Source organism: Aeromicrobium sp. MLTX1 (genome assembly GCF_046452335.1).
GTDB lineage: Bacteria > Actinomycetota > Actinomycetes > Propionibacteriales > Nocardioidaceae > Aeromicrobium.
On the sequence record NZ_JBKFDN010000001.1, the window covers coordinates 338,300 to 452,789 of the forward strand.

The 114,490-nt window shown below is 72.2% G+C and carries 101 protein-coding genes, 2 tRNA genes and 1 riboswitch (2 of these 104 cut by a window edge); of the genes, 41 read left to right on the forward strand and 62 right to left on the reverse strand.

Annotated features, from left to right (window positions below; genetic code table 11):
- Positions 1-174: the 3' end of a LuxR C-terminal-related transcriptional regulator gene (locus tag ACK99Q_RS01600; protein ID WP_179426336.1), read on the forward strand. Its footprint begins 471 nt before the window's first position; only the last 174 of its 645 coding nucleotides appear in the window; its start codon lies off the left edge, out of view; its stop codon occupies positions 172-174.
- Positions 175-278: 104 nt separating this feature from the next.
- Here the strand turns inward: ACK99Q_RS01600 and ACK99Q_RS01605 are convergent, their stop codons facing one another.
- Complete coding sequence (locus ACK99Q_RS01605) at positions 279-2,414, reverse strand: hypothetical protein (protein ID WP_410184504.1); 2,136 nt, start codon at positions 2,412-2,414, stop codon at positions 279-281.
- A 97-nt stretch (positions 2,415-2,511) separates the two neighbouring features.
- Here ACK99Q_RS01605 and pcrA point away from each other — a divergent pair, with 97 nt between their 5' ends.
- Positions 2,512-4,845 (forward strand): DNA helicase PcrA, encoded by a 2,334-nt coding sequence (pcrA, locus tag ACK99Q_RS01610; RefSeq protein WP_410184505.1) that lies wholly within the window; start codon positions 2,512-2,514, stop codon positions 4,843-4,845.
- 73 nt (positions 4,846-4,918) lie between these two features.
- Here pcrA and ACK99Q_RS01615 read toward each other — a convergent pair whose 3' ends face one another.
- On the reverse strand, positions 4,919-5,977 hold the full coding sequence (locus tag ACK99Q_RS01615) for a peptidoglycan DD-metalloendopeptidase family protein (protein ID WP_410184506.1): 1,059 nt from the start codon (positions 5,975-5,977) through the stop codon (positions 4,919-4,921).
- Between the two features lie 280 nt (positions 5,978-6,257).
- Between ACK99Q_RS01615 and sucC the strand changes: the two genes are divergently transcribed.
- Positions 6,258-7,421, forward strand: a complete 1,164-nt coding sequence (gene sucC, locus ACK99Q_RS01620) for an ADP-forming succinate--CoA ligase subunit beta (RefSeq protein ID WP_410184507.1) — start codon at positions 6,258-6,260, stop codon at positions 7,419-7,421.
- A 9-nt stretch (positions 7,422-7,430) separates the two neighbouring features.
- Positions 7,431-8,327, forward strand: coding sequence for a succinate--CoA ligase subunit alpha (sucD, locus tag ACK99Q_RS01625; RefSeq protein WP_179426344.1), 897 nt, complete (start codon positions 7,431-7,433; stop codon positions 8,325-8,327).
- Positions 8,328-8,572: 245 nt separating this feature from the next.
- Here the strand turns inward: sucD and ACK99Q_RS01630 are convergent, their stop codons facing one another.
- The gene (locus ACK99Q_RS01630) at positions 8,573-10,387 is read right to left on the reverse strand and encodes a hypothetical protein (protein ID WP_410184508.1); all 1,815 of its coding nucleotides are present in this window, start codon (positions 10,385-10,387) and stop codon (positions 8,573-8,575) included.
- A gap of 73 nt (positions 10,388-10,460) precedes the next feature.
- Between ACK99Q_RS01630 and ACK99Q_RS01635 the strand changes: the two genes are divergently transcribed.
- From ACK99Q_RS01635 to purH, 3 genes are read left to right on the forward strand one after another with little or no spacing between them, the layout of a single operon-like run.
- Positions 10,461-11,585, forward strand: coding sequence for a DUF6350 family protein (locus ACK99Q_RS01635; RefSeq protein ID WP_410184509.1), 1,125 nt, complete (start codon positions 10,461-10,463; stop codon positions 11,583-11,585).
- Positions 11,560-12,204 carry a phosphoribosylglycinamide formyltransferase gene (gene purN, locus ACK99Q_RS01640; protein ID WP_410186050.1) on the forward strand — a complete coding sequence of 215 codons (645 nt, stop codon included), beginning with the start codon at positions 11,560-11,562 and terminating at the stop codon, positions 12,202-12,204. Before ACK99Q_RS01635 ends, purN begins: the two co-directional genes overlap by 26 nt.
- On the forward strand, positions 12,201-13,757 hold the full coding sequence (purH, locus tag ACK99Q_RS01645) for a bifunctional phosphoribosylaminoimidazolecarboxamide formyltransferase/IMP cyclohydrolase (protein ID WP_410184510.1): 1,557 nt from the start codon (positions 12,201-12,203) through the stop codon (positions 13,755-13,757). Before purN ends, purH begins: the two co-directional genes overlap by 4 nt.
- Here purH and ACK99Q_RS01650 read toward each other — a convergent pair.
- Positions 13,729-14,409, reverse strand: a complete 681-nt coding sequence (locus ACK99Q_RS01650; protein ID WP_410184511.1) for a TetR/AcrR family transcriptional regulator — start codon at positions 14,407-14,409, stop codon at positions 13,729-13,731. The two genes, purH and ACK99Q_RS01650, sit on opposite strands and share 29 nt — an antisense overlap.
- Before the next feature lie 48 nt (positions 14,410-14,457).
- Entirely contained in the window at positions 14,458-15,075 is a 618-nt protein-coding gene (locus ACK99Q_RS01655; RefSeq protein WP_410184512.1) for a hypothetical protein, read from the reverse strand.
- Positions 15,076-15,177: 102 nt separating this feature from the next.
- Here ACK99Q_RS01655 and ACK99Q_RS01660 point away from each other — a divergent pair, with 102 nt between their 5' ends.
- Complete coding sequence (locus ACK99Q_RS01660; RefSeq protein WP_410184513.1) at positions 15,178-16,041, forward strand: bifunctional methylenetetrahydrofolate dehydrogenase/methenyltetrahydrofolate cyclohydrolase; 864 nt, start codon at positions 15,178-15,180, stop codon at positions 16,039-16,041.
- Complete coding sequence (locus ACK99Q_RS01665) at positions 16,038-16,304, forward strand: DUF3017 domain-containing protein (RefSeq protein ID WP_410184514.1); 267 nt, start codon at positions 16,038-16,040, stop codon at positions 16,302-16,304. The genes ACK99Q_RS01660 and ACK99Q_RS01665 overlap by 4 nt, the downstream gene beginning before the upstream one ends.
- A gap of 62 nt (positions 16,305-16,366) precedes the next feature.
- Here ACK99Q_RS01665 and ACK99Q_RS01670 read toward each other — a convergent pair whose 3' ends face one another.
- The 5 genes from ACK99Q_RS01670 to ACK99Q_RS01690 all read right to left on the reverse strand — a co-directional run bounded on the left by ACK99Q_RS01670 (position 16,367) and on the right by ACK99Q_RS01690 (position 22,250).
- The gene (locus ACK99Q_RS01670; protein WP_269305345.1) at positions 16,367-17,356 is read right to left on the reverse strand and encodes a malate dehydrogenase; all 990 of its coding nucleotides are present in this window, start codon (positions 17,354-17,356) and stop codon (positions 16,367-16,369) included.
- A 76-nt stretch (positions 17,357-17,432) separates the two neighbouring features.
- Positions 17,433-18,080 carry a hypothetical protein gene (locus ACK99Q_RS01675; protein ID WP_410184515.1) on the reverse strand — a complete coding sequence of 216 codons (648 nt, stop codon included), beginning with the start codon at positions 18,078-18,080 and terminating at the stop codon, positions 17,433-17,435.
- A gap of 130 nt (positions 18,081-18,210) precedes the next feature.
- Positions 18,211-19,797 carry a glutamine-hydrolyzing GMP synthase gene (guaA, locus tag ACK99Q_RS01680; protein WP_410184516.1) on the reverse strand — a complete coding sequence of 529 codons (1,587 nt, stop codon included), beginning with the start codon at positions 19,795-19,797 and terminating at the stop codon, positions 18,211-18,213.
- A 63-nt stretch (positions 19,798-19,860) separates the two neighbouring features.
- Positions 19,861-20,892 carry a hemolysin family protein gene (locus ACK99Q_RS01685; RefSeq protein ID WP_269305335.1) on the reverse strand — a complete coding sequence of 344 codons (1,032 nt, stop codon included), beginning with the start codon at positions 20,890-20,892 and terminating at the stop codon, positions 19,861-19,863.
- Positions 20,889-22,250 carry a hemolysin family protein gene (locus ACK99Q_RS01690; protein ID WP_410184517.1) on the reverse strand — a complete coding sequence of 454 codons (1,362 nt, stop codon included), beginning with the start codon at positions 22,248-22,250 and terminating at the stop codon, positions 20,889-20,891. Before ACK99Q_RS01690 ends, ACK99Q_RS01685 begins: the two co-directional genes overlap by 4 nt.
- 74 nt (positions 22,251-22,324) lie before the next feature.
- Between ACK99Q_RS01690 and ACK99Q_RS01695 the strand changes: the two genes are divergently transcribed.
- The 3 genes from ACK99Q_RS01695 (at position 22,325) to mscL (ending at position 23,738) form a co-directional block, all read left to right on the forward strand.
- Positions 22,325-22,594 carry an FmdB family zinc ribbon protein gene (locus tag ACK99Q_RS01695; RefSeq protein ID WP_410184518.1) on the forward strand — a complete coding sequence of 90 codons (270 nt, stop codon included), beginning with the start codon at positions 22,325-22,327 and terminating at the stop codon, positions 22,592-22,594.
- Between the two features lie 67 nt (positions 22,595-22,661).
- Positions 22,662-23,249 carry an SAF domain-containing protein gene (locus ACK99Q_RS01700; protein WP_410184519.1) on the forward strand — a complete coding sequence of 196 codons (588 nt, stop codon included), beginning with the start codon at positions 22,662-22,664 and terminating at the stop codon, positions 23,247-23,249.
- Positions 23,250-23,300: 51 nt separating this feature from the next.
- Entirely contained in the window at positions 23,301-23,738 is a 438-nt protein-coding gene (mscL, locus tag ACK99Q_RS01705) for a large conductance mechanosensitive channel protein MscL (protein ID WP_410184520.1), read from the forward strand.
- Between the two features lie 3 nt (positions 23,739-23,741).
- On the opposite strand, the gene ACK99Q_RS01710 is transcribed toward mscL, so the two are convergent.
- Both ACK99Q_RS01710 and ACK99Q_RS01715 read right to left on the reverse strand, forming a co-directional pair.
- Positions 23,742-23,933: a hypothetical protein gene (locus ACK99Q_RS01710; RefSeq protein WP_410184521.1), complete on the reverse strand. Its 192-nt coding sequence runs from the start codon at positions 23,931-23,933 to the stop codon at positions 23,742-23,744.
- Positions 23,923-24,816, reverse strand: a complete 894-nt coding sequence (locus ACK99Q_RS01715; RefSeq protein ID WP_410184522.1) for an NAD-dependent epimerase/dehydratase family protein — start codon at positions 24,814-24,816, stop codon at positions 23,923-23,925. The genes ACK99Q_RS01710 and ACK99Q_RS01715 overlap by 11 nt, the downstream gene beginning before the upstream one ends.
- A gap of 123 nt (positions 24,817-24,939) precedes the next feature.
- Here ACK99Q_RS01715 and ACK99Q_RS01720 point away from each other — a divergent pair.
- The 5 genes from ACK99Q_RS01720 to ACK99Q_RS01740 all read left to right on the forward strand — a co-directional run bounded on the left by ACK99Q_RS01720 (position 24,940) and on the right by ACK99Q_RS01740 (position 29,340).
- Positions 24,940-25,015 (forward strand) — tRNA-Arg (locus tag ACK99Q_RS01720).
- Positions 25,016-25,113: 98 nt separating this feature from the next.
- A complete protein-coding gene (locus ACK99Q_RS01725; protein WP_410184523.1) occupies positions 25,114-25,815 on the forward strand; it encodes a hypothetical protein in 702 nt (233 codons plus the stop codon).
- A gap of 68 nt (positions 25,816-25,883) precedes the next feature.
- Positions 25,884-27,929 (forward strand): histidine kinase, encoded by a 2,046-nt coding sequence (locus tag ACK99Q_RS01730; RefSeq protein WP_410184524.1) that lies wholly within the window; start codon positions 25,884-25,886, stop codon positions 27,927-27,929.
- The gene (locus tag ACK99Q_RS01735) at positions 27,926-28,582 is read left to right on the forward strand and encodes a response regulator (protein ID WP_410184525.1); all 657 of its coding nucleotides are present in this window, start codon (positions 27,926-27,928) and stop codon (positions 28,580-28,582) included. Before ACK99Q_RS01730 ends, ACK99Q_RS01735 begins: the two co-directional genes overlap by 4 nt.
- 380 nt (positions 28,583-28,962) lie before the next feature.
- Positions 28,963-29,340, forward strand: coding sequence for an SHOCT domain-containing protein (locus ACK99Q_RS01740; protein WP_410184526.1), 378 nt, complete (start codon positions 28,963-28,965; stop codon positions 29,338-29,340).
- A 1-nt stretch (position 29,341) separates the two neighbouring features.
- Here the strand turns inward: ACK99Q_RS01740 and ACK99Q_RS01745 are convergent, their stop codons facing one another.
- From ACK99Q_RS01745 to ACK99Q_RS01760, 4 genes are all read right to left on the reverse strand, one after another.
- Positions 29,342-30,991 carry a cation:proton antiporter gene (locus tag ACK99Q_RS01745; RefSeq protein ID WP_410184527.1) on the reverse strand — a complete coding sequence of 550 codons (1,650 nt, stop codon included), beginning with the start codon at positions 30,989-30,991 and terminating at the stop codon, positions 29,342-29,344.
- A 19-nt stretch (positions 30,992-31,010) separates the two neighbouring features.
- On the reverse strand, positions 31,011-32,057 hold the full coding sequence (locus ACK99Q_RS01750) for an LLM class flavin-dependent oxidoreductase (protein WP_410184528.1): 1,047 nt from the start codon (positions 32,055-32,057) through the stop codon (positions 31,011-31,013).
- A gap of 18 nt (positions 32,058-32,075) precedes the next feature.
- A complete protein-coding gene (locus tag ACK99Q_RS01755; protein WP_410184529.1) occupies positions 32,076-32,519 on the reverse strand; it encodes a PGPGW domain-containing protein in 444 nt (147 codons plus the stop codon).
- Positions 32,520-32,588: 69 nt separating this feature from the next.
- Positions 32,589-33,275, reverse strand: a complete 687-nt coding sequence (locus tag ACK99Q_RS01760; protein ID WP_410184530.1) for a metal-dependent transcriptional regulator — start codon at positions 33,273-33,275, stop codon at positions 32,589-32,591.
- A gap of 119 nt (positions 33,276-33,394) precedes the next feature.
- Between ACK99Q_RS01760 and ACK99Q_RS01765 the strand changes: the two genes are divergently transcribed.
- Positions 33,395-34,738, forward strand: coding sequence for a cryptochrome/photolyase family protein (locus ACK99Q_RS01765; protein WP_410184531.1), 1,344 nt, complete (start codon positions 33,395-33,397; stop codon positions 34,736-34,738).
- Positions 34,739-34,747: 9 nt separating this feature from the next.
- Positions 34,748-35,467: a hypothetical protein gene (locus ACK99Q_RS01770; protein ID WP_410184532.1), complete on the forward strand. Its 720-nt coding sequence runs from the start codon at positions 34,748-34,750 to the stop codon at positions 35,465-35,467.
- Positions 35,468-35,600: 133 nt separating this feature from the next.
- Here the strand turns inward: ACK99Q_RS01770 and ACK99Q_RS01775 are convergent, their stop codons facing one another.
- On the reverse strand, positions 35,601-36,866 hold the full coding sequence (locus tag ACK99Q_RS01775) for an MFS transporter (protein ID WP_218845896.1): 1,266 nt from the start codon (positions 36,864-36,866) through the stop codon (positions 35,601-35,603).
- 82 nt (positions 36,867-36,948) lie between these two features.
- Here ACK99Q_RS01775 and ACK99Q_RS01780 point away from each other — a divergent pair, with 82 nt between their 5' ends.
- Entirely contained in the window at positions 36,949-38,925 is a 1,977-nt protein-coding gene (locus tag ACK99Q_RS01780; RefSeq protein WP_410184533.1) for an acyltransferase family protein, read from the forward strand.
- On the opposite strand, the gene ACK99Q_RS01785 is transcribed toward ACK99Q_RS01780, so the two are convergent.
- Positions 38,922-42,179, reverse strand: a complete 3,258-nt coding sequence (locus ACK99Q_RS01785; RefSeq protein WP_410184534.1) for a CDP-glycerol glycerophosphotransferase family protein — start codon at positions 42,177-42,179, stop codon at positions 38,922-38,924. The two genes, ACK99Q_RS01780 and ACK99Q_RS01785, sit on opposite strands and share 4 nt — an antisense overlap.
- Before the next feature lie 99 nt (positions 42,180-42,278).
- Here ACK99Q_RS01785 and ACK99Q_RS01790 point away from each other — a divergent pair, with 99 nt between their 5' ends.
- Entirely contained in the window at positions 42,279-42,869 is a 591-nt protein-coding gene (locus ACK99Q_RS01790; RefSeq protein WP_395486924.1) for an acyltransferase, read from the forward strand.
- 13 nt (positions 42,870-42,882) lie between these two features.
- On the opposite strand, the gene wecB is transcribed toward ACK99Q_RS01790, so the two are convergent.
- The 8 genes from wecB to ACK99Q_RS01830 are packed head-to-tail and all read right to left on the reverse strand — an operon-like array spanning position 42,883 to position 52,545.
- Entirely contained in the window at positions 42,883-43,938 is a 1,056-nt protein-coding gene (gene wecB / locus ACK99Q_RS01795; protein ID WP_410184535.1) for a non-hydrolyzing UDP-N-acetylglucosamine 2-epimerase, read from the reverse strand.
- A 1-nt stretch (position 43,939) separates the two neighbouring features.
- Positions 43,940-45,223, reverse strand: a complete 1,284-nt coding sequence (locus ACK99Q_RS01800) for a nucleotide sugar dehydrogenase (protein WP_410184536.1) — start codon at positions 45,221-45,223, stop codon at positions 43,940-43,942.
- Entirely contained in the window at positions 45,220-46,059 is an 840-nt protein-coding gene (locus ACK99Q_RS01805; RefSeq protein WP_410184537.1) for a hypothetical protein, read from the reverse strand. Before ACK99Q_RS01805 ends, ACK99Q_RS01800 begins: the two co-directional genes overlap by 4 nt.
- Positions 46,056-47,570: a glycosyltransferase family 4 protein gene (locus ACK99Q_RS01810; protein ID WP_410184538.1), complete on the reverse strand. Its 1,515-nt coding sequence runs from the start codon at positions 47,568-47,570 to the stop codon at positions 46,056-46,058. Before ACK99Q_RS01810 ends, ACK99Q_RS01805 begins: the two co-directional genes overlap by 4 nt.
- The gene (locus ACK99Q_RS01815) at positions 47,567-48,556 is read right to left on the reverse strand and encodes a Gfo/Idh/MocA family protein (protein ID WP_269305271.1); all 990 of its coding nucleotides are present in this window, start codon (positions 48,554-48,556) and stop codon (positions 47,567-47,569) included. The genes ACK99Q_RS01810 and ACK99Q_RS01815 overlap by 4 nt, the downstream gene beginning before the upstream one ends.
- A complete protein-coding gene (locus ACK99Q_RS01820; RefSeq protein ID WP_410184539.1) occupies positions 48,553-49,656 on the reverse strand; it encodes a DegT/DnrJ/EryC1/StrS family aminotransferase in 1,104 nt (367 codons plus the stop codon). The genes ACK99Q_RS01815 and ACK99Q_RS01820 overlap by 4 nt, the downstream gene beginning before the upstream one ends.
- A 10-nt stretch (positions 49,657-49,666) precedes the next feature.
- Positions 49,667-51,298 (reverse strand): glycosyltransferase, encoded by a 1,632-nt coding sequence (locus tag ACK99Q_RS01825; protein WP_410184540.1) that lies wholly within the window; start codon positions 51,296-51,298, stop codon positions 49,667-49,669.
- Positions 51,295-52,545: a hypothetical protein gene (locus tag ACK99Q_RS01830; protein ID WP_410184541.1), complete on the reverse strand. Its 1,251-nt coding sequence runs from the start codon at positions 52,543-52,545 to the stop codon at positions 51,295-51,297. The genes ACK99Q_RS01825 and ACK99Q_RS01830 overlap by 4 nt, the downstream gene beginning before the upstream one ends.
- A 114-nt stretch (positions 52,546-52,659) precedes the next feature.
- Between ACK99Q_RS01830 and ACK99Q_RS01835 the strand changes: the two genes are divergently transcribed.
- Entirely contained in the window at positions 52,660-53,742 is a 1,083-nt protein-coding gene (locus tag ACK99Q_RS01835; protein ID WP_410184542.1) for an acyltransferase, read from the forward strand.
- Between the two features lie 122 nt (positions 53,743-53,864).
- Positions 53,865-56,504, forward strand: coding sequence for a glycosyltransferase (locus tag ACK99Q_RS01840; protein WP_410184543.1), 2,640 nt, complete (start codon positions 53,865-53,867; stop codon positions 56,502-56,504).
- Position 56,505: 1 nt separating this feature from the next.
- Here ACK99Q_RS01840 and pdxH read toward each other — a convergent pair whose 3' ends face one another.
- Positions 56,506-57,141: a pyridoxamine 5'-phosphate oxidase gene (gene pdxH / locus ACK99Q_RS01845; RefSeq protein WP_410184544.1), complete on the reverse strand. Its 636-nt coding sequence runs from the start codon at positions 57,139-57,141 to the stop codon at positions 56,506-56,508.
- 202 nt (positions 57,142-57,343) lie between these two features.
- Between pdxH and ACK99Q_RS01850 the strand changes: the two genes are divergently transcribed.
- From ACK99Q_RS01850 to ACK99Q_RS01860, 3 genes are all read left to right on the forward strand, one after another.
- Positions 57,344-58,459: a citrate synthase 2 gene (locus ACK99Q_RS01850; protein ID WP_410184545.1), complete on the forward strand. Its 1,116-nt coding sequence runs from the start codon at positions 57,344-57,346 to the stop codon at positions 58,457-58,459.
- 118 nt (positions 58,460-58,577) lie between these two features.
- Complete coding sequence (locus ACK99Q_RS01855) at positions 58,578-59,564, forward strand: D-glucuronyl C5-epimerase family protein (protein ID WP_410186051.1); 987 nt, start codon at positions 58,578-58,580, stop codon at positions 59,562-59,564.
- Between the two features lie 83 nt (positions 59,565-59,647).
- Entirely contained in the window at positions 59,648-60,913 is a 1,266-nt protein-coding gene (locus tag ACK99Q_RS01860; protein ID WP_410184546.1) for a DUF222 domain-containing protein, read from the forward strand.
- A gap of 48 nt (positions 60,914-60,961) precedes the next feature.
- Here ACK99Q_RS01860 and ACK99Q_RS01865 read toward each other — a convergent pair whose 3' ends face one another.
- Positions 60,962-64,282: a CDP-glycerol glycerophosphotransferase family protein gene (locus tag ACK99Q_RS01865; protein ID WP_410184547.1), complete on the reverse strand. Its 3,321-nt coding sequence runs from the start codon at positions 64,280-64,282 to the stop codon at positions 60,962-60,964.
- Positions 64,283-64,439: 157 nt separating this feature from the next.
- Between ACK99Q_RS01865 and ACK99Q_RS01870 the strand changes: the two genes are divergently transcribed.
- Entirely contained in the window at positions 64,440-66,509 is a 2,070-nt protein-coding gene (locus tag ACK99Q_RS01870; RefSeq protein WP_410184548.1) for an acyltransferase family protein, read from the forward strand.
- Between the two features lie 170 nt (positions 66,510-66,679).
- On the opposite strand, the gene ACK99Q_RS01875 is transcribed toward ACK99Q_RS01870, so the two are convergent.
- Genes ACK99Q_RS01875 through ACK99Q_RS01895 form a run of 5 tightly spaced genes read right to left on the reverse strand, consistent with a single transcriptional unit; the run spans position 66,680 to position 73,825 of the window.
- Positions 66,680-67,474, reverse strand: coding sequence for a transglutaminase-like domain-containing protein (locus ACK99Q_RS01875; RefSeq protein WP_179426449.1), 795 nt, complete (start codon positions 67,472-67,474; stop codon positions 66,680-66,682).
- 43 nt (positions 67,475-67,517) lie between these two features.
- Complete coding sequence (gene meaB, locus ACK99Q_RS01880) at positions 67,518-68,501, reverse strand: methylmalonyl Co-A mutase-associated GTPase MeaB (protein ID WP_410184549.1); 984 nt, start codon at positions 68,499-68,501, stop codon at positions 67,518-67,520.
- 28 nt (positions 68,502-68,529) lie between these two features.
- Entirely contained in the window at positions 68,530-69,900 is a 1,371-nt protein-coding gene (locus tag ACK99Q_RS01885; protein ID WP_410184550.1) for a hypothetical protein, read from the reverse strand.
- 32 nt (positions 69,901-69,932) lie between these two features.
- Positions 69,933-72,044: a methylmalonyl-CoA mutase gene (scpA, locus tag ACK99Q_RS01890; RefSeq protein ID WP_410184551.1), complete on the reverse strand. Its 2,112-nt coding sequence runs from the start codon at positions 72,042-72,044 to the stop codon at positions 69,933-69,935.
- The gene (locus ACK99Q_RS01895; protein WP_410184552.1) at positions 72,041-73,825 is read right to left on the reverse strand and encodes a methylmalonyl-CoA mutase family protein; all 1,785 of its coding nucleotides are present in this window, start codon (positions 73,823-73,825) and stop codon (positions 72,041-72,043) included. Before ACK99Q_RS01895 ends, scpA begins: the two co-directional genes overlap by 4 nt.
- A gap of 74 nt (positions 73,826-73,899) precedes the next feature.
- On the opposite strand from ACK99Q_RS01895, the gene serC reads away from it, so the two are divergent.
- Complete coding sequence (gene serC / locus ACK99Q_RS01900; RefSeq protein WP_410184553.1) at positions 73,900-75,009, forward strand: phosphoserine transaminase; 1,110 nt, start codon at positions 73,900-73,902, stop codon at positions 75,007-75,009.
- Between the two features lie 6 nt (positions 75,010-75,015).
- On the opposite strand, the gene ACK99Q_RS01905 is transcribed toward serC, so the two are convergent.
- Together ACK99Q_RS01905 and ACK99Q_RS01910 are read right to left on the reverse strand one after the other, a co-directional pair.
- Complete coding sequence (locus tag ACK99Q_RS01905; protein ID WP_410184554.1) at positions 75,016-75,534, reverse strand: gamma carbonic anhydrase family protein; 519 nt, start codon at positions 75,532-75,534, stop codon at positions 75,016-75,018.
- A 22-nt stretch (positions 75,535-75,556) separates the two neighbouring features.
- Entirely contained in the window at positions 75,557-76,588 is a 1,032-nt protein-coding gene (locus ACK99Q_RS01910; RefSeq protein ID WP_410184555.1) for a hypothetical protein, read from the reverse strand.
- Positions 76,589-76,629: 41 nt separating this feature from the next.
- Between ACK99Q_RS01910 and ACK99Q_RS01915 the strand changes: the two genes are divergently transcribed.
- The gene (locus ACK99Q_RS01915; protein ID WP_410184556.1) at positions 76,630-77,088 is read left to right on the forward strand and encodes a hypothetical protein; all 459 of its coding nucleotides are present in this window, start codon (positions 76,630-76,632) and stop codon (positions 77,086-77,088) included.
- A 37-nt stretch (positions 77,089-77,125) separates the two neighbouring features.
- Here the strand turns inward: ACK99Q_RS01915 and ACK99Q_RS01920 are convergent, their stop codons facing one another.
- The 10 genes from ACK99Q_RS01920 to cysC form a co-directional block, all read right to left on the reverse strand.
- A complete protein-coding gene (locus tag ACK99Q_RS01920; RefSeq protein ID WP_410184557.1) occupies positions 77,126-77,848 on the reverse strand; it encodes a DUF3027 domain-containing protein in 723 nt (240 codons plus the stop codon).
- Positions 77,849-77,912: 64 nt separating this feature from the next.
- Positions 77,913-78,845 (reverse strand): AEC family transporter, encoded by a 933-nt coding sequence (locus ACK99Q_RS01925; RefSeq protein ID WP_410184558.1) that lies wholly within the window; start codon positions 78,843-78,845, stop codon positions 77,913-77,915.
- Positions 78,846-78,848: 3 nt separating this feature from the next.
- Positions 78,849-79,244, reverse strand: coding sequence for a cold-shock protein (locus tag ACK99Q_RS01930; RefSeq protein ID WP_179426469.1), 396 nt, complete (start codon positions 79,242-79,244; stop codon positions 78,849-78,851).
- A gap of 75 nt (positions 79,245-79,319) precedes the next feature.
- Positions 79,320-80,294, reverse strand: coding sequence for a YihY/virulence factor BrkB family protein (locus ACK99Q_RS01935; protein ID WP_410184559.1), 975 nt, complete (start codon positions 80,292-80,294; stop codon positions 79,320-79,322).
- Positions 80,291-80,797 carry a type II toxin-antitoxin system PemK/MazF family toxin gene (locus ACK99Q_RS01940; protein WP_410184560.1) on the reverse strand — a complete coding sequence of 169 codons (507 nt, stop codon included), beginning with the start codon at positions 80,795-80,797 and terminating at the stop codon, positions 80,291-80,293. Before ACK99Q_RS01940 ends, ACK99Q_RS01935 begins: the two co-directional genes overlap by 4 nt.
- 4 nt (positions 80,798-80,801) lie before the next feature.
- Positions 80,802-82,406: an AMP-binding protein gene (locus tag ACK99Q_RS01945; RefSeq protein WP_410184561.1), complete on the reverse strand. Its 1,605-nt coding sequence runs from the start codon at positions 82,404-82,406 to the stop codon at positions 80,802-80,804.
- A gap of 151 nt (positions 82,407-82,557) precedes the next feature.
- A complete protein-coding gene (locus tag ACK99Q_RS01950) occupies positions 82,558-82,998 on the reverse strand; it encodes a DUF779 domain-containing protein (protein WP_410184562.1) in 441 nt (146 codons plus the stop codon).
- Positions 82,999-83,003: 5 nt separating this feature from the next.
- The gene (locus ACK99Q_RS01955; protein WP_410184563.1) at positions 83,004-84,527 is read right to left on the reverse strand and encodes an aldehyde dehydrogenase family protein; all 1,524 of its coding nucleotides are present in this window, start codon (positions 84,525-84,527) and stop codon (positions 83,004-83,006) included.
- Between the two features lie 92 nt (positions 84,528-84,619).
- On the reverse strand, positions 84,620-85,915 hold the full coding sequence (locus ACK99Q_RS01960; RefSeq protein ID WP_410184564.1) for a GAF domain-containing protein: 1,296 nt from the start codon (positions 85,913-85,915) through the stop codon (positions 84,620-84,622).
- Positions 85,916-85,974: 59 nt separating this feature from the next.
- On the reverse strand, positions 85,975-87,165 hold the full coding sequence (gene cysC / locus ACK99Q_RS01965; protein ID WP_410184565.1) for an adenylyl-sulfate kinase: 1,191 nt from the start codon (positions 87,163-87,165) through the stop codon (positions 85,975-85,977).
- 176 nt (positions 87,166-87,341) lie between these two features.
- On the opposite strand from cysC, the gene cysD reads away from it, so the two are divergent.
- Positions 87,342-88,262 carry a sulfate adenylyltransferase subunit CysD gene (gene cysD, locus ACK99Q_RS01970; RefSeq protein WP_410184566.1) on the forward strand — a complete coding sequence of 307 codons (921 nt, stop codon included), beginning with the start codon at positions 87,342-87,344 and terminating at the stop codon, positions 88,260-88,262.
- Positions 88,262-89,506 (forward strand): sulfate adenylyltransferase subunit CysN, encoded by a 1,245-nt coding sequence (gene cysN / locus ACK99Q_RS01975; RefSeq protein ID WP_410184567.1) that lies wholly within the window; start codon positions 88,262-88,264, stop codon positions 89,504-89,506. Before cysD ends, cysN begins: the two co-directional genes overlap by 1 nt.
- Positions 89,507-89,578: 72 nt before the next feature.
- Here the strand turns inward: cysN and ACK99Q_RS01980 are convergent, their stop codons facing one another.
- From ACK99Q_RS01980 to ACK99Q_RS02020, 9 genes are all read right to left on the reverse strand, one after another.
- Positions 89,579-90,934 (reverse strand): exopolysaccharide biosynthesis polyprenyl glycosylphosphotransferase, encoded by a 1,356-nt coding sequence (locus ACK99Q_RS01980; RefSeq protein WP_410184568.1) that lies wholly within the window; start codon positions 90,932-90,934, stop codon positions 89,579-89,581.
- 499 nt (positions 90,935-91,433) lie between these two features.
- Entirely contained in the window at positions 91,434-92,183 is a 750-nt protein-coding gene (locus ACK99Q_RS01985; RefSeq protein ID WP_410184569.1) for an acyltransferase, read from the reverse strand.
- Positions 92,184-92,251: 68 nt separating this feature from the next.
- Positions 92,252-93,889 carry a chaperonin GroEL gene (gene groL, locus ACK99Q_RS01990; RefSeq protein WP_410184570.1) on the reverse strand — a complete coding sequence of 546 codons (1,638 nt, stop codon included), beginning with the start codon at positions 93,887-93,889 and terminating at the stop codon, positions 92,252-92,254.
- A 118-nt stretch (positions 93,890-94,007) separates the two neighbouring features.
- Positions 94,008-94,211: a cold-shock protein gene (locus tag ACK99Q_RS01995; RefSeq protein ID WP_179426495.1), complete on the reverse strand. Its 204-nt coding sequence runs from the start codon at positions 94,209-94,211 to the stop codon at positions 94,008-94,010.
- A gap of 99 nt (positions 94,212-94,310) precedes the next feature.
- Positions 94,311-94,589 carry a MoaD/ThiS family protein gene (locus tag ACK99Q_RS02000; RefSeq protein WP_410184571.1) on the reverse strand — a complete coding sequence of 93 codons (279 nt, stop codon included), beginning with the start codon at positions 94,587-94,589 and terminating at the stop codon, positions 94,311-94,313.
- A gap of 32 nt (positions 94,590-94,621) precedes the next feature.
- Positions 94,622-95,887, reverse strand: coding sequence for a threonine synthase (gene thrC / locus ACK99Q_RS02005; protein WP_410184572.1), 1,266 nt, complete (start codon positions 95,885-95,887; stop codon positions 94,622-94,624).
- 8 nt (positions 95,888-95,895) lie between these two features.
- A riboswitch (SAM riboswitch) is annotated at positions 95,896-96,008 on the reverse strand.
- Positions 96,009-96,077: 69 nt separating this feature from the next.
- Entirely contained in the window at positions 96,078-96,851 is a 774-nt protein-coding gene (otsB, locus tag ACK99Q_RS02010; RefSeq protein WP_410184573.1) for a trehalose-phosphatase, read from the reverse strand.
- Between the two features lie 30 nt (positions 96,852-96,881).
- The gene (locus ACK99Q_RS02015) at positions 96,882-97,442 is read right to left on the reverse strand and encodes a LytR C-terminal domain-containing protein (protein ID WP_410184574.1); all 561 of its coding nucleotides are present in this window, start codon (positions 97,440-97,442) and stop codon (positions 96,882-96,884) included.
- Between the two features lies 1 nt (position 97,443).
- Positions 97,444-97,734: a DUF3263 domain-containing protein gene (locus tag ACK99Q_RS02020; RefSeq protein ID WP_179426512.1), complete on the reverse strand. Its 291-nt coding sequence runs from the start codon at positions 97,732-97,734 to the stop codon at positions 97,444-97,446.
- A gap of 111 nt (positions 97,735-97,845) precedes the next feature.
- On the opposite strand from ACK99Q_RS02020, the gene ACK99Q_RS02025 reads away from it, so the two are divergent.
- The 4 genes from ACK99Q_RS02025 to ACK99Q_RS02040 are packed head-to-tail and all read left to right on the forward strand — an operon-like array spanning position 97,846 to position 102,573.
- Positions 97,846-99,270: a trehalose-6-phosphate synthase gene (locus ACK99Q_RS02025; protein WP_410184575.1), complete on the forward strand. Its 1,425-nt coding sequence runs from the start codon at positions 97,846-97,848 to the stop codon at positions 99,268-99,270.
- Positions 99,260-100,573 (forward strand): MFS transporter, encoded by a 1,314-nt coding sequence (locus tag ACK99Q_RS02030; RefSeq protein ID WP_410184576.1) that lies wholly within the window; start codon positions 99,260-99,262, stop codon positions 100,571-100,573. Before ACK99Q_RS02025 ends, ACK99Q_RS02030 begins: the two co-directional genes overlap by 11 nt.
- Positions 100,563-101,972: a pyridoxal phosphate-dependent decarboxylase family protein gene (locus ACK99Q_RS02035; RefSeq protein ID WP_410184577.1), complete on the forward strand. Its 1,410-nt coding sequence runs from the start codon at positions 100,563-100,565 to the stop codon at positions 101,970-101,972. The genes ACK99Q_RS02030 and ACK99Q_RS02035 overlap by 11 nt, the downstream gene beginning before the upstream one ends.
- 4 nt (positions 101,973-101,976) lie before the next feature.
- Entirely contained in the window at positions 101,977-102,573 is a 597-nt protein-coding gene (locus ACK99Q_RS02040) for a GNAT family N-acetyltransferase (protein WP_410184578.1), read from the forward strand.
- A 58-nt stretch (positions 102,574-102,631) separates the two neighbouring features.
- On the opposite strand, the gene ACK99Q_RS02045 is transcribed toward ACK99Q_RS02040, so the two are convergent.
- The gene (locus tag ACK99Q_RS02045) at positions 102,632-103,882 is read right to left on the reverse strand and encodes an MFS transporter (RefSeq protein WP_410184579.1); all 1,251 of its coding nucleotides are present in this window, start codon (positions 103,880-103,882) and stop codon (positions 102,632-102,634) included.
- Positions 103,883-103,936: 54 nt separating this feature from the next.
- On the opposite strand from ACK99Q_RS02045, the gene ACK99Q_RS02050 reads away from it, so the two are divergent.
- From ACK99Q_RS02050 to ACK99Q_RS02060, 3 genes are read left to right on the forward strand one after another with little or no spacing between them, the layout of a single operon-like run.
- Positions 103,937-105,082, forward strand: coding sequence for an MFS transporter (locus ACK99Q_RS02050; RefSeq protein WP_410184580.1), 1,146 nt, complete (start codon positions 103,937-103,939; stop codon positions 105,080-105,082).
- Complete coding sequence (locus ACK99Q_RS02055; RefSeq protein WP_410184581.1) at positions 105,079-105,750, forward strand: uracil-DNA glycosylase; 672 nt, start codon at positions 105,079-105,081, stop codon at positions 105,748-105,750. The genes ACK99Q_RS02050 and ACK99Q_RS02055 overlap by 4 nt, the downstream gene beginning before the upstream one ends.
- Positions 105,751-105,759: 9 nt before the next feature.
- Positions 105,760-106,941, forward strand: a complete 1,182-nt coding sequence (locus ACK99Q_RS02060; RefSeq protein WP_410184582.1) for an AI-2E family transporter — start codon at positions 105,760-105,762, stop codon at positions 106,939-106,941.
- Positions 106,942-106,968: 27 nt separating this feature from the next.
- Here the strand turns inward: ACK99Q_RS02060 and purU are convergent, their stop codons facing one another.
- From purU to ACK99Q_RS02080, 4 genes are read right to left on the reverse strand one after another with little or no spacing between them, the layout of a single operon-like run.
- Entirely contained in the window at positions 106,969-107,835 is an 867-nt protein-coding gene (purU, locus tag ACK99Q_RS02065) for a formyltetrahydrofolate deformylase (protein WP_410184583.1), read from the reverse strand.
- Positions 107,836-107,848: 13 nt separating this feature from the next.
- Positions 107,849-108,784 (reverse strand): sodium:calcium antiporter, encoded by a 936-nt coding sequence (locus tag ACK99Q_RS02070; RefSeq protein WP_410184584.1) that lies wholly within the window; start codon positions 108,782-108,784, stop codon positions 107,849-107,851.
- A 9-nt stretch (positions 108,785-108,793) separates the two neighbouring features.
- Positions 108,794-109,153, reverse strand: coding sequence for a DUF488 domain-containing protein (locus ACK99Q_RS02075; protein WP_410184585.1), 360 nt, complete (start codon positions 109,151-109,153; stop codon positions 108,794-108,796).
- Complete coding sequence (locus ACK99Q_RS02080) at positions 109,150-109,488, reverse strand: cupin domain-containing protein (RefSeq protein ID WP_410184586.1); 339 nt, start codon at positions 109,486-109,488, stop codon at positions 109,150-109,152. Before ACK99Q_RS02080 ends, ACK99Q_RS02075 begins: the two co-directional genes overlap by 4 nt.
- A 60-nt stretch (positions 109,489-109,548) precedes the next feature.
- On the opposite strand from ACK99Q_RS02080, the gene ACK99Q_RS02085 reads away from it, so the two are divergent.
- Entirely contained in the window at positions 109,549-110,481 is a 933-nt protein-coding gene (locus ACK99Q_RS02085; RefSeq protein WP_410184587.1) for an MBL fold metallo-hydrolase, read from the forward strand.
- An 8-nt stretch (positions 110,482-110,489) separates the two neighbouring features.
- On the opposite strand, the gene ACK99Q_RS02090 is transcribed toward ACK99Q_RS02085, so the two are convergent.
- A tRNA-Thr gene (locus ACK99Q_RS02090) sits at positions 110,490-110,562 on the reverse strand.
- A gap of 34 nt (positions 110,563-110,596) precedes the next feature.
- Positions 110,597-111,376 (reverse strand): hypothetical protein, encoded by a 780-nt coding sequence (locus ACK99Q_RS02095; protein WP_410184588.1) that lies wholly within the window; start codon positions 111,374-111,376, stop codon positions 110,597-110,599.
- Positions 111,377-111,400: 24 nt separating this feature from the next.
- Here ACK99Q_RS02095 and ACK99Q_RS02100 point away from each other — a divergent pair, with 24 nt between their 5' ends.
- Together ACK99Q_RS02100 and ACK99Q_RS02105 are read left to right on the forward strand one after the other, a co-directional pair.
- Positions 111,401-112,579 carry an amino acid deaminase/aldolase gene (locus ACK99Q_RS02100; RefSeq protein ID WP_410184589.1) on the forward strand — a complete coding sequence of 393 codons (1,179 nt, stop codon included), beginning with the start codon at positions 111,401-111,403 and terminating at the stop codon, positions 112,577-112,579.
- Entirely contained in the window at positions 112,576-113,859 is a 1,284-nt protein-coding gene (locus ACK99Q_RS02105; protein ID WP_410184590.1) for a D-arabinono-1,4-lactone oxidase, read from the forward strand. The genes ACK99Q_RS02100 and ACK99Q_RS02105 overlap by 4 nt, the downstream gene beginning before the upstream one ends.
- 12 nt (positions 113,860-113,871) lie before the next feature.
- Here ACK99Q_RS02105 and rlmB read toward each other — a convergent pair whose 3' ends face one another.
- Positions 113,872-114,490, reverse strand: the 3' portion of a protein-coding gene (gene rlmB / locus ACK99Q_RS02110; RefSeq protein ID WP_410184591.1) for a 23S rRNA (guanosine(2251)-2'-O)-methyltransferase RlmB. 326 nt of this gene lie beyond the right edge of the window; the window shows 619 of its 945 coding nt (coding positions 327-945); the start codon falls outside the window, past its right edge; it ends in the stop codon at positions 113,872-113,874.

The window sequence follows — 114,490 nt, forward strand, 5'->3', positions numbered from 1 at the left end:
GAGCGCGAGGTCATGCGGCTCATCGCCCGCGGCTACGCGTACAAGGAGGTCGCGAAGGAGCTCTTCATCTCCGTCAAGACCGTCGAGACCCACGTCTCGAGCGTGCTGCGCAAGCTCCAGCTCTCCAGCCGCCACGAGCTGACCCGCTGGGCCAACGACCGCCGTCTCATCTGACCGCCCCTCCGCCGCCTCTCTCCACTTTTGGAGCGGGATGAACCGTTCCCGCGCCGGAAAGCGTGCAACCCGTTCCAAAAGTGGAGCAGGGGGCCGGTGTCGCCTCAGGGCAGCGTGATCCGCAGGAACTCGGGGCGGTAGAGGCTCGGGTCGGCCTGGACGTCGCCGTCCTTGGTGTTGCGGCTGACCGAGACGACCATCGTGCCCTTCTCGGGGAACAGCTGCGGGTGCGCGAGGGGCATGTAGCGCAGCTCGGAGGCCGTCGAGGGGATCTTCGCCCCCGGAGGCGCCGGGGTGAACGGTCCGGTGGGACCCGGCGCGGTCCAGACCACGAGGTCGGTGCCGACGAAGTCCGCGCGCTTGCTCAGGGCGTACCAGCGCTTGCCCTCACGGAACACCGAGAACGTCTGCGAGACGCCGTCGTCCTGGCCGATGAGCTGCGCGGCCTGCTTCTCGTCGCGCTGCCACCGCTCGCCGTCCCAGTAGCGCCACTTCGACTGGTCGACGACGTCCACCAGCTTGGCCTTCGCGACCGACACCGCCCAACCGAAGCCGCCGTCGCTCGTGCGGCTGGTGCCGTAGAGGTAGACGGAGTCGCCGACGACCGTGGCGGCCGCGCCCCACACGGGCCGGCGCGTGTCGGGGTCGTCCTTGCCGAGGTCGACCACGCGCTGGAGCACCGGCGCCCGCCCGGGCTCGACCTGGAAGATCGCCACGGCGGGTCCGAGGTTCTGAAACCCGAAGAGGTCGTCGCCGGTCTGCTCGACCCGCTGGGCCATCACCCCGACGAGGTCGCGCCCGAGATCGACCGCGGCCACCGACATCGGCCAGTACCCGACCCCGTCGGCCCGGTCGGGGATCACCGCGTCGCGGTCGCGGCGCTGCACCAGACCCGCGCACGTCTTGTCGAAGATCAGCATCGAGTTCCGCACCATCGTGCGGCTCGAGTAGTCCGTCCGCCGGACCGTGTCGCCGAAGACGAAGAGCCCGCGGCCGTCGGCCAGGAACGTGCTGGCGCCCACGTCGCCGCCGACGAAGCCGTCGACGTCGCTGACGCTCTCGATGCGCTCGTTGAGCTCCTTGACGTTCGTCGGCGTCGAGGTCGTCTGGCACGTGACGGTGACGGGAGGGTCGAGGTCGGTCGCGGTGAACGCGGGCAGCGCGGGCGTCACGACGAGGATGCCGGTGAGGACGAACGCGCCGATCGCGGCCCCGACGGGATGTGCGCGCAGCGACGGGTGCAGGTCGCGCAGGGCCCGCCGCGGCTCGACCGCCGTGGCCGCCACCGAGGTCGCGGTGAGGCCGATCATCGTCCAGAGCATCATCATCAGCAGGACCCGCTCGACGTCGACGCCGTCGAAGTACGCCAGCCCGCGGACGGCCCACGTGGCCGCGCCGGGCGGCAGCCAGGCCAGCAGCGTGGGCCACACCACCGGCATCGGCGTCAGCGGCCAGGCACCGATCGCGCCGGGGATGCCGATCACCAGGCCGACGATCGCCAGCGCCAGCCCGAGTCGGCCGAACCACGCGATCAACGCGAGGGTCATCGAGCCGACCCCGAGGACGACGAGGGCGCCCAGGCCCGCGAGCGCGAGGAACGGTGCATCGATGCGACGCACCACGACCTCGCTGAGGAACGCGCCGCCCAGCCCGGCGACGACGGCACCGGCCGCGAGCCCCGCGAACCGCACCACCACGAGCGACGCCGACGCCGACCGGGCGCCGAACACGAGGCCCAGCAGCGCCGCGAACGCGACGCCGAGGATCGCCCACGCCGTCCCGAGCCGGAACGGTCCGACGCCGCGGGGGTCGCGCTCGGCCACGGGGATCCGGTCGACGACGCGCACGGTCTGCCCGCTGACGGCCAGCGTGCGGGACACGACCTTCTCGACCTTCTCGGCCTCGGCCGTGCCGCCGCCGCTGGCGACCCAGAGCTCGTGGTCGGCGCCGTCGCCCATCACGACCACGGCACTGATCGCACGGTCGCGCAGGCTCGCCTCCGCGGCCTGCTTCGAGGGGCTGACCCGGGCGGCGACCTCGTGCTCGCTCGGCCCGTTGAGCGCGTCGCGCATCGTGGCGGCGTCGGGATCGGGGCCGACGACCGCGACGGGGATCTCGCGCGGGGCGGCCTGGGTGAGGCCCGGCAGCTCGGACGCCGGGTCGACCCGGACCAGCACGGCGGTCAGGATCATGGCGATGACGAAGCCGGCCGCGGTGAGCCCCACTCCGCGCTGGCGCATGTCGGACACGGTAGCGCGGCGCGGCGCCATGGCCGTCCTCGAGGCGTGCCCACTCCCACCCACGCTGTCGGAGCGCGCGACTAGGCTGGATCCTGCGATGACCCTGCCATTCCCCGTGCCCTCCGCCCGTCCGCCACGTCCCGGCCCGGGCGATCCCGACGCCCCCTCGCCGAAGCGGCGCACCGCCCGCTCCGACGAGCTCCTCGAGGGACTCAACGACGCCCAGCGCACGGCCGTCTCGCACACCGGGGGCCCGCTGCTCGTGGTCGCCGGCGCCGGCTCGGGCAAGACCCGCGTGCTCACCCGTCGCATCGCGTGGCTCATCGCGGCCCGCGGCGCCCACCCCGGCTCGATCCTGGCCATCACCTTCACCAACAAGGCCGCGGCCGAGATGCGCGAGCGCGTCGCCGACCTCGTGGGTGGCCGCGCGCGGATGATGTGGGTCTCCACCTTCCACTCCGCGTGCGTGCGGATCCTGCGCCGCGAGGCCGAGAAGTTCAGCTACACCTCGTCGTTCAGCATCTACGACGCCGCCGACTCGCGCCGCCTCATGACGCTCGTGGTCAAGGACCTCGACCTCGACCCCAAGAAGGTCAACCCGCGCGCGGTCCTCAACTGGGTCTCGAACCACAAGAACGAGCTCGTCGACCACGAGGAGGCCGCCAAGCGCGCCTCGAACGGCACCGACGAGACCTACGCGCAGTGCTACGCCGAGTACCAGCGCCGGCTGCGCGCGGCCAACGCGATGGACTTCGACGACCTCATCATGAACACGGTCCACCTGTTCCAGGCCTGGCCCGAGGTCCGCGAGACCTACCGCCGCCGCTTCCGGCACGTGCTGGTCGACGAGTACCAGGACACCAACCACGCCCAGTACAGCCTCATCAAGGAGCTGTGCGACGAGGACTCCGACCTCATGGTGGTGGGCGACTCCGACCAGTCGATCTATGCCTTCCGCGGCGCCACGATCCGCAACATCCTCGAGTTCGAGGACGACTTCCCCGACGCCGACACCGTCCTGCTCGAGCAGAACTACCGCTCCACGCAGAACATCCTCGCGGCCGCCAACGGCGTCATCAGCCGCAACCCGGCGCGCCAGGACAAGAAGCTGTGGTCCGCCGAGGGCGACGGCGAGCTGCTGGTCGGCTACGTCGGCGACGACGAGCGCGACGAGGCCCAGTTCATCGCCGACGAGATCGACCGGCTCTCCGACCAGGGCATCGCCGCGGCCCGCGACGTGGCGGTCTTCTACCGCACCAACGCGCAGAGCCGCGTGTTCGAGGAGGTCTTCATCCGCGTCGGCCTGCCCTACCGCGTCGTCGGCGGCGTGCGCTTCTACGAGCGCAAGGAGGTCAAGGACGCGCTGGCCTACCTGCGCGTGCTCGTGAATCCGCGCGACGCCGTGTCGCTGCGACGCGTGCTCAACGAGCCCAAGCGCGGCATCGGCGACCGGGCCGAGGGCGCTCTCGAGCGCTTCGCCTCGCGCCACGACGTCAGCTTCTGGGAGGCGATGACCCGGGTCGACGAGATCGACGAGCTCGCCACCCGTTCGCGCACCTCGATCTCCTCCTTCGCGCAGGTCATGTCCGAGCTGATGGAGCTCGCCGCGTCCGGCGCCCCTGCCGACGCCGTGCTCGAGGCCGCCCTGACCAAGTCGGGCTACCTCACCGTGCTGGAGAACAGCACCGACCCGCAGGACGAGACCCGCGTGGAGAACCTCGCCGAGCTCGTCGCCGTGGCGCGCGAGTTCGTCGCCTCGGCCGCCACCCTCGACGAGGGCGAGGAGCCCGACGACGGTGTCGTGCTGGCGGCGGGCTCGCTCGACGCGTTCCTCGAGCAGGTCGCGCTCGTCGCCGACGCCGACTCGGTGCCCGACGCCGACGACGGCGTCGTCACCCTGATGACCCTGCACACGGCCAAGGGCCTGGAGTTCCCGGTCGTGTTCCTCACCGGACTCGAGGACGGGGTCTTCCCGCACCTGCGCTCCCTCGGCGACCCCGCCGAGCTCCAGGAAGAGCGCCGGCTGGCCTACGTCGGCATCACCCGCGCCCGTGAGCGCCTCTACCTCACCCGCGCCACGGTGCGCTCGGCGTGGGGCGCCCCCTCGTACAACCCGGCGTCGCGGTTCCTCGACGAGATCCCGCCCACCCTCATCGACTGGAAGCGCGAGGCCAGCGCGCCCACCCAGTGGGCTCCGCGCACCCCGGCGGCCTCGTTCCGCACCTCCACGGTCGCCGCGCGCTCGAGGAAGAAGTCCACGGGCGAGGTCGTCTCGCTCTCGCCGGGCGACCGCGTCACCCACGACAGCTTCGGACTCGGCACCGTGGTCACGGTCGAGGGCACGGGCCAGAACTCCGTGGCCAGCGTCGACTTCGGGTCGGCGGGCGTCAAGCGCCTCCTGCTGCGCTACGCGCCCCTCGAGAAGCTCTGACCATCCCGACGTGAACGACGAGAGCCCCCGGCCAGGCCGGGGGCTCTCGTCTGTCGCTGGGTGCTGACGGGTGTCAGGGGGTGACGCCGTGGGCGACGAGCGCCGCGTACGGGTCGGCCGGACCGCCGCCGGCCGGGTGCACCTCGAGGTGCAGGTGCGGGCCGGTGACGTTGCCGGTGGAGCCGGTGGCGCCGATGACGTCACCGGGCGCGACCTGCTGGCCGACGCTGACCGAGACCGAGCTCTGGTGGCAGTACCAGATCTCGGTGCCGTCGGCGAGGGTGATGATCGTGCGGTTGCCGTAGGCGCCCTCGTAGCCGGTCGAGGTGACCGTGCCGGCCGCGATCGCGACGAGGGTCGAGCCCGACGGACCGGCGAAGTCCAGGCCGGTGTGACGGCCGCTGCTCCAGTAGCCGCCGCCCTGGCCGAAGCGCGCCGTGAGGCGGTAGCCGACGACCGGGATGACCCACTGGTTGCGGACGATCTCGTCCTGGCGCTTCTCGGCCGACTTCTCGTAGCCGGCCCGCTGCTCGGCGAGCGCCTTCTGGACCTGCTGGGCCTGCATCGGCTTCTGGATCGCGAGCTCGCGGTCGTAGCTGCGCGAGACGTCCACCGCGTTGGTGGCGTTCGCGCCGACGTAGTTCTTGGCCAGCGCGGCGTCGGCGCCGGCGAGCAGGCCCGGCGACGTGACGCTGATCGAGCCGACGGCGGCGATCACCATGGCTGCGACGCCGGCGAGCAGCCGGGTGCGGCCCGTGGCCGCGGCCGCGCGACGCGCACGACGCGCGCCGGGGATGCGGCCCTCGGGGATCGCGCCGATCGCGGGGAACACGATGGTGTCCTCGGCGGGAACGGCGGTCGCCGGCTCGGGGAGCGCGGCGGCGGGAATCGGGTTACGGTCGACGGGAGCGGCCGCGCGACGCGAGCCGGGCACCGGGGTGGGCTGCTTCGCACGGCGGCCCACGCTGTAGGTCTGCGAGGTCGACTGCGGGCTCACGGCCTGCATGACGACGGTCGAGTCGGAGTCGTGCTCCACCGGCGCCTTCGCGCGCCGGGAGCCGACGGTCCGGGGTGCCTCGGGCGCATCCGGGGTCGACCGACCGCTCGCTCGGGAGCGATCGAATTCGGCCATACGTGAAGCCTCCGGGGGTCAGGCAAACGGACTCGCCGAGTCTAGGGGAACCCCGGGTCCCGATTCCAACCCTTTGTCGAAGTGACTCACGGTTCGGACACGGATAGCAGAGGAAACTCATGCCCGCACCCCGGTCGAGAGGCCCCGTGTTTCAACTCACGTTTACGCAACCCACGCCGAGGCACCCCTCTGCTGGCAGGTAGAGTCGCGAGGGCTTCGGCGACGTCGCGTCCACGGCGCCCGCCGAACCACAGCGAATCCCACCATTAAGGACGTCACCGTGGATCTGATGGAGTATCAGGCGAAGGAGCTCTTCGCCAAGCACAACGTTGCGACGACCCTCGGCACCGTGGTCACCACGGCCGAGGAGGCCAAGGCCGCCGCCGAGCAGATGGGCGGCGTGACCGTCATCAAGGCGCAGGTCAAGGCCGGAGGCCGCGGCAAGGCGGGCGGCGTGAAGATCGCCAAGACCGCGGACGAGGCCTTCGAGCACGCCTCGAACATCCTCGGCATGGAAATCAAGGGCCTCACGGTCAACCGCGTGCTCGTCACGCCGGCGACCCCGCCCGTCGAGGAGTACTACTTCTCCTTCCTGCTCGACCGCGCGAACCGCAGCTACCTGTGCATCGCGAGCGTCGAGGGCGGCGTCGAGATCGAGGAGGTCGCCAAGACCAACCCCGAGGCCGTCCGCCAGATCCCCGTCGACGCCGGCACCGGCGTGGACGAGGCGAAGGCCCGCGAGATCGTCGCCGACGCGAAGTTCCCGGCCGAGCTGGCCGACCAGGCCGTCGAGATGATCCAGGCCCTGTGGAAGGTCTTCGTCGAGGAGGACGCCACGCTCGTCGAGGTCAACCCGCTGGCGCGCCTCGAGGGCGACAAGCTGGAGGCCCTGGACGGCAAGGTCTCGCTCGACGAGAACGCCGACTTCCGTCACCCCGAGCACGAGGCGTTCGTGGACAACGACGCCACCGACCCGCTCGAGGTCAAGGCCAAGTCGAAGGGCCTGAACTACGTCAAGCTCGACGGCCAGGTCGGCATCATCGGCAACGGCGCCGGGCTCGTCATGAGCACGCTCGACGTCGTCGCGTACGCCGGTGAGGCCCACGGCGGCGTCAAGCCCGCCAACTTCCTGGACATCGGCGGCGGCGCCTCGGCGCAGGTCATGGCCGACGGCCTGGACGTCATCCTCCACGACCCGCAGGTCAAGAGCGTCTTCGTGAACGTCTTCGGCGGCATCACCTCGTGTGACGCGGTCGCGAACGGCATCAAGGGTGCGCTGGAGATCCTGGGCGACGAGGCCAAGAAGCCGCTCGTCGTGCGCCTCGACGGCAACAAGGTCGAGGAAGGCCGCGCGATCCTCAACGAACTGAACCACCCGCTGGTCACGCTCGTCGACACCATGGACGGTGCCGCCGACAAGGCCGCCGAGCTCGCGAACGCGTAAGGACGAAACATGGCGATCTATCTCACCTCTGAATCCAAGGTCATCGTCCAGGGCATCACCGGCGGCGAGGGCACCAAGCACACCGCCCTGATGCTCAAGTCCGGCACGAACGTCGTCGGTGGCGTCAACGCGCGCAAGGCCGGCACCACGGTCACGCACGTCGACGCCGACGGCAACGACGTCGAGCTGCCCGTGTTCGGCTCGGTCGCCGAGGCGATCGAGAAGACCGGCGCCGACGTGTCGGTCGCGTTCGTCCCGCCGGCGTTCACCAAGGACGCCGTCGTCGAGGCCATCGACGCCGAGATCGGGCTGCTCGTGGTCATCACCGAGGGCGTCCCGGTCCAGGACACCGCGGAGTTCTGGGCCTACGCCCAGGGCAAGAAGACCCGCATCATCGGCCCGAACTGCCCCGGCATCATCAGCCCCGGGCAGGCGCTCGCCGGCATCACGCCGGCGACCATCGCGGGCGCCGGTCCGGTCGGCCTCGTGTCCAAGTCGGGCACGCTGACCTACCAGATGATGTTCGAGCTGCGTGACTTCGGCTTCACCACCGCCATCGGCATCGGCGGCGACCCGGTCATCGGCACGACGCACATCGACGCGCTCGAGGCGTTCGAGAACGACCCCGACACGAAGGCGATCGTGATGATCGGCGAGATCGGCGGCGACGCCGAGGAGCGTGCGGCCGAGTACATCAAGGCGCACGTGACCAAGCCGGTCGTCGGCTACGTCGCGGGCTTCACCGCTCCCGAGGGCAAGACCATGGGCCACGCCGGCGCCATCGTCTCGGGCTCCTCGGGCACCGCGCAGGCGAAGAAGGAGGCCCTCGAGGCCGCCGGGGTCAAGGTCGGCAAGACGCCGTCCGAGACCGCCGCCCTGATGCGGGAGATCCTGCAGGGTCTCTGACACCCGTCAGCACGACGCCCCCGCGAGCCTCGGCTCGCGGGGGCGTCGTCGTTCGTGGTGACGGTTTCCCCGGTTAAGCGGGGAAACCGTCACTTCACGGGGTTTGCGAACCACGTGAAGTGACAGGAAACCACGCTCAGTCGAGGTGCCGGGGCCGAGCGGTGCACCGGCCGGGGTTCTCCCTCACTGACCGGGGATCGCACACCCCGGTCAGTGACAGCGAACCCACGTAACCGGGGAAACCGTCACTCCGGGACGTACGCGAGGCGCTCGCCGGCGCGCTTGAGGACGGCGCGGAACTCGCCGCCGGAGATGGCGTACTTGCCGGCGGGCGGGAAGAGCACCTGGGTGACGTCGGCACCGCGGCGGACGACGCCCATGCGGTAGTACACCGTGCGGTCCTTGCCGATCTCGAGGCCGACGCGCCACGAGGTGCCGGCGAAGCCGCTGCCGCGGACGCGCTTCTCGTCGTCGACGGTGGCGGGCAGGTCACCGTCCTCGCACTCGTCGATCCGCTTCGCGATCCCGTCGACGAACTTCTTGGCCGCCTTCGGGCTCGACATCCGCGCGACCGTCTGCGTGAGCGCGAACTGGTCGGGCAGCACCTCGGCCTCGGGGATCGCGAAGACGCGCGACTGGGCCGAGCTGACGGACTTGCCGGTGAAGGTCGTGTCGTCGCAGACCGTGGCGGTCGGGTTCTGGTTCGTGACCGCGGCGGGCGCGCTGGCGCTCCAGACGCTGTCGATCGTCTTGACCGGCGGCAGGTCGACGACGCCGAGGAACGACGGGTACTTGCCCACGGCCGGCGGCAGCGCCGAGGTGACGGTGAAGCGCTCGGAGCAGTCGCCGCCGGAGTCGGCGCAGACGCGGCTGATCGACTCGTTCAGCACGCGCGCGAACTGGCGCACGTCGGTGCGCTCGGTGCCCGGCGACTCGTGCACGAGGGTGCTGGTGAGGGTGCCCGACTGCGCCAGGCCCACGGTGATGAACCGGGCCGGCGAGCGGTAGGACTGCAGGCGAAGGATCTGGAAGTCGCCGAAGGGGCGCTCGACGCGGTAGGCGTCGACGAGACGCGTGCGCGGGTGCTCGCACCCGGCGTAGAAGGAGATGAGGCGCGAGAACGCGGCCTCGGACGCCTCCTCCGAGCGCGACACCTCGATCGCCTGCGCGACGCGGTCGTCCGCGTCGTCGGTGAAGGCGCGCACGAAGACCTTGAGCGGGTCGGGGTCGGCGAAGCGCGTGGTGGGACACGTGGCGTACGGCGTCTGGTTGGCCAGGTCGGTGTCCGTGGCCTCCACCGACCACGCGGCGTCGGGGTTGAGGTTCGCGACCTCGCCGCTGGAGAGCAGGTCGTCGGTGCCGATGTTGTGCGAGTCGAGCACGACGTCGCGGGACTCGGCGCCGATCTTCTCGCGGTCGGGCAGCGAGGACTGGCGAGCCATCGCGTCTCCCTGCGCCACGAACGCGCCGCCGAACAGCGCCACGGCGAGCGCGGCGGCCACGAGCACGACCGCGTTGCGGCGCGCGCCGCGGGTGGCCGAGCGGCGGACCTCGCCCGGCGACGGCAGGTCGAGCCCGGCGGTGACGACCGCGAGGGCGCGCATGCGCTCGACGACCTCGTCGATCGTGATGCCGAGACCCTCCTCGACCCGGCTGAACCCGCGCGAGGCGAGCTCGAGCGCGGACTCGTCGTCGACGCCCACCTCGCGGGCCGCCTCGTCGAGGTCGACGTCGGCGATCGTCATGAGGCTGATCAGCCGGCGCGAGGGCTGGTCGAGGTCGGCCAGCTGCGCCAGGAGCGCATGATCGGTGTCGTGGGAGCGACGCTTGCGGAACGGATGCGCGCCGCGGGCGAGGGCCGTGACCTTCCACGCCTCGGCGCGCACGAAGGATGCCGGATCGGCCGTGGAGACGCGCGACCACTGGCGCCATGCATGGCGGTACGCCTCGATCGTCGCCTCGCGTGCGACCTCACGATCGCCGCACTTCGCGTACGTCGTGACGAGGGTCACGCGCTGCGTGGAGGCGTAGAAGGCGTCGAACTCGTCGACCCGAGTCATGCTGCCTTCCTCCTTCTCTCCACCCCGGCGTGTGCTGTCGCGATCCCCGCCACGATACCGGTTGGATGGTGAGGTGACCGAGTCCCGTGCTGCCGATCAGTGGCGCCCGGCGATCCTCACGGCCATCGGATCGACGGTCCTCAGCCTCCTGATCGCCGGTGCCGCGGCCTCGGCGACGGCGCTCGCGGCATCCACTCCCGACCTCCTCCGCGCCTCGATCCGCGCGTGGCTCGTGGCCGTCGGCGCGACCCTCACCACCGGCGACGAGCGCATCGACGTGGTGCCCCTGGGAGCGACGATCGTCGTGGTCGTCCTCGTGCTCGTGCTCACCCGGGTGGCGCTGAGGACGCCGATCGTCGACCCCGTGGCGTTCGGCGCGATGACCGGCGGCGTCGCCGGCGTGCTGGCCGGCATCTGCTCGGCCGCCACCAGCACCGAGACCACCTCCACCTCGTTCGTCCGCGCCGCGTTCGGCGCCTTCCTCGTCGTCGGACTGCCCGCGGCGTGGGGTGCCTCGCGGCGGTCCCGGATCGCCTGGATGGGGCTCCCGGCCCGTTGGACCCCGGTCGCCGACGGCGCGTCCAGCGGGGTGATCGGCCTGCTCGGCGGTGCCGCCGTCGTGACCTTCGTGATGCTCACGCTGCACCTCGACCGCGCCGCCGACCTCTGGGCCACCCTCGATCCCGACGGCCCGCTCCTGCTCGGACTGATGTGCCTGCTCGCACTGCCCACGCTGGTGCTGTGGACCACCGCGGTGATCCTCGGTCCCGGGTTCACGCTCGGCTCGGACACCACCGTCGATCTCGCCGGCTCGGCGCTCGGCCAGGTGCCCGGATTCCCACCGCTGGCCGCCCTCCCCGACCCGGGCCCCTTCGGCGGCTGGGTCGTCGTGCTGACGCTCGTCCCGCTCGCCGCGGGCGTCGCGGCCGGTCTCGTCGCCTACACGCGCACGGCCGCCGACCAGCGCGGCTGGGGCCGCGCGGCCGGCGACGGCGCGCTCGCCGGCGCCGTGGCGGGAGCGATCGTCGGGCTCCTGCTCGAGACGGCACGCGGCGGCCTGGGCCCGGGACTGCTGCAGACCGCGGGCTCCCCCGCCTGGCAGGGACTGCTGGTCGCCGTCCCGCTGCTGGCGGCGGGCGGCGCCCTGGGCGCGATCGGCGCCCACTATCGTTCTGCACGTGACCGAGCCTCGTCCTGAGCCCGCCCGGCTCGTGGTGCTGGTGTCGGGATCCGGCACCAACCTGCAGGCACTGATCGACGCCGCCGCCGATCCGGCGTACGGCGCCGAGGTCGTCGCCGTCGGAGCCGACCGCGACGGCATCGAGGGCCTCGCCCGCGCCGAGCGGCACGGCATCCCCACCTTCGTCGACCGCGTCTCCGACCACCCCGACCGGGCCGCCTGGGACGCCTCGATCGCCGGGACCGTGGCGTCGTACCGCCCCGATCTCGTGGTCCTGGCCGGCTTCATGAAGCTCGCCGGCCCGGCGTTCCTCGAGCGCTTCGGCGGCCGCACGGTCAACACCCATCCGGCGCTCTCGCCGTCGTTCCCCGGCATGCGCGGTCCGCAGGACGCGCTGGAGTACGGCGTGAGGATCACCGGCGCCACCCTCTTCGTCGTCGACGCGGGCGTCGACACCGGCCCGATCGTCGCCCAGGTCGCCGTGCCGGTCGAGGACGACGACGACGTCGAGACCCTCCACGAGCGCATCAAGACCCACGAGCGAGCCATGCTGGTCGAGTGGGTGGGCCGCCTCGCGCGCGAGCCCCACTCGATCGACGGCCGACGAATCCGCTTCCACCCGAAGGAACAGTCATGACCGACACCCGTCCCATCAAGCGCGCCCTCGTCTCGGTCTACGACAAGACCGGGCTGGCCGAGCTGGCGCAGGCGCTGCACGCCGCCGGCGTCGCGATCGTCTCCACCGGCTCCACCGCCAAGACCATCGAGGCCGCTGGCGTGCCCGTGACCCCGGTCGAGCAGGTCACCGGCTTCCCCGAGTGCCTCGACGGGCGCGTCAAGACGCTGCACCCACGCGTGCACGCCGGCATCCTCGCCGACCTGCGCCTGCCCGAGCACCAGCGCCAGCTGGAGGAGCTCGAGGTCGAGCCCTTCGACCTCGTCGTGGTGAACCTGTACCCGTTCCGCGAGACCGTGGCCTCCGGCGCGACCCCGGACGAGGTCGTCGAGCAGATCGACATCGGCGGCCCCTCGATGGTGCGCGCCGCCGCGAAGAACCACCCGAGCGTGGCCGTGGTGGTCTCCCCCGACGCCTACGGCGAGCTCACCGACGCGCTGGCGCAGGGCGGCTTCACGCTCGAGCAGCGCAAGCGCCTCGCGGGTCGCGCGTTCGCGCACACCGCCGCCTACGACGTCGCCGTCGCCTCGTGGTTCGCCTCGTCGTACGCGCCGGCCGACGACGAGCAGTTCCCCGTCTTCCTCGGCGCCACGTGGGAGCGCTCGGCCGTGCTGCGCTACGGCGAGAACCCGCACCAGCCCGCCGCGCTCTACACCGGCGACCACCCCGGCCTGGCCGGCGCCGAGCAGCTGCACGGCAAGGAGATGTCGTTCAACAACTACCTCGACACCGACGCCGCCCGACGCGCCGCGTTCGCCCACCAGAAGCCCGCCGTCGCGATCATCAAGCACGCCAACCCGTGCGGCATCGCCGTGGGCACCGACGTCGCGCAGGCCCACGCCCGCGCCCACGCCTGCGACCCGGTCTCGGCGTTCGGCGGCGTCATCGCGGCGAACCGTCCCGTCAGCGTGGCGATGGCCGAGCAGGTGGCCGAGGTCTTCACCGAGGTCATCGTCGCCCCCGACTACGAGGACGGCGCCGTCGAGGTGCTCCAGGCCAAGAAGAACATCCGCATCCTGCGCTGCCCCGCCCCCACGCACGAGTCGCCGGTCGAGTTCCGGCCCGTCAGCGGCGGCCTGCTGCTGCAGGAGCGCGACCGCGTGGACGCCGAGGGCGACGACCCGACCACGTGGACCCTGGCAGCCGGCGAGCCGGTCGACTCCGACACCTTCGCCGACCTCGTCTTCGCCTGGCGCGCGTGCAAGGCCGTGAAGTCCAACGCGATCCTGCTGGCCAAGGGCGGCGCCTCGGTGGGCGTCGGCATGGGCCAGGTCAACCGCGTCGACTCGTGCCGCCTCGCGGTGGAGCGGGCCGGCGAGGAGCGCGCCCGCGGCGCGGTGGCCGCGTCCGACGCGTTCTTCCCGTTCTCCGACGGACCTCAGATCCTCATCGACGCGGGCGTCCGCGCGATCGTGCAGCCCGGCGGATCGGTGCGCGACGCCGAGACGGTGGCCGCGGCCGAGGCCGCCGGCGTCACGATGTACGTCACGGGGACGCGTCACTTCTTCCACTGATCGTGCGGTCGCGCAGGTCCACCAGCATCTGCGTGCCCGTCTCGTCGTCGACGAGGTGGCCGATGATCATGCTCCGCATCGCGCGGACGACCTTCGCGGCCTCCTCGTCCTCCTCGTTCACGCCGGCGGTGCGCCGCAGCGCCACACCGGCGATGAACGCGACCATGTCCTCGGCCAGCCCCTCGGGGTCGGTGATGCCGGCGCGGCGCAGCACGCTCACCAGCACGTCCTGACCCGTGGTCAGAGCGGTCACGGCGGTCTCGCGCAGCTCGGGGTCGCGTGCGGCGCCCAGGATCACCGAGAGCTCGCGCGTGGCGGTCTCGGGCGGCCGCAGCGCCAGGATGCTCGTGGCGAAGCGCACCGAGGAGTCGGACGTGACCAGGCCCATCATGGCCTCGACGTCGACGTCGGCGAGGCTCTCCATCGTGGCGATCCAGGCCTCGATGTGGTGGTTGAGGGCCTCGCGCAGGAGCTCCTCGATCGTGGAGAAGTAGTAGGTCGTCGTGGCGGCCGGCAGACCGGCCGCGGCGGCCACCGCGCGGTGCGTGACCGCGCGTGATCCGCCCTCGACGAAGAGGTCGACCGCGGCCTCCAGCAGCGCCTCACGGCGCTGTCGGCTCCGCTCCTGCGACAGTTGAGCCCTGGGTGCCATGCCGAGCAGTCTAGGGGTGCGTCGGCCGCCGACCGGAGGGGTTCGGCCTCAGCCGGTCCACCACGTGTCGGCGTCGAGCAGCCAGTGGTGGCGCATCGACAGCGCGCGCTCGATGATCGCGAGGACGCCCGCGACGGTCAGCGCCGTGGCCGCGGCGCCGCTCAGCGCGAGCGGCGAGGTGAAGGTCCAGCCGATCGCGTCGGCGATCTGGGGCACGTGCGTCACGGTGTCGAGCAGGCTCATCCCGGCGACCACGAGCCCCACGACCAGCACCACCACCGCGGCGCCCGCCATGAGCGCGCTCAGCACCGGATGGCGGTCGGCGAGGCGCTGGCGCCACGCCTCGAGGGTCTTCGGGTGGGGACCGAGCGGCAGCTCGGCGCCGGTGCCCAGCACGAGGTGCGCGCGCCTCACGCCGTAGAAGGTGGTGGCGAACTCGATCCGGCCGCCCGGCACCGGGAACGAGGCCGGCGCCTTGGCCGAAGCCGCGCGACGGCCGTCCCGGTACAGCGACACGCGGTCGTCCCAGTCGAAGAAGTCGTAGTCCACCGCCCAGGCGTGACCGGCGTGCGTGACGCCCAGCAGGCTCCGGTTGACCACCTGGAGCCGCGAGTACGGCTCCAGCGGCTCGTCGTCCCCGGGCTCGATCTCACCCTTGCGGCTCATGTCGGCGTTCCCCCTCGCGTCGGCACGGTCCCAGTATCCCCGTGGCGCCCCCGGGCCAAGGTGGCGACCGTGCCGGCCGGCGCACGTGAAAGACTCGGACCCGTGACCGCCCAGACCCTCGACGGCAAGGCCGTCGCCGCCACGATCAAGACCGAGCTGCGCGAGCGCGTCGACGCCCTCCGCGCCCGCGGCATCACCCCCGGCCTCGGGACCATCCTCGTCGGCGACGACCCGGCCAGCCGCTGGTACGTCGGCGCCAAGCATAAGGACTGCGCCGAGATCGGCATCGAGTCGATCCGGATCGACCTCCCGGCCACCGCCACCCAGGAGGAGGTCGAGGCCGCCGTCGACCAGCTCAACGCCGACCCGGCCTGCACCCTCTACATCGTGCAGCTGCCGCTGCCGAAGGGCCTCGACGAGAACGCCGTGATCGGCCGCATCGACCCGACGAAGGACGCCGACGGCCTGCACCCGACGAACCTCGGCTGGCTCGTCCTGGGCAAGCCCGCTCCCCTGCCGTGCACGCCGCGCGGCATCATCGAGCTGCTGCGCCGCCACGAGGTCGAGATCGCCGGCAAGCACGCCGTCGTCATCGGCCGCGGCATCACCGTGGGTCGCCCCATGGGCCTGCTGCTGACGCGCCGCAGCGAGAACGCCACCGTCACGCTGTGCCACACCGGCACGCAGGACCTCGCCGCCGAGGTGCGCCGCGCCGACATCGTCATCGCCGCCGCGGGCGTCCCCGGCATCATCACGGGCGACATGGTCAAGCCCGGTGCTGCCCTGCTCGACGTCGGCGTCAGCCGCGACGAGGACGGCAAGATCGTGGGCGACCTCGCCCCCGACGTGTGGGAGACCGCCGGCTGGGTCACGCCCAACCCCGGCGGCGTCGGCCCGATGACCCGCGCGATGCTGCTGAGCAACGTCGTCGACTTCAGCGAGGCCGCCGCCGAGGACGCGGGGTGAAGCTCCCCCGCAGCCACGGCTCGCGGATCTACCTGCTGCACCTCGTGGCAGTCGCCGTGGGCCTGGTCCTGGTCGCCACGGGACCGTGGCGGGCCGGCATCGTCGTGATCGGGGCGTCGTTCCTGGTCGCGGCGGCCTTCCGCCTGGTGATCCCGCTGGACCACACCGGGATGCTGCGGGTGCGCGGCAAGCTCTTCGACGTCGTCTGGATGTCGTTCCTGGGCGCGTCGCTCGTGCTGCTGGCGATCATCGTCCCGAACTGACCACCCCGAACACGAAGCAGGGCCGCCCGGATCGGGCGGCCCTGATTCGTGTGCTGCGTGGATCAGATGAGGCCCAGCTGCGTGACGGCGTCGCGCTCCTCGGCGAGCTCGGCCACGCTGGCGTCGATGCGCGCCCGGCTGAACTCGTCGATCTCGAGGCCCTGGACGATCTCCCAGTCACCGTTCTTCGTGGTGACGGGGAACGAGCTGATGAGGCCCTCGGGCACGCCGTAGGAGCCGTCGGACGCCACGGCCATGGAGACCCAGTCGCCCTCCGCCGAGCCCTGCAGCCAGTCGCGGGCGGCGTCGATCGTGGCCGACGCGGCCGAGGCCGCGCTGGACGCGCCACGCGCCTCGATGATGGCGGCGCCGCGCTTGGCGACCGTGGGGATGAAGTCGTTCTCGATCCAGGCCTGGTCGCCCACGACCTCGGCGGCGTTCCGGCCGGCGATCTCGGCGTGGAAGATGTCGGGGTACTGGGTGGCCGAGTGGTTGCCCCAGATCGTCATCTTGCTGATGTCGGAGACCTTGGCGCCCGTCTTGGCGGCCAGCTGGCTGATCGCGCGGTTGTGGTCGAGGCGCGTCAGGGCGGTGAAGCGGTCGGCCGGGATGTTCGGCGCGTTCTTCATCGCGATGAGGGCGTTGGTGTTGGCGGGGTTGCCGGTGACGCCGATGCGGATGTCGTCGGCCGCGACCTCGTTGAGGGCCTTGCCCTGCGCCGTGAAGATGGCGCCGTTGGCCTCGAGCAGGTCGCCGCGCTCCATGCCCTTGGTGCGGGGGCGCGCGCCCACCAGCAGGGCCAGGTTGGCGCCGTCGAAGATGTGGTTCGGGTCGTCACCGATCTCGACCGAGTCCAGCGTGGGGAACGCGCAGTCGTCGAGCTCCATCACGACACCCTCGAGCGCCTTCAGCGCCGGGGTGATCTCGAGGAGTCGGAGCTGGATCGGGGTGTCCGGACCGAGCAGCGAGCCGCTCGCGAGACGGAAGAGAAGGCTGTAGCCGATCTGGCCGGCGGCGCCGGTGACGGCCACCTTGACAGGAGAGGTGCTCACGTCGATGTGCTCCTTGGGGTGGGGTGTCTGCCTCGAAACTAGCGCAGGACGGATTCGGGTCCGCCACCGCCCGGCCTCAGAGGTCGTCGGTCTCGTTGTCGAGCGAGATCCATTCCTTGGAGGGCTCCACCTTCGTCGTGCCGCCCCGCGTGACGTGCAGGGAGCCGTCCACGGCGTGCAGCACGTAGCGGGCCCCGTCGTGCGTGGCGACGTAGGCGTCGCGGCGCCAGTCGTAGGTGCCCGAGAGGTCGAGGGTGTCGGAGCCGTCGGGCTTGATGACCACACGGAACCGGTCGCCGACCGCGTCCTTGCCGCAGATCGAGGTCTTCGAGCCGTTCGTCGTGGACTTGTAGAGGATCACGGGGTAGTCGCCGCCGCAGGCCAGCGAGAGGCCCCCGGTCTGCTGCTGGGCCTTGGTGACGGGCTGCTGGCCGCAGTCGGGCAGCAGGCTGTCGCCCTGGGTGCCGTCGGCGTTGAAGCGCGTGTTCTCGTCCTCGCACGCCGTGACCGTGGGCTCGGTGGTCGGCTCGGTCGTGGGCGACGGGGCCGGAGCCTCGCGCGTGGGGTCGACCGACAGGACGGGCGCGCTGGGCGTAGGAGTGGTCGCGGGAGCCTCGGCCTCGTCGTCGGACCCGCCCCCGGACAGCAGCGACCAGCCGAACGCGCCGAGGGTGGCCACGACGGCCAGCACCAGCAGGACAGGACGTGCACCGCTCCAGCTCATCGGTCCAGCCTAACCGCCGCGTCTCCGGACTCCGTCCGCGAGATGTGTAGCGGCATCCACGTGTTTGCGTCCCGAGAGCCGGAAAAAGGGTGGACAGCGCTACAGATCTGGTCCGCGGGACGCGGAGGGGTCACTCCCACTCGATCGTGCCCGGAGGCTTGCTGGTGACGTCGAGGACGACGCGGTTGACCTCGTCGACCTCGTTCGTGATGCGGGTGGAGATCCGCTCGAGCAGCTCGTACGGGAGGCGGCTCCAGTCGGCGGTCATCGCGTCCTCGCTCGAGACCGGGCGCAGCACGATCGGGTGACCATAGGTGCGGCCGTCGCCCTGCACGCCCACCGAGCGCACGTCGGCCAGCAGCACCACGGGGAACTGCCAGATGTCGCCGTCGAGGCCGGCCGCGGTGGTCTCCTCGCGGACGATCGCGTCGGCGCGGCGCAGGATCGCCAGGCGCTCCTCGCTGACGGCGCCGACGATGCGGATCGCCAGGCCGGGGCCGGGGAACGGGTGGCGCGACACGATCGCCTCGGGGATGCCGAGCTGGCGACCGACCTCGCGCACCTCGTCCTTGAACAGGGTGCGCAGCGGCTCGATCAGGCTGAACTCGAGGTCCTCGGGCAGGCCGCCGACGTTGTGGTGGCTCTTGATGTTGGCCGCGCCCTCGCCCCCGCCGGACTCGACGACGTCGGGGTAGAGCGTGCCCTGGACGAGGAACTTCACGGGCGGGCCGGGGGTCGCCAGCACCTCGCGCTCGGCGGCCTCGAACGTGCGGATGAACTCGCGGCCGATGATCTTGCGCTTCTGCTCGGGGTCGGTGACGCCGTCGAGGAAGCCGAGGAACTGGTCCTTCGCGTCGACGACCTTCAGGTCGACGCCCGTGGCGGCGACGTAGTCCTGCCGGACCTGCTCGGCCTCGCCCTCGCGCAGCAGGCCGTGGTCGACGAAGACGGCGGTCAGCTGGTCGCCGATCGCCTTCTGCACCAGGGCGGTGGAGACGGCCGAGTCGACGCCCCCGGACAGCGCCGAGATGACGCGGGCGTCGCCGACCTGCTGGCGGATGAGCTCGACCTGGTCGTCGACGATGTTGGCGCTGGTCCACGTGGGCGAGCAGCCGGCGATGTCGAACAGGAAGTGCTCGAGGATCTTCTGTCCGAACTCGGAGTGCATGACCTCGGGATGCCACTGCACCCCGGCGAGGCGGCGGTCGGTGTTCTCGAAGGCGGCGACGGTGGCGCGGTCGCTCTTCGCGCTGAGCGTGAAGCCCTCGGGCTGGCGGACGACCTCGTCGCCGTGGGACATCCAGCTGACCAGCTTCTCGGGCAGGCCCTGGAGCAGGGTTCCGGGCTCGAGCACCGAGACGCTGGTGCGGCCGTACTCGCGCTGACCGGTGCGGGCGACCTCGCCGCCGAGCGCCTGCGCCATGGCCATGAAGCCGTAGCAGATGCCGAAGACGGCGGTGCCGGAGTCGACCAGGCCGACCGGCAGCTGGGGGGCGCCCGTCTCGTAGACCGACGACGGTCCGCCGGACAGGATCACGGCCTTCGGGTTCTTCGCCAGGATCTCCTCGGACGTCGCCGTGTGCGGCATGATCTCGGAGAAGACCCGGGCCTCGCGCACGCGCCGCGCGATCAGCTGGGCGTACTGGGCACCGAAGTCGACGACGATGACGGTGTCGTGGTGGGCTTCGGCGACGGACTCGGGAGTATCAAGGGCCACGCCCCAATCCTAGAGCCGCCCGCCGTCCGTCCTTCGCGCGGTGCGGGCAGCGCTGCGGAGGGCTCAGACCTGCTCGCGGATCTCGCCGACGAGCTCCTCGAGGACGTCCTCGAGCATGACCACGCCGATGACCGTGCCGCTCGGGTCGGCGACGCGGGCCATGTGCGAGCCCTTCGCCTGCATCGTGCGCAGCGCGTCGTAGAGACCGCTGCCGACGCCCACCGTGGACAGCGGCCGCAGCCACTTGTCGGCGATGGGGCGCACGCGGGTGGCGTCCTCGGTCTCCAGCACGTCCTTGATGTGCAGGTAGCCGGTCAGCTCGCCGTCCTCGCCGGCCACCGGGAAGCGCGAGTAGCCGGTGCGGGCGCAGGCGTCCTCGACGTCGACCGGGGTCGCGCCCGGCGGGATCGTGACAAGGCCGTCGCGCGGCAGCAGCACCTGCGCGACCGTGCCCTCGTGGAAGTCCAGTGCGCCGCTGACCAGGCCGTACTCGTCCTCGTCCAGCAGGCCCTCGCGGCGCGACTCCTCGACCAGGCCGGCGACCTCGTCGTGGGTGAACGTGGAGGCGACCTCGTCCTTGGGCTCGACGCCCGCCAGGCGGACGGCGCCGTTCGCGATCGCGTTGAGCGACACCACGAGCGGCTTGAGCACCGCGATGACGACGAGCATGAACGGACCGAGGATGAGCGCGGCCCGGTCGGGCGCGGCCAGCGCGATGTTCTTCGGCACCATCTCGCCGTAGACGACGTGCAGGAACACCACGAGCGAGAGCGCGATCGCGAAGGAGATCGGGTGGACGAAGCCGTGCGGCACGCCGAGGTACTCGAAGACGGGCTCGAGCAGGTGCGCGATCGCGGGCTCGCTGATGGCGCCGAGACCCAGCGAGCAGATCGTGATGCCCAGCTGCGCCGCGGCCATCGCGAGCGTGACGTTCTCCATCGCCTTGAGGGCGAGCTTGGCCGTGCGCTTGCCGGCCTGGGCCTCGGGCTCGAGCTGGGTGCGGCGGGCCGAGATCAGCGCGAACTCGGCGGCCACGAACAGCGCGTTCAGGACCAGCAGGAGGAGGGTCAGTGCCAGCGCGGGCCATCCGCTCATCGGTCGGCCTCCTCGTCCGGGGCGTCGATGGTGAGGGCGAGGCGGTCGATGCGCCGGCCCTCCAGCCGCTCGACGGTGAGGTGGACGGTGAGGGGCTCGGCGTCGTCCTCGTCGTTCTCGGGGGTCGAGTCGACCTCGAGCGTGACGACGTCGCCGCGCACGGCCAGGCGGCCGAGCCGCTCCAGCACGAGACCGGCGATCGTCTCGTAGTCCTCGCTCTCGGGCAGCTTCACGCCCGTCTGCTCGAAGACCTCGTCGGGCCGCAGCAGGCCGGACAGCGACCACGTGCCGTCGCGGCGGTGGCGGCTGCGCTCGGAGACCCGGTCGTGCTCGTCGGCGATGTCGCCCACGATCTCCTCGACCAGGTCCTCCAGCGTCACGATGCCGTCGGTGCCGCCGTACTCGTCGACGACGATGGCCATCTGGTTGTTCTGCTCGCGCAGCTGCACCAGCAGCGGGTCGAGCTCGAGCGTGTCGGGCACGGTGGCGGCGGCCTCGGCGATCTCCGAGACGCGCACCGAGCGGCGTCGGTCGGGGTCGACCGCCACGGCCTGCTTCACGTGCACGACGCCGATGACGTCGTCGGCGGATCGGCCGATCACGGGGAACTTCGAGTGCCCCGTCTGGCGTGCGGCCTCGATGAGGTCCATCGCGGTGTCGCGCTCCTCGAGGAAGTGCACGCGCACGCGCGGGGTGCGCACGTCGGCGGCCGTGCGGTCGCCGAACGCGATGCTGCGCGCGACCAGCTCGGCGGTCTCGTCGTCGATCGCGCCCTCCTGCGCCGACCGCAGCACGAGCGAGCGGAGCTCCAACGGCGAGCGCGCCGAGCGCAGCTCCTCCTGGGGCTCGACGCCGAGCCACTCCAGCGTGCGGTTGGCCATCGCGTTGAGGCCGCGGATCGGCCACGCCATCGCGTGGGTGAACGCGCGCTGCATCCACTGCGTGGTGGCGGCGGTCTTGCGCGGCAGCGACAGGGCCAGGTTCTTGGGGATCAGCTCGCCCACGAGCATCGTGACGATCGTGCTGAGGAACAGCGCGATCGCGTAGGACGCGACACTGAGCCCACTGCCGGACAGGCCCAGGCTCTCGAGCGGGCCGCGCAGCAGGCGGCCGATGGCCGGCTCGGCGAGGAAGCCGATCGCCAGGTTCGTGATCGTGATGCCCAGTTGAGCGCCGCTGAGCTGGGTGGAGAGGCTGCGCAGGGCCTTGAGGGTTCCCTGTGCGCCGCGGTCGCCCGCCTGGGCCTCGCGCTCGACGGTGGCGCGGTCGACGGTGACGAACGAGAACTCGGCGGCGACGAAGACACCGCAGGCGAGCATCAGCAGGAACGACGAGAACAGCAGAAGCCATTCGGTCACAGTGGGTGGGTCCTCAGGTAGGCGTCGTGGTGGCTCAACGATAGCGCTGGGCGATGAAAGGTATCCTTCTCGTCGTGCCCACCTACCAGTACCGCTGCGTCGACTGTGCCGAAGAGCTCGAGGTCAAGCAGAGCTTCTCCGACGCCGCGCTGACGACGTGCCCCTCCTGCGGTGGTGACCTCCGCAAGGTCTTCGGGGCCGCGGGCGTGGTGTTCAAGGGCTCCGGCTTCTACCGGACCGACAGCCGCTCCACCTCCTCGAGCTCCAGCAGCTCGTCCGCCAGCTCCAGCTCCAGCAGCTCCTCGTCGAGCTCGTCGAGCACCTCCGGCTCCGGCGCCGCCTGAGCCTCCTGCTTCGTAGGCCTGTGGACGACGCGGGCCGGGATCGTCCGATCCTGCCTAGCCTCGCGCCATGGAATCGGCCGTCCGCTTCGTCCTGACCCATCGGCGCGTCCTCGCGGCCACCCTCGCGGGACTGGCCGTGTGGGCCGGGGTCACCGCCGCGACCCGCTCCCCCGACACCCGTGAGGTGCTCGTCGCCGCACGCGACCTCGGCAGCGGCGCCACCGTGCTGCGCTCCGACCTCGAGGCCCGCCGGCTGCCCGACGCCGCCGTACCCGCCGGCCTCGCCACGGCACCCGAGATCGTCGGTCGCGCGCTGGCCGGGCCGATGCGTGCCGGCGAGGTGTTCACCGACCGCCGGGTCGTCGATCCCCGCGACCTCGGCCGCGGACGCGTGCTGAGCACGGTCGAGGTCTCGTCCGCCACGGCCGAGCTGCTGCGACCGGGCGACGCCGTCGACCTGCTCGCGGTCGCCGAGGAGGGTGCGGCCGAGCCCGTGGCCGAGGCCGTCGAGGTCGTCACAGTGCGCTCCGACCGCGAGCGCGAGACCGCCGTCCTCGGCGTCGCGGCGGCCCCCGAGGTGGCCACGCGGGTGGCCCGGGCGTCCGTCACGTCACGTCTCGCCGCGGTGGTGGTGACTCGTCACCGTGCTCCGTAGGTCCTAGGGTCGAGGCGTAGCCTTCCCATCGCCCACCTACGAGGAGCGCCCATGCTTCAGGGTTTCAAGGACTTCCTGTTCCGCGGCAACATCGTCGACCTCGCCGTCGCCGTCGTCATCGGCACCGCCTTCACCGCACTGGTCGGCACCGTCACCGCCTCGGTCATCGAGCCGGTGATCAACTCGCTCGGTGGTGCCAACGTGAAGGGCCTGTCCTTCCAGATCGTCGACGGCAACCCGAAGACGGTCGTCGACCTGGCCGCCGTCATCAACGCGATCATCACGTTCGTCATCACCGCCGCGGTCGTCTACTTCGTCTTCGTCCTCCCGTCGAAGAAGCTCATGGAGCGTCTCGCGAAGGGCGAGGAGGAGGAGCCCGCAGGACCCAGCGAGGACATCCTGCTGCTGCGCGAGATCCGCGACGCGCTCGGCGGCGGCACCTTCCAGCGCCAGGCCGGTGGCGATCCGCAGGTGGATCCCACCCGCTAGGACTCAGTCCTTGCCGTGGTGAGGGGGCACGTCGCGTCGCAGCTCGTCGTCGCGCGACGTGCCCTTCGCCTCGTCCCCCCAGCCCTCGGAGGTCTCGTCGCGCGTCGTCGACGGCATGAGGTCGCCCAGCAGGCGCGCGACCCGCTCGAGCCGCGCCCGGCGCTCGGCGGGCGTCTCCTCGTGGTCAGCCGGCACGGAACCACTCCGCCGTGAGGACCGGACGCATCGGCTTCCAGCCGGTGGTGTCCATGAAGCGCTGCGAGGTCACCCGCTGCGACCGCGCGAGCAGCTCGAGCTTGTCGGCGGTGACGCTGAACAGCCAGCGGCGGAAGAAGCGCCCCTCGCTGTGGCCGGCGGCGCGGGCGATCGCGTTGACGTAGTCGAGACGCTTGAGCGGCTCGGCGCCCACGTTGTAGGCGCCGCTGGGCGCACCGAGCGCCGCCACGGCGGAGGTGCCGACGTCGAGCGGGTGCACGACGTGCATCCACGAGTCGGGGTCGCCCAGGCCGATCGGGCGCCGCTTGCGGGCCCGGCGCACGAGGAACTGCGAGTTGGGGTCGTCGCCGCAGATGAGGCCGTAGCGCAGGCGCACGGTCACTCCCCCGGCCTCCTCCACCCGCTGGGCGTGCTGCTCGGCGACGGTGAGCGGCTCGGTGACCATCGTGACGTCGATGGGGGTGGACTCGTCGATCCACTCGTCGCCGCGCGCGACGTAGATGTGGCTCAGGCTCTGCTGCACCATCAGGCCGATGCCCGACTCGATCGCGGCGTCGGCGACCAGGCCGGCTCCCACCGTGCGGATGCGGTTGATGCGGTTGAGCGAGCCGGGCATCATCGCCCGCGCGCCGACCGGGACGTTGGTGGCGAAGTTGACCACCGCGTCGCAGCCGCTCATCGCCTTCACGAGGGAGTCGCGGTCGAGCACGTCGCCGTGGATCGCCGTGGCCCCCGCCGACTGGACGAGGCGGGCGGCCGAGGGTGAGCGGACGAGACCGACGACCTGGTGCCCCGCGTTCTGCAACGCCGGGATCGTCGCTCGTCCCATGACGCCGTTGGCGCCCGTGAGCAGGATCCGCACCCACCGAGTCTACGACCACCATCCGCATCGTGAGACAGGTCCCGGTGCCACCTGCGCCACATGCGTCACGCATGGACCACACGGCACCGCCGCCGACACCCTCGTGGAATCATGGACCGGTGCGCCCCCGTAGCTCAGGGGATAGAGCAACGGTTTCCTAAACCGCAGGTCGGAGGTTCGAATCCTCTCGGGGGCACCAGGGACTCGGTTGTCCCGCGGAGTGTGCCGCGGTGTCCCTGTCGTGCGGGACGGCCCGCCTTCCAGTGTGAGTGCATCACCACTTCGGAAGGACACACGATGACCACCCACATCACCACCGAGCAGCGCGTGCGGGACGACCTCCCGCAGGACAGCGCCGCCCGCCCCGGCCGCGGCTGGGCCCTCGCGGGCGTCGCCGCCGGCATCCTCGGCTTCGCGACGACGATCCTGAGCGCGGAGGCCGGTGCGGCCTACGTCGACGGAAAGGTGCAGGACGCCGACGGCGTCATCGCCTCGCTGAACGGGCACGTGCCGCAGCTGATCGCGTTCCACGTCGTCGCCACGCTCACCGTGCTCGCGCTGGTGCCGTTCGGCGTCGGACTGCACCGACGCCTGCGGGCCGCGCTGGGCGCTGACAGCCTGGTGCCTGGCGTCGCCGCGTTCGGCATCCTCGGCACGGCGCTCGTCATGCTGATGGGCACCGCCCTCAACACGGAGTTCATCTTCGGGGTCGCCGGGGACACGCCCCTGGCCGTGCCCGAGGCCGCCACCGTGTTCAACCACTGGATCGCGACCGTGCCGTGGGTCTGGGGACTCACGGGTCTCACCGGCTGGGCGCTGTTCCGGGCCTGGCGCCAGGGCGCCGTCCGCGCCTGGGTGGGGATCGTCGCAGGCCTCCTGGGCACCCTGTCGCTGCTGCTGACCGTCGTGCCGCTGCAGTACATGGCCGGCTGGACCGGCTCGGTCATGGTCGTCCTGGTCGGCCTCGGGTTCGCCTTCGGGGACCGCGGCGCCAAGTGACCTCGCTCCTCGATCGCCAAGGCGGCGGTTCGCTCCCCTCGGACGCGAACCGCCGCCATGATCTACGCATGAGGTCCACGCAGGTCCCGGTCGGCGGGCTCGCCGCGCTCGGCGTGGGCCTCGCGCTGTTCGCCGTCGCCGTCGCGCTGGACCTGCGGGTCGGCAACGCTCCCATCCCCGAGTGGACCGAGGAGCCGGGCTGGACCTTCGCCGCGATCGGACTCGTCCAGGCCGGCCTCGGCGTCATCGTGCTGTGGCACCGCCACCGCCACCCGTTCGGCTGGGCGCTCATCGGTCTCGGGATGCTCTGGGTCCTGGACGGGCTGGCCCAGTCCTACGTCAGGTTGGCCGTCTTCGAGCGGGAGGACCTGCCGGGCCTCACGTGGGTGCTGTGGTTCCTGTTCCGCTTCACCGCCGTGCTGCCCATGAACGCGGCCGCGGTGCTCCTGCTGTTCCCCGACGGACTGCCGCGCGGTCGCTGGCGCGCCGCGGGATGGGCGAGCCTGGCCCTCATGGGCGCGGGCCTGGCCCTGTTCCTCGTCGTGCCCAGCACGCAGCGCGAGGTCGACGCGTCCCTGGCGGCGCTCGTCCCCGGGGTCGACATCGACCCGACCTCGATCGAGGCGCTGCGCCCCGTGGCCGAGCAGGTCGTGACCCTCACGTGGCTGCTCGGGGGCGTCGGCTTCACGCTCGCACTGGTCACCGTGATGGCGCGGTACCGCGCCTCGCGCGGCCCCGAGCGCGAGCGGATGCGCTGGCTCGCGTGGGCCGTCCTCGCGATGGTGCTGCTGATCGCGACGAGCCTGGTCGTCGACGTTCCGGCTCTCAACGCGATGCTCCTCGGCGCCGCCCTGCTGGTGGGTCCTGTCGCGATGGTCGTCGCGATCGTGCGACCCGACGTCGTCTCGGTGGAGAACCTGCTGGTCCGCACCCTCGTCTACGGCGGCATCAGCGTGGTGATCGTGCTCGTCGACCTGCTGGCGCTCGCGATCATCTCCCGCACGCTCGGCGACGCCTTCGGCCAGCGCGAGGTCGTGCTGCTCGTGCTGCTGCTCGCCGCGATCCTCTACGGCCCGCTGCGGCTGCGCATCGAGGCGTGGGTGCGCCGGCTCGTCCTGGGCGAGCGCCGCGACCCCTACTCGGTCGTGGCGAGCCTCGCCTCGACCCTCGAGCGCACCGACGACGACGGATCCCAGCTCGCGGCCGTCGTCGAGGCCGTCTCGACGGCCTTCGGGCTCACCTACGTGCAGGTCGAGGTCGACCGCTCGGCCGGGGAGCGCCTCGTGGCGTCGCGCGGCGACCGGCCGGCCGACGTCCGGTCCTTTCCCATCGCCTACCGATCGCGCACGATCGGACGGCTCACCCTGCCGGCGCACGGCGTGCGCAACCACCTGACCTCCCGCGACGAGACCCTGCTCGCCGACGTGGTGCGCCAGGCCGCGGGCGCGATCCGCGCGAGCCAGCTGAGCGACGAGCTGCAGCGCAGCCGCGAGGGCCTCGTCCTGGCGCGCGAGGAGGAGCGGCGGCGGATCCGGCGCGACCTCCACGACGGGCTCGGGCCCTCGCTCTCCGCCGTGGTGTTCCGCCTCGAGTCGGCCCGGCTCACCGTGACCTCCGACCCCGCCTCGGCCGACGAGCAGCTCGCCGAGACGCGCGACGTCGTGCAGGACATCATCAAGGACGTCCGCCGGCTCGTGCACGACCTGCGCCCACCCGCGCTCGACGATCGCGGCCTGGTCGGCGCGCTGACCCAGCTGGCCGAGCACGCCGAAGCCGCCGTCGACGTGCGGGTCGTGGCCGACCTCGACGGGGCCCTGCCCGCCGCGGTGGAGGTGGCCGCGTTCCGGATCGCGTCGGAGGCGATGAACAACACGCTGCGGCACGCCCACGCGCGCAGCTGCTCGGTCTCGCTGACGGCCGACGCGGACGAGCTGGTGGTGGAGGTCGCCGACGACGGCGTCGGCATCGCGGCCGACGCGAAGCCGGGCGTGGGCCTGCTCTCGCTGCGCGAGCGCGCGGCCGAGCTCGGCGGCTCGGTCGACCTGCGCTGCCCCGACCACGGCGGCACGATCGTCACCGCGCGACTGCCCCTGCACGCGAGGATGGAGCCATGAGCGATCCCGTGCGCGTCGTCGTCGTGGACGACCACCAGATCCTGCGCGACGGCCTGGTCGCGCTGCTCGGCGCGATCGACGGGATCGCCGTGACCGGCACCGCCGGGGACGGGCGCGACGCGATCCACGTGGTCGACGCCGACCCGCCGGACGTCGTGGTGATGGACATCCAGATGCCCGTGCTGGACGGGATCGAGGCGACCCGGCACATCACCGGTCGCCACGACGGCGTGCGCGTGCTGATGCTGACGATGAACGAGGACGACGACACGATCCTCAGCGCGCTGCGCGCCGGCGCCTCGGGCTACCTGCTGAAGGGCGCCGACGCGGCCGAGGTCCACCGCGCCATCCTGGCCACCGCGGGCGGCGGCATGGTGTTCGGCGCGTCGATCGCGGGACGCGTGGCGGGGTTGTTCGCGGGGCGCACGCGGCACCGGCCCGAGCACCCGTTCCCCGACCTCTCCGAGCGCGAGCGGGCCGTGCTCGACCTGCTGGCCGCCGGCCGCAGCAACGACGCGATCGCGGCCGAGCTGTTCGTCTCGAACAAGACCGTCCGCAACGCCGTCTCGTCGATCTACGCCAAGCTGCACGCGGCCGACCGGGCCGAGGCGATCATCCGGGCCCGCGAGGCCGGGCTCGGCCGCGACCACTGACGCGGGGTGCGGAGGGGGCGAGGGGGCGCGGCTCAGGCGCGGGTGAAGGCGATGCCGCGCCGGAGCGCCCATGGGGAACGGGACCTCCGGCGCGGCACCTTCACGCCGTCTTGGGGGAAGAACGGCGTGCGTGGGTGCAGACACCCCCGTGCGTCCGACCCACCGGCTCCTGGGAGGGAAGCCGACCGGACGTCACGATGCACCAACCGTCACATGAGTCACATGTCCGGCACAAGTTCCTCGTGGGTAATGTCGCCCACGTGTCGCGGCCCGCCGACTCATCCCGCGAGGATGAGGCCCGCGAACCCCCGCCTCCGCCATGCTGAGCGCGTGACGACTGCCGTCACGGGGCCGCGGCCCGGGGCAACGAAGGGACCCTCATGGACAGCTTCTGGGACTTCTTGTGGTTGACGATCTCCGTCTTCTTCTTCATGGCGTACCTGTTGGTCCTGTTCAACATCATCGCCGACCTGTTCAGCGACCACGAGGCCTCGGGGTGGGTGAAGGCCGTGTGGGTCTTCTTCCTGATCTTCGTGCCGGCGCTGACCGCCCTCGTCTACCTCATCGCCCGTGGCGGCGGCATGGCCCGGCGCCAGCGCGCGCGGTACGACGCCGCCCGAGCGCAGAGCGACGCCTACATCCGCGAGGTCGCCTCGTCGTCACCGGCCGACCAGATCAGCTCGGCCAAGTCGCTGCTGGACTCCGGCGCCATCAGCCAGCAGGAGTACGAGCAGCTCAAGGCGAAGGCCCTGGCCTGACTCAGGCCGAGTCGCCCGAGCGTCGCAGCTCGATGCCGATCTGATCGGCATCGAGCTGCGCCAGCATCCGGGTGAGGACCTCGCTGCTGTAGGTGCCCTCGGCACGCTCGCGCAGCAGCACCTCGCGCTGGCGGGTGATGATGTCGAGCCGGATGTCGTAGAGGGCCGCCGGGTCGTACGAGTCGTCCTCCATCGCCCGGGTGACCCGCTCGCGCACGCCGCCGAGCCCGGGTGGGAGGTCGGCATCGTCGAGGGCCTCCCCCGCGGCGTCGAGCATGCGCAGGTTGAGTCGGTGCCACTCGTCGTCGACGCCCTGCTCGCGTCCGGCCAGACCGAGCCGCCGGACGAACCAGGCCAGCGTGCCGCCCTGCACGACCAGCGACGTGAGCGCGACGAAGAACGCGACGAGCACGAGCAGCGAGCGGTCCTCGGTGTCGGTGGGCAGGGTCTGCGCCGCGGCGAGCGTGACCGCGCCGCGCATGCCGGCCCACACCAAAATGAAGCCCTCGCGCCGCCCGAAGCGCGACGCGTCGTAGAAGTCGATGTCCGCCGAGAACCGGCGCAGCCTGCGGCGGATGCGCTCGGCACGCGGGTGCTCGCTGCCCTCGACCTTCGTCGACCACTCGTCGAGTGCCTCGCGCAGCTGGGGCGAGCGCCGGTAGCGCCGGCGCTCCATCACGACGATCGCGAGCGTGTAGACGGCACGGATCGCCAGCACCACGGCGAGCGCGACCCCGGCCAGCACCATCGCCTTGAGCACCCCGCCCTCGGTGGTCTCCTCGACATCCTGCACGAGCGCCGAGACCTCCAGGCCCATCACGAGGAAGACCAAGCCCTCGAGGAGCAGCTCGATCGTGCGCCAGTTCTGGCGGTCGGACAGGCGCTGCTTGGGCCCGAGGTGCCGCGCCTGACCGTGGCCCATGACGAGGCCCGCCGTGACGGCCGCGACCAGTCCCGAGGCGCCGAGGTGCTCGGCCGGCAGGTAGGCCACGAACGGGACCGTGAACGAGATCGCGGTGGTGAGCGCGGCGTCCTCGATCCGGGCCCGGATGCGCAGCACGACCGCGCCGACGGCCCAGCCGATCGCGACAGCGCCGACGACCGCCCACACGAAGTCGACCAGGATGCCCGCGAAGCTGACGCTCGCGGCCGTCGCCGCCACCGCCGAGCGCAGCAGCACGAGCGCGGTGGCGTCGTTCAGCAGGCTCTCGCCCTCGAGCACCGTGACGACGCGCGACGGCACGCCGAGGCGCTTCGCGATCGACGTGGCGACCGCGTCGGTCGGGCTGACGATCGCACCGAGCGCCACCGCGAGCGCGAAGTCCAGGCCGGGGATCACCAGCATGAACACGCCGCCGAGGACGAGCGAGCTCACGATCACGAGCAGCACCGACAGCCCGCTGATCGTGCGGAAGTCGCGGCGGAAGTCCATCGTCGGCATGTTGACCGCTGCGGAGTACAGCAGCGGCGGCAGCAGTCCCGCGAGGATGAGCTCGGGATCGACCTCGAACTCGGGTGTGAATGGCAGCAGGCTGACCACGAGGCCGATGGCCAGCAGCACCAGCGGCGCGGCGGTGCCGATGCGGGGTGCGAGCACCGACGCCGAGACGATCGCGGCGACCACCAGGACGGCGACGAGGATCGTGTCCATCACGGCCTCCCGGGCGGGGTCAGGCGAGCATGTCGCGCACGAGCGGCGCGACCTGCGTGCCGTAGAGCTCGATGCAGCGCATCAGCTGGTCGTGCGGCATGGCGCCGTTGGCGTACTTGAGGTCGAAGCGGCTGACGCCGAGCGCCTTGAGGTTGGTGGCGATCTTGCGGGCCACCGTCTGCGGCGAGCCGACGTAGAGCGCACCCTCGGGGCTGGCGTCGCGCTCGAACTGGATGCGGGTGGTGGGCGGCCAGCCGCGCTCGCGGCCGATGCGGTCGCGCTGCGCCTGGAAGTGCCCGAAGAGCTCGTCGCGCGCCTGCTCGTCGGTCTCGGCGACGTAGCCCGGCGAGTGCATGCCGACCGGCAGCGGCTCGACGCCGTCGGCCGCGAGCAGCTCGCGGTAGTAGTTCGCGAACGGGACGAACTGCGCGGGCGGTCCGCCGATGATCGCGAGCATGAGCGGCAGCCGGTAGTGCGCGGCACGGACGACCGACTGCGGCGTGCCGCCGACGCCGATCCAGACCTTGAGCCGGCCCGACTCGGTGGGCGGGTAGATCCGCTGGTCGGTCAGCGGCGGGCGGATCGAGCCGGACCACGTGACCGGCTCCTCCGTGAGGATCTGCGCGAACAGGTCGAGCTTCTCGGCGAAGAGCCGCTCGTAGTCCTCGAGGGCGAAGCCGAACAGCGGGAACGACTCGGTGAAGGAGCCGCGGCCGAGGATGACCTCGGCGCGGCCGCTCGAGAGGGCGTCGAGGGTGGAGAAGCGCTCGAACACGCGGATCGGGTCGTCGGAGCTGAGCACCGTGACGGCCGAGCCGAGCCGGATCCGCTCGGTGCGCGACGCGATCGCCGCCAGCACCACGTCGGGCGCGGTGATGGCGAAGTCGTCGCGGTGGTGCTCGCCCAGGCCGATGAAGCTGAGGCCCACCTGGTCGGCGAGCACGGCCTGGTCGACGACGTGGCGCAGCACGACCGCGTGGTGCTCGGGCTGCCCGCTCGCGTCGAGGCTGACGTCGCCGAAGGTGTCGAGGCCGAGCTCGACGGAGGCGGGATCGATGGCGCTCATGAGCCCACCGTAGTCGGGTCAGCGCCAGCGACGGATGCTGTACACCAGCAGCACGATCGCGATGAGGTCGGAGAACCAGATGCCGGTGGCACCGACCCAGCCGTCGGCCGGCAGCTTCGGACCGAAGCCCACGCCGAGGATCTCGAACTCGGGGATCGTCGGCGAGACGAACCAGACCACGCCGACCGCGGCGACCCAGATGATGCCGAGGACGCTGACGATGATGCGCGGGATCGTGGCGACGCCGTACTTCGCGGCCTCGACGGCCTTCTCCTCGAGCGGCTCGACGAGCCGGTCGGCCCACGTGTAGTGGCGCGCCAGCAGCGCGATGCCCGCGAACATGCCGAGCAGGCCGGGACCGGGCAGCACCAGCATGAACACGCCCAGCACGACCAGGGTCCAGCCCAGCGCCTCGGAGCCCGTGCGGTTGAACCAGCCACGCACCCGGGCACCGAAGCTCATGGAGTCATCCTGCCAGCCCCGGACCAACCCCTCGGGCGGGTCGACGCGGGCGGTGGCATCCCCGAGGCCTCAGCGCGAGACGAAGATGTGGGCGGCGGCGTCGGCGTCGATCTCGGCCGTCTCGGACTGACGCGCCACGACGAGGCCGTCGTGGCCGCGCGAGGCGAGCACGTCGTTGCCGGGCAGGGCGCCCACGCGACGCAGCACCGACATGACCTCGGTGTCCTTCTGGAGCTCCTCCGCGATGCGGCGTACGACGACGCGCACCGGCTCAGTGCCGACCGCCGCGGTCAGCAGCGACTCGACGCCGTCGAGGAACTCGGGAGGACGCACGACCTCGCCCAGCTCGCCCAGACCCGGGATCGGGTTGCCGTAGGGCGACTCGGTGGGGTGGCCCAGCAGCTCGATGAGCCGACGCTCGACCTGCTCGGACATGACGTGCTCCCAGCGGCACGCCTCCTCGTGGACGTACTCGATCTCCAGACCGATGACGTCGGTGAGCAGGCGCTCGGCCAGGCGGTGCTTGCGCATCACGCGGGTGGCCAGCGAGCGACCGCGCTCGGACAGCTCGAGGTGGCGGTCGCCCTCGACCGTCAGCAGTCCGTCGCGCTCCATGCGCGCCACCGTCTGGCTGACCGTCGGGCCACTCTGGTGGAGGCGCTCGGCGATGCGCGCGCGCAGCGGGATGATCCCCTCCTCCTCCAGCTCGAAGATGGTCCTCAGGTACATCTCGGTGGTGTCGATGAGCTCGCTCACGCTGGCCATTGTTCCATGGGGGGTCCCATGCTCGGGCCGGTGCGTCGATCCCGGGCCTCCGGGGCGATCGGCCCGTCGGCCCGGGTGCGGAGCCGCGGCGCGCGGGGGACGATGCGGTCGTGACCGTCTCCGTGATGTGGTTCCGTGCCGACCTGCGCCTGGCCGACCAGGGTGCCCTCCGCTCGGCGATCGAGTCCGGGCCCGACGGCGTGGTCCCGCTGTTCGTCCTCGACGACCACTTCGACCCGGCGCGCATGCCGGTCCGCTCGGCCTACCTGGCGCGCCTGCTGGCCGACTTCGACGAGCGCATCGGCGGCCTGCACGTGGTGCGCGGACGGCCTGAGGTGGAGGTGCCGCGCGTGGTCGAGCAGGCGGGCGCGAGCAGCGTGCACGTCACCGGCGGGCACACGCCCTACGCGATGCGCCGCGACGGGCGGGTGGCCGAGGCGCTCGGCGACGTGCCGCTGGTCGCCGCCGACTCGTCCTACGCCGTCGCTCCCGGAACCGTGCGCAAGGGCGACGGGACCTCCTACAAGGTCTTCACGCCGTTCTTCCGGGCGTGGCAGGCGCAGGGCTCGCACCCGCCCGTGACGGCGGTCCGCTCGCACGCGGTGCCGTGGCTGCGGCCCGGGAGGTCGGCGGCGCTGCCGAAGGTCACCGAGACCGACGTCGACCTGCCGCCCGCCGGCGAGCAGGCGGCCCGCGCGCACTGGCGGCGCTGGCTCGACGCCCACGTCGACGACTACGACGGCGAGCGCGACCGGCCCGACCTCGACACCACGTCGCGGATGTCGGTGCACCTCAAGTGGGGCACGATCCACCCGCGCACCCTGCTGGCCGACCTCGCCGAGCGCTCCTCCGCCGGGGCGCGCGCCTACGAGCGGCAGCTGGCGTTCCGCGAGTTCTACGCCGACGTGCTGCACGAGTGGCCGCACTCCGCCTTCGGCTACTACAACCGCGACTACGAGCGCATGCAGTACGACGAGCCCGCCGGCGACTTCGAGGCCTGGAAGGAGGGCCGGACCGGCTTCCCGTTCATCGACGCCGGGATGCGGCAGATGCTCGCGGAGGGCTGGATGCACAACCGCGTGCGGATGGCCGTGGCCAGCTTCCTGGTCAAGGACCTGCACCTCGAGTGGACCCACGGCGCCCGCTGGTTCCGCGAGCGGCTCGTCGACGCCGACCTCGCCAACAACCAGCACGGCTGGCAGTGGGTGGCCGGCTGCGGCACCGACGCCGCGCCGTACTTCCGGGTCTTCAACCCCGTCGGGCAGGGCAGGCGCTTCGACCCCGACGGCGCCTACATCCGGCGCTGGGTGCCCGAGCTGCGCGGGGTCGAGGGACGCGGAGTGCACGAGCCGTGGACCCTCGAGGAGCCACCGGCCGACTACCCGCCCCCGCTGGTCGACCACGCGCAGGAGCGGCTGGAGGCCCTCCGCCGCCACGACGCGCTCGGGGGATAGCGTCGGGTCATGGTCACGATCCCCCGCCAGTTCAACGGTCCGCCCGACTCCGGCAACGGCGGCTGGGTGTCCGGTCTCGTCGCGCAGGCCCGGCTCGAGCAGGGCCACACCGGCCCGGTCACGTCGCGGCTGCGGATGCCGCCGCCGCTCGACACCCCGCTGGCCTGGGAGCACGACGCCGACGAGACCCGCCTGATGACGCACGGCGGCGCGCTCGTGGGCACGTCGGCGCCCGGCTCGTTCACCCGCGAGCCCCCGCCGTTCCTCGACGCGACGACCGTGCAGGCGGGGTACGACGGCTACCCCGGCTTCACGACGCACCCGTTCGACCAGTGCTTCACGTGCGGCACGGGACGCGGCGAGGGTGACGGCCTGCGCATCTTCACCGGCCCGGTCGGCGACGACCTCACCGCCGCGCCGTGGCACGTGCACGAGGCCTTCGGCGAGGACGACGGCACGGTGGGCGTGCCGGTCGCGTGGGCCGCGCTCGACTGCCCCGGCGGCTGGGCGGCCGACTTCTCGGTGCAGCCGATGGTGCTCGGCACGATGACCGCCGAGGTCTACTCCGCCCCCGTCGTCGGCGAGACCTATCACGCCGTCGGCCAGCTGGCGCAGCGCGACGGCCGCAAGTTCTTCACGAGCACGGCGCTCTACACGCCGGGCGGCGAGCTCGTCGGCCGCTCCGAGCAGGTCTGGATCGAGATCGACGTGGCCACCTTCGGCCGCTGACCCTCGGGGAGCGGTGAGCCCTCAACCCTTCCCTTGGGCGGGCGGTGCGTCACCAACCTCATGGGGCCTCATGAGGTTGGCCACTCACCGCGCCCCGCGGGGAAGGGTTGACAGCTCACCGCCCTCCCAGGGGTCAGGGCGTGGGGTGGCGGCCGTCGTAGGCGAGGAAGCGGCGGCGCAGGGCCACCGAGACGAGGACGCCGGTGATGCACAGGGCACCGCCGAGGACCATGGCCCAGGGCTCGCCGACGACCTCGGCGACCGAGCCGATGACGAAGTCGCCCAGGCGCGGGCCGCCTGCGACCACGACGATGAACAGGCCCTGCATCCGCCCGCGCATCTCGTCGGGCGCCGCGGTCTGCAGGATCGTGGAGCGGTAGGCCGCGCTGATCATGTCGGCCGCGCCGGACAGCGCGAGGAACGACACCGCGAGCCACAGCAGGCCGGGCACGCCGATCGCCGAGAAGCCCGCCGCGGCCACGCTCGCCCCGTAGACCACGATCGCCACCACGATCGCGATGCCGTGGCGGTGGACCCGGCTGACCCAGCCCGACACCACGAACGCAATCAGCGAGCCGATCGCGGGCGACGCCTGCAGCAGGCCCAGTGACGAGGCGCCCGCGTCGCTGCCGCTCGAGGTCGCGTAGACCGTGGCCGCGAGGGCCGGGAACAGCGCGCGCGGCTGGGCGAAGACCATCGCGCACAGGTCGACCACGAACGACATCGCGATGTTCGGGGCGGTGCGCAGGAAGCGGAGGCCGTCGACGACCGACTTCAGGCCGGGCACCGGCATCGGCGTGGCCGGCGGCAGCGGGGGCAGGCGCAGCACCGAGTAGAGCGCGGCGACGTAGAGCAGCACGTCGACGACGTACGCCGCCTCGACCCCGCGCCACGCGATCAGGGCGCCGCCGAGCAGCGGGCCGACCGTGAACGACAGGTTGGTCGCGGCCATGCCGAGCGCGTTGGCGGCGGGCAGCAGGTGCCCGGGCAGCAGCTGCGGCAGCATCGCCGCGCGCGCCGGGTTGTTCACCGCGAAGAACAGCGCCTGCACGGCGACGACGCCGTAGAGGAACGCGACGGACTCGACGTCGGCAACACTGTGGACGACCAGCGCGATGGCCGACAGCCACAGCCCCATCGCCGAGGCCAGCGCGACCGTGCGTCGGTCGAACGCGTCGACCAGGGCGCCACCGTAGAGGCCGCCGGCGATCAGCGGGAGCAGGCCCGCGAGGCCGACCAGGCCGACGGAGAAGGACGACTCGGTGAGGGTCCAGACCTCCCACGCGATCGCGACCACCGACATCTGCTGGCCGAAGCCCGACACGGCCTGGCCGATCCAGAGCCGCCGGTACGCCGCCGACGCGCGCAGCGGACGGATGTCGGTGAGCAGCCTGGGCACCGCAGCAGCCTAGGCCGGGCCCTGACGGGCCCCGCGTTCGCGGTGCACGGTGTCGTGGCGTGGGCGCCTAGAATCGGTCATCGTGCCCGAGAATCTCCGAACCGCCACCGCCGGCGTCGCGCCGCGGTCGCGCGGCCACCGGAGGAAGGCACCCGCAGTGCGCACCGACATCCAGGCTCTGCGCGCCCTGGCCGTCACCGTGGTGGTCGCGTTCCACCTGTGGCCCGGCCGGGTCTCGGGCGGCTACGTCGGCGTCGACGTCTTCTTCGTCATCTCGGGCTACCTGATCACGCTGCACCTCGTGCAGCGGCCTCCCACGTCACTCGCCGGGCTCGGCGACTTCTGGGCCCGTCGCGTGCGACGACTCATCCCGGCCGCGGCGGTCGTCCTCGTGGCCACCGTCGTCGCGTCGCGCCTGTGGCTGCCCGCCACGCAGTTCGCCGACATCGGCCGCCAGGTGATCGGCTCGGCGCTCTACGTGCAGAACTGGGTGCTGGCCGACTCGGCCACCGACTACCTCGCGGCCGAGAACGCGCCCACGCCCGTCCAGCACTACTGGTCGCTGAGCATCGAGGAGCAGTTCTACCTCTTCTGGCCGATCCTCATCGCCGCCGTCCTGGCGTTCCGCCGCGCGTGGCTGCCGCTCGTCACGGTCGTGGTGTTCGCGGCCTCGCTGGCGTGGAGCATCCGGCTGACCGACGTGGACCCCGGCGCGGCCTACTTCGTCACCCCGGCCCGCGTCTGGGAGCTGCTGCTGGGCGCGCTCGTGGCGATCGCGGTGCACCGCGGCGTCACGCTCCCCCGCTGGCGCGGACCCGTGGCGCTCGTGGGCCTCGCGATGATCACGTACGCGGTCTTCTGGTTCGACCGCGCCACGGCGTTCCCCGGCTCGGCCGCCCTCGTCCCCACCGTCGGCGCGGCGCTCGTCCTGCTGGCCGCCGTCGAGACGCGAGGCCCGTGGGAGGCCCGCTCGGTCCAGCTCGTCGGCGACTGGTCGTACCCGATCTACCTGTGGCACTGGCCGCTGGTGGTGATCACGCCGATCGCGCTCGGCATCGACAAGACCCTGCGCACCGACGCGGTCGTGCTGGTCCTGACGATCGTCCTGTCGGGCCTGACCGTCCACTTCATCGAGCGGCCGCTGCGGTTCCACCCGCGCCTCGTCGCCCGCAGGCGCGCCACGTTCGCGATGCTCGCGGCGTCCACCGCGCTCACGTGCGGCGCCGCGTGGGCGCTGACGGCGGCCCCCGACGGCACCGAGGACAGCGGCCTGGCGATGACGCCGGTCGAAGCGAAGGCCGACCAGCCCGCCGTCTACCCCGACGACTGCTGGGCCAGCGCCCCGTTCACGACGCACCCGGTCTGCCACTACGGCGACGAGGACTCCGACCAGCGGGTCGCCTTGATCGGCAACTCGCACGCCGGGCACTGGCAGCCCGCGCTGGACGAGGTCGCCACCGAGCGCGGCTGGGCGCTCGACACCTACCTCGCGTCGCAGTGCTACACCGTCGACCTGGACATCGCGTTCCCGAACCCGAAGTCCACGCGCAACTGCCGCGCCTGGAACGCCGAGAGCCTCCGGCGGATCATCGACTCCGACCCGAGCCTCGTCGTGATCTCCAACCGCACCCGCACCCTGCCGCTCGCCGGCCTCGAGCAGCCCGAGGCCGACCGCGTCGCCCAAGCCGCGTACGCCGACACGCTCGACACGCTGACCGACGAGGGCATCCCGGTCCTGGTCATCCGCGACACCCCCGCCGCGGCCGGCAGCGTGCCCGACTGCGTGGCGCTGAACGCCGACGACCCCGCCGTGTGCGAGCGCCCGCGCGACGAGGCCGTGGAGCCCGACCCGCTCGCCGCCGCCGGACGCGCCGACGACTCGGGTCTGGTCTCGGTCCTCGACGTCACCGACCGCCTGTGCGACGACGAGACCTGCCGCTTCGTCGTGGGCGACCAGATCGCGTACTTCGACCACGGCCACCTGACCGCGACGTTCTCGCGCGAGCTGGCGCCCGAGGTCGACGAGGCCGCGCGCGAGGCGATCCGCTCGGCCGCCTAGGCGCCGAAGACCTCGTCCACCACGCGCTCGGCGGCGTGGCCGTCGTCGAGCGGGGCGAAGCGCTGCCGGAACTCGTGGCGACGGGTGGCGTAGGCGTCGCCGTGCCCCTCGGCCTCGAGCAGCGCCGCCCGCAACTCCTCCTGCGTGGCCACGATCGGCCCCGGGGCCTCGGCCTCGAAGTCGAGGTAGAAGCCGCGCAGGTCGTCGCGGTAGTGCGCCAGGTCGTAGCAGAACAGCACGATCGGCCGGTCGAGGATCGCGTAGTCGAACATCACCGACGAGTAGTCCGTGACGAGCACGTCGGCGACGCACAGCAGGTCCTGCATGTCGGGGTAGCTCGAGACGTTGAGCACCCGGTGCGCGAGCTCGGGCGGGATCTTCAGCGAGCCCCGCACGACGCTGTGACGGCGGACCAGGATCACGGTGTCCTCGTCGAGGCCCTCCACGAGCGGCTCCCACTCGAGCGCGCCGTCCCACACGAACTGCTTGCCCTGCTTGACGTCGTCGCGGAACGTGGGCGCGTAGAGGACGACGCGGTCCTCGGGGCGCAGGCCGAGGCGACGACGGGTGACCTCGCCGACCTCCTTCGCGTCGCGGGCCAGCACGTCGTTGCGCGGGTACCCGGCCTCGAGGACGCGACCGTCGTAGCGGAACGCCGAGCGGAACGCCTCGGTCGCGTACGGGCTCGGCGAGAGCAGCACCGACCACGTGGCGGTCTTGGCCGAGACGCGCTCGAGGTAGCCGGGCGCGCGCCCGGTGGTGGAGACCGCGTCGTACTGCATCCGCTTGAGCGGCGTGCCGTGCCACGTCTGCAGGTAGGTGGTGCCCCTCGCCGGCTTCACGACCGGGCCGAAGTTCTGGTTGTTCACCCAGTACCGCGCGCGGGACAGGTGCCAGTGGAAGGCGGGCGAGCCCGGCTCGACCTTGCGCGTGGTGACGTCGAGCGGCCGGAAGGTGCTGCGGGTGCTCCACACGTACCGGAACGGCGCGCCGCGACGGACGAGCTCCTCGTAGATCGCGCGCGGGCTGTCGGCGACGGCACGGCCCGTGTCGCTCTCGAGGACCACGAGGTCGCGCCGCGGCAGCGTCCGCCCCACGGCCGCGATCGCCTTCATCGAGGGCTGGAAGAGGCGTCCCTTGCGGAACGCGCGGTACGTGCGGCGGCCGTACGACGAGTCGCGCAGGCGCCACAACGGCACCCACGGCGAGCGCGCGGTGCGGACGGACTCGTACACCTGCGCGCTGTAGGAGCCTGTCGCGGGCTCGAGGAACAGCGCACTGCGGCGGGCGTGCTCGGGGTCCTGCGGGAAGCCGGCGCGCCACGACGCGACGACCGCCTCGGCGAGCGGTTCGACCTCGCGGAACACGTCGCCCGGCAGGTCGAGGTCGAGGTCGAGGTGCGAGGGCCGCTTGCCGAGGAAGCGCTGGCGGTCGAACTGGTGGTAGAAGACCGGGCGGCCCTGGAAGCTGAAGTCGAAGCCCACCGAGGAGTAGTCGGTGACCATCGCCGCGTGGCTGCGCAGCAGGGTCTGCACGTCGACGTCGCCCTGCCGGAGGACGGTGGCGCCCTCGACGGCGAGCGCGTCGCCGAAGAAGCGCATGTTCGGGTGCAGGATCACCGTGACCGGCAGGCCCTCGGCGATCGCCTGCCGGATCGGCTCGGAGGTCAGGAAGGCGCGCCAGCGCTCCAGGAACTCGCTCTCCTCGAACGCGGCCGGGCGGCTCAGCCAGTCGCGCCACGTGGGGATCACGAGCACGCCGCGCGGCGGCTGCTCGGAGGGCTCGAGCAGGCGGTCGAAGCGGCTCAGGCCTGTGACGCGGACCTGCTGCGGGCGGTACCGCAGGTCGTTGATCATCAGCTCGCGCTCGCGCGGGGAGCTGACATGGACGAAGTCGGTGTGGAACGCGGGGCTGAGGCGGCCGTAGGTCTCGGCCATGTTCTTCGTGCCCAGCACGCCGTGCTGGAGGAACACGCGGTTGCCGCGCATCCAGCGGACCGCGCGGCGGTCGGACGTGGCCAGCACGAAGCTCGCGTTGTGGGTCGTGACGAAGCGACGCGCCAGGAAGCAGGCGCGGATGTGCTCGCGCGAGCGCACCGTGACGACGTTCCCCAGCGGGTCGACGTTCGCGCGCTCGGGGCTGTCCTCGGTGATGACGTAGTAGGCGCGGCGGCCGGGGTGCTGCTGGCGGATCCAGCGGAAGAGGTGGAAGCCGGCGTCCTGCGCCTTGTACGGGGTCTCCCCCACGACCCACACCGACGAGAACGCGCGGATCACGGTCCACAGCGGGCCGAGCCGGCGCAGGCGGGTGAGGTAGCGGTGGGCGTCGCGGGTGAAGAGCTCGCGGGCGAACGACAGGTTCTTGGACTTGAAGGTCAGGAAGGGCACGAGGACCTGCGTGAAGCCCGCGTCCGAGCCCGTGAGCGGCTTGAGCCGACGGAAGCCGCGCAGGTCGCCCGGCACGGCGAGGCCACGGCGCAGGGGCGTGCCGTCGTCGCCGTCCACCACCACGGCGATGTCGACCGACTGCTCGTTCGCGGGCATCCCGGCGGCCACGAGCGCCGTGACGTCGATGGCGCCCGCGATCGGGTGGGTGATCTCACGGCTCAGCGGATCACGCGTGCCCGCGCCGACCTGCAGGGGCAGCCGGTGGGCGAACTCGGTGGCGCGGACGGTGACCTCGAGCGCGGCGTTCCGTCCGTCGGCGTGCATCGTGATCAGGTCGGCCTCGAAGGCGAAGCCGTGAGCCGAGCCGCGCACCGCGGTGACCTTCGTGAGGATCTTGGGGACGCGCTGCACGCCCACGCGGATCGAGAGGTAGCCGTCGCGGGTGGCGTACCACCAGACCGGCCGCTCTCGCGTCTCGCCGATCTCGGAGACGATCGCGGACCGGTCGCCCGGGGCCGCCGTGAGCCGGCGGGTGACCTTCGTGCCGGCCGCGCTCTTCAGGTGGAGCTGGACGTCGATCGAGTGGGAGCTCGTGGGCGCACGATCGGGCACGTCGGCCGTGACCGCGAACTCGGCGCGCCCGCCCGCGGGGACCTTGACCTTCGCGCCGCCGCCGCGGACCTGCAGCGTCACGGCGTCGACGACCATCCCGTCCCGGGCGGTGCCGGCGAGGGTCACCCGGCCATCGGCGTCCACCCCGGCCCGGACCGCGTCGACGATCGGCGGGGCCGCGTCGTCGCCGCGGGTGACGGCACGCTTGACGCGGGCCAGTCGTGCCCTCAGGGCTGCGGGAATCCGTGGTGCCACCTGGTCGCCTCCGCCTCTTCTCCGTCGTGTCTCCCGGGGCCGAACGGCCGGAGCCAAGTCAAGCACGACGGCGTCTGCCCGGAGCGATAGCGTGGCGCCATGAGCGCCACCGTGAAGCCCACCGCCCAAGTCGACGACCGCGCCACGCTGGGGTCCGGCACCACCGTGTGGGAGCTCGCGCAGGTGCGCGAGAACGCCACCCTCGGCGAGCAGTGCATCGTGGGCCGCGGCGCCTACATCGGCTCGGGCGTGCAGATCGGCGACCGGGTCAAGATCCAGAACCACGCGCTCGTCTACGAGCCCGCGCAGGTCGCCGACGGCGTCTTCATCGGCCCCGCGGCCGTGCTCACCAACGACGAGTTCCCGCGCGCGGTCGCGCCCGACGGCTCGCTCAAGTCCGGCGCCGACTGGACGCCCGTGGGCGTCACGATCGACGAGGGCGCCTCGATCGGCGCTCGCGCCGTCTGCGTCGCCCCGGTGCGGATCGGCGCCTGGGCGCTCGTGGCCGCGGGTGCCGTCGTCACGAAGGACGTGCCCCCGCACGCGCTCGTGGTCGGCGTCCCGGCGCGACGGATCGCGTGGGTCGGCCGCGCCGGCCGTCCGCTCGACGACCAGGGCGACGGCACCTTCACCTGCCCCGAGACCGGCGAGACCTACCGCGAGACGGACGGGCGGCTCGAGCTCGCCTGACGGTCAGGCACGATCAGCGGCTGAGGGCCTCCACGACGCGCTGGGCGGCGCGGCCGTCGCCGTAGGGCGTGGCGTCGGTGGGCTGCGGGTCGAGGCTCGCCAGCGCCCACGCGATCGTGCGCGGGTCGGACGCCAGGACGTTCCAGCCCAGCTCCACGGTCTCGACCCACTCGGTCTCGGTGCGCACGGTGACGCACGGGACGCGCAGCAGGAAGGCTTCCTTCTGCAGGCCGCCCGAGTCGGTGATCACCGAGTGAGCGCCCGCCGCGGCGGCCACGAGGCGTCCGTACGGCAGCGGCTCGTGCACGCGCACCGAGCCCTGCTCGAGCACGATGCCGAAGTCGGCGCAGCGCTGCACGAGGCGCGGGTGCGCCAGCAGCACGACCGGTCGCTCGAGCCCCTGCAGGCCCTCGACGATCGCGCGCAGGCGCTCGGGGTCGTCGGTGTTCTCGGCCCGGTGGATCGTGGAGACGTGGTACTCCCCCGCCGTGACGCCGAGGTCGGGGATCTCGAGCTCGCCGGAGTCGATGCGGCGCTTGATGCCGGTCAGCACGTCGGTCATGACGTCTCCCACCAGCACGGAGCGCTCGGCGAGACCTTCGGTGGCCAGGTGCGCCATGGCCTGCTCGGTGGGCGCCAGCAGCAGGTCGGCCGCGTGGTCGGTGAGGACGCGGTTGTGCTCCTCGGGCATCGCGCGGTTGAACGACCGCAGCCCGGCCTCGAGGTGCGCGAGCGGCACCTGCAGCTTCACGGCGCTGACCGCACCGGCGAGCGTGGAGTTCGTGTCGCCGTAGACCAGGACCCAGTCGGGGCGGTGCTCGAGGATGACGTCGTCCATCCGCGCCAGCATCGCGCCGGTCTGCGCTCCGTGGCCGGCCGAGCCGATCTCGAGGTTCACGTCGGGCTCGGCGATGTCGAGCTCGCGGAAGAACTCGCCCGACATGCGCTCGTCGTAGTGCTGACCGGTGTGCACGATGACGTGCTCGACGCCGGCGGCGCGGAACGCGTGGTCGATGGGCGCCAGCTTCACGAACTGCGGGCGGGCCCCGACGATGCTGAGGACCTTCACGTCAGCCGCCGATGACGACGCGGCGGACGCCGGTCCAGCGCTCGGGATCGGTGACGCGGCGGCCGTCGACGATGACGTCGACGCCCGGGAAGTCCGAGGCCGCGAGCTCGCGGTACTCCGCGTGGTCGGCCTGGACGACGATCGCGTCGACCGGCTCGCCGTCGTAGGCGGGCAGCTTGAGCGCCTCGAGCTCGTCGGGCTTGTACATCGGGTCACTGACCTGGACGTCGGCGCCGCGGGCGCGCAGCTCGTCGACCGTGCCGAAGACGCCGGAGAACGCCGTCTCCTTCACGCCGCCGCGGTAGGAGGCGCCGAGCACGAGGACGCGCTTGCCGGTGAGGTCGCCCGCGGCGGCCGCGAGCAGGTCGACCGCGTAGGCGGGCATCGCGGCGTTGGCCTCGCGGGCCGAGCGCACGACGGTGGCGTCGGGGTCGTTCCACAGGTACAGCCGCGGGTAGACCGGGATGCAGTGGCCGCCGACGGCGATGCCGGGCAGGTGGATGTGGCTGAACGGCTGGCTGTTGCAGGCCTCGATGACCTTGAGCACGTCGATGCCGTGCTGGTCGGAGAAGCGCGCGAACTGGTTGGCCAGGCCGATGTTGACGTCGCGATACGTGGTCTCGGCGAGCTTCGCCAGCTCGGCGGCCTCGGCGGTGCCCATGTCCCAGACGCCGTTCGGGCGGGGCAGGTCCTCGCGCTCGTCGAAGTCCAGCACGGTCTCGTAGAACTCGACGGCCTTCGCGGTGGCGGCCTCGTCGAGCCCGCCGACGAGCTTGGGGTACTTGCGCAGGTCGGCGAAGACACGACCCGTGAGCACGCGCTCGGGGCTGAAGACGAGGTGGAAGTCCTGGCCGGCGGCCAGGCCCGAGCCCTCCTGCAGCATCGGTGCCCAGCGGGTGCGGGTGGTGCCGACGGGGAGGGTCGTCTCGTAGATGACGGTGGTGCCGGGCTTGAGGCCGCGGGCGATGTCCTGCGTGGCCGAGTCCATCCAGCCGAAGTCGGGCGTGCCGTCGGCGCCGACGAACAGCGGCACGACGATGACGACGAACTCGGACTGCGAGACGGCGTCGGCGGTGTCGGTGGTGGCGACGAGGTGGCCCGAGCCGACGACCTCGGCCAGCTTCTCGGCGAGGTGGGCCTCGCCCGGGAACGGCTCGGTGCCGGCGTTCACCGTCTCGACGACGGTGGGGCTGACGTCGGCGCCGAACACCTTCTGGCCCTTCGAGGCGAACTGGACGGCCAACGGGAGGCCGATCTTGCCCAGGCCGACGACGGTGATGTTCATGGGGTTCCTTCGAGGGTGGGGGTCGGGGCCGCGCCGTAGGCGGCGGCGAGGGTCTGCGGGTCGCGGGCCTTGACGGTGGCGTCGGCGCGGTGGCCGTACTCGGCGACCAGCAGCGGGCGCGCCTGGGCGGCCCACGGGCGCTTCGGCTTCTTCTCGCCGGTGCGGTCCCACACGACGCGGACCGGGTGGTCGATCCGGGCGGCGGCCCGCACGGCGACGGACATCATCACGGGGCCCTCGGCGTGGATCACGTCGGGCGCGATCTCGTCGAGGGCGGGACCGAGGTGCAGCTCGGGGTCGAGCAGGGCGGGGTCGAGGCGTGCCCACGCGTGCTGGCGCCCCACCGTGCGCCACAGGCGGCGGGCGGCGCGGTCGACGGGACGGCGGCGGCCCTTGCGGACCTTGTACGCCTCGCGTGTGGCCTCGGTGCGCTCGGCGACCCAGCGGCGCTCCGCGCGGGCGAGGAACAGCCGGGCGCGCGGGACGAGCGGCACCTTCGTGTTGCCGCTCTTCACGTAGGCGACGTCGCGCTGGAACGTGGACTCGCTGACGCGCGCCTGCGCGGCGGCCTGGCGGACGCCCGCCTTCAGCAGGGTGCGGTAGCCGAGCGGCTTGGTCCAGCGCGGCGAGCGGGCGCCGTGGCGGCCGGTGCCGAGCCACTTCGGCACGGGCACGGTGGACACGGCGACGTCGTCGACGAGCAGCGGCCCGTCCTCGAGCGCGTCGCCCTTGGCCAGCACGTACACCTCGAAGCCGAGGTCGCGCAGGGCGGTGACGTGGTCGCCGAGGGGCTCGGCGGCGGTGTCGCGCAGGACGACGACGCGCAGGGCGCTCATGCGGTGGCTCCGATCACGGCGGGGTCGAAGCCCACCAGGTCGCGGTAGACCTCGTGCATCGCGTCGGCCTGGTGCTCCCAGGTCCACGCGTCGAGCAGGCCGGGCTGGTCGTAGGCGGCGACGTAGCGCTCGCGGTCGGCCAGCACGGCGCGGACCGCGCGGACGAAGTCGTCGACGTCGCCGACGCGGAAGACCTCGCCCTGGCCCGTGCGGCGGATCGTCTCGGCCATGAACCTCACGTCGCTGCCCACGATCGGCAGGCGGGCCTGCGAGTACTCGTAGAACTTCGTGGCGAGCGAGATCTCGTGGTTCATCATGTGGATCAGCGAGTGCACGCCCAGCGTGGCCGACGACAGGTACGGCACGATCTGCTCGACCGGCACGTAGGGCAGGATGTGCAGCCGCTCGCCCGCGCCCAGCTCGGCGGCGCGCTCCTGGAGCCCGAGCACGACCGGCGAGTCGGGCTGGCCCACGACGAGGGCGACGTGGAGGTCGGGCAGGTGGCCGAGGGACTCGATGACGACGCCGACACCGCGGTTGGGGTCGACGTAGCCGCTGTAGACGATCAGCGGGACCTCGTCGGCGAGGCCGCAGCGGGCGCGCACGCTGGGCGCCTCGGGCGGCGGGTCCTGGACGATCGGGGTGTTGAGCACGATCGTGGGGCGCTCGGGCAGGTGGTGGTGCTCCTGCAGCAGGTCGGCGATCGGGTCGCTGACGGTGAGCACGGCGTCGGCGTACTGGGCGTGCTCGGCCTCGAGCTGCTGCAGCGACGGGATCCAGCGCGGGTGCGCCGTGGCGTGCTCGACGCCCGGCATGAACTCGTGCGCGTCCCACACGAGCTTCACGTCGCGGCCGGCGGCGCGGGCGCGGAACGTGGCGCGCGCGGCGACGAACAGCATGCGGAAGTCGTTGGCGTGGATCAGGTCGGGCTGCAGGCGGTCGATCGCCGGCGCGAAGGCCTCGTCCCACGACTCGATGTTGGGGTCGAGGTGGTTCCAGGACTTCGTGCCGAGGACCTTGATCCAGGCGGCCGTGCTGAGGCGGTCGACGAGGCCGTGCATGCGGTGGCGCTTGCGGCGCACCTCGATCGTGCGCTCTCGCCGGAAGCCACGCCAGGACGCGAGAGCGCGGTTGGCGGCGATGCGCGCCGACAGCACGACGCGCTCGGGGCCCGACGCGCTGCGGCGGCGGTCCTCCAGGACGCGCGCCTGCGCCTCGCACCAGCCGAACAGCTGGTTGGCCCGCGCGCCCGTGCGGTAGGCGAGCGGGTCGCGCCAGCGCGGCGACCGCGCGAGGTGCGCACGCTCGATCCGCTCGGGCCGGTAGTCGACGAGCTCGACCGTGGCGTCGCCCACCTTCCACGCCGGGATGACGTCCTCGGTGCGGTTGATGCCCAGGAGCGTGACCTCCCAGCCGCGGTCGGCCATGGAGCGCGCCTGCTTCTGCACCCGCGAGTCGCGACGCACGTCGTTGTCGACGAGCATCACGACCTTGTTCGGCTGGTCGCTCACGCCAGATCGACCCGCTGACCGCCTCCGTCGGCGGAGTCGATCATCGCCTGCGCCACCTCGACGGTGCGGCGACCCTGCGCGAGGGTGACGATGTCGGTGTCCTGACCGAGGACGGCATCGCGGAAGGTCTCGTGCTCCACCAGCAGCGGCTCGCGCTTGGGGATCGCGAAGCGCGTGACGTCGCCCTCGGCGACGCCCCGGAAGGCGCTCAGCGCGTCCCAGTCGAGCGCGACGGTGGCGTTGCGGTGGAAGGTCAGGTCGGCGGTGAGCGTGTCGGCCACGTAGGCGCCGCGCTCGCCGGTGATGACGGTGCAGCGCTCCTTCATCGGGCTGAGCCAGTTCACCAGGTGGCTGACGATGATGTCGCCCGACAGCGTGCCGACGGCGGCGACCATGTCCTCGTGCGGGCGGCCGCTCTTGGTGACGGTGCGCGCGCTGATGTCGAGGTAGGACTCACCGGTGACGAACGACGCGATGTCGATGTCGTGCGTGGCGAGGTCCTTGACCACGCCCACGTCGGCGATGCGGTGCGGGAACGGGCCCTGGCGGCGGGTGACGACCTGGTAGATCTGGCCGAGCTCGCCCTCCTCCAGCTTGGCGCGCAGCGCCTGCAGCGAGGGGTTGTAGCGCTCGATGTGGCCGACGCCGCCGATCAGACCGGCGTCGCCGAACGCCTTCTCGAGGCGGGCGGCGCCCTCGACCGTGGAGGCCAGCGGCTTCTCGATCAGCGCGTGGATGCCGGCGGACGCGAGCGCCAGGCCGACCTCCTCGTGCAGGCTCGTGGGGCAGGCGACGACCGCGTAGTCGATGCCGAGCGCGATGAGCGACTCGACGTCGGGCACGACGTCGGCGCCGAACAGGCCGGCCTCGAGGGCGGGGTCGCTGATCGCGACGAAGTCGACGCCGTCGAGCTGTCCGAGGATCCGGGCGTGGTTGCGACCCATCGCGCCGGCACCGATGAGGCCGGCGCGCAGCGGGGCGCTCACGCGGTGGCTCCGGCCTCGTTGACGGCCGCGACGATGCGGTCGACGTCGGCGTCGCTCAGGCTCGGGTGCACCGGGATCGAGACGACCTCGGCGGCCGCCTTCTCGGTGGCGGGCAGGTCCCAGCGCGGGTCGGGCGCGCCGTCGACGAGGTACGGGCGCAGGCGGTGCACCGGCGTCGGGTAGTAGACGGCGTTGCCGATGCCGGCCTCGGTGAGGCGCTTCTGGAAGCCGTCGCGGTCGTTCTCCACGCGCACCGTGTACTGGTGGTAGACGTGGCGCGCGCCGTCGGCGACCGGCGGCACGACGACCGAGGTGATCTCGGCGTCGAAGCGGGCGGCGATCGCACGGCGGCGCTCGGTCCACTCGTGCAGGCGGGTGAGCTGCGTGCGGCCGATCGCGGCGGCGACGTCGGTGAGGCGCATGTTCACGCCGACGATCTCGTTGGCGTAGCGCTGCTCCATGCCCTGGTTGCGCAGCAGGCGGATCGTGCGCGCGACCTCGGCGTCGTTCGTGGTGACCATGCCGCCCTCGAGCGAGTGCATGTTCTTGGTCGGGTAGAAGCTGAACGCCGCGGCGGAGCCGAAGCCGCCGACCGGCTTGCCGTCGATCGCGGCGCCGTGGGCCTGGGCCGCGTCCTCGACGACCGCGAGGCCGTGGGTGGAGGCCAGCTCCATGATCGTGGCCATCGCGGCGGGGTGTCCGTACAGGTGCACCGGCATGATGCCGGCGGTCTTCGGGCCGATGGCGGCGCGGACGGCCTCGGGGTCGACGCAGAACGAGTCGAGGTCGATGTCGACGAACACCGGCTCGGCGCCGACGAGCCTGATCGCGTTGCCGGAGGCGGCGAACGTGAACGACGGGACGATGACCTCGTCGCCCGGGCCGATGCCCAGCGCCATCAGGGCCAGCTGGAGCGCCGAGGTGCCGGAGTTGACGGCGACGGCGTGCTCGGAGCCGGCGACCTCGCTGAACTCCTCCTCGAAGGCCTTGACCTCGGGACCCTGCACGACCATGCCGCTGCGGAGCACGCGCACCGCGGCCTCGATGTCGACCTCGTCGATGATGGGCTTGGCGGGCGGGATGAAAGGCTGTTCAGACACGGGTAACACCCTACTTCGTATGTGGGGACGGGCCATGTTCCGGCACCGCCGTGGGGGCAGAGTTCTCGAACCAGCGCGCCAGCACCTCGGCCGAGCGGCGGCCGTCGTGGACGGCCTCGACGAAGGCCCGTCCGTCGCGGGCGGCGGCGCGGCCCGCCTCGCGGTCGGCGAGCAGCCCGAGGACGACGTCGCGCAAGGTCTCGGGGTCGGCCTGCAGGATCGGCACCTCGAGGCCCGTCTCGGCGCGGACGTGCTCGCGCACGCCGGGCGACACGTGGCTGACCACGGTGCGGCCCGCGGCGAGCGCCTCGCACGCCGCGACGCCGTAGTCGGCGGCGCCGAACTGGTCGATGACGACGTCGGCGGTGCCGAACACCTGCGGCATCTCCTCGATCGGGACGCCCTGGACACGGCGGTACTCGATGAGGCCCTGGGCGTCGAGGTCGGCCAGAACGGGGTCGATGTGGTGCGACCCCTTCTGCTTGCTGCTGGGCGCGTGCGCCACGACGGGACGGTCGCGCTCGAGGACGGGCTCGTCGCTGTGCCAGCGGGCGACGTCGACCACGAGCGGCAGCCACGTGCCGTTCGGGACGAACTCCAGCAGGCCGGGCGTGGAGAGGAAGACCGGGCCCGGGTCGCTCGTGTAGACCTCGACGTTGCGGCGCGAGGAGTGCTCGAGCTGGCGCACCCATGCGGCGTCCATGCCGTCGTACTGGGCCCAGCGCTCGTTCGCCGCGTGCACCGACGGGATGCGGGCGTCGCTGCCGTGCGAGAGCAGCGCCACGCGCAGGCCGGCGTCGCGCAGCTCGGCGACGACGTGCTCGAGCGGCATGACGGACTCGCCCAGCACCGGCAGCCCGGCCTCGACGATCACGTGCGTGTAGGCGGCCAGCACGTGCTCGCGCCAGGCCCGGCGCCATGCGAGGTCGCCCTGGAAGCGGCGGCGGTCGACGGTGAGGTCGGCCGGGTACGGGTGCAGCAGCCGGCGGTCCTTGAAGTTCTGTGCGGCGGCGCCCGGGACGTGCGCGTCGACGGCACGGGCCCAGGCGTGCGCCTGGCCGGCGTAGTTCGCGGGCGCGATCAGCAGTCGGGCGGGCTCCTCCGCGATCGGCGGCATCGTGGCGTCGGCGGCGTCGGGCCCGGCGGGAGGGGTCGGCGCGGGCACGTCGAACCGCTCGGCCTCGAGCGCCTCGCGCACCCTCGCGGCGCGGTTGACGAACACGGTGCCCTCGACGCGGCGTCCGAGCTCCCACACGCTGCGGCACGCGGCGTCGTCCATCGCGACGACGACGTCGGCCCACTGCGCCAGCTCGACGGGACGGTCGTCCTCACGGCACCACGTGGCGAGGCGCTCGCGCAGCTTCGGGGCCGGGCCGGGCTCCGGCGCCGGCGGCGGCGCGGGACGCGAGCCGGTGACGCGGCTCCACACCCGCGCGCTGAGACTGCGCGGCGCGGGCTCGACCTTCGGCGGCTTCGGCAGCGGTGGCATCACCGCGAACTCGGCGTCGAAGGCGGGCTTGGGGCGCTTGGCCGCGAGGACGCGCACCTCGACGTCGCCGCCGAGGTCGAGCTTCTCCAGCAGGTTGTCCAGCCACGTCTCGGGGTAGCGGGCGCGGGCCGTGACGGCGAGGACGCGGGTCATCGACGGTCCTCCTTCGCGTCGAGGTCCTCCAGCGCCGCCGGCCAGGCCGAGGGGCGCCACGTGGGCACGACGGTGGCGGGGTCGAGCGCCAGCGCGGCGCGGATCGCGTCCGTGATCGCCTGAGGGGTCAGGTCGGCGGCGCGGACCACCTGGCTGGCCGCCTCGAACGGGTGCCCGGGGCCCGGCTGCTGCGCCGTGCACCAGACGACGGGGACGCCTGCGGCGAGGTGGTCGGCGGTGCGGCCCGCGGGCAGGTCGCCCCGCGAGACGACCACGACGAGGTCGAGACCGCGGTGCACGTCGGGCAGGTCGTCCACGGACGGCGAGGCCTCCGCGACGACGCCGGCGGAGGCGGCCTGCGCGAGCACCGAGGGAGCGACACTCGTGGCCGGAGGGCGACCGAACACGGCGAGCGTGGCCTCGGTCAGGACGGGGTGGACGGCGCGGGCGGCGATCCAGCCCTCGACGACCTCGACGAACGCGCTCCAGGCGTCGGGCTCGACGAAGCAGCCCACGCGCAGCGGCCAGTGCTCGCGGCGGGCCGGGAGGGCGGCGCCGGGCTCGGGCTCGGCGCCGAAGCCGTCCGGCACGACCAGCGCGCGGTCGGCGGCCGTCGGGTCGACGTCGCGCAGGCGCGATCGGGTGCCCTCGTCGGGGCACCACGCGGTGGCGCGGGAGAGGGCGTCGCGGACCCGCTCGCCGCCGATCTCGAAGTCGCCGCCGGTCGTACGGGCGAGGTCGACCACGAGGTCCGCACCGTGGCGCGCGCTGACGTCGGCGGCGACGGCGACCGTGACCATCGGGGCCGCGACGGCCACGACGAGGTCGACGCCCTCGGTGTCGGCGACCCGCAGCGCCTCCTCGCGCAGGCGGTCGTGCACGTGACCGAAGCCCGGCTCGTCGAACTGGGCGGCGGCGCGGGCCAGCCACTCGTCGCGCCAGCCGGCGGGGTCGAGGGCGCGCTCGTGCGACCAGCGGTCGATCCGCTGGAGCTCGTCGGGGTGGTCGTCCGCGATGCGCAGGATCCGGACGTCGTCGGGGACCCGGCGCGCGAGCGCGGGGTCGAGGCCGTCGTCGCGCACGGCGGCGGGGCTGTCGACCGTGATCACGGTGACGAGGCAGCCGGCCTCGGAGAGCGCCGCGACGAGGTCGGCGGTGCGACGGGAGAGGGAGGAGTCGATCGGCGGGACACTCCACCCGAGGACGACGGCGCGCGAGACGGCCGCGCCTCCCCCTACAGATCGCACGACGCCCACCCTAACCGCCGGGCGCACGCCGCCCGCGACGCCACCGGTCCGGTGCGAGGGGACCGCGCCACCCACGGCCGGGCGGCCACCGCGTCGCGTTGCTACGTTCGTCGGGTGACGACTGCGACCACGCCGACGGCCACCGAGTCCACGGTGTGGATCTCCTGGCTGCGCGCGATCGCCATCATCGGCGTCGTCACGATCCACTCGGTGGCGCCCAACGCCGCCGCCGAGGACGCCCGCTCCACGACCGTCGGGACCCTGGCCATCTGGCTCGACATCGGCGCCGTGTGCGCGGTGCCGCTGTTCGTGATGCTGAGCGGCTCGGTGCTGCTCGACCCGCGCCGGTACGGCAGCCACTCGGTCTTCCTGCGCAAGCGCGCCGCCCGCCTCGTCCCGGCCCTCGTCTTCTGGCACCTCTGGTACTGGGCGCTGGTCAGTCGCCAGGACGGCACCGTGCTGCCGTGGCGCGACGCCCTGCTGGAGACCGTCACCGGCGAGCTCTACACGGCGCTGTACTTCTTCTGGATCATCATCGGGCTCGCCCTGATCACGCCGCTCGTGATCGGCTTCGTCTCCACCTCGAGCCGCCGGGCCGTGCTCGTGGCCGGCGCGGCGCTCGCCACGATCCCCGCTCTCTCGCTGGCCACGATCCAGCCGCGCGAGGCGTCGGTGGTCCTCGTCGAGACGGCCTGGACGTGGTGGTTCGGCTACCTCGGGGTCTACCTCCTGGGCTGGGGCCTGCGCGGGGTGCGACTGCGTGGTCTCGCGCTCGCGGCGGTCTCGGCCGCGACCCTCGCCCTCGGGGCCCTCGGGTGCTGGCAGTGGCGCAACCCCGAGGCGCCGCAGTGGCTCCAGACGATCAGCCCGGTCAGCTACTACGGCGCGGGCACGATCCTCTACACGATCGGCGTCTTCCTCGTGGCGCAGGCGCTCATCCAGCCCGACGGGCTGCTGCGCGTGCTGGCCCGCGGCATCGGCGCCCGCCTGGGCACCACGCTCGGGGCGGCCACGCTCGGCGTCTTCGGCCTCCACCTGACGTTCGTGTGGCTGCTGCCCGAGCTGGGCATCGGCGGCGACCTCCCCGCCGCCGAGGCCGTGGGTCCCATGCTCGGACGCCTCGCGATCACCCTCGCCGCCAGCTTCGCCGTCGTGCTGGTGCTGCGGCGGGTCCCGGTGGTCCGCTCCGTCCTGTGAGCGGGGCGTCCGTCCGCCGCTCGTCGCCGTGGGTTCACCGTGACGCAGCATGGTGCCGATAACGTGAGGCGGGACCTCGACGCACGCGACGACCGGGAGAGGGTGGAGCGAGACCGATGGACGTGAGCACGATCCGCGACCTCATCGACCCCTTCCCCGACGTCCATGCCGCGTCCACGCGCGTCTTCCTCGGCCCGGCGAACTCGGCCGGCCAGGCCGGCCAGTGGGCCAAGGCGCTCGGCCGTCTGGCCGAGGACACGTGGGCGATCAGCTACCGCTACTGCGTCACGCCCCACCTCGCGCCGGCGCACCTGCGGGTGGACTCGAACCTGGCCCGCTACTCGATCGACTGGAGCCCGCGCATGCGCGACTTCGTCGTCGAGAGCTTCACGCACGTGCTGATCGAGTCGAACCACGCGCTGTGGGGCGGACCCGACCTCGCCTTCGACAACCGCGCGGTCGTCGAGGAGTTGCGGGCGGCGGGCGTGTCCGTGGCGATGGTGGCGCACGGGTCCGACGTGAAGATCCCGAGCGTCTACCGGCACCTGCACCCCGACACCCAGTACGAGCAGCTCGACCCCGACCTCGTCGACACGCTCGAGACGATCGCGCGCCGCAACGTCGAGGACTTCGCCGCGTTCGACGGGCCCACGTTCGTCACCAGCCCGGTGCTCATCCCGTTCGTGCCCGGCTCGCGCTGGCTGCCGCTCACGCTCGACGTGGAGCGGTGGACGTGCGACCGGCCCGTGCTCGAGCGCGACCGGCCCGTCGTCGTCCACAGCCCGAGCTCGGCGCAGAAGAACAGCGTGTGGATCGACCCCGTCCTTCAGGAGCTGCACGACGAGGGCGTCCTCGAGTACCGGCGACTCCAGGGCATCCCCCACGACGAGATGCCCGACGTGATCCGCGACGCCGACATCGTCGTGGAGCAGCTCGGCGCCGGCGGCTACGGCGTGGCCGCGTGCGAGGCCATGGCGGCCGGCCGGGTCGTGGTCGGCACGGTCGACCCGACGATCCGGCGTCACATCAAGGCGGTCACCGGTCACGACGTGCCGATCGTGCGGGCCACTCGCGAGACGATCGCCGAGGTCGTGCGCGAGCTCGTCGCCGACCCCGAGCGCTCCCGCCGACTGGGCGCCGAGGGCGTGGAGTACGTCAACGCGATCCACGACGGGCGGTACGCCGCCGACGTCCTGCGCACCTGGATCGACCCGGAGGGCGAGCCGCTCAGCGACGTGCGTCCCGCCGAGACGCCGCCCGAGCCGGACTGCACCGTGATCGTGGCGGTCCACAACACCGCCACCTACCTGCCCGAGGCGCTGGCCAGCCTCGAGCGGCAGACGATCGGCCTCGACGCCCTCCAGCTCGTGCTGGTCGACGACGGGTCCACGGACGACAGCGGCCGGATCCTCGACGAGTTCGCCTCGCGCCACGGGGACAACGTCGTCGTGATCCACCAGCCGCCGTCCGGGACGCCGGCCGTGCCGTTCAACCGCGGACTCGAGCGGGCCACCGGGCGCTACGTGTTCTTCCTCGGGTCCGACGACGTGCTCGACGACGACGCCCTCGAGCTGCTCGTCGGCCACGCCGACGTGTGGGAGTCCGACGTCGTCTTCGGCCGGATGGAGCCCATCGGCGAGCGCGCCGTGCCGATCCTCATCTACCGCGCCGGACGCGTGCGCGACATGGACCTCTACGCGTCGCGGCTGCCCTACAACCTCTCGAACACGAAGCTGTTCCGGCGCGAGCTCGTCGAGCGGCTGGGCCTGCGGTACCGCGAGGACATGCGCCAGCGCTGCGACCAGCCGTTCACGCTCACCGCGATGGTGAACGCCCGCCGGATCTCGATGATCGGCGACGGCGCGACCTACCACGCACGCGAGCGGCACGACCGGTCCAACGTCACGTACACCGCCGACTCGGCCGAGAAGTACGCCTCCACCGAGATCGTCATGGAGACGATCGCCGACTGCATCCCGCCCGGCCCGCAGCGCGACCACGTGATGAAGCGCCAGTTCGACAACACGATCCGCGGCGACCTGCGCGACTCGCTCGCGCTGCGCGACGACGCCGAGCGGGCCTTCGTGTTCGACCGGATCGAGGACCTCGCGCAGCGCTACCTGACCGACAACCTGTTCCGCCGGATGCACGTGATCCATCGCGCGATCATCGCGGCGGCGCTGCGGCGGGACGTCGACACCACGCTCGCGCTGCTGCAGGCCGACGAGGACAAGGGCCGCGGCGTCGACCTCCACGTCGTCGACGGGCGCGCGCACTTCGCCTACCCCGGCTTCGACCCGGCCGACGCGGAGTCGCGGTCGGCCTACGAGATCACGTACGAGAAGCCGGTGAAGCGGATCGCGTCGCTGTTCGGCCGCGCGAAGGCCGAGCTCGACGGCAGCTCCGTCGTCATCACCGGACGGTCGCGCGTGCGCGGGACACCGACGTACGCGGGTCGCCTCGTGCGCGACTCCAGCGCGCCCAGCGAGGCCGTGCATGCGAAGAGACCGCCCCAGCGCGGGCGCGAGGTCGAGGCGCACCTCGACACCGAGGCGGGGACGTACCGGCTCACGATCGACGCGGGCTCGCTGTCGGAGCGCGCCTACCGCCCGAGCATCGCGCTGCAGGTCGGCGACCTCTGGTACGACGTCCCGCTGCGGTTCGAGGGCGAGCACCCGCTGCGCACCGGCCTGCTGCGCAAGCGCACGATCGGCGTCGCCCGCGCCGACGACGCCGGGCACCTCGTGCTCGACGTCGACTGACTCAGGGCGCCAGGCGGTCGCGAGCCCACGCGTCGCCGTCGCGGGTGAAGCGGATGCGGTCGTGCAGGCGGTTCTCGCGGCCGTGCCAGAACTCGAGGACCTCCGGCGCGATCCGGTAGCCGCCCCAGCCCTCGGGCCGGCGGTCGGCCGCTCCCCCGCGCTCGGCCTCGTGCCAGCGACGATCCAGCTCGTCCCGCCCCTCGACGACCTGCGACTGCGGCGACGCGGCGGCGCTGATCCGCGCGCCCTCGGGACGGGCGGCGAAGTAGGCGTCGGACTCGTGCGCCTGGATCCGGGTCACGGCGCCCTCGATCCGCAGCTGGCGGTGCAGCGGGTGCCACAGCAGCACGGCCGCGGCCCGCGGGTTCTCGGCCAGCTCGCGACCCTTGCGCGAGTCGTAGTTCGTGAAGAACACCGCGCCCGCCGCGTCGAAGCCCTTGAGCAGCACGATCCGCACCGAGGGCTCACCCGCCGCGGTGGCGGTGGCGAGCGCCATCGCGTTCGGCTCGTGCACGCCCGCGGCCACGGCCTCGGAGATCCACGTCTGCGCCAGCGCGACCGGGTCGTCGCCCGCCGTGTCCTCGTCCAGCCCCACCCGCGCGTACTCGGTCCGCATCCGCGCCAGCTCGTCGCTCATGCGCCCACCGTAGCCAGCGCGGCCGGTCCCCTCAGCGCCACTTCACGAGGTTTCCTGTCACTTCACGAGGGTTGCGAACCTCGTGAAGTGACAGTTTCCCCGGTTAACCGGGGAAACTGGCAGCGCTCCGCCGACCTGCCGGATCGACCCGGAAACGGACCGTGCCGCACGGGGTGAGACGCGCACAGGGCACTATTGAGTCATGACTCAAGTGCACCACGGACTGGAAGGCGTCGTAGCGTTCGAGAGCGAGATCGCCGAACCCGACAAGGAAGGCTCCGCGCTCCGGTACCGCGGCGTCGACATCGATGACCTCGTCGGCCGCGTGCCGTTCGAGAAGATCTGGGGCCTGCTGGTCGACGGCACCTACGACCCGGGCCTGCCCCCGGCCGAGCCGTATCCCATCCCCGTGCACTCCGGCGACATCCGCGCCGACGTCCAGAGCGCGATCGCGCAGATGGCTCCCGTGTGGGGCCTGCGCCAGCTCTACGACATCGAGACCCCCGAAGAGGTCCGTGACGACCTCGCCCGCACCGCCGTCATGGTGCTCTCCTACGTCGCCCAGGCCGCCCGCGGCCTCGGCAAGCCGATGGTCCCCCAGAGCGAGATCGACAAGTGCGACACGATCGTCGAGCGGATGCTGACCCGCTGGCGCGGTGAGGTCAACCCCGACCACGCCAAGGCCATCGACGCCTACCTGGTCTCCGCCGCCGAGCACGGCATGAACGCGTCCACCTTCACCGCGCGCGTCATCTCCTCCACCGGCGCCGACGTGGCCGCCGCGCTGTCCGGCGCGGTCGGCGCGATGTCGGGCCCGCTGCACGGCGGCGCCCCGTCGCGCGTGCTGCACATGATCGAGCAGGTCGAGAAGACCGGCGACGCCGAGGCATACGTCAAGAACCTCCTCGACTCGGGCGAGCGCCTCATGGGCTTCGGCCACCGCGTCTACCGCGCCGAGGATCCCCGCGCCCGCACGCTGCGCCGCACCGCCAAGGAGCTCGCCGCGCCCCGCGCCGAGGTCGCCGAGGCCCTCGAGCAGGCCGCCCTCAAGGAGCTGCGCGAGCGTCGTCCCGACCGCGTGCTGGAGACGAACGTCGAGTTCTGGGCCGCGATCGTGCTGGACTTCGCCGAGATCCCGGCGAACATGTTCACCGCGATGTTCACCTCCGCCCGCACCGCCGGCTGGAGCGCCCACATCCTCGAGCAGTACAAGACCGGCCGCCTGATCCGCCCCTCGGCGATCTACACCGGTCCGGCCGAGCGCCGCGCCGACGAGGTCGACGGCTGGAACCCGGCCTGGGGCGAGTCCAAGGCCTGAGCCTCGCACGATCCCGCACGGGGTGTCGCCACGGTCGTGGCGACACCCCGTCGCCGTTTCCCCTCCCCTTGCAGGGGTTTCGGGCGGTCGGTGTGCTTCACTCCTGTCCGTGACCAGGATGCGCGCGCTGACGTTCGCGCTCGGTGCGTTCCTGTCCGCGGGGTACGCGCCCACCGTTGAGCGCACGGAGCGCCGCGGGACCGCCGGCGTCCGCGACGACCTCTTCACGATCACGACCGGCCTCGACCCCGACCGCGTCCTCACGGTCGGCCCGCACCCGGGCTGGGAGCCGCGCCCCGGCCTCGAGCTCGACGCGCAGCTGCCCGTGCCGTGGCCCGAGTCGTACCTGACGAAGTACCGCCAGCACTTCGCGCCGTGGCCGTTCCAGGTCAACGCCTCACTGCTCGCCTCCCACGTCCGCCGGCACCCCGAGAGCCGCGACCTCGTCCGGTCGATCGCGGAGGCCCTGTACGACCGCCTGCTGGAGCACACCGAGCAGGTCGGCGACGCGCGCTTCGTCGTCTACCGGTTCGGCCGTCGATACGAGGGCGTGCGGGTGAGGGCGCCGTGGACGTCCGGCCTCGGCAACGGTGCCGCGATCTCCGGCCTCGTCGCGCTCGACCACGCCTTCCACGACCCTCGCTACCTGCGCACGGCGCGTGAGCTGGCCGCCGCCTACCGCGTCCGCGGACCGTCGACCGAGCACCTGTGGTTCAGCCTCGTGGCCGACGAGGGCTACCTCTGGTTCGAGGAGCAGCCGATCGACGACCCCGTGCAGCCGATGATCCTCAACGGGCACGTCACCGCGCTGACCGGGCTGTACTACCTGTGGGACCGTGGCGGCCGCGACCCCGAGGTGTTGGAGCTGCTGTCGGCCGGACTGACCGCCGCCGCGCACTACGGGCCCCGGTTCCGGGCGCCCGGGGCGGCGAACCGCTACCAGCTGCGCGAGCCCGGGCACCCGGACTACGGACCCGCCCGGACGGTGAGGCAGCAGCAGGTCATGTACGCGATGACGGGCGATCCCCGGTTCCTCGAGCTGCGCGACCAGTTCGCCACCGACATGGGCATCGATCCCGAGGGCTTTCCGACACCGCTCGCCTGAGATTCGCTCGCGCAGATCGTTGCCATATTGGGCCCAACGGAGTAGACTTCGAACATCGGTTCGGAGGGGTTCGGGGGGATCTGGTGGACGTCGTCGGAGGGCTCAGGTCGGGGCAGCGGTTCCTGGCCGACGCGCGCTCGCGTGACCTGTCCGCGTTGTCGCCGGAGCAGATCGCAGCTGAGGTCACGGCAGTGCAGGCCATGCGTCGCGAGGCTGACGCACTCCATCTCGCGCTGGTGGCTGCCGCCGATCGGACTGACGCCCACCGCGCGACCGATGCCGCGAGCCTGACCGCGCTGGTCGCCACGGAGTCCGGCGTCACGCGGCGCGAGGCCGCGAAGGAGATCCGTCTGGCGAACCGGCTCGAGGCCGCGCCCCGGGTGCGGGAGGCGCTGGCGGAGCCGGGCATGTCCACCGCCAAGGCCGCGATCGTCACCGACGCGCTCGACACCCTCCCGACGGGCCTCACCGTCGAGCAGCGCGACCTGGTCGAGGCCGACATGGTGGCGGCGGCGCGGGTGATGACGGCCGACCAGCTGCGCCGCAAGGCCCGCCGCGCGGTCGAGGTCGTCGACGTCAATCGCGCCGACCGGATCGAGAACGACCAGCTCACCCGGGACGAGTCGGCCCAGCGGCAGCAGCGCGAGTTCTGGATCGGCCGTCCCGACGAGACCACCGGACTCGTCCCGTTCGGCGGCAAGACCGACGCCGTGACCGCCGACATGCTGCGCGCGGTCGTGGAGTCGAAGACCGCCCCGCGCGCCACCTCGACTGAGAACGCAGGCTTGCGGCCGCAGGAGAAGGCGGGCGAGGCGTTCGCCGAGATCGTCCGCCACCTGCCCCGCGACGGCTACGGCAACCACGGCGGCGTCGCCGCCACGCTGGTCGTCACCGTCGACGAGCAGACCCTGCGAGGCCAGACCGACCGCGCCGGCGTGACGGAGTTCGGCACTCCTGTCAGCGCCGGCCAGCTCCGCAAGCTCGCCTGCGACGCCGGCATCCTCCCCGTCGTGATGAACGGGACCAGCCAGGTCCTCGACGAGGGCCGGTCGAAGCGTCACCACACCGCCGCTCAACGCATCGCCCTCGCCCAACGCGACCAAGGCTGCGCGTTCCCCGACTGCGACCGACCACCCGGCTGGACCGAGGCTCACCACGTGATCCCGTGGAGCCACGGCGGACCCACCGACCTCACATCAGGAGTGCTGCTCTGCAGTCACCACCACCATCGCGTCCACGACGCCCACATCGCAGTCAGGCTCAGTGGAGACGACGGCACGCCCGAGTTCCGCCTGCGCGGGGAATGGCACCGCAACCACCGCTACCGACCCTTGGCGGCGTCAGCGTGATCTCGATACACCGCCTCGCAGGCTCGGCGGCACTCGATCAGCCGGGACTCAGTCGGGGATGGCGCCGCGCTCGGACTCGTTGAAGACCTCGTCGATGACGCGGTCGGCGGCGTGCCCGTCCTCCAGGCCGCCGAAGCGCTCGCGGAACGCGGCCAGCCGGTCGGCGTAGCGCGTCTCCAGCTCCGGCAGGCTCGCCACGGCGTCGATGACCTCGTCGCTCGTGCGCAGCACCGGGCCGGGCGCGATCTCCTCGAGGTCGACGTAGAAGCCGCGCAGGTCGTCGCGGTAGTGCTCGAGGTCGTACACGTACGAGATGATCGGCCGGCCGCGCTGGGCGTAGTCGAACATGATCGACGAGTAGTCCGTGATCAGCGCGTCGGCCACCAGCAGCAGGTCCTGCGTGTCCGGGTACTTCGAGACGTTGACGATGCTCGCGTCGAGGTCCTTCGGCCAGGTGAACTTCACCAGCGGGTGCAGGCGCACCAGCAGGGTGACGTTGTCACCCAGGCGCTCGGCGAAGCGGCCGAGGTCGAGGGCCATGTCGTGCGCCCAGGCGCCCTTCGCGCCCGCGGCGCGGCCGTCGTCGCGGAACGTCGGCGCGTAGAGCACCACGGTGCGGTCCTCGGCCAGCCCCAGCCGCAGCCGCGTCTCCCGCGCCCGTTGCGCGCCCTTCTCGGTGTGGAACACGTCGTTGCCCGGGTAGCCCGACTCGATGATCGGCCCGGTGAAGCCGAACGCGCTCCGGAACGCCTCGGTCGCGTAGGGGCTCGGCGAGACGAGGCTGGACCAGCGGTCCACGAGCTCCTGCGCCTTCGCGTGGTAGTCGTCGGCGCGGCCGTACATGACCGGCACGTCGTTCTGCATCCGCTTGAGCGGGGTGCCGTGCCAGGTCTGCAGGTAGTGCGTGCCACGGGGGCGTTTGCAGAGGTCGTGGACGTTCTGGTTGAACACCCAGTACCTCGCCCGCGAGAGGGTCCAGAAGTAGCGCGGCGTCAGCCGGAACACCTTGTGCGTGCCCGGCGGCACCCGCAGCGTGGAGTTGTTGACGTACCAGAGGTCGAGCGACGTGCCGCGCTCGTGGAGCCGCTCGAAGAGCGCGCGCGGGCTGCCACCGTAGGCGTTGCCGCGATCGCTCTCGAACACCGCGATGTCCCGCCGGGGCAGCAGGCTGCCGAACCGGAACATCAGCGACATCGCGCGGTAGTAGTGCGGCCCGGCGCGGAAGCGCTTGAACGCGTCGCGCACCCAGCGCTGGTTGCGCAGCCGCAGCAGCCGCGTGGACAGGCCGTCGGCCGTGCGCACCATCTCGTAGTTGCGCTCGCCGTAGCCGGAGGTCGGCAGCTCGAGGTACTTCGCGGCCCGACGGGCGTACAGGTCGTCCATCGTGAAGGCGGACTCGGCCGACGTGACCACCTCGGCCGCGAGGTCGGCGGCACGGTGCGCGATCGGACCGGGCAGCTCGGTGGCGGCGTCCACGAAGGGCGTGCGCGCGCCGGTCAGCACGGCGTCGTCGAAGCGGAAGAAGAACACCGGACGACGCAGGAACGCGGCGTCCCACGCCACGCTCGAGTAGTCGGTGACCAGCGCGGCGCTCGTGCGGATGAGCTCCTGCACGTCGGCGTCGCGCGGCGCGATCGAGATGCCCTCGAGCGGCAGGTCGTCCACGAGCGCCCGCAGGTTCGGGTGCATCACCATGAGGATCTCGACGCCCTGCTGCTGCAGGCCCTGGATCCGCGGGTCGTTGAGGAACTCCAGCCAGTTGGCCAGGTAGGTGCTGGTCAGCACGCTCTCGCGGCTGGTCAGCCAGTCGCGCCACGTGGGCATCACCAGCAGGCGGCGCTGCACCTGCGGCTCGCCCTCGAAGAGCGAGTCGTAGCGTGCGAAGCCGGTGACGGCGACCTGGGACGGGAAGAAGTCGAGGTCCTCGATGAAGATCTGGCGCTCGGCCGCGGAGTTCACCACGACGCGGTCCGGCGGCATCTCCTGCATGTGCAGTCGGCCGTAGTTCAGGCGCACGTTCTTCATGCCCGTGACGCCGTGCTGGAGGAACACACGCAGGCCGCGCGCGTGCCGGGCCAGCCGCGGCGAGCGCGAGGCGTGCAGGTACTCGGCGTGGTGGCTGCCGACGAAGCGCGAGGCCAGGGCCGTGTAGCGGATGTGCTCGCGCGAGCGGGCGGTGACGACCTGACGGAACGGCTCGACCTTGTCGCGGTCGGGCGAGTCGGCGTCGATCACGTAGTAGGCCCGGCGCTCGGGGTGGTTCCGGCGGATCCAGCGGAACAGCGCGAAGCCGTTGTCCTGCGCCTTGTAAGGCACCTCGCCGACGAGCCAGATGCCGGAGAACGGCCGCAGCGGTGTCATCAGCCACGCCCAGCGCGAGAGGCGGCGCAGGTAGCGGTGGTTCTCCACGGTGAACCGCTCGGACCAGAACGCGAGGCGCTTCGCGCGGAAGGTCAGGTAGGGCACCCACTGGTCGACGTGGCCGCCGCCGGTGGTGGGCACCGGCAGGTCGCGCAGCCGGAAGTGGCGGAAGCTCTTCTCCGCGAACGGCACGCGCACCGGCAGGTCGAAGCCGCTCAGGTCCATGATCAGGTGCGGGTCGACGATGCCCTCGCGCTCGTCGTCGGAGACGGCGTCGGGCATGAGGTCGAAGCTGATCGCGTACTCGTACAGGCCGTGCGTGGCGGTCGCGTCGCGCTCCACGATCTGCACCGGGATCTCCTGCGTGCTGCCCGAGAAGCGCCACTGCAGCGAGAGGCGGATGTCGCTGGCGGGCCGCGAGAAGGTCTTGAGCAGCAGCTCGGTGGCGATGCCCTTCGGGCCGACGTCCAGGCGCGTGCCCTCCACCTCGAAGCGACGGATCGGCTCGGCGGCGTACCGCACCGAGACGTTGCCCTGGTCGGTGACGTGGGTCCAGGCGTGCACCTGCTCGCCGAACGGCGAGGCGGCGCCCTCGAGCTCGATGCGGTCGAGCGCGGCGGCCGTGTCGGTGTGGTCGAAGCGACCCAGCCGGAGCTCGGTGCGCTTCTTCCCCGTGCCCTCGACCTCGGCGAAGAGGTCGAATCGGCCGGCGGCGCGACCGCCGAGCTCCCACAGCTGCACGGGGTCGAGCGTGAACGCGAAGCGGGCGGAGGCCGGCTGCTCGAGCCGGACGGCCACCTGGTCGAGGCGGCTGGCGGGCCGGACCACGAGGGCCACGACGCGCACCGGGTCGCGGAACTCGCCGGCGTAGTGGATCAGGCCGGCGTCGTGCCGGATCGCGAGCCGCGCGTGGGGGCGGGGTGCCGGACCGCGGCCGAGGGCTCGGCGCAGGCGGTCCTTCGCGCGCTCGGGGACCATCGCCACGACGCGGCGACGCACTCGACCCACGTCAGGCATGCTCTCCTCGGTTCCCGTCGACATCACGGCGGGACGACGCCCACCGGGTACGCAGTTGTCGATTCTAGTGGTGGAGACCGAGGCGCTGCCCGTCGCCCGCCGGACGGCGGGTTGGGCACGACGAGGTGCGGCCTCGTATCGTGGTGCGGTGCCCGCCAGCCCTCCTCGCGACCGTTTCCGGGCCGAGATCACGGCCCTGCGCGCCGTCGCCGTGATGCTCGTCGTCCTCTTCCACCTGTGGCCGGGGCGTCTGCCCGGTGGCTACATCGGCGTCGACGTCTTCTTCGTGATCTCCGGATTCCTCATCACGGGGCACCTGCTGCGCGAGACGGCCGACACCGGCCGCATCGACCTGGCGCGCTTCTGGGCCCGTCGCGCCCGGCGCCTGCTGCCGGCCGCGTACCTCGTGCTGGCCTGCTCGGCGGTCGCCGTGTGGCTGTGGATGCCGCTGGTCTCGTGGGGCCAGAACTTCAAGGAGATCGTCGCGTCGGCGCTGTACGTGCAGAACTGGGCGCTCGCGGCCGACTCCGTGGACTACCTCGCCGCCGAGAACGACCCCACCGCGGTACAGCACTACTGGACGCTCTCGATCGAGGAGCAGTTCTACCTCGTGTGGCCGCTGCTGGTGCTGCTCGCCACCGTGCTGGCCGTGCGGATGGGTCGCTCCCGCAGGCTCATGGTGGCGATCGTGCTCGGCGCCGCCACGGCCGCGAGCCTGGCGTACTCGCTCTGGATCACTCAGGCGAATCCGCCGGCGGCCTACTTCGTCACCCCGGCCCGCGCCTGGCAGTTCGGCGCCGGCGCGCTGCTCGCACTCTGGATGGGCAGCGCCACCGTGCGCCGCGGCACCCCCACGGCGCTGCTGTCGTGGGCGGGCTTCCTGACCCTCGCCTGGTGCGGTTTCGTCTACGACGAGTCCACGCCGTTCCCCGGCACCGCGGCGATCGTGCCCGTCGTCGCGACGCTGGTGGTCATCTGGGCCGGCGAGCCGCGCGGGCTCCTCTCCCCCGCGCCGCTGATGCGCTGGCGTCCCACGCACACGCTGGGCGAGATCTCGTACTCGATGTACCTGTGGCACTGGCCGCCGATCGTCATCCTGCCGTTCATCCTCGGCGCCGAGCTGGGCTTCTGGGAGCGCGTCGGGATCCTCGTGTTCACGATCGTGGTCTCGTGGGCGACGAAGCGCTGGGTCGAGGACCCGGTGCGGTTCACGCACCGGTTCGGCCTGCGCCGCCCGGCCACCACCGGCCTCGCCACCCTGGTCGGCGCGGCCCTGCTGGTCGGCGGCTCGATGGTGGGCGTCCAGTCGGCCGCCTCCGCCCAGGAGCGCGCGGCCAAGGTCGCCGCGCAGCTCGAGGAGGACGCGCCGCCGTGCTTCGGCGCCGCCTCCCGCGATCCCGAGAACCCGTGCCACAACCCCGACCTCGACGACCAGCTGATCCCGACGCCCGAGGCCGTGGTCACCGACTACGCGAAGGACTACCCGGGCTGCTTCGCCGGCGTCCACGACACCGAGCTGAACGACTGCACGTTCGGCGACCTCTCCGACCGGTCGCTGCCGCACGTGACGCTGCTGGGCGACTCGCACGCCCGCTCGTTCCTGCCGGCGCTGGTCCGGATGGCCGACCAGAAGCTCATCACGCTGTCGGCGCAGCTCAAGTCCAGCTGCTCGTGGACGCGCGACGAGATCCGCCACGACGACCCGCTGCGCGTCAGCAGCTGCCAGGAGTGGAAGCAGAACCTCCAGGAGTGGCTCCTCGACCGCACCGACTCCACCGACCTGATCCTGACCACGGGCTACGCCCAGATGCTCACGGGCTCCGACGACGAGCGGGTCGAGAGCATGGAGGCCGCCTGGCAGCCGGTCCTCGACCGCGGCGTGCGCGTGGTGGCGATCCGCGACAACCCGCGCCTGCCGCGCGCTCCGCAGAAGTGCCTGTCGCAGCTCGACGAGATCACGCCCGACGCCTGCGCGTTCACCCGCGAGGAGGCGCTGTCGAAGTTCGACGCGTTCGCCGCCACGGGGCGCGAGGTCGACGGCGCGCAGACGCTCGACCTGAGCGACCTCTACTGCGACGACGAGACCTGCCCGGCGATCATCGGCGGCGTGAACGTGTACCGCGACATCACGCACCTGAGCGTGACGTACGTGCGCACCATGACGCCCTACGTGTACCGGCGTCTCGTGGACATGAACGCCCTGCCGCGACCCTCCTGAAGCCGCAACGGCCGCGGAAAGAACGATGCCGCGGCGCCGTATCACCCCCCCGAGGTGATGCGGCGACGCGGCGGTCGCATGAGGGAACACTAACCCATGCGCTAGTCCTTTGGAACTAGGTCCGTGGTTCTTTCCGGCGTGTTGTCACTGAGAGTTGAACCCTGAGCGACTCACCCGAGGGCGACCAGCTCGGTCACGTCGTCCTGGGGCAGCTCGTCCACGACGGCCGTCACCGTCAGCCGGTTCAGGTTCACCGCGGCGTGGTGCTGCGACAGGAACGCCGTCTCCGAGGCGTCCATCCCCGTGGCGATCCGGACCATCGTCTCGCGGGGAGCCAGCGCTGTCGCGTCGACGACGTGCCACTCCCCGTCGATGTACGCCTCGGCGACCGCGTGGAAGTCCATCGGCTGCAGGCCCGGGGCGTAGACCGAGACCAGCCGGGCGGGCACGTCGTGGGCGCGCAGGAGGGCGATCACGAGGTGCGCGTAGTCGCGGCACACGCCCTGGCGCTTGAGCATGGTCTGGACGGCGCCGTCGGTCGGCCGGCTGCTGCCCGGCACGTAGGACAGATGGGTGCCGACCCACGACGTGACCGCGTCGAGCAGGTCCTTGCCGGCGAGACCCGTGAACTCGGCCTTGGCGATCGCGAAGAGCGAGTCCGAGGGCGCGTAGCGGCTGGGCCGGCGGTACTCGATGATGTCGAGCTCCTCCGTGGCGATCGGGCCCGCGTGACCCGTGACGACGGCCTCGTAGTCGATCGTGATGGGCCCGGCGGGAGCGTCGACGCGGTGCAGCCGGGTCTCGTGGCGCCCCGCGATCTCGCGGGCCTCGAGCGCGGTCCCGTCCTGGACCACCCGCAGCGTCTCGCGCTCGGTGGCGATGTTGGCGGCGACGGCGATCGAGAGGACGAGGTCGGCGCGGTCGAAGGCGTGCAGTTCGAGGTGGGCGGTGACGGTGCGCTTCACCGCACCATGCTGGCACGCACGTCCGCGTACCGCGATCCGGCGGTCAGGAGTCGAAGGCGGCGAGGATCTCGTCGGCGGCGGCCGCCGGCGAGAGGCGCCCCGCGAGGACCTCGTCGCGCACCTGCTGGCGGACCTGCGCGACGGACTCGTCGGTGGCGAGCCGCTGCTCGATCTCGTCGCGGACGAGCGTCCACGTGAAGTCGAGCTGCTGCTGCGCGCGCTTCTCCTCGACGCCGCGGTGGCCCATGAACTCGCGGTGACGCAGGACCCGGCTCCACACGGTGTCGATGCCGGTGCCCTCGAGCGCCGAGCAGGTCAGCACGGGCGGCACCCAGTCCTGCGTGCCGGCGTAGACCAGGCGCAGGGCGCCGGCCAGCTCGCGGGCGGTGGACTCGGCCTCGCGGGCGCGCTCGCCGTCGGCCTTGTTGACGGTGATGACGTCGGCGATCTCGAGGATGCCCTTCTTGATGCCCTGGAGCTGGTCACCGGTGCGCGCCAGCGTGAGGAACAGGAAGGTGTCGACCATGCCGGCGACCGTGATCTCGGACTGGCCGACGCCGACGGTCTCGACCAGCACGACGTCGTACCCGGCGGCCTCGAGGATCGTCAGGGCCTGGCTGGTGGCGCGCGCGACGCCGCCGAGGCTCCCCGCACTGGGCGAGGGGCGGATGTAGGCGTTCGGGTCGGTGGACAGGCGGACCATGCGGGTCTTGTCGCCCAGCACCGAGCCGCGCGTGCGCACGCTCGAGGGGTCGACGGCGAGGACGCCGACGCGGTGGCCGCGCTCGGTCAGGTGGACGCCGAGGGCCTCGATGAACGTGGACTTGCCGACGCCGGGGACGCCGGAAATGCCCACGCGGACGGCTCCCCCGACCTTCGAGTCGGGCGCCGCGGCCAGTCCGGCCAGCAGCTCGCGCGCGGCGGCGCGGTGGTCGGAGCGGCGTGACTCGACGAGGGTGATCGCTCGCGAGACCGCTGCCCGCTGGCCGGCGCGGACCCCCTCCGCCACCTGTTCCACGTCGATCACGCCAGTGAGTCTAGGGCGTGGGTCGGAGTCACCACGGCAGTGGCGGTCCCAGGGCGAGCTCGTCGATCACGTCGTGCACGATCGCGAGGAGCGTCTCGTCGGAGTTGTCCCCGCCGGGCCGGAACGCCACGGCGTTGATCACCACCCGGCCGCCGGAGAACGTGACGCCCAGGAACCCCTGACCACCCAGGCGGACGAGCTCGGCGGTCGGTCGTCCCGGCTCGTTGAACTGGCCGAAGGCGTACTGGCACGGCTGCCCGTCGATCCGCTCCACCGCATCGGGCACGCGGCCGAGGTTGGAGCAGCCCACCGCGTTGACGTCGGCGCCCAGCGCGAACCGCTCGACGCGGCGCAGCAGCCAGACGGGCACGAACGGGACGAGCGGGAGGGCCGCCAGCAGGGGCAGCTGCTGCGCGTCCTGCGCGCTCAGGGCGGCCTTCATCGCCGCGCGGGCGGGACGCAGGTCGTGCGTCACCTCGGCCGGGTCGAGCGTGACGACGACCGACGACAGGGCGTTGCCGCGCAGGTCGTCGTCGCCCTCGCGGACGCTCACCGGGATCGTGAGGTTCACCGTGCCGTTGCGCTGCACGCGTCCCAAGTGGTGCCCCAGCCGGGCAGCCACGGCCGACGCGAGGACGTTGGACGTGCCACCGAGGCGCTGCGCGCACGCGTCCCAGGCCGCCTCGGACACGAAGGTCACGATCCGGGCGGCACCGTCGCGGTCGGGCAGCCGGGTCGCGCGGGTGTCCGTGGGCGAGGCCGGGAGCGCGGCCGTCGACTCGCGGTGCGGCAGGCTCCGCTCGGCGCGCATCTGGCGGACCACGGCGCGCAGGGCTCGCGCCTTCTCGGGCAGCGACGCCAGCACCTCGCGCCACTGGGACACGCGGCTGCCCCGCACGGCCCCACGTGGCGGGTAGGCGAGGTCGAGGTCGTGGCCCTCGACCGCCTCACGCAGGCCGAGCAGGACGCCGACCCCGTCGGTGACCGTGTGGGAGACGACGATCGCGACGGCGCTGCCGCCGTCGTCGAGCCGCAGGACGCCGAAGCGCCACGGCGGCCCCGCGATCGGGTCGAGGGGCCGGCGCGAGACCTCGACGGACCACTGCTCGACCTGCGACCGCGGCCGCGGCGCGGCCTCGACCTCGATCGGCACCGGCCGGTCGGGACGGACCCACCGGGCGCGGCCGCCCCACACCTGCGCGGGCTCGACGACGCGGGCAAACCGCCCGTGCTGGAGTCGGTCGGACAGCCGGCGCAGCGCCTCGAGGTCGACCTCGCGGTCGTAGACCCACGTGTAGTGCAGCGTCGGGTGGTGCCCCATCGCACGGAACGCCAGGTACGAGGCGTGGTCCATGTAGTCCAGACGGGTGTCCGGACGAGTGTCGAGGCGTGTGTCCACGCCCGCAGGCTAGTGCAACCGACAGTTACACGTCACGCGTCGGAGGCGCGCAGCTTCTCCAGCAGGTCGAGCGCGGAGTCGGCGATGACCGTGCCGGGCAGGAACACCTCGGCCGCACCCATCTCCTTGAGCGTGGGCACGTCGTCCGGGGGGATCACGCCGCCGATGACGACCATGATGTCCGGACGGCCCTGCTCCTCCAGCGCGGCCTTGAGCGCCGGCAGCAGGGTGAGGTGCCCCGCTGCGAGGGAGGAGACGCCCACGACGTGGACGTCGGCGTCCACGGCCTGCTGGGCGACCTCCTCCGGCGTCGAGAACAGCGGGCCCACGTCGACGTCGAAGCCCATGTCGGCGAACGCGGTGACGATGACCTTCTGGCCGCGGTCGTGACCGTCCTGGCCCATCTTCGCCACGAGGATGCGCGGGCGGCGGCCCTCCTCGCGCTCGAACTCGTCGGTGGCTTCGATGACCCGGGCGATGTTGCCCGACTGGCCGGCCTCGCTGCGGTACACACCCGAGATCGTACGGATGACCGCTTGGTGGCGCCCGTAGACCTTCTCCAGGGCGTCGCTGATCTCCCCGACCGTGGCCTTGGCCCGCGCGGCGTTGACCGCGAGGTCGAGCAGGTTGCCGTCGAGCGAGCCGTCACGGCGCGAGCCGCGCTCGGCCGAGTTCGTAAGCGCCTCGAGGGCCGACCGCACGTCGTCGTCGTTCCGCTCGGCGCGCAGGCGCTCGAGCTTGGAGATCTGCGACGCGAGCACGGCCTGGTTGTCGACCTTGAGGACCTCGAAGGGCTCCTCGTCGGGCACGCGGTAGGTGTTGACGCCGACGACGACCTGCTGACCGGAGTCGATGCGGGCCTGCGTGCGCGCCGCGGCCTCCTCGATGCGCATCTTGGGGATGCCCTCGTCGATCGCCTTGGCCATGCCGCCGGCCGCCTCGACCTCCTGGATGTGCGCCCAGGCGCGGTTCGCGAGGTCGTGCGTCAGCCTCTCGACGTAGTACGAGCCGGCCCACGGGTCGATCGTCTGCGTCGTGCCCGACTCCTGCTGGAGCAGCAGCTGGGTGTTGCGGGCGATGCGGGCGCTGAAGTCCGTCGGCAGCGCGATGGCCTCGTCGAGCGCGTTGGTGTGCAGGCTCTGCGTGTGGCCCTGCGTGGCCGCCATCGCCTCGATCGCGGTGCGCTGGACGTTGTTGTAGACGTCCTGCGCCGTGAGGCTCCAGCCCGAGGTCTGCGAGTGCGTGCGCAGGCTCAGCGACTTGGGGTTCTTCGGATCGAAGTCGCTGACCAGCCGGGCCCAGAGGGCGCGGGCGGCGCGCAGCTTGGCGACCTCCATGAAGAAGTTCATGCCGATGGCCCAGAAGAAGCTCAGCCGCGGCGCGAACGCGTCGATGTCGAGGCCCACGTCGAGGCCCGAGCGGATGTACTCGACGCCGTCGGCGAGCGTGTACGCCAGCTCGAGGTCGTTCGTCGCCCCGGCCTCCTGGATGTGGTAGCCGGAGATCGAGATGGAGTTGAACCGCGGCATCTTGGCCGCCGTGTACGCGAAGATGTCGGAGATGATCCGCATCGACGGCGCCGGCGGGTAGATGTACGTGTTCCGGACCATGAACTCCTTGAGGATGTCGTTCTGGATGGTCCCGGCCAGCTGCTCGGGCTTCACGCCCTGCTCCTCGGCCGCCACGATGTAGAGCGCCAGCACCGGCAGCACGGCGCCGTTCATCGTCATCGAGACGCTCATCTGGTCGAGCGGGATGCCGTCGAACAGGGTGCGCGTGTCGTAGATCGAGTCGATCGCGACGCCGGCCATGCCCACGTCGCCGACGACGCGCGGGTTGTCGGAGTCGTAGCCGCGGTGGGTGGCCAGGTCGAACGCGACCGACAGGCCCTTTTGGCCGGCGGCCAGGTTGCGGCGGTAGAACGCGTTGGACTCCTCGGCGGTGGAGAAGCCGGCGTACTGGCGGATCGTCCACGGCTGGGTCGTGTACATCGCCGGGTACGGACCGCGCAGGAACGGGGTCATGCCCGGGTAGGTGTCGAGGGCGTCGAGGCCCTCGAGGTCGGCGGGCGTGTAGAGCCGCTTGACCGGGATCCCCTCCGGGCTCTGCCAGGGCTCGCCGGCGAACGACTTCGGAGTGGTCATGCGAGCACCTCACGCATCTGTCGGAGGAAGGCCAGCGCGTCGAGGCCCATGGCGGCCGACGCGTCCTGGCCGAGATCGGTCTTGCCCGCGACGACGACGTACGAGGCGCCGTTCTCGCGCAGGGCGGCGACCAGGTCGGCACCCCACTCGCCGTAGGCGGCGTCGGTGCCCGCGAGGCAGACCACCGGGGGCGCCCCGGCCTCGAGGTACTTGTCGAGGACCTCGGCGACATCGGCGGTGGGGCCGGCCGAGCCGATCCCGATGCCGCCGGCGGCCAGCAGGTTGATGGCGAACGTGGCGCGGGCGGTGTGCGCGGCGATCGGGCCGAGCGTGGCCAGGAAGACCGGCTGGGCCATCGGCTCGTCGCGCATCTGCTCGAACTCGCCCGCGTACCGGTGGACCTGCGGCGCGACGGGGTACGGCTGGCGCTCGGGCAGCGTCTCGGCGGCGTTCGGGAACTCGCTGATGCCCGTGATGGGGCGGCGCCGCTGGGCGATCTGGAGCGCGCGGTCGTTGCGGACGGCCTCCACGAGCGGCTCGAGGCGCTGGGCGGCCGCGTCGAGGTCGGCGACGCCCTCCAGCTCGTCGAGGCCGTCGAGCTCGGCGAAGAGCTCCCAGGCGGCCATCGCCAGGTCGTCGGTGAGCTTCTCCACCGCGTACGCGCCGCCGGCCGGGTCGGCCACCTTCGCGACGTGCGACTCGTGGATCAGCAGGCTCGAGGTGTTGCGCGCGATGCGGCGGCTGAACGGCGTGGGCAGGCCGAGCGGCTCGTCGAACGGCAGCACGGTGATCGCGTCGGCGCCGCCGACGCCCGCCGCGAAGCCGGCGACGGTCGTGCGCAGCATGTTCGTGTAGGAGTCGTAGCGCGCCATCATCGGCCGCGACGTGACGGCGTGCTGGCGCTGGGCACGCGCCTCCTCGCCGATGCCGCTCATCTCGCCGACCCGGTTCCACAGGGCGCGGGCGGCGCGCAGCTTGGCGATCGTGGGGAACTGCTCGTCGGTGGCGGCGTAGCGGAACTCCAGCTGCGCGGCGGCCTCGTCGGCGGTGAGGCCGGCGGCCTCGAGGGCGCGCAGGTACGTGACCGCGACCATCATCGACCAGGCCAGCTCCTGCACGTCCGAGGCGCCCTGGTCGTGCAGCGCGCTGGCGTCGACGACGACGCCGCGGACGCCGGCCTCCTTCGCCAGCGTGGCGACGCGGACGACGGCATCGAGATCGTGACCGCCACCGCCGAGGTTGGTCAGCGGGTGCGGGTCGACGCCCTTGTCGCGGCAGACCACGAGGAAGGCCTCGGCGGCGGCGACGGGGTCCTCGGGCGCGTCGAGCACGACGGGCGCGAGGTCGAGGAAGACCGGCTCGAGCAGCTCGGCGAGGCGGTCGGCGGCGATGCCGCGCTTCCCCACCGTGAGCCACAGCGAGTTGCCGCCGTTCTCCAGCTCGGTGGTGAGGTCCTCGGGACGCGTGGCCGGGTCGGTGAACCAACCGCGCACGTCCCAGCCCTCGAGCTCGGGGTCGGCGGTGCCGGAGCCGCGCGTGTACGGCGCCTCGCCCGGCAGGCCGGTCTCGGGGACGTCGGCGACGGCGTCGGCGGTGCCCAGCGGCGTGATGCTGAGCCCGTCGAGCGTGGTGGTGGTCAGCGCGGACCACACGTCGGAGTCGGGGGCGTCCTCGGTGAGCCGACGCGTCTTGCGCAGGACGGCCGCAGTGGCCTTCTCCCACTCCGACAGGTCGTGCTCGATGCCCTCGGCCAGAGGCACCACGGGCTGGTCTGCTGCCATGCGTGGCATGGTAGCCGTCCCCTTCGGCCGACCGTTCAACGCATCGTTCCCGGACCTCCTGCGAGAATGACGCCGTGCAGATCCCCGACGAGCTCCTCCCCCGCGACGGCCGCTTCGGCTCCGGTCCCTCGAAGGTGCGCACCGAGGCGCTCGACGCCCTGGCCGCCACCGGCACCTCCCTGATGGGGACGTCGCACCGCGCGGCGCCCGTGAAGTCGCTCGTCGGCAGCGTCCGGTCCGGCCTCGCCGACCTGTTCTCGCTGCCCGACGGCTACGAGGTCGTGCTCGGCGTCGGTGGCTCGCACGCCTTCTTCGACGCCGCGATGTTCGGCCTGATCGAGCGGCGCAGCCAGCACCTCGTGCACGGCGAGTTCACCGCGAAGTTCGCCCGGGCGGTCGCGGCGGCGCCGTTCCTGGAGGACCCCGAGCTGCTCGAGTCCGACGTCTCGACGCACCCCGAGCCGCACGCGACGGCGGGCGTCGACGCGTACGCGTGGGCGCACAACGAGACCTCGACCGGCGTCATGACCTCCGTGCGGCGGCCCGAGGGCATCGACGAGGGTTCGCTCGTGCTGGTCGACGCGACCTCGGGCGCCGCCGGGCTGCCGGTCGACGTCGCCGAGACCGACGTCTACTACTTCGCGCCGCAGAAGGGCTTCGCCTCCGACGGCGGCCTGTGGGTGGCGCTCATGTCGCCCGCCGCGATGGAGCGGGCGCGGCGGATCAAGGAGTCCGGCCGGCACATCCCGGGCTTCCTCGACCTGCCCACGGCGATCGACAACTCGCTGAAGGACCAGACCTACAACACCCCGGCCGTGGCCACGCTGTTCCTCATGGACCAGCAGGTGCGCTGGCTGAACGAGAGCGGCGGCCTCGACTGGGCCGTCTCGCGCACCACCGAGTCGTCGCAGCGGCTCTACGCGTGGGCCGAGGCCAGCTCGTACGCGACTCCGTTCGTGCCCGACCCGGCCGACCGCTCGCTCGTCGTCGGCACGATCGACCTCGAGGGCGTGGCCGCGGCCGACGTCGTCGCCGCCCTGCGCGAGAACGGCATCGTCGACGTCGCCGGCTACCGCGGCCTGGGCCGCAACCAGCTGCGCATCGCGATGTTCCCCGCCATCGACCCCGACGACGTCACCGCGCTCACGCGCTGCCTCGACCACGTGGTCGAGCGGCTCAGCTGAGCGGCCCTAGTCGATCACCGTCGCGCCGCGGTGGAGCTCGCGGTGCTCCTCGTAGATGGCGGCGTTGAGGTGCAGCGTGGCGACCTCGTCGTCGGTGAGCTCGCGGCGCACCTTGCCGGGGACGCCGGCCACGAGCGAGCGCGGCGGGATGACGGCGCCCTGGGGCACGAGGGCGTTCGCGGCGATGAGGCACTCGTCGCCGATCTCGGCGCCGTTGAGGATCGTGGCGCCCATGCCCACCAGGACGTGGTCGCCGACGGTGGCGCCGTGGATGATCGCGCCGTGGCCCACCGAGACGCCCTCGCCGAGGGTCAGCGGCTTGCCCTGGTCGACGTGGAAGACGCAGTTGTCCTGCACGTTGCTGCCGCGGCCGATCGTGATCGGCTCGTTGTCGGCCCGCAGGACCGCGCCGTACCAGACGCTCGACCCCTCCTCGAGGACGACCGAGCCCACCAACGTGGCGTTGGGGGCGACGAACGCCGACTCGTGGACCTGCGGTGACCTGTCTCCCAGCGCGATCTTCATGGCCACACCGTAGCGCTCGGGGTCAGGCCCTCGACCGCCCCCGCCGGGCCATGACCAGCACCGCCAGCGCCAGCACCGCGGCGAGGCCGATGCCGCCCACCACGAGCGTCCGAAGACCGATCGCGAAGCCCTCGGACTCCTCCGAGGAGGTGGCGGCCGGCTCGGCCGCCGGAGTCGGCTCGGGTGTCGAGGTGGCCACGGTCGCGACGCGGTCGGCCGCGGCTCCGGACACCGGCAGGTCGAGCCGGTACAGCGGCGAGGCCTCCCCCTCGCTGCCCACGAGGACCTCGTCGTCCGACACGAACGCGACCGTCTCGGACTGCTCGAGCGGTGGCAGCGACCCGCTGCCGACGAAGCTCCAGTCCGCGGGGACCATCGACCACAGCGAGCCGTAGGACAGCAGGGCCACGCGCGAGCCGTCGGGCGAGTACGCACCGTCGGTGACGAGCGGCGGCAGGCCCGAGGTGGTCGCCTCGAACTCGGTGGATCCGGAGGCGTCGAGGTCGCCCTCGGCGAGGGTCAGCACCGTGGCGTCGGAGACGGTCTTCGTGACGACCTGCAGCAGGTCGGACCCTGGCGGCGCGAGCAGCGTCTCGACGTCGGCCGGCCCGCCCTCCAGCGAGACGGCGAAGCGGCGCGGCTCGACCGTGGCGGTCGTGCGACCGGGCTCGTCGATCGCGTAGAGCGCGAGGTCGTCGCGCTCGCGCCGGTTGTCGCCCACGTCGCCGATCCACAGCGTGCCGTCGCGCAGCGCCAGCGCCTCCACATCGCGGAAGTCCGCGCGCACCGTGGTGACGCCGGCGACCTCGCCGGTCGAGAGGTCGACCGCGAACACCTCGGCGGCGTTGCCGGAGTCGTTGACCGTGTACGCGAGGTCGTCGTGCTCGGCGCTGACCGCAAGCCCGCTGGACTCGGTGATGCGCGGGTCGGTCAGCACGACCTCGGGCTCGGCGGTGGCGGCGCCCGCGCGGTCGGCGAGCGAGGCCACCACGACCACGACGATCAGGGCGATGAGCAGGCCGGGGATCAGCAGCCTGCGGTGGCGGGGGTTCACAGGGTCACCTTCGTCGCTCGGGGGCGGGTTATCGTGGAGGCATGGCCCGCGACAAGCGCTCCCGCATCCCCGACCTGGGCCGTCCCGAGGTCACCGAGCTCGAGTTCGGCAAGACGACCCACCGGGTCGCCGCGGTCGAGCCGATGGACGTCGACGGCGTCCGCACGATGACCGTCGGCACGATCGGCTGGGGTGTCGTGGCGCTCGCGCTGCTCCCGTTCTGGGGCAACCTGCAGGACCAGGGCCGCACGTGGTGGCTGTGGACCGCGTTCGCGGGGCTGGGGCTGGGCCTCATGGGCATCGAGTTCTGCAAGCGCCGCCGCGACATGCTCGCCGAGCGCGCCGCCACCGCACCGGTGCAGACCGTGATCCCGGCCGACGACGTCCCGCCGCCGATCGCCTCGCCCCTCGTGGAGACCACCGAGGAGCCTCAGACCGAGGCACCCGCCCCGACCGGCGAGGCCACGGACCGGCCCGTCGGCCGGCGTCGCCGCAGCTGAGGCCACCCGGCCCCGCATCGCACCGAGCACGACCGACTCAGAAGTCCTCGAGCTCGGCACGCGTCGTGTCGAAGACCGGATCGGGCAGCCTGGAGGCCGACGACGAGCGCTTGGGCCGCGTGCCCGAGTGCGCGCCGCACCCGTGGGTGAGGGCGACGACCCGGCCGTCGGCGTTGGCCATCTTGTTGGCGCACACGCCGAAGCGGTCGGACAGGTCGCCCGCGAGCGAGACCAGGAAGCCGCACGTGCCGCAGACGCCGGGCGCCTGCTTCGCGATGGGGGTGTCGGGGCCGGACTCGCCCTCGTACCAGCGCTCGGCGGCGTCCTCGCGCCCCTCGATCGACAGGACCCACTCGCGGCCGAGACCGATCTCGCGCGCGTAGTGGCGGTCGACGACTCCGGTGCCGTCGCCGTCGCCCGCGGACCACGCGGGCACGAGGCGGATGTCGTCCTCCTCGGGCGGCAGGACGTCGCCGGGGCCGAGGTCGCCCGGGCGGATGCGCTCGCGGTAGGGCGTCCACGCGGGCGCGACGATCGCGTCGTCGCCGGGCAGCAGCACGATGTCGTTGATCGTGACCTCGTCGCCGAGCACCGACGTGCTGACGGCCCAGTACCAGCCGCGATAGCCCGGCAGCAGGCAGGCGAAGCGCTCGGTGACGAGGCCGGGCGCCTCCTCGGTGCTGCCGAGGTGGTCGCCGACCGTGCCGTCGTCGGCGCTGGCGTCGAGGGCCGCGCGTGCAGGAGAGGTCGCCGTGCTCATGGCTCGATTGTCCCCCACCGCGCCACACCGGACCAACAGGGTCGGCCGATCCCCGGGCGTCGTCTCACCCCGCCGCTCCGCCGGGGACCAGCAGTGCCGCCAGCACCACGAGCACCGGCAGCGAGGCGGTCGTCGTGACGGCCACGCAGTCGCGGGCGAGCAGCTGGGCGCGGCCGAACCGCGTGGCGTAGACGAAGACGTTCTGGGCGGTCGGCAGCGCCGCCATCATGGTGACGCCGGCGACCTCGAGGGCGTCGAGGTCGAGCAGGAACCGGGCGACGAGGTACGCCACGAGCGGCTGCCAGACGAGCTTGAGCACCGAGACGAAGGCGACCTCGCCGCCGTTGCCGCTGCCGATCCGCGGGCCGAACCGCAGCGAGACGCCGTACGCCAGCAGCGCGCACGGGATCGCCATCGCGCCGAGCAGCGAGATCGGCTCGTCGACCACGCGCGGCAGGTCGATGCTCGCGACCGACAGCACGACGCCGATGACCGCTGCCACCGAGACCGGGTTGCGCAGCCCGGCCTGGAGGAAGGCCCACGGCGTGGCGCGGTGACCCGCCTCCATGCTGAGGAACGTCAGCGCGAGCGGCGCGTAGATCGTCAGCTGGAGCACCATCGTGGGCAGCGCGAACGCCGCGTCGCCCAAGACGTAGCCGGCGATCGGCAGGCCGAGGTAGCCCGCGTTCGCGTACGAGGCGGACAGCCCGCCGACGACCGCGGCGGGACGGGATCGACCGCGCCAGCGCGCCCACGGCAGGTAGACCGCCAGCGTCGCCACGACGCCCGCGACCGCCACCACGAACCACGGCCCGAACACGGTCCCGAGGTCGGTGGAGCCCAGGACGTCGATCAGCAGGGCCGGCGTCGCGACGAAGTAGACGAGGCGCGACAGCACGAGCTGGCTGTCGGCATCCAGCACCCGGGCCACGGCCAGCACGTAGCCGACCGCGATCAGGGCGCCGATGACGGCGAAGCCCTCGAGCGCCCCCGTCACGCGTCAGGCATCGAGATCCGTCGCCAGGCGACGCAGCAGCTGCGCGACCTGGCGGGCGCGCTTGCCCTCGGGGTGGCGGCCGTGGCGGTAGCCCTCGCCGAGGCCGTCGAGGAGGTTCACGAGGTCCTCGACGATGACGACCATCTCCTCGGGCGACTTGCGGCGGGCGTGCGCCTGCGCCTGGGAGACCGACGGGGTCGGGTCGAGCACGCGGACCTGCAGGGCCTGGTCGCCGCGGCGGCCGGCCGCGATGCCGAACTCCACGCGCGTGCCGGCCTTGAGCGTGGTCACGCCGTTCGGCAGCGCGTCGGAGCGCACGTACACGTCCTCGCCGTCCTCACGGCTGAGGAATCCGAACCCCTTCTCGGGGTCGTACCACTTGACCTTGCCGGTGGGCATGACCGTTCCTTTGCGTTCTCTCGATGCGACCCCTGCAGTCTAGTCGGGCGGGCACCCCCGGCGCGCCCGCGACGCTCAGGCCTCGTCGTCGAAGTCGACCGAGATCGTCTGGAAGCCCTTGTGCCGCTGCATGCGCGCGTACTGGGCGTAGGCGCGGCGGTCGCCCGCGGTCAGCACGACGTTGTCGGTGAACGGCGTCAGCAGCGCGCGCGGGTAGAGGTGGCGGCGGCGCACGACGTTGATCTGGAGCCCGATCACGATGGTCGAGGTGAGCAGGAACAGCAGCGCGATGAGGCCGAGGACGACCGCGAAGGTCTGGTTCATCGACGAGGCGCGCACGACGACGCCCTGCACGTAGGCGTCCCCGCCGAACTGCAGGATCTGCCAGCCCAGGGCGCAGAACAGCGACCCGGGGAGGACGGACCGCCACGACGCCCGCTTGAGGCTGACGAGCTTGAAGACGGTGACGAAGATGCCCCACGAGACGAGGAAGCCGACCACGCGCATGACCCAGCCGAGGTCGGGCAGGTGGTCGATGCCGACGACCTGCGGGTTGTCGACGAGGGACTGCAGGATCGCGATGAACGCGATGCCCAGGCCGCCGATGCCGAGGACGACGAAGCTCCGCAGCCGCATGACGATCGGGTTCGGGCGGCTGTTGCGCGGGACGCCCCATGCCACGTTGGCCGCGTTCTGCGTGGACTGGCCCACGCCGAGCGCACCGTAGAGCGCGGCGAGCGAGCCGACGACGATCGCCGACGTGCTGCCGGTCAGGCCCTCGGGACGGCCGAGCTGGTCGCCGACGATCGGGAACTGGCCGAGCGCCGTGTCGAGCAGTCGCTCCTGCAGCTCGGGGTCGTCCTGGAGCACGAAGCCGAGCACGGACGAGGCGATCAGCAGCAGCGGGAAGATCGCGATGAACGAGTAGTACGTCATGATCGCCGCCAGGTACGGACCCTGGTCGTCGAAGAACTTGTAGAGCACCGCGATCGGGAATCCGAGGACCGGGTGCCTCCGCTGGAAGCGGTCGACCCGGGCGACGATGCTCATGGCAGGTATTGTCGCGCAGCCCCCAGCACGCGCTCGTACACCTCGCGGGGAAGGATGGCGCCTTCTCGGCGGACGTCGGCCTCGCGAACGTCGATCAGCCGGTTGAGCCGCACCTCGCTGGGCCGGCCCTGCGTGTCCCACGCGCCCGAGCCGATGTCCATCCAGAAGCGTCCGGCCCGCGCCTCCTGGGCCTGGTCGCGGTCGTGGTCCTTCGAGGTCAGCTGGAGCGCGACGAGGGAGCCGTCGCCGCGCCGGCCGATGATGAGGACCGGACGGTCCTTGCCCTGGCTGGGGTCGTCCTCGTAGGGCACCCACGTCCAGACGATCTCGCCCGGATCGGGGCGGCCGTCGTGGTCGCCGGCCCACGTGTGGTCGATGCCGGACGACCGTCCCGGACGCGCCGACGGCGCCCGACCGGACGAGCCGGAGGGCGCCGACGACGAGACGGAGCGGCCGATCGCGACCAGTCGTCGCAGGACGGCGGGCAGGTCGGGTCGCGCCACGCGCTCAGGCGGTGGTCTCGAAGGCGGGCAGCTGCCGCTTCATGACCTTGCCGGTGGGGTTGCGCGGCAGCTCGTCGAGGAACATCACGCCGCGCGGCACGGCCGAGCGGGCGACGTTGTCCTTGGAGAACTGCACGAGCTCGTCGGCGGTGACGTCGCTGCCCTCCTTGCGCACGACGTAGGCGGCCAGGCGCTGGCCCCACTCGGGGTCGGCGATGCCGGTGACGACCACGTCGGCCACCTCGGGGTGCTCGACGAGGCAGTCCTCGAGCTCGCGCGGGAAGACGTTCTCGCCGCCGGAGATGATCATGTCGTCGTCGCGGCCGGCCACGAACAGGCGACCCTCCTCGTCGAAGTAGCCGAGGTCGCCCGAGTCCATGAGGCCCGAGTGGAACGCCTTGTTGCGACCGTCGGTGTAGCCGCCGAAGGGCATGTCGTTGACCACGTGGATCACGCCGATGTCGCCCTGCGGCACCTCGTTGCCGTCGTGGTCGAGGATCTTGACCGTGGTGCGCCACGGGACGCGGCCGGCGGTGCCGGGCGCGGCGCGCAGGTCCTTCGGGTCGGCGATCGTGATCCAGCTGGTCTCGGTCGCGCCGTAGAAGTTGTAGATGGAGTCGGTGTACATGTCCATGAAGTGCAGCGCCAGGTCGCCGGCCAGGGCCGAGCCGCTGGAGGCGGTGATCGCCAGGCTGGACACGTCGGTCTCCTTGACCACCTTCGGGTCGGCCTTGACCATGCGCTGGAGCATGAGCGGCACGACCACGAGCACGCGCACCTTGTACTTCTCGATGTCGCGCAGGGTCTGCTCGGGGATGAACTTGCGACGCAGCACGAACGTGGGGCACGTCGAGAGGCCGAAGCCCAGGTTGATCAGGCCCCACGAGTGGAACAGCGGCGCGCCGATCGCGACCACCGAGTTGCTCTGGTACGGGATCGCGCCGAAGTAGGCCAGCAGCGGCTTGAGGTCCTCGGGCTCCTTGCGCTTCGCGCCCTTGGGCAGGCCGGTCGTGCCGGAGGTGAAGATGATCATCTCGCCGTGCTTGGGCGGCACGGGCTGGTCGGCGCCGGGCTTGCCGACCGTGACGGACTCGATGGAGGGGATCTCGGAGGGGGCGTCGGCGTCGGCCCAGGCGAGCAGCAGGCGGCTGCGGCGGACGTCCTCGACGAGGGGCAGGAACTCCTGGTCGAGGATGAGCAGCTCGGCACCCTCGCGCTCGGCCAGGTCGGTCAGCTGGGCGCGGCTGGACATCGTGTTGAGCAGCAGGATGCGACCGCCCATCTGCACGACGGCGACCAGGGCGATGACGAGGTAGCGGTGGTTGCGCGCCAGGACCGCGACCGAGTCGCCCGCCTCGATGCCGCGCTCGCGCAGCACCTCGGTGAACTGGTTGACCTGCTTGACGAGGTCCTCGTAGGTGATCTCGCCGGCGTCGTCGATGATGGCGATCTGCTTGGGGTAGCGCTTCGCCGCGGCGTTGATGCCGGACGGCAGGCCCGGTCCCCACTTCTTCAGGACGCGCGCGGCGCCGATGAGCTTGTGCGGCGGGAGCGCCTTGATGATGCCGATGCGCCGCAGGACCTTCAGCTTGTAACCCAAATCACCCATGGCGCAGAGCGTAACAGTCGAAATCCGTGGGTCTGAGGCTTTCCTCACGCTTCTCTCGTGGGGCGCGTGCGCCCCGTGGGACTGATGTGAAAAATGCCTCGAACGGGTGGTCGTTCATGGTTCGGACGGGTCCACGGCGGACGGGCTCGGATCAGCCGGCCACCCCGCCCCGCACCACGGGCCCCATCCGGGCCGTCTCCTCCTCGGTGAAGACCCGCGATCGGATGATGAACCGGTGCCCCGTCGGGCCCTCGATCGAGAAGCCGGCACCGCGCCCGGGCACGACGTCGATCGTGATGTGCGTGTGGGACCAGTACGCGAACTGCGCCGCCGAGATCCACACCGGCACCGGCTCGGGCGTGCCCGGCTCCAGCTCGCCCAGCAGCACGTCGGCGGCACCGATCAGCAGGGTGCCCTGGGTGTAGCACATGGGCGCGGACCCGTCGCAGCATCCGCCGGACTGGTGGAACATCAGCGGCTGGTCGTGATCGGCCCGGAGGCGGCGGAGCAGGTCCGCCGCCTCCGGGGTCACGGCCACCCGTTCCGTCGGGAGGGAGGAGCCGACGGACTCGGGCGACATCTCGGCCCCCATGGGGATCAGAAGAAGCCGACGGCGTTGGGCGAGTAGCTGACGAGGAGGTTCTTCGTCTGCTGGTAGTGGTCGAGCATCTGGGAGTGGTTCTCGCGGCCGATGCCGGAGTTCTTGTAGCCGCCGAACGCCGCGTGCGCGGGGTACTGGTGGTAGCAGTTCGTCCAGACGCGGCCGGCCTCGATCGTCCGTCCCGCCCGGTACGCGGTGTTGGTGTCGCGGCTCCAGACCCCGGCGCCCAGGCCGTACAGGGTGTCGTTGGCGATGCTCATCGCGTCGTCGAAGTCGTCGAAGCCGGTCACCGAGACCACCGGGCCGAAGATCTCCTCCTGGAAGATGCGCATCTTGTTGTGGCCCTGGAAGATCGTCGGCGCCACGTAGTAGCCGCCCGACAGGTCGCCGCCGAGGTCGACGCGCTCGCCGCCGGTGATGATGCGGGCGCCCTCGTCCACGCCGATCTGGATGTACGACAGGATCTTCTCGAGCTGGTCGTTGCTGGCCTGCGCGCCGATCATCGTGTCGGTGTCGAGCGGGTTGCCCTGCTTCACCAGCTTCGTGCGCTCGGTCGCCGCGGGCAGGAACTGCTCGAGGATCGAGTTCTGGATGAGGGCGCGACTCGGACACGTGCAGACCTCGCCCTGGTTGAGGGCGAACATCGTGAAGCCCTCGAGCGCCTTGTCGTAGAACGCGTCGTCCGCGCTCGCGACGTCCTCGAAGAAGATGTTCGGGCTCTTGCCGCCCAGCTCGAGGGTGACGGGGATGAGGTTCTGCGCCGCGTTCTGCATGATGAGGCGGCCCGTGGTGGTCTCGCCAGTGAAGGCGATCTTGCGGATGCGGCTGCTGGCCGCGAGCGGGGCTCCGGCCTCGGCGCCGAAGCCGTTCACCACGTTGAGCACGCCGGCGGGCAGCAGGTCGGCGATCAGCTCCATCAGCAGCATGATCGACGCGGGCGTCTGCTCGGCGGGCTTGAGGACCACGGCGTTGCCGGCCGCGAGCGCAGGGGCGAGCTTCCACGTGGCCATCAGCAGCGGGAAGTTCCAGGGGATGATCTGGCCGACGACGCCCAGCGGCTCGTGGAAGTGGTACGCGACGGTGTCGTCGTCGATCTGGCTGATCGAGCCCTCCTGGGCGCGGATGCAGCCGGCGAAGTAGCGGAAGTGGTCCACCGCGAGCGGGAGGTCGGCGGCCAGCGTCTCGCGGACGGGCTTGCCGTTGTCCCACGTCTCGCCGACGGCCAGCATCTCGAGGTTCTCCTCGATGCGGTCCGCGATCTTGTTGAGGATGTTCGCCCGCTCGGTGGTCGAGGTCCGGCCCCAGGCCGGCGCGGCCGCGTGGGCGGCGTCCAGCGCCTTCTCGATGTCCTCGGCGGTGCCGCGGGCGACCTCGCAGAACACCTTGCCGTTGACCGGGGAGACGTTCTCGAAGTACTGACCCTTGGCGGGGGCGACGTACTCGCCGCCGATCCAGTGGTCGTAGCGCGACTTGTAGGAAACGACGCTTCCCTCGGTGCCGGGTGCTGCGTAGACGGCCATCTGTGACTCCTTCGTCGGGGGGCGGGTGTGAGGGGGCTCACACCCGATGTCCCGACGGTAGGCAGCGCAACGTTGCAGAAAGGTACGCGCGGTCAGCCCAGCTCGGCGTCGAGCCGCTCGAGGTGGTCGGCCACCTGCGCGAAGCGCGGCGAGGAGGCGGGCAGCACGCGCGCAATGCGCTCCCAGACCTCGAAGTCGTCGCGCCCGTGGCCTGTGTCGGCGAACGAGAGCAGCGCGTCGGGGTCGTCGCCCACCAGCAGGTGCGAGCGCACCAGCTGGTGGAGGTCGTCGCGGGCCGCGGCGATCGCGGGCGACTGCGAGTCGGGCAGGATCGGCCCGCGGTAGCGCGCCACCGCCTGGCGCAGGCGGTCGGCGGCGAGGTCGTCGCGCACGCGCTGGACGTCGGTGTCGACGGCCGCGGCGAACCGGTAGGGGCGCGACTCGAGGCGCAGGCCGCCGAGGACCTGGCGCAGGCGCGAGAGCTCGGCGCGGATCGTCACCTCGGGCAGCTCGTCGTCGCTCAGGGCGACCGCCAGCTCGGCCGTCGTGAGGCCGCGGTCGGCCGCCGCCACGAGCAGGGCGATCTCGCTGTGGCGGGCGCTGAGCCGCGTGGTGGTCGTGCCGTGGTGCAGCACCGCGCCACGCACGCCCAGCACGTCGAGCCGTGGCCGTCGCACGCCGGGCGTGCCCACGGTGCGCGAGGCCGCGGCGCCGCGGACGCGCTCGAGTCGCAGCTCGGCCTCGACCGCCGCCGCCGTGGCGCGCACGAGTCCGAGGCTGGTCGCGCTGGCGACCTCGGCGCCGCCGGTGAGGTCGATGACGCCGAGGACGGCGCCGGTGTCGGGGTCGTGGACGGGCGCCGCCGAGCAGCTCCACGGCGTGACCGGACGGGCCAGGTGCTCCGGTCCCAGCAGCGAGACGGCGCGGTCGAGCGCGAGCGCCGTGCCGGGCGCGTTGGTGCCGGCGCTGGCCTCGCTCCAGTCGGCGCCGGGCACGAAGTTCATCTCCTCGGCCATGCGACGCAGCTGGGCCGCACCCTCGACCCACAGCAGCTGCCCGGCCGCGTCGCTCACGGCGACCAGCAGCCCCGCGTCGGCCGCGCTCTCGACGAGCAGCCGGCGCACGACGGGCATGCCGGCGGCGAGCGGGTGGTGGCGACGGATCTCCTCGAGCCGCGCGGAGTCCAGCGTGATCGCGGCGAGGTCGCGCTCGGGGTCGAGCCCGCCGAGCAGGCTGCGTCGCCACGACTCGCTGACCACCGTGCGGACCGGACCGTCGACGGTGCCGGTGGAGAGGAAGGAGTCGTGGGCGTCCTGCAGCGCCCGCGCCAGCGCGTCGGGATCGACTCCCGGCGGCACGGCGAAGGGCGATTCGGTGGACCCCGGCATGAGGGGATCCTAACGCGTCGTGTGAAGCGGATCACACGATCGGCCCCGGATCGCGGCCCTCAGGACCCCGCGACGACGCCCCGCTCGTGCAGCAGCCCGACGACCGCCTCGACGCACTCGCCGACGCCCATCAGGGAGGTGTCGATGGTCAGGTCGGCGTCCTCGGGGCGCTCGTAGGGCGAGTCGATCCCGGTGAAGTCGCGGATGAGGCCGGCTCGCGCCTTGGCGTAGAGGCCCTTGCGGTCGCGGGCCTCTGCCACCGCCAGCGGGGTGGCCACGTGGACCACGAGGAAGGGCGAGCGCGGCTCCACCCGCTCGCGCATCGCGTCGCGGACCGCCGCGAACGGGGCGATCGGGGCGCAGACGGCCAGTCCCCCGCCCTCGGCGACGCGCGCCGCCACCCACGCGATGCGGGTCAGGTTCCGGGCCCGGTCCTCGCGGCTCCAGCCGAGACCGTCGGAGAGCTCGCGGCGCACGTCGTCGCCGTCGAGCAGCACGGCGTGCGTGAGGCCGCGCGCCGTCACGGCCTCGACCACGGCGCGGCCGACCGTGGACTTGCCCGCGCCCGAGAGCCCGGTGAGCAGCAGCACCGCGCCGCGGGCGTCGCGCACGTCCGGGCGGCGGAAGTCGAGCGGGTCGCTCACGCCGAGCGACCGCAGGGCGATCCCGAGCACCTCCTCGGGCGTCGTCGCGTCGTTCACCGCGGGCGCAGGGAGGTACCAGGCCTGCGCGTGCGGGACCTGCTCCGCGCACCGCCGCAGCTCCTCCATGAGGGTCATGTCGCCGGCCCAGCCGTCCTGCGCCACCCCGACGAGGGCGAGCGGTCGGCCGTCCGCGGCGCTCGCCGCCCGCATCACGTCGGCGGCGCTCACCCGACCGCCAAAGAGCGCGACGACGTGGTCGCGCAGGTCGACCGGCACCACGAGGCGAGCCCGACGGGCCGGCGGGTGCTCGGCCGCGCGCACGGCGCGGACCCGTCCGGCCACCCAGGTCAGCCCGTCCTCGCCGGCCCGCGTGTCCGACAGGACGAGGACGGCGAGCGGCGTGTTGTCGGGGTCGGTGAGCGTCAGCGAGCCCTGGTCGACCGCCTCGCGGGCGGCCGCGGCGGGCACCGCGAGCTGCGGCGCGACGGGCCAGTCGGCGGGCGCCCGCCCCGGGAGGCAGTACCCGTCCACCGGGTCGAGGAAGCCGCCGAGGATCAGCTCCAGCCCGTCCAGCTGCGGGCCTCGGAGCACCGCCGCCGCGCTCATCGGCACGTCCCGGCGGACCAGCCCGCGGACGGGGTGTCCACGTTGTGGGCGCGTCCGGGGAGCCACGGGTCCATGGGCGACGATTGTGGCACAGCCGATGCCCGCGGTCGGCCGCGTCCGAGCGCCCACCGATCGCACCCCCGGCACCGCTCGACCCCATGGGGAGGAACCCGTCGATGACCGACACGCGTGAGTCGCGTCGCTACGGCATGAGCCAGCTCGACCATCTCGAGGCCGAGGCGATCTACATCATCCGCGAGCTCGTCGCCGAGAACGAGCGCCCCGCGCTGCTGTTCTCCGGCGGCAAGGACTCGGTCGTGATGCTGAACCTCGCCGTCCGCGCCTTCGCGCCCGGGCCGATCCCCTTCCCGGTCGTGCACATCGACACCGGCCACAACTTCGACGAGGTCCTCGCGTTCCGCGACCGCGTCGTCGACGAGCTGGGCGTGCGCCTCATCGTCGGCTCGGTCCAGGACGCGATCGACGAGGGCTTCGTCCGCGAGGAGCCGAACGGCTCGCGCAACCGCATCCAGACCCCCGTCCTGATCCGCACCGCCGAGCAGCACGGCCTCACGGCCCTGTTCGGCGGCGCCCGCCGCGACGAGGAGAAGGCCCGCGCCAAGGAGCGCGTCTTCTCCTTCCGCGACGACTTCGGTCAGTGGGACCCCAAGAACCAGCGCCCCGAGCTGTGGTCGCTCTACAACGGCCGCATCCACCCCGGCGAGAGCATCCGCTGCTTCCCGCTGTCGAACTGGACCGAGCTCGACATCTGGCAGTACATCGCCCGCGAGGGCATCGAGCTGCCCGACATCTACTACGCCCAGAAGCGCGAGGTCTTCCTGCGCGGCGGCATGTACTTCACGATCAACCAGCACTGCGCGCCGCGCGACGACGAGGAGGTGTTCGTCGAGTCGGTCCGCTACCGCACCGTCGGCGACGCCACCCTGACCGCGGCCGTCCCCTCCACCGCCGCCACGCCCGAGGAGGTCGTGGCCGAGGTCGCGGCCACCCGCATCACCGAGCGCGGCGCCACGCGCGGCGACGACAAGGTCAGCGAGGCCGCGATGGAGGACCGCAAGAAGGAGGGCTACTTCTGATGGACATCCTGCGATTCGCCACGGCCGGCTCGGTCGACGACGGCAAGAGCACCCTGATCGGCCGGCTGCTGTTCGACTCGAAGTCGATCTTCACCGACCAGCTCGAGGCCGTCGAGGCCACCAGCGCCCAGCGCGGCGACGAGTACACCGACCTGGCCCTGCTGACCGACGGCCTGCGCGCCGAGCGCGAGCAGGGCATCACGATCGACGTCGCCTACCGCTACTTCTCGACGCCGAAGCGCAAGTTCATCATCGCCGACACCCCCGGGCACATCCAGTACACGCGCAACATGGTCACGGGTGCCTCCACGGCCGATCTGGCGATCATCCTCGTGGACGCCCGCAAGGGCCTGCAGGAGCAGAGCCGCCGCCACGCCACGCTCGTGTCGCTGCTGCGGGTCCCGCACGTCGTGCTGGCGATCAACAAGATGGACCTGGTCGACTGGTCCGAGGACGTCTACCGCCAGATCAGCGACGAGTTCGTCGACTTCGCCGCGCGGCTGGAGTTCACCGACGTCACCACGATCCCGCTGTCGGCCCTCACCGGCGACAACGTCGTGTCCCGCTCGGCGAACATGGGCTGGTTCGAGGGGCCGTCGCTCATGCACCACCTGGAGAACGTCTACATCGCGAGCGATCGCAACCTCGTCGACGTCCGCTTCCCGGTGCAGTACGTGATCCGCCCGCAGAACGGCCAGGGCGACTACCGCGCCTTCGCCGGCCAGGTCGTCAGCGGCGTCATGCGTCCCGGCGACGAGGTGCTCGTGCTGCCCAGCGGCCTGCCCAGCCGGATCAAGGCGATCGACACCGCGAAGGGCGAGCTGGAGGAGGCGTTCGCGCCGATGTCGGTCACGGTGCGCCTCGAGGACGAGGTCGACGTGTCGCGCGGCGACATGATCGTGCGGCCGAACAACCAGCCCACCGTCACGCAGGACCTCGACGCCATGGTCTGCTGGATGGACGCCAGCGCGATGACCGTGGGCGGCAAGTACGCCATCAAGCACACCACCCGCTCGGCGCGCGCCCTGGTCAAGGAGATCAAGTACGAGCTCGACGTGAACACGCTGCACCGGCACCAGACGCCCGGCAGCCTGGGCCTCAACGCGATCGGCCGCGTGGTGCTGCGCACGACCCAGCCGCTCATGGTCGATCCCTACCAGCGCAACCGCCAGTCGGGCTCGTTCATCCTCATCGACGAGGCCACGAACCGCACCGTGGGCGCCGGCACGATCACCGAGCACTGACCCGCACCCACCGACGGCGAACGGCCGTCGCTCCCCCAAGGAGCGGCGGCCGTTCGTCGTCTACCGGTGGGCCTACCAGGCGCCCTTGCGCCCCAGGACCACGCCGACGGTCTTGAACAGGATCGACAGGTCCATGCGCAGGTTCCAGTTGTTCACGTACATCAGGTCCAGGCGGATCGACTCGTCCCACGAGAGGTTCGAGCGGCCGCTGACCTGCCACAGGCCGGTCATGCCCGGCTTGACGTGCAGCCGGCGCCAGACCCACTGGCTGTACTGCGACGTCTCGCTCTCGATGGCCGGGCGCGGTCCGACGAGCGCCATGTCGCCGAGCAGCACGTTGAACAGCTGGGGCAGCTCGTCGAGCGAGGTCTGCCGCAGCAGCCGCCCGACGCGCGTGACCCGCGGGTCCTGCGTCATCTTGAACAGCGGGCCCGCGCCCTCGTTCATCTCGCGCAGCTCCTCGACGCGCTGGTCGGCGTCGACCACCATCGTGCGGAACTTGTAGATGACGAACGGGACGCCGTCCTTGCCCGTGCGCTCCTGCTTGTAGATCACCGGGCCGCGCGAGTCGATGCGGATCGCCAGCGCGAGCAGGGCCATCAGCGGGGCGCCGAACAGGATCGCCAGCAGCGCGAAGCTGCGGTCGAAGAACGCCTTGACGGCCTGGCCGACGAGGTGGCTGTTCGGCGGGTCGAGGGCCAGCGCCAGCTGGTCGCCGACGCGCGTGGGCCGCACGAACTCGACGTAGTCGTTCATGTCGGTCAGCACGAGGCACTCGATCTCGGCCCGCTGCAGGCCCCACGCGAGGTGGCGCAGCGACGGGTCACCGAGGGCCTGGTCGGCCGTGATGACGACGCGGGCGCCGTGGACCGTGCGCAGCAGCTTCGGGACGTCGCGAACCACCGAGTTCACGGTGGCGCTGCCCAGCGGCTGCGTGGAGTCCCACGTGCAGCGCCCGACCACCACGAGGTCGTGGCGGTCCTCCCAGCGGGCGGCCAGCCGGTTGACGGCGTCGGCCGGACCCACCAGCAGCGTGGGCACCCGGCGCATCGCGGCGCGGTGGGCCAGGGCGGAGGCCACGATCAGGACCGCGGTGACGCTCAGGACCACGACGGCCGAGCGCAGCTCCGCGGACACCACGTCGGACACCACGAGGGTCGCCAGCGCACCGAGCGCCAGGACGGCGATCAGTCGCTTGGCGGGTCGCAGCGAGCCCGCGCGCTCGTAGGCCGGCAGTGCCGCCAGGCTCAGACCCAGCCAGCCGACGACGCCGGCGGCCAGGACCGCGAGCGCTCCGGGGGCCATGCCGACGGCCACGCCCGCGATGACGGTGCCCGTCAGCACGATCAGGTGCCCGAAGAGGCCCTGGCGGATCAGGTTCTCCAGAGACGACCGCCCCGTGGGGATCGCCGTGAGTTCCCGGTGCACGGAGGGAGATCCGAGTCCGGGGTCGCTGGTGATGGGCTCCACCAGACGCAGCGGAAGGACGGTCTCATCTCGTCCGTCGATCGCTGAAGTCATTGCCACTCCCCAATGCGCGCCCTCGGTGTCGAGCTGCGGACCCCTCCGCCTCACCGCTGACCCACGTGATGTCTGTGTGTCTGCGTACTCAGCCAAGAGCGACGTGGAGAGGTACCGATACATGTCCGTGGACAAGCCCCCCGGCCCGGCTCCAGGCCACTCGATGCTCTCCCTCGCCGGTTTCCCCCACCGGCGGCCATCGACTGGCGCGACGCCCCTGCTTTCCCCTCGAAAGTAGGCCATCCTCGAACGGCTGTCTGGTCATTTCACAAATTCACGAATGTCGCCCATGTCACACGGCCACATCCTGCGGTTTACCGCGTCCTGTGCCCATGAACGACGACGAATCGGGCACCGACCCCTTGTGTAACTGGAAGTTTCGTGCAACGAGCCACGAAATCGGCGCTCAGGGCCTGTCGTCGAACGACCACGTGGTCCCCTCACGCACCACACGCCCCGGAGATCCCATCACCACCACGTTCGGAGGCACCTTCTGACCACGGACGACCGACCTCATCCCGACGCACACGTGGGCGCCGATCTCGACGTGTCCGGACACCACGGCCTCGCGGCACAGCCACACGTGGTGACCGATGCGGATCGTGGCGCCGAACGGGTTGAGCCGCTCCCCCGTGGCCGCGTCCTCGAGCCGGTGCATGTCGTCGGTGGCGATGTAGACGCCCGCGGCCCACAGCTGGTCGCCCGCGGCCACGACACGTCCGCCGTTGCGCGCGTCCACGACCGGCGAGCGGGTGGCCACGAGGGGTCCGTGCAGCGCAATCGACGAGCCCGGACCGCAGTAGAGCTCGCCGGCGGTCAGCACGACGCGCTCGTCGAGGAACACCGTGGCCTCGTCGCCGCCGACCAGCAGCGAGGTGAGGTGGTCCATCGGCGCCCCCACCACGATCAGCGCACCGGAGTAGTAGAAGGTCGTCAGGCCCGCCAGGACGTGGTCGGGCAGCCGAGCCCCGGGCGCGGCGTAAAGCGCGTTGCCGAGGTCGTTCCACCACGAGGGCAGCGGGCCGTCCATCCGGCGCCACGCGACGGCGTCGAGCCGCTCGGGGTCGACGCCCGCCTCGACGAGCCGGTCCCGGTGCTCGGGGGTCAGCGCGTCGTCGGTGCGGGACAGGTCGGGCCACGTGGTCACGCCGGTCATCCTCCCATCCCCCGGACGCACAGGACCCCGGCACCGTGCGGTGCCGGGGTCCTGCGATCAGGCGTGGCTCAGAAGCCCATGCCGCCCATGCCACCCATGTCGCCCATGTCGGGCGCACCGGCCGGGGCCGCGGGCTCCGGCTTGTCGGCCACGACGGCCTCGGTGGTGAGGAACAGCGCGGCGATCGACGCGGCGTTCGCCAGCGCGGAGCGCGTGACCTTGGCCGGGTCGATGATGCCGGTCGCGATCATGTCGACGTACTCGCCGGTGGCCGCGTTGAGGCCCTGACCCTGCTCCAGGTTGGCGACCTTCTCCGCCACGACGCCGCCCTCGAGGCCGGCGTTGACGGCGATCTGCTTCAGCGGGGCCGAGGTGGCGACGCGCACGATGTTCGCGCCGGTGGCCTCGTCGCCCTCGAGCTCGAGCTTCTCGAACGCGGCCTTGCTGGCCTGGACGAGCGCGACACCGCCGCCGGGGACGATGCCCTCCTCGACGGCCGCCTTGGCGTTGCGGACGGCGTCCTCGATGCGGTGCTTGCGCTCCTTGAGCTCGACCTCGGTGGCCGCGCCGACCTTGATGACGGCCACGCCGCCGGCCAGCTTGGCGAGGCGCTCCTGGAGCTTCTCGCGGTCGTAGTCCGAGTCGCTGTTCTCGATCTCGGCCTTGATCTGGGCGACACGGCCCTGGATCTGGGCCTCGTCGCCGCCACCCTCGACGATGGTGGTCTCGTCCTTGGACGTGACGACCTTGCGGGCGGTGCCCAGCAGCGTGAGATCGGCGTTCTCGAGCTTGAGGCCGACCTCCTCGCTGATGACCTCGCCGCCGGTGAGGATCGCGATGTCGGTCAGCATCGCCTTGCGACGGTCACCGAAGCCGGGGGCCTTGATGGCGACCGACTTGAAGGTGCCCTTCAGCTTGTTGACGATGAGGGTGGCCAGCGCCTCGCCCTCGACGTCCTCGGCGATGATCGCCAGCGGCTTGCCGGTCTGCATGACCTTCTCCAGCACCGGGACCATGTCCTTCACGGTGCTGATCTTGCTGTTGACGATGAGGATGTACGGATCCTCGAGCACGGTCTCCATGCGCTCGGGATCGGTGACGAAGTAGCCCGACAGGTGGCCCTTGTCGAAGCGCATGCCCTCGGTGAGCTCGAGGTCCAGGCCGAAGGTGTTCGACTCCTCGACCGTGATGACGCCTTCCTTGCCGACCTTGTCCATGGCCTCGGCGATGATCTCGCCGACCGTGGTGTCCGCGGCCGAGATGGAGGCGGTGGAGGCGATCTGCTCCTTGGTCTCGACGTCCTTGGCCATGGCCAGCAGCTGCTCGCCGATGGCCTCGACGGCCGTCTCGATGCCCTTCTTCAGACCCATCGGGTTGGCGCCGGCGGCCACGTTGCGCAGGCCCTCGCGCACGAGCGCCTGGGCCAGGACGGTGGCCGTCGTGGTGCCGTCGCCGGCGACGTCGTCAGTCTTCTTGGCGACTTCCTTGACGAGCTCGGCGCCGATCTTCTCGTAGGGATCCTCGAGCTCGATCTCCTTGGCGATGGAGACGCCGTCGTTCGTGATCGTGGGGGCTCCCCACTTCTTCTCCAGGACGACGTTGCGGCCCTTCGGGCCGAGGGTGACCTTGACGGCGTCGGCGAGCTGGTTCATGCCCCGCTCGAGCCCGCGCCGGGCTTCTTCGTTGAATGCGATGGACTTGGCCATGGGTGCGTGTCTCCGACATAAGTAGAAGTGGAACTAGCACTCTCACTATACGAGTGCTAATCCCGCCCGTTCAAGCGACCCCGCACCCGAGGTCGCCGCCTGCACCGTCCCAGCCGGCCTAGTGCAGCGGCTGGACGTTCTCGGCCTCGCGCCCCTTGGGGCCGTCGACCACCTCGAGCTCGACGTTCTGGCCGTCCTCGAGGGTCTTGAACCCGTTGATCGCGATCTTCGACCAGTGGACGAAGACGTCGTCCTGGCCGTCGACGGCGATGAAGCCGTACCCCTTGTCGGAGTTGAACCACTTGACGGTGCCATGCACCATGAGACCACCTGTTCTGCGGGGGAAGGCCCGCTGCCGGACCCGGGACCAGCGTATCGGCAGGCGCGTGAATCGCCTACGGCGGACTGGCCGAAAGACGGATCAGCAGCCGCCCGCGACCGCGGGGATCACCGAGATCTGGGTGCCGTCGGGGGTCTTGGTGTCGAGGCCGTCCGCGAAGCGCACGTCCTCCTCGGCCACGTACACGTTGACGAAGCGGCGCAGCTTGCCGTCCTCGTCGACGATGCGGGCCCGGATGCCGGGGTAGCTCGTCTCGAGCGAGTCGAGGACGGCGCTGAGGCGGTCGCCCTCGGCGGTGACCTGCGACTCGTCGTTCGTGTAGCTGCGCAGGATCGTGGGGATGCGGACGGACACGGCCATGGTGGCTCCTCGGGTGGGTTCGGTCGGACGGCTCAGGCGATGCCGGCCGCGGCGAAGGCGTCGTAGGTGGGGGCGATCGTGGCGCGCGGGCCGACGGACCCGGCGACCGCGTCGAGCGTCTTGAGGCCGTGACCGGTGTTGATCACGACGGTCTCGAGCTCGGGGTCCAGCTGGCCCGTCTCGACGAGCTTCTTGAGCACGGCCACGGTGGTGCCGCCGGCGGTCTCGGTGAAGATGCCCTCGGTGCGCGCCAGCAGGACGATCGCGTCGCGGATCTGGTCGTCGTCGACCTCCTCGACGCCGCCACCGGTGCCGCGGGCGATGTCGAGCACGTAGATCCCGTCGGCGGGGTTGCCGATCGCGAGCGACTTGGCGATCGTGTCGGGCCGCACGGGACGGATCGCGTCGACGCCGTCCTTGAACGCGGTGGCGACGGGGTTGCAGCCCTGCGCCTGCGCGCCGAAGACGCGGTACGGCTTGTCCTCGACGAGGCCCAGCGCGATGAGCTCCTGGAAGGCCTTGTGCACCTTCGTCAGCTGCGAGCCCGAGGCGACGGGGATGACGATCTGGTCGGGCAGGCGCCAGCCGAGCTGCTCGGCGATCTCGTAGCCGAGCGTTTTGGAGCCCTCGGCGTAGAAGGGGCGCACGTTGACGTTGACGAACGCCCAGCCCTCGTCCTCGCCGGCGATCTCGCTGGCCAGCTTGTTGACGTCGTCGTAGTTCCCGTCGACGGCGACCAGGTTGTCGGTGAAGATCGCCGAGTTCACCTGCTTGGGCGTCTCGAGGTTGCTCGGGATGAACACGACCGTGCGGATGCCGGCGCGGGCGCCCGCCGCGGCGACCGCGTTGGCGAGGTTGCCCGTCGACGGACAGGCGAACACCTTGCTGCCGAACTCGCGCGCGGCGCTCAGGGCGCAGGCGACGACGCGGTCCTTGAAGGAGTTGGTGGGGTTCGTGCTGTCGTCCTTGACCCACAGCTTCGCCAGGCCGAGCTCGGCGGCGAGGTTGCGCGCGTCGAGCAGGCGGGTGAAGCCCGGCTCGAGGTTGGGGCTCTCCTCGATGTCGGCCGGAACGGGCAGCAGGGCCTTGTAGCGCCAGATGTTCGTGGGCCCGGCCTCGATCTGCTCGCGGGTCACCGTGCCGAAGTCGTAGGCGATCTCGAGCGGGCCGAAGCACTCGTAGCAGGCGTAGTGCGGGCCGAGCTCGCGCGTGGCGCCGCACTCGCGGCACTTGAGGGCGGTGGCGGGGCCGAAGGCGCCCTCGCGAAGGGTGGTGCGGTCAGGGATCGTGACGCTCACGACGACTCCATTCATCTCTCCGGGCCGGCGTTCGACCGCGGACGGAATTAGCACCTGGCCGATGGTCGGCTGGTTGCTGGGGCTTCGTCGGGCCGTGTCCCTCTGCCCCTCGGGATGAGTGATGCCAGCCTAGGGGCGCGTCTCACGATACGTCCACTCGGTCCGGATGCCGAGACGAGCGGGAGAAGAGTCAGACCGGAGCGAACCGGTCGGCGAGGTCGCCGAGCCAGGCCGCGACGTCGTCGGGGCCGTCGAGCACCACGTCGGCCAGCGCGACGAGCGCGTCCTGCTCGTCGGACGCCGAGCACACGAGGGTGACGTCCATCCCCTGCTCGCGCAGGGCGATCGCCTCGCGGAACGCCGGCAGGTCGCCGAGGTCGTCGCCGGCGTAGATGACCGCGCCGGGCGAGACGCGGCCGATGATGCCGCGCAGGGTCTGCCCCTTGTCGGTGCCGGAGGCGCGCAGCTCGATCACCTGGCGACCGGGCTCGAGGTGGAGTCCGACCTCGGTGGCGAGCGCCTCGATCTGCGGGGCGAGCTCGTCGAGCAGGCCCGGCGCGACGCCGCGCGTGTGCAGCGCGATCGCCAGGCCCTTGTCCTCGACCCGGATGCGCGACGCGTCGTGCTCGCGCATCCACTGGGGCAGCCGCGCGGCCAGCTGCGAGACGGCCTCGGGGCGCGACGGGCGGGTCAGCTCGCCCGTGGCGGCGTCCCAGCGCTCGGCGCCGTACTGGCCGCAGACGACGAGGTGCTCGAGGCCGTCGCCCTCCTCGAAGCGGCCGAGCCGGCGCACCTGGTCGACGGGGCGTCCGGTGATGATCGCGATCGTGCCCAGGATCGGACCGAGGCGCCGCAGCGCCGCGAGGGACCCGGGGTGGATGTAGGCCGACGCGGGGTCCTCGACGATCGGGGCGAGCGTGCCGTCGAAGTCCAGCGCGAGCAGCGTGCGCCCCGGATCGGTCATGGGGAAAGTATGGCGCGGGCGCACGAGGGGTCAGCGGGGGCTGGCCAGCACGACCGTCAGGTTGCTGGTGGACATGTTCGCGGTGGCGGGCATGAGGCGGACGATCCCGAGGTCGCTGCCGAGCAGCGCGGCCTCGGCCTGGCGCCCGGCCGGGTAGTAGACGGTGTCCTGCGGGACGCCGCCGCGCCAGTCGGCCACGGCGCCGACGGTCCAGCCGGCGGCACGGGCCTGCCCGGCGACGCGGGCGGCGAGGCCGCCGATGCCGATCTGGTTGTAGACCGAGACGCCGATCGACCGGGTCGCCGGGGCCTCGGTGGTCGCCTCGGTCGTGGGATCGGCGGTGGGCTCGGTCGTCTTCTTCGGCTTCGGCTTGGCCGAGGCCTTCTTCGTGGGCTTCGACGTGGGACCGGTGCTGGTGCGCTGCGCCGACTGCGCGGGCGCCTCGTCCTCGCGGACGACCTCGATGATCGCCCAGCCGCCGAGCGCGCCGAGGATCAGCCAGACGGCGGGCAGCACGACGACGTGCCACGGGCGACGACGCTCGGGCTCACGCCGGTCGTCGCGCGGTTCGAGGGGCGGCTGCTCCTCCACCTCAGCGGTCGGAGCCGGTGCGCCGGGCCTGGCGCTGACGCTGGCGCTGCGAGCGCAGGCGGCGCAGGCGCTTGACGAGCAGCGGGTCGTGCGCGAGCGCGTCCTCGGAGTCGATCAGCGCGTTGAGGATCTGGTAGTACCGGGTGGCGGTCATGTCGAACTTGTCGCGGATCGCCTGCTCCTTGGCGCCGGCGTACTTCCACCACAGGCGCTCGAGCTCGAGCATCTCGCGGTCGCGATCGGACAAAGCGCCGTCGCGGACCGCCTGGTCGTGACTCTCCACCGCTGCCATGTGCCCGACTGTACCGGCGGAATCACACCATTGTCATTCCCGTTCGCGAATCCGTCGTCCCACCGCGTGAGGTCCGGGGCGGGAGGGCCGGTTCTCCTCTAGGGTGGCTGCATGGCGCCCGAGCAAGCTGACTTCCTCGTGATCGCCAACCGCCTGCCCGTCGACCGCCTGATCGGCGACGACGGCGAGGTCAGGTGGCGCAAGTCGCCCGGCGGTCTGGTCACGGCCCTCGAGCCGGTCATGAAGCTCCAGGGCGGGGCGTGGATCGGCTGGCACGGCGCCGCCGACGAGGACCTCCCCGAGTTCGAGGACGACGGCCTGCGCCTCGTCCCGGTGCCGCTGTCCGAGCGCGAGGTCGAGGAGTACTACGAGGGCTTCTCCAACGGCACTCTCTGGCCGCTCTACCACGACGTCGTCGTCACGCCGGAGTACCACCGCGAGTGGTGGGACTCCTACGTCACGGTCAACCGTCGCTTCGCCGAGAAGGCCGCCTCGCTGGCCGCCCAGGGCGCGGTCGTGTGGGTGCAGGACTACCAGCTCCAGCTCGTCCCGCAGATGCTGCGCGAGCTGCGCCCCGACCTGCTGATCGGCTTCTTCCTGCACATCCCGTTCCCGCCCACCGAGCTGTTCCAGCAGCTGCCGTGGCGCCGCCAGATCCTCGAGGGCCTGCTGGGCGCCGACCTCGTGGGCTTCCAGATGCCCGGCGGTGCGCAGAACTTCGCCCGCCTCGTGCGTCAGCGCGTGGGCCACCGCACCGTGCGCGACACCGTCTTCCTGCCCGACGGCCGCAAGGTCCTGGCGCGGGCCTACCCGATCTCGATCGACGCGCGCGGGTTCGAGCAGCTCTCGCGCACGCCCGAGGTCATCGCCCGGGCGCAGGAGATCCGCGACAGCCTCGGCAACCCGCGCCACGTGCTCATCGGCATCGACCGCCTCGACTACACCAAGGGCCTGCCCCAGCGGCTGCGCGCGTTCGGCGAGCTCGTCAGCGACGGCGTGATCGACGTCGACGACGCCGTCTTCGTCCAGGTGGCCACCCCGTCGCGCGAGCGGGTGCACCAGTACCGCCTGCTGCGCGACGACATCAACCGACTCGTCGGCCGGATCAACGGCGACATGGGACGCATCGGCCAGCAGCCGATCCAGTACCTGCACGCCTCCTTCCCACGCGACGAGATGGCGGCGATGTACCGCGCGGCCGACGTCATGGTGGTCACGCCCCTGCGCGACGGCATGAACCTCGTCGCGAAGGAGTACATCGCGACCCGCTGGGACGACCGCGGCGCGCTCGTGCTGAGCGAGTTCGCCGGCGCCGCGGGCGAGCTCAAGCAGGCCTTCCAGGTCAACCCGCACGACATCAACGGCATGAAGCAGGCGCTGCTCGAGGCCATGCAGGCGCCTCCGGTCGACCTGCGCAAGCGGATGCGCGCGCTGCGCAAGCAGGTGATGGAGAACGACATCGAGCGCTGGGCCACGACGTTCCTGGCCGAGCTCGCCGAGGTCCGTGACATCGGTCCGTCCGACGGTGACGACTGAGCTTCCGGCCCGGGTCCGGCGCGGCTACGCGCTCGGCAGCGTCGCCACCGGGACCTTCGGCACCGTCCCCGGACTGCTGCTGCTGCCCTACCTGACCGACGAGATCGGCATCGGAGCGGCGCTGGCCGGCGTGCTGGTGTTCGCGCCGAAGGCGTGGGACGTCGTCCTCAACCCGATCGCCGGACGCATCAGCGACCGGTCGACGCATCCCGCCGGGCGGCGCCGGCCGTTCCTCGTGCGGGCCGGGCTCACCCTCGCGGTGCTGTTCGCCGTGATGTTCGCCGGGCCCACCGAGCCGCAAGCGCTGGCCGCCGCGTGGGTCGCGGTGGCGTTCCTGGGCTGCGCGAGCGCCTACGCGTTCTTCCAGGTGCCCTACGTCGCGATGCCGGCCGAGCTCACGCTCGACTACGCCGAGCGCACGCGGCTGATGACGTGGCGCGTCGTCGTGCTGGCACTGGCGATCCTCGTCTCGGGCGCCACCGCCCCGATCGTGGCCGATCAGCTGGGGCACGCGGCGATGGGCGCGTACGTCGGGCTCGTCATCGCGCTCGGCGTGCTCGGCGCGTGGTGGGGCACCCGCGGGGCGCCCGAGCACCCGACCGAGACCGCGGGCGGCACGTTCGCCGACCAGCTGCGGCTCGTGGCCCAGAACCCCGACTTCCGCGCGGTGCTGCTGACGTTCGTCGTGCAGGCCGCCGCGATCGGCACCGTGCTGGCGGGCGTCGCCTACGTGGCCGACGACCTGCTCGACAGCGCGGCCGCCAACACCTTCCTGTTCGTCGCCTTCGTCGGGCCCGCGCTGCTCGTCACGCCGCTGTGGGAGCGCTACGCCGCCACCCGCGGCAAGCGGTCGGGCTACGCCGTCGCCACGGTCTTCCTCGTGGTCGGGATGGCCGCGCTGCTGGCGGCGCACGAGGGCTGGCTAGCCCTCACGTACGTCGCCGCGGCGCTCGTGGGCATCGGGTACGCCGGCGCCCAGGTCTTCCCGATGGCGATGCTGCCCGACGTGGCGGCCGACGACGCCTCGCGCAGCGGCGCCAACCGGATCGGCGTGTTCACCGGGGTGTGGACCGCGGGCGAGACGCTCGGCCTCGCGCTCGGGCCGGGCATCTTCGCGCTCGTGCTGACCGCGGGCGGCTACGTGTCCTCGACCTCCGGGGTCACCGTCGACCAGCCCGACAGCGCCCGCCTCGCGATCGCGCTGGGCTTCTCGGTGCTGCCGGCCGTGCTGTCCGCGATCAGCCTCGTGCTGCTGCGCGGCTACCGACTCGACGACCGACTGAGGAGTGCCGATGTCGCCTGAGGAGATCCTCGCCGAGCTCTCCGACCGCCGGGAGGGCGACCTGCCCACCCACGGCGGCCGCACGCTCGCGTACGTCTACGACTCGGGTCTGGCCGAGGCCGACGAGGTCGCCCGGCAGGCCGTCGCGATGTACGCCGCCACGAACGGCCTCGACCCCACCGCGTTCCCCAGCCTGCTGTCGATGGAGGCCGACCTCGTCGGCTTCGCGCGCTCGATCCTGCACGGCGGCGACGAGGTCGTCGGCACGGTGACGTCCGGCGGCACCGAGTCGATCCTGCTGGCGGTGCAGACCGCGCGCGACGCCGCCGCCGTCGACCGCCCGGCGATGGTCGTGCCCAGCACGATCCACGCGGCGTTCGCGAAGGCGGCCCACTACTTCGGGGTCGAGCTCGTCGCCGTCCCTGTGGGCGCCGGGCACCGAGCCGACGTCGCCGCGATGACCGAGACGATCGACCGTCTCGGCGAGCGCGTGGTGCTGGTGGCCGCCAGCACGCCCTCGTACGCCCACGGCGTGATCGACCCGATCGAGGAGCTCGCCGCCGTCACCCGCGAGCGGGGCCTGCGGCTGCACGTCGACGCGTGCATCGGCGGCTGGATCCTGCCGTGGACCCCCGACGCTCCCCCGTGGGACTTCGCGGTGCCCGGCGTCACCAGCATCTCGGTCGACCTCCACAAGTACGCGTACACGCCGAAGGGGGTCTCCCTGCTGCTGCACGCCGACGCGTCGCTGCGCCGGCCCCAGTTCTTCGCGCACGCCGACTGGCCCGGCTACACGATGCTGAACTCGACCACGCAGTCCACGAAGTCCGGCGGCCCGCTCGCCGCCGCGTGGGCCGTGGTGCGGCTGATCGGCGCCGAGGGCTACCGCGACCTCGTCCGTCGCACCCTCGACGGCACCCGCGAGCTGGCCGACGGCATCGAGGCCACCGAGCACCTGCATCTCGTCGAGCAGCCCGACACCTCGCTGGTCGTCGTGGGCACCGACGACGCGGTCGACGTGTTCACCATCAGCGACCTCATGCTCGACCGCGGATGGTTCGTGCAACCGCAGATGCGGTTCGGCGACGAGCCGGCGAACCTGCACCTGACGATCTCGGCGGCCACGGCCGCATCGGTGCCCGAGTTCCTCGAGGCGCTGCGGGCGTCGGTGGCGCAGGCGGCCGAGCAGGGCCCGATCCGGATCGACCCGCTGCTCGCCGAGGCGGCCGCGACGCTCGACCCCGACACCCTCGACGACGAGGCGTTCGACGGCCTGCTGGCGCTCGCGGGCCTGGCCGGCGAGGGCGGCCAGGTCGCGGTCCCCGAGCGACTCGGCCCGGTCAACGCGCTCGTCGACGTCGCTCCCCCGCGGGTCCGGGAAGCGCTGATGATCGCCTTCCTCGACCGTCTGACACGCTGACCCCGTGACCGATCCCTGGACCACCCCGGCGCCTCTCGCCGGTCGCCTCGTGCGCCTCGAGCCGCTCGGACCCGAGCACGCCGAGGGCCTCGCGGCCGCCGGCGACGACCCCGCCGTCTTCGAGCACCTGCGTCGCTGGGACGTCATGACCCCCGAGGTCGCGGCCGGCCACATCGCGCGTGCCGTTGCCGACCCGGCGCTGGTGCCGTGGGCGCAGATCGACGCCCTCACGGGCGAGGTGGCGGGCACGACCTCCTACTACGACATCGACGCCGAGCTGCGCACCGTGGCGATCGGGCACACCTGGATCGGCCGGCGCTTCTGGCGGACCGGCCTCAACACCGAGGCCAAGCTGCTGCTGCTCACGCGGGCGTTCGACGAGCTCGGCTGCGTGCGCGTCGTGTGGCACACCGACATCCGCAACGACCGGTCACAGGCCGCGATCGCGAGGCTCGGCGCGACCCGCGAGGGCGTGCTGCGCAAGCACAAGCTGCGCGACGACGGCAGCTGGCGCGACACCGTGACCTTCTCGATGCTCGACGACGAGTGGCCTGCCGCGCGTGACCGACTGCGGGCGCGCCTCGCGGTCGACGCAGGATGAGGCATTCGGGCACCGGAGCGGGGCGCGATGCCTCATCGTTCGTCCCGGCGGAGCCGCGTCAGGAGACGATCTTGGCGTTCCGCAGGATGCGCTGCGTGGCCAGCGAGAGCACGAAGGCGACCGCCATGGCCGAGATCGTGACCGCGAACGCGGGCGTGGGGCCCGAGGGGCCGAACGCGCCGTCGGCCGCGCGGCCTGCGAGCGACGCGCCCGTCGCGTAGCCCAGACCCGTGCCGCCGGCCATGAACGTCATGGCGGTGCCGATGCGGGCGGGCGGCACGATGAGGCCGGCCAGCGCGAACGCGCTGATCAGGTAGGGCGCGACCGCGAAGCCCAGGACGGCGATGACCGCGACGACCTGCGGGATGGTCTGGACGAGCAGCAGCGGCAGCGCCAGCACGACCATCGCGCCCGACGCCCACAGCATGCGCGTGGCGTAGAGGACGCTGGCCGGGACGGCCGCGAGCGACAGCGCTGCGACCATGCTGCCGATGCCGAGGACCGCGTGGATGAGGCCCGCCACGTCGGGGTGGCCCTGCTGCGTGGCCAGCACGGTGGAGCCCGCCTGGATGCTGCCGAAGAACGTGCCCATGAGGAAGACGGCGACCGCCAGCACGATGAACGCCGAGGTCCACATCCTCACGCCGTGGGTGGGCGCGTGCTCGCTGCCGCGCGGGACGAGCGCAGCGGTGCGGTGGACCGCGAACCACGAGCCGAAGACCAGCAGCAGCACGGCCGCTGCGAGCAGCGCGCCGTCGGCGCCGATCAGCACGCCGAGGATGCCGACGAGCGCCGGGCCGAGCACGAAGGACGCCTCGTCGCCCGCGCCCTCGTAGGAGAAGGCCAGGTCGACGAAGCGGTCGACCTCGTCCTTGCGGATGCGTCCCTCGCTCACGCGCAGCCGCAGGACCGGACGCCAGCGCACGCGGGCGAGCGGGCCGACCTGGGGCATGACGAGTCCGGTCGCCGCGGCGACGCCGATCAGCGCACCGGACGAGACGCCGTGATCGGCCGCGTAGACGACCGCCACGAGGCCGATCGCGCCCAGGATCGACTGGGTGAGCACGACGGGGCGCTGACCGATGCGGTCGGCCGCGGCCCCGAAGAAGGGCGACCCGATCGCGCTGGCGACCGCGAGCGCACCCGCCGTGGCGCCGGCGATGCCGTACTTGCCGGTGGCCTGCGCCACGAGCATCAGGACGCCCATCTGGCTCATGGCCAGCGGGATGCGCCCCAGGAAGGCCACCGCGACGAACGAGAATCCAGCTGCGCCCCAGAGGCGGCGGTAGTCGGCGATGGCGGAGGACACAACCCACCCATGCTACCGGTCGGCGCCGCGCGCCGGCCTCCTAGACTCGGTGCAATGGTGGAGGCGACGATCGGGCGCGCCCGGGTGGCGACGTCGGGACTGCTGTTCAGCAACGGATTCCTGCTCGGCGCGTGGATCGTGCACATTCCCGTGGTCATGGACCGCACGGACATCACGGCCGCCACGCTCGGCACGCTGCTGCTGTGGATGGGCGCGTGCGCGTGGATCGGCATGCAGGCCGCGGGTTTCTTCGTCGACCGCACCGGCAGCGCCAAGGCGGTCACCGCCGCGCTGCTCGCGATGGTGCTCACCGTGACGCTGCCGGGGCTGGCCACCGACCCGTGGACCCTCGCAGCCGCCCTCGGCGTGCTCGGGTTCTCCAACGGCATCGTCGACGTCGCCCAGAACGCCCAGGCCGTCACCGTCGAGCGCGCGTACGGCCGGCCGATCATGTCCTCGGTGCACGCCTGGTTCTCGGCCGGCGGGTTCGCCGCCTCGGCACTCGGCGCCGGCATGCTCGCCCTCGGCTGGCCCATCCCGCTGAACTTCGTCCTGTTCGCGGTGATCGGCCTCGTGCTGCTGGTCCTCATCCGGCCCCACCTGCTCGACCACGACGTCCGCGACGCCGACGACCGTCCCGGCCGCCCGCCGTGGACCGCGCAGATCCTGCTGCTCGGCGCCCTGGCGTTCGCGCTCATGCTGGCCGAGGGCGTCGCCTACGACTGGAGCACCGTCCACCTGCGCGACGAGCTCGGCACCACCGAGGCACTCGCGGCCGTCGCGTACGGCGCGTTCAGCCTCGCCATGTTCGTCACGCGACTGCTCGTCGACCGCGTCGTCGCGGTCATCGGACCCGGACGGTTCGTGCGCTGGGCCTCGCTGCTCGGCGCGGTGGGCCTGGCGATCGCGATCGTCGCACCCACCCCGGCCGTCGCCATCGCGGGCTGGGCCGTGGTGGGCATCGGCCTGGCCGGCTGCGTGCCCCAGTTCTTCAGCGCCGCCGGCAACGTGGACCCGCGGCACGGCGCCGCGATCATCGCGCGGGTCACCGGCATGGGCTACGTCGCGCTCTTGAGCGGCCCCTCGGTGATCGGCCTGCTGACCCACTGGGTGCCGCTCACGACCGCGTTCCTCGTGCCGCTCGCGCTGTGCCTCGTGGCGAGCGCGCTGGCGCCCACGGCCCTGAGGAGGCACCCGTGAGCCTGCGCGACCTCATGGCGCCCGACTGGGCCGAGGCCATGGAGCCGGTGGCGCCCCAGATCGCCGCGATGGGCGACTTCCTGCGCGCCGAGATCGGCGCGGGCCGCACCTACCTGCCCGAGCCCGACGCCATCTTCCGCGCCTTCCGCACCCCGCTGGCGCAGGTGCGCGTGCTCATCACGGGCCAGGATCCGTACCCCACGCCGGGGCACCCGATGGGACTCTCGTTCTCGGTCCGGCCCGACGTGCGCCCGCTGCCCCGCAGCCTGGCGAACATCTACCGCGAGCTGGAGGCCGACCTCGGCATCGCGCCCGCGCCGCACGGCGACCTCTCCGCGTGGGCCGACCGGGGCGTCATGCTGCTCAACCGCTGCCTGACGGTGCGTCCCGGCGAGGCCGCGAGTCACCGCGGTCGCGGCTGGGAGGCGGTCACCGACCGGGCGATCGCCGCCCTCGTCGAGCGTGGCGGCCCGCTCGTCGCGATCCTGTGGGGCCGCGACGCCCAGTCGCTCGCCCCACGCCTCGGCGACGTGCCGCGGATCGAGTCGGCGCACCCGAGCCCGCTGTCGGCCTCACGGGGGTTCTTCGGCTCGCGCCCGTTCAGCCGCGCGAACGACGCCCTGCGCGCCCAGGACGCGCAGCCGGTGGAGTGGGAACTGCCCCGCTAGGGTTGCCGCGTGAGCCAGACACGCATCCGCGACCGCGCCGTCCTCATCGACCAGGGCTTCGTGGTCATCCAGCGCTGGGGCCTGCGCATCATCGTGATCGCCGCCGCCCTCTACGTGCTGGGCTGGGGCGTCGGCCGCACCTGGATGATCTGGTTCCCCGTGTCGCTGGCGATCCTGTTCGCCACCGTCCTCGGCCCGCCGACCAAGCGCCTGCGCGAGCTCGGCGTCCCCGCGGCCGCCGCCGCCGGCGTCGTGATGCTGGCCTTCCTGGCCGCGCTCGGCTTCCTGTTCTCCATTCTCATCCCGCAGCTGGTCGACGAGGCCCCCGAGATCGCCGACCGCGCCGCGAAGGGCGTCAGCGAGGTGCAGGACTGGCTCGTCAACGGGCCGCTGCCGATCGAGGCCGGCCAGATCACGAACGCGCTGAACTCGGTGGAGGACTGGCTGCGCGACAGCGCCGGCGACATCAGCAGCGGCGTGCTCTCCACGATCGGCGTCGCCACCAACGTGGTCCTCAACACCGTCCTGGTGCTGATCCTGACCTTCCTGTTCATCAAGGACGGCCACCGCTTCCTGCCGTGGGTCGAGCGCCTCGGCGGCCACCGCGTCGGCGGTCACCTGCGCGAGATGCTGAACCGCGCGTGGAACACCCTCGGCGGCTTCATCCGCACGCAGGCGCTCGTGTCGTTCATCGACGCGGTGCTGATCGGCATCGCGCTGGCCGTGGTCGGCCAGCCGCTCTGGGTGCCGCTCGCGGTCATCACCTTCATCGGTGGCTTCATCCCGATCGTCGGTGCGTTCGCCAGCGGCGCGATCGCCGTGCTGGTGACCCTCGTGACGAACTCGCCGCAGGACGCGCTCATCATCCTCGTCGTGATCATCGTGGTGCAGCAGCTCGAGGGCAACGTCCTCTCGCCGATCCTGCAGGGCAAGAGCATGAACCTGCACCCGGCCGTCGTGCTGATGGCCGTCACGGCGGGCGGCTCGCTGTTCGGCATCACCGGCGCGTTCCTCGCGGTGCCCGTCACGGCCACCATCGCCGAGGTCCTGCGCTACGCCAACGACCGGATCGATGCCTCGCTCACGGCCGGCGGCGATCCCGTGGCGGCGATGACCGCGCCCACGGTGGCCGACGTCGAGGCCGACGAGGCCGAGACAGAGGCCTCCCAGGACCGCGAGCGCGACAGCTGACCGAGGCGCCCGCCGCGGTCGGCGGGCTCAGTCGAAGACGACCGTCTTCATCCCGTTGAGCAGCACGCGGTGCTCGGCGTGCGCCCGCACCGCGTGCACCAGCGCGCGGGCCTCGAGGTCCTGGCCCATCGCGGCCAGCTCGGAGGCCGAGGAGCGGTGGTCGACCCGGCGGAAGTCCTGCTCGATGATCGGCCCCTCGTCGAGGTCGGCCGTCACGTAGTGGGCGGTCGCGCCGATGACCTTCACGCCGTGGCGGTGCGCCTGCTCGTAGGGACGTGCGCCCTTGAAGCTGGGCAGCAGCGAGTGGTGGATGTTGATGGCGCGGCCGTGGACGTCGCGGCACATCTGGTCGGTGAGGATCTGCATGTAGCGCGCCAGGATGAGCGCCTCGGCGCCCTTCTCGTCCATGAGGTCGAGCACGAACTGCTCGGTCTCGCGCTTGGTGTCGGGCGTGACGCGGATCTGGTGGAACTCGATGCCGTGCCACTCCACCGTCTCGCGCCAGTCGGGGTGGTTCGACACGACGGCGACGATCTCGATCGGCAGCTGACCCTGGCGCGTGTGGAAGAGCAGGTTGTTGAGGACGTGGCCCTGCTTGGAGACCATCACGACGACCCGCAGCGGCGCCGTGGCGTCGTGCAGGTCCCAGTCCATCTCGAAGGGCTCGAGCACCGGCGCCAGCGCGGCGCGCATGTCGTCGAGCGCGACCTCGCGGTCGGCGGCGAACCGCACGCGCATGAAGAAGCGGCGCGTGTCGGGGTCCGCGTACTGCTGGCTCTCGGTGATGGTCCAGCCGTCCTGCGCCAGCGTGGAGGCGATGGCCGCGACGATGCCCACCCGGTCGGGGCAGGCGAAGGTGAGGATGACGTCGCTGTGCGGCTGGGAGGTCTCCATGAGGTGCATCGTCTCAGGTGCGCACCGCGAGGACGACGCCCAGGTAGAGGACGTAGGCCAGCACGGCCGCGATGCCCTCGGCGCGCGACATCCGGCGCCCCGTGGCCAGCACCGGCAGCAGCATCACCGCGACGAAGGCCATGAGCGGCAGGTCGACCCGGATCAGGTCGCTCGTGACCTCCAGCGGCGCGACGAGCGACGTCACGCCCAGGATCAGCGCGAGGTTGTAGACGCTCGAGCCGATGAGGTTGCCCACCGCGATGTCCCGGTTGCCGCGCAGCGTGGACACGACCGTGGTCACCAGCTCGGGCGCCGAGGAGCCGATCGCGACGACGGTGAGGCCGATGACGACCTCGCTCACGCCGAGGGAGGCCGCGAGGTCGACCGCGCCGTGCACGAGCCAGTCGGCGCCCAGCACCACGACCCCGAGTCCGGCGACCAGCACGACGAGGTGCCGGACCAGGCCGCCGCCGGACGCGTCGGGCTCGGCCGCGGGCCGCGCCGGGTCGCGCACGGCGAGCACCACGACCGCCAGCGTGTAGACCGCGGCGATGACCACCAGCAGCGTGCCGTCGGCGCGCGAGAGCCGTCCGTCGAGCGCCAGCACGACGACCAGGATCGAGACCGCCGCGACGACGGGCAGCTCGAACACGATCGTGCGCGACTCGACGGCCAGGGGCACGAGTGCGGCGCTCAGGCCCAGGATCAGCAGCAGGTTGACGATGTTGGTGCCGGCGATGTTGCCCACCGCGAGCGGGCCCGCGTCGCGCAGCGCCGCGTCGATGCCGATCGCCAGCTCGGGCAGGCTCGTGCCGATCGAGACGACCGTGAGCCCGATGACCATCGGCGGGACGCCGAGCCGGGTCGCGACGGCGGCACCTCCGCGCACCAGCAGCTCGGCCCCGACCACGAGCGTCGCCAGGCCGGCCGCGACCAGCAGGATGGCCACGCAGCGGGCCTAGTCGCGCTCGCCGCTGGACCGCTGGAGCCGGTCCTTCAGCAGCAGCGCGTGGTTGTGCGCCTCGTCGCGCGCCGCGAACAGGAGGGTCACGACGTCGTGCTCGGCGACGAGGCCGCGCAGCTCGTCGAGGGCCGGGTTCGCGTCGAGCTCGTTCGCGTACTCGTCGGCGAACGCGGAGAAGGCGATGTGCTCGTGGTGGAAGAGCTTGCGCAGCTCGGTGCTGGGCGCGACCTCCTTGAGCCAGACGTCGACCGCGGCGCGCTCCTTCGTCATGCCTCGCGGCCAGAGGCGATCGACCAGCACGCGCAGCCCGTCGTCGGGCGACGGGTCCTCCTGCACCCGGCGGACGCGGATCATGAGCCGGCCGGGACGAAGGTGGTCAGCAGGACGGCGGCGTCCTCGAGCGCCAGCAGGTCGTGGCGGTGGTCGGGGATCACCAGCAGCTCGCCGGCGGCGCCCTCCCAGGACTCCTCCCCCGCCGTCAGGCGGACCCGTCCCGACAGCACCTGCAGGGTCGCCTCGGGCGGCGCCTCGTGCTCGTCGAGCCGGCGCTCGGCCGCGAGCGCGATGACCGTCTGGCGCAGGTGGTGGTGGCGACCCCGGTGCAGCGCGACGGCGCTGCGACCGCTGGAGGCCTGGCCCGCCGCGGCGAGCTGGTCGCGGACGAGGGACGGGAGGTCGGTGGAGTCCATGACCCGACCGTAGCCCGAGCGGGGTGCCTCGCGCGCCGCCTCGTGAGAGAGTCCTGAGCCATGCGCATCAAGCCCGGCCGCCCCGACCTGTCGACCCACGCCGCCCTGTTCGACGTGCCGGAGGCGGCCGCCGGCGCTCCCTCGGTGACGTTCGGTGGCGTGTCGACGCTCGCGTTCGACGACGGACGCTCGGCCCTGCTCACGGACGGCTTCTTCTCGCGCCCGTCCCTGCTGCGGGTCGGGCTGGGCCGGATCGCGCCCGACCTCACGCGGATCGCCGACGGCCTGCGGCGGGTGGGCCTCGCCGGGCCCGAGGCCTCGCGGCTCGAGGCGGTGCTGCCCGTGCACAGCCACTTCGACCACGTCATGGACGCGCCCGAGGTCGCCCGGCGGACCGGCGCGGCACTCGTCGGCGGCACCTCGACGCTGAACGTGGGTCGCGGTGCCGGCCTGCCCGACGACCAGCTGCGTCCGGCGAAGCCGGGCACGCCGATGGAGCTGGGTCCCTGGCGCGTCACCGCCGTGCTCTCCGAGCACTGCCCGCCCGACCGCCACCCCGGCACGATCGACCAGCCGCTCGCGGTGCCCGCCCGCGCCGGGGCCTACCGCTGCGGGGAGGCCTGGTCGCTGCTCGTCGAGCACGACGCGGTGGGCGCCACGCTCGTCCAGGGCAGCGCCGGCTTCGTGCCGGGCGCCCTCGACGGGATGGGCGCCGAGGTCGTCTTCCTCGGCATCGGGCAGCTCGGGCTGCTGGGCCCGGAGTACGTCGAGGGGTACTGGACGCACACCGTGCTCGCCGTGGGCGCGCGCCGGGTCGTGCTGACCCACTGGGACGACTTCTTCCGGCCGCTGGACCGGCCCCTGCGCGCCCTGCCGTACGCGGGCGACGACCTCGACGTGACGATGCGCGAGCTGCGGTACCTGGCGGGACGGGACGGGGTCTCGCTGCACCTCCCGACGCTGGGGCGGCGCGAGGACCCCTGGCGGGCCTGACGACCCGGAGCCCCCGACAGGATTCGAACCCGCGACATCCTCTTTACAAGAGAGGCGCTCTACCGACTGAGCTACAGGGGCGCGGCCGTGGCCGACCGCCTCATCCTAACGACGCTCAGACGCGGCCGGCCTGGCACGCTCGCGCGAAGTCCTCGTCGACCTGGTCCTCCTCGGGCAGGGCCGGCGTGACGGCCTCGTCGCCGTTGCCGATCTCCGCGAACTGCGTGAGGTCGGTGACCTGGTCGTCGGAGTCGCCGCCCGGCGTGAGGAACCCGTCGAGCACGATCGCGCAGTCCGCGGCGCCGAACTCCTGCCAGCCGGTGAGCGTGCCCCACTCGTCGGCGCCCTCACTGGCGATGACGCCCTGGGTGCGCAGCACGCCGATGACGCGCACGAGCCCCTCCTCGTTCTCGACCTCGTAGGCGGTGCGGGTCTGCAGCGACAGGTCGACCGACCCGTCGTCCTCCGAGGTCTCCCAGACCGCCGTCATCCGCGTGCCGCGCAGCTCGAGGTCGGGGTCGAGGACGGTGGCGCGCGCCAGCCCGGGCTCGGTCTGGGCGTCCGCGGCGTCGTCGATCGCGGCGACGAGGGTCTTCGGCAGGCCGTCGCCGACCGACTCGGGGTCCGTGGCGGCCTGCAGGCCCCACGTCGTGACCGCGTCGGTCATCTCCTCGTACTCCGCGGCGGACACGCCGTCGGGCCGGGCGGGCGGCTCGGGGATCGCGTCGTCGGGCGCGGGCCAGCCGGCGATCCCCAGGTCGTCGAGCGTGATCTGCTGCGTGGGCGCGGGCTGCGGATCCGGCGTCGCCGCGGTCTCCTCGGGCTCGTCCGACCCCCCGGTGCATCCCGCCAGCACGAAGGTCACCAACACGAGCAGCAGGACCGGTCGACGCACCCGTCCAGTATGCATACTGGCCCCGTGGCTCCTGCGAACCCGACTCCCCCGTACCCCCGCCTGCTGCGCGCCACGAGCCTGCTCGACACCCCGTACGCGGTGATCGACGAGGAGGCGCTGTGGGCGAACGCGGCCGATCTCGTCCGCCGCGCCGGCGGCAAGCCGATCCGGCTGGCCACCAAGTCGATCCGGGTGCGGTCGATCATCAAGAACGCGCTGACGCTCGACGGCTTCCGCGGGGTCATGACCTACTCGCTGGCCGAGTCGGTCTGGCTGGCCGACCAGGGCGTCGACGACATCCTGCTGGCGTACCCCAGCGTCGACCGCGAGGCCTACGCCGAGCTGATCGCCGACGAGCGGCGGCTCGCGTCCATCACCGTGATGGTCGACTCGATCGAGGCGCTCGACCTCATCGACTCCTTCCTCGGGCCCGACCACCCGCCGATCCGCGTGTGCCTCGACGTCGACTCGTCGCTGCGGATGCTGGGCGCGCACCTGGGCGCCCACCGCTCCCCCGTGCACACCGCCCGCGACGCGAAGCGGATCGCCGCGACGATCACCGCCCGGCGGGGGTTCGACCTCGTCGGCCTGATGTTCTACGACGCGCAGATCGCGGGCCTGCCCGACGGCGGCCCGGCCATCGCGATGGTGAAGCGGCGCTCCGCGGCCGAGCTCAGGCGCCGGCGCCGCAAGATCGTGAAGGCCGTCGGCGCCATGACCGACCTGCAGATCGTCAACGCGGGCGGCACCGGCAGTCTCGACGTCTGGCGCGACGACGCGTCGGTCACCGAGCTCGCGGCCGGCTCGGGGCTCTTCGTCCCCACGCTGTTCGACGACTACCGGTCCTTCACCCCGCGGCCCGCGGCGTTCTTCGCGCTGTCGGTCGTGCGCAAGCCCAGCCGCGACGCGGCCACGTGCTTCGGCGGCGGCTACATCGCCTCGGGCCCGGCCTCCAAGTCGCGCGTGCCCACCCCCGTGTGGCCCGAGGGCCTCGAGTACTACCCCAACGAGGGCGCCGGCGAGGTGCAGTCGCCACTGCGCGGCAAGGTCGCCCGCACCCTGGCCATCGGCGACCGCGTGCTGTTCCGTCACGCCAAGGCCGGCGAGATGTGCGAGCGGTTCGACCGGGTCGCGATCGTCGATGCCGCCGGCCAGGCCTCGCTGACCCCCACCTACCGCGGCGAAGGGAAGAACTTCGGATGACCTCGTGGAGCAACTGGGCCGGCAATGTCACGGCCTCGCCCGACGCGATCGAGCACCCCGGCTCCACCGACGAGGTGGTCGCGCTCGTCCGCGCCCACCCGCGGGTCAAGGCGGTCGGCGCGGGCCACTCGTTCACGCCCATCGCGCAGCCCGAGGGCGTGCAGCTGCGGCTCGACCGGATGGACCGCGTGCTCAGCGCCGACACCCGCACGGGCCTCGTGCGCGTGCAGGCCGGCATCTCGCTGCACGACCTCAACCGTCGCCTGACGTCGCTCGGGCTGGCGCTGCCGAACCTCGGCGACGTCGATCCGCAGTCGGTCGCCGGCGCCACCTCCACGGGCACCCACGGCACCGGCGCGCGGCTCTTCGGCATCGCGAAGGCCGTCGCCGGGCTCCAGCTCGTCACCGCCGACGGCGAGGTGCTGGAGATCGGCCCCGACCACGAGCTCTTCGACGCCGCCCGCGTCGGCCTGGGCGCCCTCGGCATCGTCACCGAGGTGACGCTGCAGTGCGTCCCGTCGTTCCTGCTGCACGCGCGCGAGGAGCCGATGGCGCTCTCGGACGTGATCTCGGGCCTCGACGAGCTCGTCGACGGCAACGACCACTTCGAGTTCTACTTCTTCCCGCACACCGACAAGGCGCTCACGAAGCGCAACAACCGCGTGCCCGACGGCACGACGCGCGCGCCGCTGCCCCGCTGGCGCCACGCGCTCGACGACGAGCTCCTGTCGAACACCGTCTACGAGCAGGTGCAGCGCCTCTCGACGCGCCGGCCCTCGCTGATCCCGCGGATCAACGCGCTCTCGGGCTCGCTGCTGGGCGCCCGCGAGTACACCGACGTGTCGCACGAGGTCTTCATCTCGCCACGCCGCGTGCGCTTCCGCGAGTCGGAGTTCGCCCTGCCGCAGGCCGCCGCCGCCGAGGCGATTGCCGAGATGCAGCGCTGGTACGCGCGCACCGACCGCTACGTCTCGTTCCCCGTCGAGGTCCGCTTCACCGCCGCGGACGACATCTGGATGTCCACCGGGTACGAGCGGGACAACGTCTACATCGCGGTGCACCAGTACCACCGCACCGACCCGGCCGAGTACTTCGCGGCGATGCAGGACATCTTCGTCGCGCACGAGGGCCGACCCCACTGGGGCAAGATGCACACCCTCGGCCCCGACCACTTCCGCTCGGTCTACCCGCGGTTCGACGACTTCGTCGCCGTGCGCGACCGGCTCGACCCCGAGCGCCGCTTCGGCAACGCCTACCTCCGCCAGGTGCTGGGCAGCTGAGGCAGCGGTGGGTCAGGCGCGCGCCTGGCTGATCGCGTAGAGCGAGATGCCCGCGGCGACGCCGGCGTTGAGGGACTCCAGCGTGGACGACATCGGGATCGAGACCAGCTGGTCACACGTCTCGCCGACGAGTCGCGACAGGCCCTTGCCCTCGCTGCCGATCACGACCACGAGCGGACCGTCGCCGAGGTCCATCTCGGGCAGCGCGACGTCGCCGTCGGCGGCCAGGCCGATCACCATGAGGCCGGCCTCCTGGTACGCCTTGATCTGACGCGTGAGGTTCGTGGCGCGCGCCACCGGGACGCGGGCCGCCGCGCCGGCCGAGGTCTTCCACGCGGCCGCGGTCATCTGCGCCGCGCGACGCTCGGGGATGACGACGCCGTGCACGCCGAACCCGGCCGCCGAGCGCACGATCGCGCCCAGGTTCCGCGGGTCGGTGATGCTGTCGAGCATGACGATGAGCGGCGGCTCACCGCGCTCGGCCGCGAGGTCGAGCAGGTCGTCGGGATCGGCGTAGTCGTACGCCTCGAGCTTGGCGGCGATGCCCTGGTGGACGGCGCCCGACGTGATGCGGTCGAGCTCGTTGCGCGCCACCTCGAGCAGCGGCACGTGCAGGTCGGCCGCGAGCTGG

What these genes read in the sequence shown, in the direction of transcription:
- ACK99Q_RS01700 (WP_410184519.1), top strand. Translation starts at nt 22,662, where the DNA reads ATGGAATCGGCCGTCCGCTTCGTCCTGACCCATCGGCGCGTCCTCGCG.
- ACK99Q_RS01985 (WP_410184569.1), bottom strand. Translation starts at nt 92,183, where the DNA reads ATGACCGGCGTGACCACGTGGCCCGACCTGTCCCGCACCGACGACGCG.
- ACK99Q_RS01790 (WP_395486924.1), top strand. Translation starts at nt 42,279, where the DNA reads ATGAGCGCCACCGTGAAGCCCACCGCCCAAGTCGACGACCGCGCCACG.
- ACK99Q_RS01770 (WP_410184532.1), top strand. Translation starts at nt 34,748, where the DNA reads ATGGTCACGATCCCCCGCCAGTTCAACGGTCCGCCCGACTCCGGCAAC.
- ACK99Q_RS01745 (WP_410184527.1), bottom strand. Translation starts at nt 30,991, where the DNA reads ATGGACACGATCCTCGTCGCCGTCCTGGTGGTCGCCGCGATCGTCTCG.
- ACK99Q_RS01905 (WP_410184554.1), bottom strand. Translation starts at nt 75,534, where the DNA reads ATGAAGATCGCGCTGGGAGACAGGTCACCGCAGGTCCACGAGTCGGCG.
- ACK99Q_RS02075 (WP_410184585.1), bottom strand. Translation starts at nt 109,153, where the DNA reads ATGATCCGCGTCCGCCGGGTGCAGGAGGACCCGTCGCCCGACGACGGG.
- pdxH (WP_410184544.1), bottom strand. Translation starts at nt 57,141, where the DNA reads ATGAGCGACGAGCTGGCGCGGATGCGGACCGAGTACGCGCGGGTGGGG.
- purU (WP_410184583.1), bottom strand. Translation starts at nt 107,835, where the DNA reads ATGGAGACCTCCCAGCCGCACAGCGACGTCATCCTCACCTTCGCCTGC.
- ACK99Q_RS01960 (WP_410184564.1), bottom strand. Translation starts at nt 85,915, where the DNA reads ATGCCGGGGTCCACCGAATCGCCCTTCGCCGTGCCGCCGGGAGTCGAT.
- ACK99Q_RS01630 (WP_410184508.1), bottom strand. Translation starts at nt 10,387, where the DNA reads ATGACTCGGGTCGACGAGTTCGACGCCTTCTACGCCTCCACGCAGCGC.
- ACK99Q_RS01945 (WP_410184561.1), bottom strand. Translation starts at nt 82,406, where the DNA reads ATGGGTGATTTGGGTTACAAGCTGAAGGTCCTGCGGCGCATCGGCATC.
- ACK99Q_RS01950 (WP_410184562.1), bottom strand. Translation starts at nt 82,998, where the DNA reads ATGGGGGCCGAGATGTCGCCCGAGTCCGTCGGCTCCTCCCTCCCGACG.
- otsB (WP_410184573.1), bottom strand. Translation starts at nt 96,851, where the DNA reads ATGACCGATCCGGGGCGCACGCTGCTCGCGCTGGACTTCGACGGCACG.
- ACK99Q_RS01995 (WP_179426495.1), bottom strand. Translation starts at nt 94,211, where the DNA reads ATGGTGCATGGCACCGTCAAGTGGTTCAACTCCGACAAGGGGTACGGC.
- pcrA (WP_410184505.1), top strand. Translation starts at nt 2,512, where the DNA reads ATGACCCTGCCATTCCCCGTGCCCTCCGCCCGTCCGCCACGTCCCGGC.
- ACK99Q_RS02000 (WP_410184571.1), bottom strand. Translation starts at nt 94,589, where the DNA reads ATGGCCGTGTCCGTCCGCATCCCCACGATCCTGCGCAGCTACACGAAC.
- purH (WP_410184510.1), top strand. Translation starts at nt 12,201, where the DNA reads ATGACCGACACCCGTCCCATCAAGCGCGCCCTCGTCTCGGTCTACGAC.
- ACK99Q_RS01650 (WP_410184511.1), bottom strand. Translation starts at nt 14,409, where the DNA reads ATGGCACCCAGGGCTCAACTGTCGCAGGAGCGGAGCCGACAGCGCCGT.
- ACK99Q_RS01750 (WP_410184528.1), bottom strand. Translation starts at nt 32,057, where the DNA reads ATGAGCGCCATCGATCCCGCCTCCGTCGAGCTCGGCCTCGACACCTTC.
- ACK99Q_RS02035 (WP_410184577.1), top strand. Translation starts at nt 100,563, where the DNA reads ATGTCGCCTGAGGAGATCCTCGCCGAGCTCTCCGACCGCCGGGAGGGC.
- ACK99Q_RS01755 (WP_410184529.1), bottom strand. Translation starts at nt 32,519, where the DNA reads ATGAGCTTCGGTGCCCGGGTGCGTGGCTGGTTCAACCGCACGGGCTCC.
- ACK99Q_RS01655 (WP_410184512.1), bottom strand. Translation starts at nt 15,075, where the DNA reads ATGAGCCGCAAGGGTGAGATCGAGCCCGGGGACGACGAGCCGCTGGAG.
- cysC (WP_410184565.1), bottom strand. Translation starts at nt 87,165, where the DNA reads ATGAGCGCGGCGGCGGTGCTCCGAGGCCCGCAGCTGGACGGGCTGGAG.
- ACK99Q_RS01930 (WP_179426469.1), bottom strand. Translation starts at nt 79,244, where the DNA reads ATGCCCACCGGCAAGGTCAAGTGGTACGACCCCGAGAAGGGGTTCGGA.
- ACK99Q_RS02020 (WP_179426512.1), bottom strand. Translation starts at nt 97,734, where the DNA reads ATGGCAGCGGTGGAGAGTCACGACCAGGCGGTCCGCGACGGCGCTTTG.
- ACK99Q_RS01920 (WP_410184557.1), bottom strand. Translation starts at nt 77,848, where the DNA reads ATGAGCACGGCGACCTCTCCTGCACGCGCGGCCCTCGACGCCAGCGCC.
- ACK99Q_RS02080 (WP_410184586.1), bottom strand. Translation starts at nt 109,488, where the DNA reads ATGGACTCCACCGACCTCCCGTCCCTCGTCCGCGACCAGCTCGCCGCG.
- mscL (WP_410184520.1), top strand. Translation starts at nt 23,301, where the DNA reads ATGCTTCAGGGTTTCAAGGACTTCCTGTTCCGCGGCAACATCGTCGAC.
- ACK99Q_RS01850 (WP_410184545.1), top strand. Translation starts at nt 57,344, where the DNA reads ATGACTCAAGTGCACCACGGACTGGAAGGCGTCGTAGCGTTCGAGAGC.
- ACK99Q_RS01605 (WP_410184504.1), bottom strand. Translation starts at nt 2,414, where the DNA reads ATGCGCCAGCGCGGAGTGGGGCTCACCGCGGCCGGCTTCGTCATCGCC.
- ACK99Q_RS01855 (WP_410186051.1), top strand. Translation starts at nt 58,578, where the DNA reads ATGCGCGCGCTGACGTTCGCGCTCGGTGCGTTCCTGTCCGCGGGGTAC.
- sucD (WP_179426344.1), top strand. Translation starts at nt 7,431, where the DNA reads ATGGCGATCTATCTCACCTCTGAATCCAAGGTCATCGTCCAGGGCATC.
- ACK99Q_RS01685 (WP_269305335.1), bottom strand. Translation starts at nt 20,892, where the DNA reads ATGAGCGGATGGCCCGCGCTGGCACTGACCCTCCTCCTGCTGGTCCTG.
- ACK99Q_RS02050 (WP_410184580.1), top strand. Translation starts at nt 103,937, where the DNA reads ATGGTGGAGGCGACGATCGGGCGCGCCCGGGTGGCGACGTCGGGACTG.
- ACK99Q_RS01730 (WP_410184524.1), top strand. Translation starts at nt 25,884, where the DNA reads ATGAGGTCCACGCAGGTCCCGGTCGGCGGGCTCGCCGCGCTCGGCGTG.
- cysD (WP_410184566.1), top strand. Translation starts at nt 87,342, where the DNA reads ATGACCGACACGCGTGAGTCGCGTCGCTACGGCATGAGCCAGCTCGAC.
- ACK99Q_RS01915 (WP_410184556.1), top strand. Translation starts at nt 76,630, where the DNA reads ATGGCCCGCGACAAGCGCTCCCGCATCCCCGACCTGGGCCGTCCCGAG.
- ACK99Q_RS01725 (WP_410184523.1), top strand. Translation starts at nt 25,114, where the DNA reads ATGACCACCCACATCACCACCGAGCAGCGCGTGCGGGACGACCTCCCG.
- cysN (WP_410184567.1), top strand. Translation starts at nt 88,262, where the DNA reads ATGGACATCCTGCGATTCGCCACGGCCGGCTCGGTCGACGACGGCAAG.
- ACK99Q_RS01800 (WP_410184536.1), bottom strand. Translation starts at nt 45,223, where the DNA reads ATGAACATCACCGTCGTCGGCCTGGGCAAGATCGGCCTCCCGTTGGCC.
- ACK99Q_RS01805 (WP_410184537.1), bottom strand. Translation starts at nt 46,059, where the DNA reads ATGAGCGCCCTGCGCGTCGTCGTCCTGCGCGACACCGCCGCCGAGCCC.
- ACK99Q_RS01825 (WP_410184540.1), bottom strand. Translation starts at nt 51,298, where the DNA reads ATGACCCGCGTCCTCGCCGTCACGGCCCGCGCCCGCTACCCCGAGACG.
- ACK99Q_RS01955 (WP_410184563.1), bottom strand. Translation starts at nt 84,527, where the DNA reads ATGGCCGTCTACGCAGCACCCGGCACCGAGGGAAGCGTCGTTTCCTAC.
- ACK99Q_RS01735 (WP_410184525.1), top strand. Translation starts at nt 27,926, where the DNA reads ATGAGCGATCCCGTGCGCGTCGTCGTCGTGGACGACCACCAGATCCTG.
- ACK99Q_RS01740 (WP_410184526.1), top strand. Translation starts at nt 28,963, where the DNA reads ATGGACAGCTTCTGGGACTTCTTGTGGTTGACGATCTCCGTCTTCTTC.
- groL (WP_410184570.1), bottom strand. Translation starts at nt 93,889, where the DNA reads ATGGCCAAGTCCATCGCATTCAACGAAGAAGCCCGGCGCGGGCTCGAG.
- ACK99Q_RS02105 (WP_410184590.1), top strand. Translation starts at nt 112,576, where the DNA reads ATGACCTCGTGGAGCAACTGGGCCGGCAATGTCACGGCCTCGCCCGAC.
- ACK99Q_RS01895 (WP_410184552.1), bottom strand. Translation starts at nt 73,825, where the DNA reads ATGGCAGCAGACCAGCCCGTGGTGCCTCTGGCCGAGGGCATCGAGCAC.
- ACK99Q_RS01935 (WP_410184559.1), bottom strand. Translation starts at nt 80,294, where the DNA reads ATGAGCATCGTCGCCCGGGTCGACCGCTTCCAGCGGAGGCACCCGGTC.
- ACK99Q_RS02085 (WP_410184587.1), top strand. Translation starts at nt 109,549, where the DNA reads ATGCGCATCAAGCCCGGCCGCCCCGACCTGTCGACCCACGCCGCCCTG.
- ACK99Q_RS01675 (WP_410184515.1), bottom strand. Translation starts at nt 18,080, where the DNA reads ATGAGCTGGAGCGGTGCACGTCCTGTCCTGCTGGTGCTGGCCGTCGTG.
- ACK99Q_RS02025 (WP_410184575.1), top strand. Translation starts at nt 97,846, where the DNA reads ATGGCGCCCGAGCAAGCTGACTTCCTCGTGATCGCCAACCGCCTGCCC.
- scpA (WP_410184551.1), bottom strand. Translation starts at nt 72,044, where the DNA reads ATGACCACTCCGAAGTCGTTCGCCGGCGAGCCCTGGCAGAGCCCGGAG.
- ACK99Q_RS01615 (WP_410184506.1), bottom strand. Translation starts at nt 5,977, where the DNA reads ATGGCCGAATTCGATCGCTCCCGAGCGAGCGGTCGGTCGACCCCGGAT.